Below are 114,579 nucleotides of genomic sequence, written 5' to 3' on the forward strand. Positions count from 1 at the left end.
GTTGCCCGGCTTCGACCCGCGCGGGCCGCGGCGCCGCGACGCGCTGGGGGGCCAGTTGCCGCCCGTGCCCCCCCAACACACCTCGTGTGGGGTCCCCCCCCGGGGGGGGGGGGCCACCCCTCACGTATGCCCTCAGGTCGTGGCGCGCGTACCCGGCAGCACGGTGGCCCGGGCCTTCGAGAGGCCCGGGCCACCGCTGTTCCGTCGCCCGTGGGCGACGTTTTCAGCCTTCCTGACCGGACGGCTTGCGCAGGGTCGGCCGGGCCGCCGCCGCGCGTGCGCTGACCCCGGCCCACCACTCCGACGCCGCCCACACCACCCGTGCGGTCGAACGCGGCGCGATCAGCGCGCGCGCCTGCGTGCCCCGGTCGGCCGAGCCGCGCAGCCCGCCGATCACCCGGAGCACGTCCTGGGTGAGACCGGCCGTCGGCAGGGGCCGCGGGGCGTAGAGCACCTGCTCCACGGCGTCCGCCACCCGGTGCACCGAGGCCGCGGCCGTCGGATCGAGATGCCCCAGCCGTACGATCCGCGCCGCCGCCTTGCGCGGTGTCTGCGAGTCGTCCGGCAGGATCCCGAAGTCCCACGCCGTGTCGGTCAGTTCCTGCCAGGCCGCCAGGGTGTGCGCGGCGGCGTCCGCCTCGCTGCGGCCGTGCCCGCCCAGCCGTACCGAACGGGTCCGCAGCCGCCACAGCATCGGCGACATCGGGATCGAGAGTCCGGCCAGCCCGACGAACACCCAGAACAGCAGCTTCAGATACCACCACTGGCCGCGTACGGCCCACCAGGGGCCCCCGCCGTCCGGGGCCGCAGCCGCCGCGGGGGACGCGCTGTCGCACGCCTCCAGCCTTCGCAGCTGGGCCGAGCAGCTCGCGCTCGCCGAAGCCGAGGCCGACGGTGCCGCGGACGCCCCCGCGGACGACCGCGGAATGTCCGGCGTCAGGTTGCCGGTGGCGTCCGGGACGGTGTACGAGGGCACCGTGCCCCGGGTCGGAGTGGGCTCGAAACGGGTCCAGCCCACGCCCTCGAAGTACAGCTCGGGCCAGGCGTGGGCGTCCTTGAGCCCCACCGACACCGAGCCGTCCGCCTGCGGAACGCCGGGTGCGAAGCCCACCGCGACCCGGGCGGGAATGCCCAGGGAGCGGGCCATCGCCGCCATGGCGAAGGAGAAGTGGACGCAGAACCCCTGTTTGTCCCGCAGGAAGTTGGCGATCGCATTGGGCCCGTCGCCGACCTCCACGTGGGTGTCGTACTCGAAGCCGCCGTTCACCGCGAAGTAGTCCTGGAGCGCGACCGCCTGCTCATACGGGTTCTTCGAACCCTCGGTGACCTCGCGGGCGGTCCTGGCGACCACCGAGGGCAGCGAGTCCGGCAGCTCGGTGTACTCGCGCTCGATGGCGGGGGGCGCGGCGGGTGCCGTGGCGAGCTGCTCGGCCGTCGGCGCCACCTCCAGGCTCTTCACCTCGTATGTGAGCCCACCCGTGTTCTGCCCGTGGTCGCCGACGAGCGCCATGCCCTGGGGCTCGTACCGCCAACTGCCCCGGGTCTTGACGCCACTGGGCGGGTACGGCATCGGCAGGTAGTTCTGCTGGTACCAGCTCGCCGCCGAGACGGTGGTCTCGATCTCGGTGCGCTTGACGTCCGAGCCGAGGCCGACCGGGGTGGGGAAGTCGTCCGGCACGGAGGTGATGGACCGCTTGGACGGCTTCCAGGTCCGGCCGTCGAAGTCGTCCAGGGAGACGATCCGCAGGTACAGGTTGGAGATGTCGGTGTCGCTCCCGGTCCGCAGGGAGAGGGCCTGACGGTCCTCGTCCACGTTCAGACTGTCGCGCAGGGACAGCAGGGGGTTCACCGCGGAGATGGTGCCGCCGTTCCCGTTGCCCAGGCCCCCTCCGGTGCCGGCGGCGTCCAGGAGGCCGCCGTTCATCGCGGGCAGGGCGAGCGGCACCACGAGGGCGACGCCCAGGGCGACCGCGCCGATGCGCCGGCCGGTACGGACCGGTGCCGTCGGGCCGGTGTCGGCGCCCGGCACGCGCGTCGTCCCGCCGAAGACACGGCCCCACTGCGAGAGCCGGTCGCGGCCCTCGGCCAGGAGCAGCAGCAGATAGCCGGCCGCCGCGACCAGGAACCACACCCAGTCGCTGCCCCCGTCGGACAGTCCCGCGGCGACGGAGTACAGCGCGAGCAGGGGCAGGCCCGCCGGGGCCGCGCTGCGGAAGGTCACCGCGAGGGCGTCGACCGCGAGCCCGATGATCAGGACACCGCCGAGCACCATCAGCCTGATGCCGTCGGAATCCAGTGGCGCCGGGATCGCGTACCGAGCGATGTCGTCGCCGCCCTGCTGGAGCAGGTCACCGAAGTGCAGGAACGCGCTCGGGCCGGGGACGAGTCCGAGGAAGGCCTGGTCACGGGCGAAAAGCAGGGTCAGCATGACCAGCGTGACGAGCGTCTGGGCCCCCACCGTCAGTGGACGGGCCAGCGGTATCCGCCGAGCACCCACGCCCACGACCGTCTGCACCCCGAGCAGGAAGGCCGCCTGGACGATCCAGCTGGCCGGCTCGACCAGCGGCAGCAGGGCGCACGCGGCCATCAGCGTGGCAGCCCACGCGCACAGCGCCAGTCGTGCCCGCCCGCTCATCACGACGCCTCCCCGGCGTCGGCCGCGCCGACGCCCATGCGCTCGCGGTCCGCGAGGCGCCACAGCTCTTCCAGCGCGGTCCCCCGCGGTACGCCCAGTGCCGTCCAGCCCGCCTCGCGCAGCATCCGCAGCCGTTCCTCGCGCTCCTCGGCCGGCCCGGCCATATCGGTCGGTTCCCGCACCCAGCTCTCGCTGTCCAGCACGAAGGCGAGCGCGCCCCCGCTGCGCTGCCGCATCTTGGCGGCCACCGTGGCCTGCTCCTCGTCGAGGTCACCGAAGAACGCCACCAGAAGGCCTTCGTTCCCCCTGCGCAGCACGTCGTACGCGTGCGACAGGCCGGTGCCGTCGGAGTGGTCGATCACCGCGAGGGTGTCCATCATCAGCCCGGCCGCGTCCGCCGTCCCCTGGCTGGCGCCCGCGAAGCCGTCGGCGCCCTCGCCGGGCACGGAGTTGCCGGTGTCCGTCAACAGCCGCACGGAGAAGCCCCGTTCGAGCATGTGGACCAGGACGGAGGCGGCGCCGGAGACGGCCCACTCGAAGGCCGAGTCCGGGCCCGCGCCCGCGTAGGCGAGGCCCCGGGTGTCCAGGAGCACCGTGCAGCGGGCGCGCTGGGGCTGCTCCTCGCGGCGGACCATCAGCTCGCCGTAGCGGGCGGTGGAGCGCCAGTGCACGCGGCGCAGGTCGTCGCCGTAGCGGTAGCCGCGCGGGATCACGTCGTCCTCGCCGGCCAGGGCGAGCGAGCGCTGCCGCCCGTCGCCGTACCCTCTGGCCTCGCCGGTCAGCCGCACCGGCGGCAGCGCCTCCACGCGCGGGATCACGGTCAGGGTGTCGTACGTCGAGAAGGAGCGGGTCAGTTCGCACATCCCGAAGGGGTCGGTCAGGCGCAGCTGGAGCGGGCCCAGCGGGTAGCGGCCGCGCAGGTCGGAGCGGACCCGGTAGGAGACCTCGCGGCGGCCGCCCGGTTCGACGCGGTCGAGTACGAAGCGGGGGCGCGGGCCGAGGACGTAGGGCACCCGGTCCTGGAGCATCAGCAGGCCGGTGGGCAGCCGGGAGACGTTGTCCATCCGCAGATGGACGCGGGCCTCGCTGCCGGCGGGCACGCGCGCGGGGGAGAGCCGGCGGCTGCCCGCGACCCGGTAGCGGGTGCGGTAGAGCACGCCGGCGCACACCAGGGGCAGCACGGCCAGCAGCAGGCCGACGCGCAGCAGGTCGCTCTGGCCCAGAACGTAGGAGCAGATGGCCGCGGCGATGCCGGCGGCGAAGAAGGAACGGCCCCGGGTGGTCAGACCGGCCAGCGCCGTGCGGATCCCGCCCTTGTCGCCCCGGTCGGCCTCGGCATGACCGGCGGGGCCGGGGCCCCCGGAGCTCATCACAGACTCCGCGGCGGCTGCTGCGGGTACGCGGGCGCGACCCGGCCGATCCCGAGGCCGCCCTGCTGGGGCGCGGCGGGCACCGGGGTGCGCTGGAGGATCTCCTGCACGACCTGTTCCGAGGTGCGCCGGTTCAGCTGGGCCTGGGCGGTGGGCAGCAGCCGGTGGGCGAGGACGGCCACGGCGAGCGCCTGGACGTCGTCCGGCAGTGCGAACTCCCGGCCGCTGAGCGCGGCGGAGGCCTTGGCGGCGCGCAGCAGGTGCAGCGTCGCGCGCGGGGAGGCGCCGAGTCTGAGATCGGGGTGGGTGCGCGTGGCGGAGACCAGGTCGACGGCGTACCGCCGGACCGTTTCGGCGACGTGGACGCCGCGGACGGCCTCGATGAGCTTCACGATGTCGTGCGCGTGGGCCACCGGCTGAAGGTCCTCCAGCGGGCTCACCCCGCCGTGGATGTCGAGCATCTGCAGCTCGGCCTCCACGCTCGGGTAGCCGACCGAGACGCGCGCCATGAAGCGGTCGCGCTGGGCCTCCGGCAGCGGGTAGGTGCCCTCCATCTCGACCGGGTTCTGGGTGGCCACCACCATGAACGGATGGGGCAGCTCGTAGGTCTGCCCGTCGATGGTGACCTGGCGTTCCTCCATCGACTCCAGGAGCGCCGACTGGGTCTTCGGCGAGGCGCGGTTGATCTCGTCGCCGATCACGATCTGCGCGAAGATCGCACCCGGTTTGAACTCGAAGTCCCGGCGCTGCTGATCCCAGATGGACACACCCGTGATGTCCGAGGGCAGCAGGTCGGGCGTGAACTGGATACGGCGCACCGAGCAGTCGATGGACCGCGCCAGGGCCTTGGCCAGCATGGTCTTGCCGACGCCGGGGACATCCTCGATCAGAAGATGTCCCTCGGCGAGCAACACGGTCAGAGAGAGCCGTACGACCTCGGGCTTCCCCTCGATCACGCCCTCCACCGAACTGCGTACCCGCTCCACGACGGCGGTCAGATCAGTGAGGCTCGATCGATCGTCATAGGTGGTCACCCGGCCCTCCTCGGCCCGTACTTTCCGGGCCGACGCTCTGTGACGCGTAACCGGCCCACCCCGAATTACGGACACCACGCGTGAAACGTTCCGCGTGATGCCACACCCGCATTCTTGCTGCCGTTACCGATTCGTGTCACTCGACTGTGGACAACTGGCTGCGCTATGTCTGGTCCTGCGGTGTTTTGGGCGTCACCAGAGCCGAAATCAACAGCCGAACGACAGCTACGACAGCCGGTCAGGCGGGGTCGATCTCGCGCAGCAGCCCCGTCTTCACATCGAAAACGAAGCCACGTACGTCGTCGGTGTGGAGCAGGAACGGCGAGGTGCGCACCCGCTGCATGGACTGCCGCACGTCCTGGTCCACGTCCCGGAAGGCCTCCACCGCCCAGGCGGGCCGCTGGCCGACCTCCATCTCCAGATCGGTGCGGAAGTCCTCGGTGATCGCCTCCAGACCGCAGCCGGTGTGGTGGATCAGGACGATGCTGCTGGTGCCGAGCTTGCGCTGGCTGATGGTGAGCGAGCGGATCACGTCGTCGGTGACCACGCCGCCCGCGTTGCGGATGGTGTGGCAGTCGCCGAGCTCCAGGCCGAGCGCGGCGTGCAGGTCGAGACGGGCGTCCATGCAGGCCACGACGGCCACGTGCAGGACCGGGCGGGCGTCCATACCGGGGTCGGAGAAGGCGGCGGCGTATCGCTCGTTGGCGTCGACCAGGCGGTCGGTCACGGTGCCGCGGGATATGGCGCCTTCGGTGGGAACGGGTGCGGAAGTCGTCATAGCCATGACGTTACTGGTCACTGCGGTTCCGGTCCTGCCGTGAGAAGGGAAAAAGAGCGTCATCACGTCCTCGGTGTGAGGTAACCCACAAGAGTGTCGGGTGCACCCGAACGGGTGGTTTCCGAGCTCCCGTCGCTTCGAGTCCGGCCCGGTGCGCGACGCGCAGGCCAGTTGATTGACCGCGAGACCCCGTGGACTAAAGTGACGCGAAGCGGGAGGCGAGGCCTCCTTGCTGACATTCCCCGGAGGCCCCCGGCTCACGCACGGATGGTCTCCCCACGTGCGCGGCGCGTACGTACGGCTCGGCCTCCTCCCGCTCCCGGTCGGCTGACGCTTCCGGCGCCGGCAGGCCTCCCCTTCACCGGGGTCCCCCAGCGTGCTGGGGGAGAGCGAGGAACCGGCGGTGCGTAAGGCCCGCCGAACCTGAGAGGGCCCCTTGAGCCAGAGTCGACACGTCCCGGTGATGCTCCAGCGGTGCCTGGACCTGTTGGCCCCCGCCCTGGAGCGGCCCGGAGCGGTGGTCGTCGACTGCACGCTCGGCCTCGGCGGCCACAGCGAGGCCCTGCTCCAGCGGTTCCCCGAGGCCCGGCTCGTCGCCCTGGACCGGGACAAGGAGGCCCTGCGCCTGTCCGGCGAGCGGCTCGCGCCCTTCGGTGAGCGCGCCACCCTCGTCCACGCGGTCTACGACGAACTCCCGGACGTCCTCGACCGGCTCGGCATCGCGCGCGTGCAGGGCGTCCTCTTCGACCTCGGCGTCTCCTCCATGCAGCTCGACGAGGCCGACCGAGGCTTCGCCTACGCCCAGGACGCGCCGCTGGACATGCGCATGGACCAGACGACCGGCATGAGCGCCGCCGAGGTCCTCAACACCTACCCGCCGGGCGAACTCGTGCGGATCCTCAGGGCGTACGGCGAGGAGAAGCAGGCCAAGCGGATCGTGTCCGCGATCGTGCGCGAGCGCGCCAAGGAGCCGTTCTCCCACAGCGCGCGACTCGTCGAACTGATCCGTGACTCCCTGCCGCAGGCCGCCAAGCGCACCGGGGGCAACCCGGCCAAGCGCACCTTCCAGGCACTGCGCATCGAGGTCAACGGCGAACTCTCCGTTCTGGAGCGGGCGATCCCGGCCGCGGTGGAGTCGCTGGCCGTCGGCGGCCGGATCGCCGTGCTGTCGTACCACTCGCTGGAGGACCGGCTGGTCAAGCAGGTGTTCGCGGCCGGCGCGGCCAACACCGCCCCGCCCGGGCTGCCCGTCGTCCCCGAGCGTTACCAGCCGAGGCTCAAGCTGCTCACGCGCGGTGCCGAACTTCCCACCGAGGAAGAGGTCGCCGAGAACCGGCGGGCCGCGCCGGCGCGCTGCAGGGGCGCGGAGCGAATCAGGGAGTCCATCGAGTGAAGTGCATGAGGCGCGTGACGGGCATGCGTGAGTCGGTAGACCGGACTCACTGGAGGACGTGTGAGTAGGAAACCCGAACTGAGAGGGAGGGCGGCCCGGCTCGCGCGCCTCTTCCCCGGCACGGCGAGCCGAGGACAGGCGGCCCGCACTCCCTTCGTGCTGCTCGTGGTCCTTCTCCTGGGTGGTGGCCTCATCGGGCTGCTGGTGCTGAACTCCGCGCTCAGCGAGGGGTCGTTCAAGCTCAGCGACCTCCAGAAGGACACGAAGAGCCTCACCGACGAGCAGCAGGGTCTCCAGCGGGACATCGACGCCTACTCCGCGCCCGAGGCCCTGGTGCGCCGCGCCCAGGAACTCGGCATGGTGCCCGGCGGCGACCCGGTTTTCCTCGACCCCGACGGCACCGTCAAGGGCGTCCCGTCCCCCGCCTCCGGCGCCGAACCGGCCTCCGCGCGGATGCCGCTCGTCCTCGCACCCGAAGCGATGGGCAACGCGGCCGTCCCGACGCCGACGGCGAGCCCCACCCCTACGGACGCCCTGTCGCAGACCCCCGAGGTCGCCGAGGCCCCCGAGGCCGCCGTACCGGCCTCGGACACCGCTCCCTCCGAAGCACCGCCCTCCACCAACCCGACCCCGACCCCCGGCAGGTGACGGAAGTGTCCGACGATTTCGGCAGGCAACCGCCGCGCCGCCGCGTGCCCGGACCCGCGCGCCCCGAGCGCTCCGCCCGCCCCGTCGGCCGACCGCGCCCGGGTCCCGGGGCCCGTCCGGCCCGCCGCCCGGCGGCGCCCCGCTCCGGCGCCCCCAAGACCATCCGCCTGGGCAGCCCCCGCCCCCGGCTGCGCCTGGTCGGCCTCGCGCTGACCCTCGTGCTGAGCGCCTTCGTCGTACGACTGCTCCAGGTGCAGGCCGTCGATGCCAGCACCTATGCCGCCAAGGCCGAGCAGAACCGGTACGTCGGCTACACGCTGGCCGCCGAGCGCGGCGGGATCACCGACCGCGACGGCGTGACCCTCGCGACCAGCGAGGACGCGTACGACATCACCGCCGACCCCACGCTGTTCACCCGCAAGCAGCTGAAGGTCGACGACGGTCCCGAACAGGCCGCCGCCCTGCTCGCCCCGATCCTGGGCGAGGAGCAGGAGACGATCGTGAACAAGCTGCGGCCCGCGGACAAGAAGCTCCGCTACGTCCTGCTCGCGCACCGCCAGACCCCGCAGGTCTGGAAGCAGATCAAGGACCTCAGGTCCGCGCTGGCGACCAAGGCGGAGACCGACCCGGACACGGCCAACGTCCTCGCGGGCGTCCTGTCCGTGCCGACGACCAAGCGCGTGTACCCGAACGGCGACCTCGCCGCCGGGATACTGGGCTGGGTCAACGCCGACGGCAAGGGCGGCGGCGGGGTCGAGCAGCAGCTGAACACCCTGCTGGCCGGCAAGGACGGCAAGATCCGCTACGCCCAGTCCGGCGGCCGTCAGGTGCCCACCGTGGGCTCCACCGAGACCCCCGCGGTACCCGGCAGCGACGTCGAACTCACCATCGACCGCGACATCCAGTGGGCCGCCCAGCAGGCCATCACCGACCAGGTGAAGGAGTCCAAGGCGGACCGCGGGTACGTGATAGTGCAGGACACGCAGACCGGCCAGGTCCTCGCCATGGCCAACTCGCCCGGCTTCGACCCCAACGACCTGTCCAAGGCCAGCTCGGTGAACATGGGCAACGCGGCCCTCCAGGACGCCTACGAGCCCGGTTCCACCGCGAAGGTCATGTCGATGGCCGCCGTACTGGAACAGGGCGTCGCCACCCCGCTGACGCATGTGATCGTGCCCAACCGGCTGCACCGCGGCGACCGGCTGTTCAAGGACGACATCGACCACGAGACCTGGTACCTCACGCTCAACGGCGTGCTCGCCAAGTCCAGCAACATCGGCACCATCCTGGCGACCGGCCAGCTGGGCAGGACCCAGGCGCAGGCCAACCAGGTCCTCTACTCCTACCTGCGCAAGTTCGGCCTCGGCAGCTACAGCGGGCTGGACTTCCCCGGCGAGACCCCGGGCATCCTCGCCAAGCCCGCCGACTGGTCGACCTCGCAGCAGTTCACGATTCCTTTCGGCCAGGGCGTGTCCCTCAACGCCATGCAGGCCGCCTCTGTCTACTCGACGATCGCCAACGGCGGTGTCCGCGTCGAACCCACGCTCGTACGCGGCACGAAGGGGCCCGACGGACGCTTCACCCCCGCCGCGACCCCCAAGCAGACAAGGGTCGTCAGCGCCAAGACGGCCAGGACGCTCGCCAAGATGCTGGAGTCGGTCGTGGACGACCAGGAAGGCACCGGCGGCAAGGCGCGCATTCCCGGCTACCGGGTCGCGGGCAAGACGGGTACGGCCAACCGCGTGGATCCGGCCACCGGCAAGTACAAGGGCTACACCTCGTCGTTCGCCGGTTTCGCGCCCGCCGACAAGCCCCGCATCACCGTCTACTGCGCCATCCAGAACGCCACCAAGGGCAGCTACTTCGGCGGCCAGATCTGCGGATCCGTCTACAAGCAGGTCATGGAGTTCGCCCTGAAGACGCTCCAGGTCCCGCCCACGGGGGCGAAGGCCGCGAACCTGCCCGTCACCTACACACCCTGATCAGCCGCTCACCGGCACCTGACCAGCACCTCATCAGCACCTCGGAAAGGCCACCAGGAACCACCTCGTGACGACGATCACCTCCGATTCCGGGAACCAGGGCACGCCCCGCCCCTCACTTCGCTCCGAGGCGGGTGCGCCCGGTACGCTCACCGCCGTGCCACACCCTGATCAGTCCCAAACCACCCAGAAGGGCGCACCCGTGACATATCCGGGACCGCCCCGGCCGGTCCGGGTCTCCGCAACACCCCTCGCGGAGCTCGCCGATCAGCTGGGTACCGCCACGCCGGAAAGCGCCGCGGAGGTCACGGGCATCACCCATGACTCGCGTGCCGTGCGCCCCGGCGACCTGTACGCCGCCCTCCCCGGTGCCCGGCTGCACGGAGCCGACTTCGTCACCCAGGCCGTCGGCCTCGGCGCGGTCGCGGTGCTGACCGACCCGACGGGTGCCGAGCGTGCCGCCGCGAGCGGGCTCGCGGTGCTGGTCGTCGACGACCCGCGCGCGCGGATGGGCGAACTGGCGACCACCATCTACGGCCGCCCCGGCGCCGATCTGCTTCAGATCGGCATCACCGGTACCTCAGGCAAGACCACGACGGCGTACCTCGTCGAGGGCGGCCTGAAGACCTCCCGCAGCACCGGGCTCATCGGCACCGTCGAGACGCGCATCGGCGACGAGCGCATCAAGTCCGAGCGCACCACGCCCGAAGCCACTGATCTCCAGGCCCTGTTCGCGGTCATGCGGGAGCGCGGGGTGGAGGCGGTCGCCATGGAGGTCTCCAGCCACGCGCTGGTCCTCGGCCGGGTCGACGGCTGTGTCTTCGACATCGGCGTCTTCACCAACCTCAGCCCGGAACACATGGAGTTCCACTCCGGCATGGAGGACTACTTCCAGGCCAAGGCACAGCTCTTCACGCCGAAACGCAGCCGTCTCGGCGTCGTCAACCTCGACGACGAGTACGGTCGTCGGCTGGTCGAGGAAGCCACGGTCCCGGTCGTCACCTTCTCCGCCGAGGGCCACCCCGACGCCGACTGGCGCGCCGTGGACGTCCATGTCGGGCCCATGGACTCGACGTTCACCGTGCTCGGCCCCAAGGACGAGCGGATCACCGCCAGGTCACCGCTGCCGGGCCCCTTCAACGTGGCGAACACCCTCGCCGCGATCGTCGCCCTGGCCGCGGCCGGCCTCGACCCGCAGACCGCCGCCGACGGTGTCGCGGCGGTGCCGGGTGTGCCCGGCCGGCTGGAGCGCGTGGACGCCGGACAGCCCTACCTCGCGGTGGTGGACTACGCCCACAAGACGGATGCCGTCGAATCGGTGCTCAAAGCGCTCCGCAAGGTCACCGAGGGCAGGGTGCACGTCGTGCTGGGCTGCGGAGGCGACCGGGACAGGACCAAGCGCGGCCCCATGGGCGCCGCCGTGGCCCGCCTCGCCGACACCGCCGTACTGACCTCCGACAACCCCCGCTCCGAGGATCCCCTCGCGATCCTCGCAACCATGCTCGAAGGTGCCGCGTCCGTGCCAGTACACGAGCGCGGCGAGGTCCAGGTCTTCGAGGACCGGGCGGCCGCGATCGCCGCAGCCGTCGCCCGCGCGCAGCCCGGGGACACCGTGCTCGTCGCGGGCAAGGGCCACGAGCAGGGCCAGGACATCGCCGGGGTGGTCCGTCCCTTCGACGACCGCCAAGTGCTTCGAGAAGCCATCCATAAGACCCAGGGATGAACTTGTGATCGCCCTCTCTCTCGCCGAGATCGCCTCAGTCGTCGGCGGGCAGACGCACGACATACCGGATCCGTCGGTGCAGGTGCACGGGCCCGTCGTCATCGACTCCCGGCAGGTGAAGGACGGCACTCTGTTCGCCGCCTTCGTGGGGGAGCGCGTCGACGGCCACGACTACGCGGAACAGGCCGTCCGGGCGGGCGCGGTGGCCGTGCTCGCCCAGCGCCCCGTCGGTGTGCCCGCGATCGTCGTCGAGGACGTCCAGTCGGCTCTCGGCGCCCTCGCGCGTCATGTCGTACGACGGCTCGGCGCGACCCTGGTGGCCCTCACCGGCTCCGCGGGCAAGACCAGCACCAAGGACCTGATCGCCCAGGTGCTGCGGACCAAGGCGCCGACGGTGTTCACGCCCGGCTCGCTCAACAACGAGATCGGGCTGCCGCTCACGGCGCTCACCGCCACCGAGGAGACGAGGTTCCTCGTCCTGGAGATGGGCGCCCGCGGCATCGGCCACATCAGCTACCTCACGGATCTGACGCCCCCCAAGGTCGGCCTCGTCCTCAACGTCGGCACCGCCCACATCGGCGAGTTCGGCGGCCGCGAGCAGATCGCGCAGGCCAAGGGCGAACTCGTGGAGGCGCTTCCGGAGGACGGCACCGCGATCCTCAACGCCGACGATCCCCTCGTACGGGCCATGGCGTCCCGTACGAAGGCGAAGGTGATCCTTTTCGGAGAGTCCGGCGAAGCGGACGTACGCGCCGAGAACGTACGACTCACGGACAGCGGACAGCCCGCCTTCAGCCTTCGCACACCCTCCGGTGCAAGCGAAGTGACCATGCGCCTGTACGGTGAGCACCACGTGTCGAACGCGCTCGCCGCGGCCGCCGTCGCCCATGAGCTGGGCATGTCCGCAAGTGAGATCGCCACCGCGCTCTCCGAGGCGGGCTCCCTCTCCCGCTGGCGTATGGAGGTCACCGAGCGCCCGGACGGCGTGACCATCGTCAACGACGCCTACAACGCGAACCCCGAGTCCATGCGAGCGGCCTTGCGCGCGCTCGCGGCGATGGGCAGGGGGCGGCGGACCTGGGCGGTGCTCGGCAAGATGGCCGAGCTCGGGGACGAGGCGCTCGCCGAGCACGACGCGGTCGGACGGCTCGCCGTCCGGCTCAATGTCGGCAAGCTCGTCGCGGTCGGGGGCAGGGAAGCGTCCTGGCTGCAACTGGGCGCATATAACGAGGGTTCGTGGGGTGAGGAGTCGGTGCACGTGTCCGACGCACAGGCGGCGGTCGACCTGCTGCGCAGTGAGTTGCGCCCGGGAGACGTCGTCCTCGTGAAGGCGTCCCGATCGGTAGGCCTGGAGAGCGTCGCCCAGGCGCTGCTCGACGCCGAGGGTGAGGTTTCCGCCCGATGATGAAGCAGATCCTGTTCTCAGGAGTCATCGGCCTGTTTCTGACCCTGGTCGGCACTCCGCTGCTGATCAAGCTGCTCGCGCGCAAGGGTTACGGCCAGTACATCCGGGACGACGGCCCGCGCTCGCACGGCAGCAAGCGCGGTACGCCGACGATGGGTGGTATCGCCTTCATCTTCGCGACGGTCGCCGCCTACTTCCTGTCCAAGGTCATCACCGGTTTCCCCCCGACCTACTCGGGCATGCTGGTGCTCGGCCTGATGTGCGGCATGGGCCTGGTCGGTTTCCTCGACGACTACATCAAGATCGTCAAGCGGCGTTCGCTGGGCCTGCGGGCCAAGGCGAAGATGGCCGGCCAGCTGATCGTCGGCATCAGTTTCGCGGTGCTCGCGCTGATGTTCCCGGACGTCCGCGGCAACACCCCGGCCTCGACGAAGCTGTCGTTCATCACGGACTTCGGCTGGAAGATCGGCCCGATCCTGTTCGTGGTCTGGGCGCTGTTCATGATCCTCGCGATGTCGAACGGGGTGAACCTCACCGACGGTCTGGACGGCCTCGCCACCGGCGCCTCGGTCCTCGTCTTCGGCGCCTACACGTTCATCGGTGTCTGGCAGTTCCAGGAGTCCTGCGCCAACGCGACGACCCTGACCAACCCGAACGCCTGCTACGAGGTACGAGATCCCCTCGACCTGGCGGTCATCGCCTCCGCGCTGATGGGTGCCTGCCTGGGCTTCCTGTGGTGGAACACCTCGCCGGCCAAGATCTTCATGGGCGACACGGGTTCGCTCGCCCTCGGCGGTGTCCTCACGGGCCTGGCGATCCTCTCCCGCACCGAGCTGCTCGTCGCCATCATGGGCGGCCTCTTCGTCCTCATCACCATGTCGGTGGTCATCCAGGTCGGCTCCTTCAAGCTCACCGGGAAGCGCGTCTTCCGAATGGCTCCGCTCCAGCACCACTTCGAACTCAAGGGCTGGTCCGAAGTCCTCATCGTGGTCCGTTTCTGGATCATCCAGGGCATCTGTGTGATCGTCGGCCTGGGTCTCTTCTACGCGGGATGGGCAGCAGAAAAGTGACCTCCTCGGAGCCCGTCGACTGGCAGGGCAAGCACGTCACCGTCGCCGGGCTCGGAGTCTCCGGCATCCCGGCGGCCAAGGCGCTGCACGCGCGCGGAGCGAACGTCACGGTCGTCAACGACGGCGACGACGCACGCGCGCGTGAGCAGGCCGCCGAGTTGGAGGCGCTGGGCGTCACCGTGCGCCTCGGTGACGGCGCGACCCTGCCGGAAGGCACCGAACTCGTCGTCACAGCACCCGGCTGGAAGCCGGACAAGCCGCTCTTCACGGCGGCCCGTGAAGCCGGTGTCGAGATCTGGGGCGACGTCGAACTCGCCTGGCGGCTCAGGGGTCCCGATGCGGCCCCCTGGCTCGCGATCACCGGCACCAACGGCAAGACGACCACCACCCAGATGCTGGCGTCGATCCTGAAGGCCGCAGGCCTGCGCACCGCGGCCGTCGGCAACATCGGTGTCTCCGTGCTGGACGCGGTGCTCGGCGACGAGCAGTACGACGTGCTGGCCGTGGAGTTGTCGAGCTATCAGCTCCACTGGGCACCCTCGCTGCGCGCCCACTCCGCCGCCGTGCTCAACCTCGCCCCCGACCACCTCGACTGGCACGGCTCCATGGAGGCGTACGCCGCCGACAAGGGCCGCATCTACGAGGGCAATCGGGTCGCCTGCGTCTACAACGCCGCCGACAAGGCCACCGAGGACCTGGTGCGCGAGGCGGACGTCGAAGAGGGCTGCCGGGCCGTCGGTTTCACCCTCGGCACCCCCGGGCCGTCCCAACTCGGCGTCGTGGAAGGCATCCTGGTCGACCGCGCCTTCGTCGAGAACCGGCAGCAGAACGCCCAGGAGCTCGCCGAGGTCTCCGACGTCGACCCGCCGGCCCCGCACAACATCGCCAACGCCCTCGCGGCGGCGGCCCTCGCACGCGCTTTCGGGGTGCCCGCGGGCGCCGTACGGGACGGGCTGCGCAACTTCACCCCGGACCCCCACCGCATCGCCCACGTGGCCGATGTGGCCCAGGTCGCGTACGTGGACGACTCCAAGGCCACCAACACCCACGCGGCGGAAGCCTCGTTGGCGGCGTACGAGTCGATCGTGTGGATCGCGGGCGGACTCGCCAAGGGGGCGACCTTCGACGAGCTGGTCACCAAGTCGGCAAAGCGACTTCGCGGTGTCGTGCTCATCGGCCAGGACCGCGCCCTGATCCGTGAAGCCCTCGCGCGACACGCCCCGGAACTCCCCGTGGTCGACCTCGACCGGACCGACACTGGGGCGATGCTCGCGGCTGTCCAGGAGGCTTCGCGCCTCGCCGTCGCAGGGGACACGGTGCTGCTGGCCCCGGCCTGCGCCTCGATGGACATGTTCGCCAACTACAACAAGCGCGGTGACGCGTTCGCGGAGGCGGTTCGCGAACTCGGCTCCTGACCGACGTAGCGGAGGCGTTGATGCCAACCAGCCGTACCGGCCGGCCGCCCGTACAGCGGGCGCCCCGCCGCCCCGCCGTCTCCCGGCCGGCCCGCGACAACCCCGTACGACGGCTGTACGGCGATGCCAGGCTCGCCTGGGACCGGCCGCTGACCGCCTACTACCTGATCCTCGGCGGCAGTCTGCTGATCACCGTGCTCGGCCTGGTGATGGTCTACTCGGCCTCCCAGATCACGGCCCTGCAGCTGTCGTTGCCGGGATCCTTCTTCTTCCGCAAACAGTTCCTGGCCGCCGTGATCGGCGCCGTCCTGCTGCTGGCGGCCTCGCGGATGCCGGTCAAGCTGCACCGGGCGCTCGCCTATCCGATCCTCGCGGGCGCGGTCTTCCTGATGGCCCTCGTGCAGGTGCCGGGGATAGGGATGTCGGTCAACGGCAACCAGAACTGGATCTCGCTCGGCGGCTCCTTCCAGATCCAGCCCAGCGAGTTCGGCAAGCTCGCCCTCGTGCTGTGGGCGGCCGACCTGCTCGCCCGCAAGCAGGACAAGAAGCTGCTGACCCAGTGGAAGCACATGCTGGTGCCGCTCGTGCCGGTCGCCTTCCTGCTGCTCGGTCTGATCATGCTCGGCGGCGACATGGGCACCGCGATCATCCTGACGGCGATCCTGTTCGGCCTGCTGTGGCTGGCGGGGGCGCCGACCCGGCTGTTCGTCGGGGTGCTGTCGGTCGCCGCCCTCATCGGTGTGATCCTCATCAAGACCAGCCCGAACCGCATGGCCCGGCTCGCCTGCATCGGTGCCACCGAGCCCAGGTCCGGCGGCGCCGACTGCTGGCAGGCCGTGCACGGCATCTATGCCCTCGCCTCCGGCGGAATCTTCGGTTCCGGGCTCGGGGCGAGTGTGGAGAAATGGGGCCAACTACCCGAAGCCCACACCGACTTCATCTTCGCCGTCACCGGTGAGGAACTGGGCCTCGCGGGGACGCTGTCGGTGCTCGCCCTCTTCGCGGCTCTAGGCTATGCGGGTATCCGCGTGGCCGGACGCACGGAGGACCCCTTCGTCAGGTATGCCGCGGGTGGCGTGACCACCTGGATCACCGCTCAGGCGGTGATCAACATCGGTGCGGTGCTCGGCCTGCTGCCGATCGCCGGTGTCCCGCTCCCGCTGTTCTCCTACGGAGGTTCCGCCCTGCTGCCGACCATGTTCGCCGTCGGGCTGCTGATCGCGTTCGCGCGTGACGACCCCGCCGCGCGGGCGGCGCTTTCGATGCGGCAACCCCGCTTCGGCAGAAAGCGGGCGGGAGGCGCCGTGCCGGCACGGGGGCCTCGGAGATGGAACACGATGAGACGGCGTGCCCCGGTGGCGCGTTCGTCCGGAGAGCGGTGAATTTCGGTGCATGTCGTACTCGCCGGTGGGGGGACCGCCGGCCACATCGAGCCGGCGCTCGCCCTCGCGGACGCCCTGCGCAGGCAGGACCCGAGCGTGGGGATCACGGCTCTGGGCACGGAACGGGGGCTGGAGACCAAGCTCGTCCCACAGCGGGGCTACGAGCTCGCGCTCATCCCGGCCGTCCCGCTGCCCCGTAGGCCCACTCCCGAGCTGATCACCGTCCCTGGTCGGCTGCGCGGCACGATCAAGGCCACCGAGCAGATCCTGGAGCGCACCAAGGCCGACGCGGTCGTCGGCTTCGGCGGCTACGTGGCGCTGCCCGGCTATCTCGCCGCCAAGCGCCTCGGGGTGCCGATCGTCGTCCACGAGGCCAACGCCCGCCCCGGTCTGGCGAACAAGATCGGCTCCCGGTACGCCGCCCAGGTCGCCGTCGCCACGCCGGACAGCAAGCTGCGCAACTCCCGCTACATCGGGATCCCGCTGCGCCACACCATCGCCACCCTGGACCGGGCCGCCGCTCGCCCCGAGGCCCGGCACATGTTCGGCCTGGATCCCAACCTGCCGACCCTGCTGGTCTCCGGCGGCTCGCAGGGCGCCCGGCGCCTGAACGAGGTCGTCCAGCAGGTAGCGCCCTGGCTCCAGCAGGCCGGGATCCAGATCCTGCACGCGGTCGGCCCGAAGAACGAACTGCCGCATGTGCAGCAGATGCCGGGGATGCCCCCCTATATCCCGGTAAGTTACCTGGACCGGATGGACCTCGCGTACGCCGCGGCCGACCTGATGCTCTGCCGCGCGGGCGCGATGACCGTCGCCGAACTCTCCGCCGTCGGGCTCCCGGCCGCCTACGTCCCGTTGCCCATCGGCAACGGCGAACAGCGGCTGAACGCCCAGCCGGTGGTCAAGGCCGGCGGCGGACTGCTGGTGGACGACGCGGAACTGACGCCGGACTGGGTCCGGGCCAACGTCCTGCCCGTGCTCGCCGACCCGCACCGGCTGTACGAGATGTCCCGCGCCGCCGCCGAGTTCGGCCGCCGGGACGCCGACGACCTGCTCGTCGGCATGGTGTACGAGGCGATCGCCTCACAGCGCCGCTAGGACCCGTGTACGAAGGGCAGGAAGCGTGGCCGGATCGACCACCGCCGAGCGCGGTGAACGCCAGCAGGAGTCGTCCGGCCCGCCTCCCGTCCGCGGGTTGAGGGCGCGTCGACTTCGTACGATCATCATCCTCGCCGGGGTGCTCGTGCTTCTCTCCGCGGGCTCCGTCTGGCTGTTGTACGGCTCCCAGTGGCTTCGCGTCGAACGGGTGTCGGTCTCGGGAACCGATGTACTGACCCCGGAGCAGGTGCGCGAGGCCGCCGATGTGCCGGTCGGATCGCCGTTGATTTCCGTCGACACCGACGCGATTGCGGCACGGCTGCGCCGGAAATTGCCCCGAATTGACGCGGTTGATGTGACCCGTTCCTGGCCCCACGGAATCGGGCTGAAAGTGACTGAGCGTACTCCGGTTCTGCTTGTCCAAAAGGGCGGAAACTTTGTCGAAGTGGACGATGAAGGTGTCCGATTCGCCACGGTTTCCCGAGCCCCGAAAGGCGTCCCCGCGCTGCAATTGACGCTCTCTCAGCCGGGTTCCCGCGCCGCGAGCCTGCGACGCTTCGGCGAGAGCCGGCTCGTGCGTGAAGCGGTGCGCGTGGCGGGTGACATTCCGGCCGCCGTCGCCCGCGCGACCCGTTCCGTCAAGGTGCGTTCGTACGACGACATCTCGCTGGAGTTGAACGACGGCCGGACCGTCGCCTGGGGCAGCAGCGAGAAGGGTGCCGCCAAGGCCCGCACCCTCACCGCTCTCATGAAAGCCACCCCGGATGCGCGGCACTTCGACGTCGGCGTTCCCACCGCCCCTGTGTCATCAGGGAGTTGACGCGCATCAGCGCAGGCCAGCACCCTGGTTGGGCACCGCTACGCCTGATCACATAGGGTGAAAAGAAAAACGGGAGGTTCGGCGTGTTCGTTGAACGTGCGCCACTTGTCGACTTAGTGTCCTGTTCAGAAGACTCCAGAGAACAGACACACTGGTAACCCTAAACTTCAGCGTTAGGGTTCGGGTCGGCGCTACGGACCGTCCCATTCGGCATCAGTCGTCGGATCGCACTCACCCGCGAAGCGACGACACGTAACTCGAGGCGAGAGGCCTTCGACGTGGCAGCACCGCAGAACTACCTCGCAGTCATCAAAGTCATCGGTGTCGGCGGCGGTGGTGTCAATGCCATCAACCGGATGATCGAGGTCGGTCTCAAGGGCGTCGAGTTCATCGCCATCAACACCGACGCGCAGGCGCTGTTGATGAGCGACGCCGACGTCAAGCTCGACGTCGGCCGTGAACTCACCCGCGGACTCGGCGCCGGAGCCAACCCGGCCGTCGGCCGCAAGGCCGCCGAGGACCACCGCGAGGAGATCGAGGAGGTCCTCAAGGGGGCCGACATGGTCTTCGTGACGGCCGGCGAGGGCGGCGGCACCGGCACCGGCGGCGCACCCGTCGTGGCCAACATCGCCCGCACCCTCGGCGCCCTCACCATCGGCGTGGTCACCCGCCCGTTCACCTTCGAGGGACGGCGACGGGCCAACCAGGCCGAGGACGGCATCGCGGAACTCCGCGAAGAGGTCGACACCCTCATCGTCATCCCCAACGACCGGCTGCTGTCCATCTCGGACCGCCAGGTCTCGGTGCTCGACGCCTTCAAGTCGGCCGACCAGGTCCTCCTGTCCGGCGTCCAGGGCATCACAGACCTGATCACCACCCCCGGTCTGATCAACCTCGACTTCGCCGACGTCAAGTCGGTCATGTCCGAGGCCGGTTCGGCTCTCATGGGCATCGGCTCGGCCCGCGGCGACGACCGCGCGGTTGCCGCGGCCGAGATGGCGATCTCCTCGCCGCTCCTCGAGGCGTCCATCGACGGCGCCCGCGGTGTGCTGCTCTCCATCTCCGGCGGCTCCGACCTCGGCCTGTTCGAGATCAACGAAGCGGCCCAGCTGGTGAGCGAGGCCGCCCACCCCGAGGCCAACATCATCTTCGGCGCGGTCATCGACGACGCCCTCGGCGACGAGGTCCGCGTCACGGTGATCGCCGCCGGCTTCGACGGGGGGCAGCCGCCGACCCGCCGGGAGACCGTCATGGGCTCGTCGTCGACGTCGGCCCGCCGCGAGGAGCCCACTCCGGTACGGCAGACCGAGAGCCGCCCGTCCTTCGGTTCGCTCGGCAGCGTCACGCCGAAGGAGGACTCGGAGCCCGCGCCCGAGCCGGTCGCCGACCTCCCGGTCGCCCCGCCGGTCCCGCCGTCGCGGACCTACTCCGACAGCGCGGCCGAGGAGCTGGACGTCCCGGACTTCCTGAAGTGATAGGACAGCGCGAAAGCGTGAGCGGCGCGCACTTCGCCTTCACCGACAGGTGGGGCGGGGTGAGCGCCGCTCCGTATGAGGAGCTCAACCTCGGCGGGGCGGTCGGCGACGACCCCGTCGCCGTGGGGACCAATCGTGAACTCGCCGCCAAGTCGCTGGGACTCGATCCCGCCCGGGTGGTCTGGATGAACCAGGTGCACGGGGCGGACGTCGTGGAGGTCTCCGCGCCGTGGGGGGAGGGGCCGGTGCCGGCGGTCGACGCGATCGTGACCGCTGAACGCGGTCTCGCCCTCGCCGTCCTCACCGCCGACTGCGTTCCCGTCCTGCTCGCCGACCCGGTCGCCGGTATCGCGGCGGCGGCCCACGCGGGCCGACCCGGCATGGTCGCCGAAGTCGTCCCCGCGGCGCTGCGCGCGATGACGGAACTCGGCGCCGACCCCGCCCGGATCGTCGCCCGCACCGGACCCGCGGTCTGCGGCAGGTGCTACGAAGTGCCCGAGGAGATGCGCGCCGACGTCGCCGCCGTCGAACCCGCGGCGCACGCCGAGACGAGTTGGGGCACCCCCGCGGTCGACGTGACCGCCGGAGTGGACGCGCAACTCGACCGGCTCGGGGTGCGCGACCGGCAGCAGTCGCCGGTCTGCACGCGCGAGTCGGGCGACCACTTCTCGTACCGCCGCGATCGCACCACGGGGCGACTCGCGGGATATGTCTGGCTGGGCTGACGGGACATGACGGACCGTAAAGACGAACTCGCCGTGAACCTGGCGAAAGTGGAGGAGCGCATCGCCGCCGCGTGCGCGGCCTCCGAGCGCAAGCGGGAGGAGGTGACCCTCATCGTGGTCACCAAGACCTACCCCGCGAGCGACGTGCGCATCCTGTCGGAGCTCGGCGTGCGGCACGTCGCCGAGAACAAGGACCAGGACGCTGCCCCCAAGGCGGCCGAATGTACGGATCTGCCGCTTACTTGGCACTTTGTCGGTCAGTTGCAGACCAACAAGGTGCGATCTGTGGTCGGTTACGCGGATCTTGTGCAGTCCGTCGATCGTTCGAAGTTGGTGACGGCCCTCTCGAAGGAGGCCGTGAAGGTCGGGCGCGAAGTGGGATGTCTCATCCAGGTCGCGCTGGACGCCGGAGCGAGCGAGCGAGGGGAGCGGGGTGGGGTGGCGCCGGGTGGAATCGAGGAGTTGGCCGGACTCGTGGCCCGTGCTCCGGGACTGCGTCTCGACGGGCTGATGACCGTCGCTCCGCTCACCGGCGAGTACGCGGGACGCGAACAGGCGGCGTTCGAGCGGTTGATGGATTTGTCGACCGACCTGCGCCGATCCCATCCGGCTGCCACCATGGTCTCGGCAGGGATGAGTGCGGACCTCGAACAGGCCGTGGCTGCAGGGGCGACACATGTACGCGTCGGCACCGCGGTACTCGGAGTCCGCCCCAGGCTCGGGTAACGTCGCCAAGAAGTCGGACCACAGCAGAAAATATGGTCATTACCGCCGGAGGGCGGTCGTAACGACCTCGTGGATCGCGGGCACTTGGCAGTCGTCAGCCGATCCACCACAGAGCGGAGGACTCAGAGAATGGCCGGCGCGATGCGCAAGATGGCGGTCTACCTCGGCCTCGTGGAGGACGACGGGTACGACGGCCGCGGGTTTGACCCCGACGACGACTTCGAGCCCGAACTCGACCCGGAGCCCGAGCGGGACCGCCGACGGCACGAGCCGTCACACCAGTCCCATCAGGCACTTCAGCCCGAAAGGGACGAATCGGTCAGAGTCGTGCAGTCCTCGGTGCCGCGCGACCCGATGCCCCGATCCTCTTCGCCGCTCGCGGAATCGGTGCGCCCCGCGCGTATCGCGCCCGTGGCATCCATCACACAAGAGCGCGCAAGCCTGGAGAAGAACGCACCGGTGATCATGCCCAAGGTCGTGTCGGAACGAGAGCCTTACCGGATCACCACACTTCACCCCCGGACCTACAACGAGGCCCGTACCATCGGGGAACACTTCCGTGAGGGCACCCCGGTGATCATGAATCTGACTGAGATGGATGACACAGACGCCAAGCGACTTGTCGACTTTGCGGCCGGTTTGGTGTTTGGTCTTCACGGCAGCATCGAGCGGGTGACGCAGAAGGTGTTCCTGTTGTCGCCTGCTAACGTCGATGTCACGGCGGAGGACAAGGCCCGCATCGCAGAGGGCGGGTTCTTCAACCAGAGCTGAGACGCAGGACCGGAATCGCAGGACAAGCAGTACCCAGCAGCACGGAAACAGGGGAGAGGGAAGCACCAGCAATGAGCGTGGTTGTTCAGATCGTCTACATCGCGCTGATGTGTTTCCTCATCGTGCTCATCTTCCGGTTGGTCATGGATTACGTCTTCCAGTTCGCCCGCTCATGGCAACCAGGCAAGGCGATGGTGGTCGTTCTGGAGGCCACTTACACTGTCACTGATCCACCGCTCAAGCTTCTGCGGCGGGTCATCCCGCCGTTGCGTCTCGGGGGCGTGGCGCTCGACCTGTCCTTCTTCGTACTGATGATCATCGTCTACATCCTGATCTCCGTCGTGAGCCGGCTGTGAACGATACGGTCTTGCCGAATGCCGACGACTACGTTGAGGTGAAGAGATGCCGTTGACCCCCGAGGACGTGCGGAACAAGCAGTTCACGACCGTCCGCCTCCGAGAAGGCTATGACGAGGACGAGGTCGATGCCTTCCTCGATGAGGTCGAAGCCGAACTGACGCGACTGCTCCGCGAGAACGAGGACCTGCGCGCCAAGCTGGCCGCGGCCACGCGCGCTGCCGCCCAGAACCAGCAGAACATGCGCAAGCCCCCGGAGCAGGACCAGCAGGGCGGCATGCAGCAGGGCGGCATGCAACAAGGTGGTATGCAGCAGGGCGGCATGCAGCAGGGCGGTATGCCCGGGCAGGGAATGCCGCAGCAGGGCATGCGTGGGCCCGGTCCCGGTGCCCCCGTGCCGGCCGGCATATCCGGTCCGCCGCAGCAGATGGGCGGCCCCATGGGCGGCCCGCCCCAGCTGCCGAGTGGTGCGCCGCAGCTGCCCGCCGGTCCCGGCGGGCAGGGTGGCCCGCAGGGTCAGGGCCCCATGGGCCAGGGTCCGATGGGTCAGGGTCCGATGGGTCAGAACCCCATGGGCCAGGGTCCGATGGGCCAGGGCCCCATGGGTCAGGGCACGATGGGCGGTCAGCCCATGCAGCAGCAGATGGGTGGCCCGATGGGCGGCCCCATGGGTGGTCCGATGGGTGGCCCCGGTCAGGGTCCCGGTGGCGACAGCGCCGCCCGAGTCCTCTCGCTGGCCCAGCAGACCGCCGACCAGGCGATCGCCGAGGCCCGTTCCGAGGCCAACAAGATTGTCGGCGAGGCGCGTTCGCGTGCCGAGGGTCTTGAGCGGGACGCCCGTGCCAAGGCCGACGCCCTGGAGCGGGACGCGCAGGAGAAGCACCGCGTCGCGATGGGCTCCCTGGAGTCCGCTCGCGCCACGCTGGAGCGCAAGGTCGAGGACCTGCGCGGCTTCGAGCGCGAGTACCGCACGCGTCTGAAGTCGTACCTCGAGTCGCAGCTGCGTCAGCTGGAGACCCAGGCCGACGACTCGCTGGCCCCGCCGCGGACCCCGGCGACCGCGTCGCTGCCGCCGTCCCCGGCGCCGTCCATGGCTCCGGCCGGCGCGAGCGCTCCGTCCTACGGCAACCAGGGCATGGGTGGCGGCCCTTCGCCGGCCGCTCCGTCCTACGGCGGTCAGCAGCAGATGTCGCCCGCGATGACCCAGCCGATGGCGCCGGTACGGCCGCAGGGTCCGGGCCCGATGGGCCAGGCTCCCTCGCCGATGCGTGGGTTCCTCATCGATGAGGACGACAACTGACGGCCTCTAGTACGCCTTAGGCGTCGGCGGCGTTCAGGGCGGGGCCCCGGATTTTGATCCGGGGCCCCGCCCTTTTGCTGCGCTTGGCTTGAGCAGGGAGCGGGAGCGGGTGCGGTGGGGGCGGGCGTTTTGCGCAGTTCCCCGCGCCCCCAAGGACCAGCCCCCACCGGCCCGCAGCCATGTGCTTATGCCTTGCGCAGGCGGAACGTCAGGGACAGGCCCTCGTCGGTGAACGGGGTGCCGTAGGTGTCGTCCGCCTCGGCCTGGGCGAAGTCCGTCGCCAGGACCTCGTCGGCGATCAGGGAGCTGTGCTCGGACAGGGCCGCGATCACCGCCGGGTCCGTCGCCGTCCAGCGCAGGGCGATGCGGTCGGCCACGTCGAGGCCGCTGTTCTTGCGGGCCTCCTGGATCAGGCGGATCGCGTCACGGGCCAGGCCCGCCTGGCGGAGCTCCTCGGTGATCTCCAGGTCCAGGGCGACCGTCGCACCCGAGTCGGACGCCACCGACCAGCCCTCGCGGGGGGTCTCCGTGATGATCACCTCGTCGGGGGCCAGCGTGACCGTCTCGCCGTCGACCTCTACCGACGCCGTGCCCTCGCGCAGGGCCAGGGAGAGGGCGGCCGCGTCGGCGTTGGCGACGGCCTTGGCCACGTCCTGGACGCGCTTGCCGAAACGCTTGCCCAGGGCGCGGAAGTTGGCCTTCGCGGTGGTGTCGACGAGGCTGCCGCCGACCTCGCTCAGGGATGCGAGCGAGCTCACGTTCAGCTCCTCCGTGATCTGCGCGTGCAGCTCACGGTCGAGGGAACCGAAGCCGGTCGCGGCGATGAGGGCCCGGGACAGCGGCTGACGGGTCTTCACGCCCGACTCCGCGCGCGTGGCCCGGCCCAGCTCGACGAGCCGGCGGACCAGGACCATCTGCTTCGACAGCTCAGGGTCGATCGCCGTGAGGTCCGCCTCCGGCCAGGTGGTCAGGTGCACGGACTCCGGGGCGTCCGGGGTGACCGGCACGACCAGGTCCTGCCAGACCCGCTCGGTGATGAACGGGGTCAGCGGAGCCATCAGCTTGGTGACCGTCTCGACGACCTCGTGAAGGGTGCGCAGCGCGGCCTTGTCGCCCTGCCAGAAGCGGCGCCGGGACCGGCGTACGTACCAGTTGGACAGGTCGTCGACGAACGCCGAGAGGAGCTTTCCGGCGCGCTGGGTGTCGTAGGACTCCAGGGACTGGGTCACCTGGTCGGTCAGCGCGTGCAGTTCGGACAGCAGCCAGCGGTCCAGGACCGGGCGGTCGGCCGGGGCCGGGTCGGCCGCACTCGGCGCCCAGCCGGACGTACGGGCGTACAGGGCCTGGAAGGCGACCGTGTTCCAGTAGGTGAGGAGGGTCTTGCGCACCACTTCCTGGATCGTGCCGTGACCGACGCGGCGAGCCGCCCAGGGGGAGCCGCCGGCCGCCATGAACCAGCGGACCGCGTCGGCGCCGTGCCGGTCCATCAGCGGGATCGGCTCCAGGGTGTTGCCCAGGTGCTTGGACATCTTGCGGCCGTCCTCGGCGAGGATGTGGCCGAGGCAGACGACGTTCTCGTACGAGGACTTGTCGAAGACCAGGGTGCCGATGGCCATCAGCGTGTAGAACCAGCCGCGGGTCTGGTCGATGGCCTCGCTGATGAACTGAGCGGGGTAACGGGACTCGAACAGTTCCTTGTTCCGGTACGGGTAGCCCCACTGTGCGAACGGCATCGAACCCGAGTCGTACCAGGCGTCGATGACCTCCGGCACGCGCGTGGCCGTCTTCTCGCACTGGGGGCACGCGAAGGTGACCGCGTCGATGTACGGGCGGTGCGGGTCCAGCTCGGAGTGGTCCGTGCCGGTCAGCTCGGTGAGCTCCGCGCGGGAGCCGACGACGGTGAGGTGGTCGTCCTCGCAGCGCCAGATGGGCAGCGGGGTGCCCCAGTAGCGGTTGCGGGACAGCGCCCAGTCGATGTTGTTCTGCAGCCAGTCGCCGAAGCGGCCGTGCTTGACCGTCTCCGGGAACCAGTTGGTGTTCTCGTTCTCCTGGAGGAGGCGGTCCTTGACGGCGGTGGTGCGGATGTACCAGGACGGCTGCGCGTAGTAGAGGAGCGCGGTGTGGCAGCGCCAGCAGTGCGGGTAGCTGTGCTCGTACGGGATGTGCTTGAAGAGGAGGCCGCGCTGCTGGAGGTCCTCGGTGAGCTGTTCGTCCGCCTTCTTGAAGAAGACGCCGCCGACCAGCGGGACGTCCTCCTCGAAGGTGCCGTCGGGGCGGACCGGGTTCACCACCGGCAGGCCGTACGCGCGGCAGACCTTGAGGTCGTCCTCACCGAAGGCGGGGGACTGGTGGACCAGACCCGTGCCGTCCTCGGTCGTGACGTACTCGGCGTTGACCACGTAATGGGCCTCTGCTGGGAACTCCACGAGCTCGAACGGACGTTGATAGGTCCAGCGCTCCATTTCGGCACCGGTGAAGGACTGGCCGGTGGTCTCCCAGCCCTCGCCGAGCGACTTGGCGACGAGCGGCTCGGCGACGACGAGCTTCTCCGCGCCGTCGGTCACGACGACGTAGGTGACTTCCGGGTGCGCGGCGACCGCCGTGTTGGACACCAGCGTCCAGGGGGTCGTCGTCCACACCAGGAGCGCGGCGTCACCGGCGAGCGGACCGGAGGTGAGCGGGAAACGGACGTACACGGACGGGTCCACGACCGTCTCGTAGCCCTGCGCCAGTTCGTGGTCGGAGAGGCCGGTGCCGCAGCGCGGACACCAGGGGGCGACGCGGTGGTCCTGGACCAGCAGGCCCTTGTCGAAGATCGTCTTCAGCGACCACCAGACGGACTCGATGTACTCCGGGTCCATCGTGCGGTAGGGGTCCTGGAGGTCGGTCCAGTAGCCCATGCGGGTCGTGAGCGCCTCGAAGGCGTCGGTGTGCCGGGTCACGGACTCGCGGCACCTGTCGTTGAACTCCGCGATGCCGTACGTCTCGATGTCCTGCTTGCCGGAGAAGCCGAGCTCCTTCTCCACGGCGAGCTCGACCGGGAGGCCGTGGCAGTCCCAGCCGGCCTTGCGGGCCACGTGGTAGCCGCGCATGGTGCGGAAGCGGGGGAAGACGTCCTTGAAGACGCGCGCCTCGATGTGGTGGGCGCCCGGCATGCCGTTGGCGGTGGGCGGGCCCTCGTAGAACACCCACTCGGGGCGGCCCTCGGACTGCTCCAGGGTCTTGGCGAAGATCTTCTGCTCGTGCCAGAAGTCGAGCACGGCGTGCTCGAGGGCGGGCAGGTCGACCTGGGCGGGCACCTGGCGGTACGTCGGCGTTGTCATCAGCGAGCTTCCTCCGGCGGACTTGCTGCCTTCCGTCCGGAGGGACGAGAGTCCGTGCGCCGGTTTCGGCGCGCTCCCGCGGTACCACCCTCCTTGGCCCGCCGACACCTGGTGTGCGTCGGTGAGCCCCCTCATTGGGGTCGCGATGCCGGGTCTACCAGCCCCTGCAGGCTTTCTTCCGGCGGCTCCGGGGTGATCTTCACGTCGCGCTCGCCCCCGGGCTTCCACCGTCCCCGGGTCGCTCTGGGCTGCGTACGCCGCTACTCGTCCCCATCCACGCTTCTCGCTCCGCCCAGTGTACGGCGCCCCGGGGACAGTGGCCGACCGGTTTTTAGGGGCCGGGCGGGGAGACCGCCGTAGCGCTCGGAGTGACCCGAATGGCGCGGCACGGCTGTTCGGATTCTGGGACGGGCGGTCCGGCGGATTACCTGGCGGGGAGCTGGGCACAACGCATGCATGCCTCCTGCCCGGCACGTCTGGGACGGGCGGATCGGGCGGCGTGCCCCGTTGCCGCGGGACTCAAGTCGATTTATCGTCCCAGCACGATTCGCGAGCAAGATCACAATATGTGAAGGGGCCGCGGCATGGTGGCGAAGAAGACCGCCGTACAGAAGTCGGCGTCGGGCCGGTCCACGCATGCCTCCGGTGGTGCGGCCAAGGACGCGGGCGCGAAGAAGAGTACGAGGGCGGCGCCGGACAGCGCTGTCAGGAAGGCGGCCGTGAAGAGCACGCGCGCGGGTGCCGGGAAGGCCCTGACCGAGGAGGGGGACGCGTCCGGAAGACCGGAGCCCGAGGCACCGGTCGGCGGGGCTTCGGACACCACCAAGGGCGTCGGCAAGGCCTCGGTCACCAAGAAGGCCTCGGTCACCAAGAAGGCCCCGGTCGCGAAGAAGGCTTCGGACACCAAGAAGAAGGCTGTCGCGAAGAAGGCGGTCGCCAAGAGCACGGTCGCGACGAAGAGCGCGGCGAAGAAGACGGCCGCGAAGGACACCGCGGTCGGGAAGACGGTCGCCACGCAGGCCGGTGCCCCCCAGGGGGCCGCCGGGCAGGGCACCTCCGGGAAGAGCACGCCCACGAAACGGGCGGCCAGGAAGAGCACGGCCAAGAAGGCGGGCGCGGCCGAGGCCGCGAACAAGACGGGAGCCACGACGGTGGTTGCGAAGAAGACTTCTGGCACGGCCACGGCGGCCAAGACCGCCGTACCCAACGCGCGTGCCGTCGCGGTGGAGCCCGGCGAGCTCGCGGTGCGCCCCGGTGAGGATCCGTGGACGCCGGAGGAGGTCGAGGAGGCCCACGCGGAACTCACGGCCGAGGTCCTGCGCCTGCGCACCGAGATCGCCACCTCCGAGGAGTCCCTGGTGGGTCTCATGCGGGACTCCGGGGACGGCGCGGGCGACGACCAGGCCGACACCGGGACCAAGAACATCACGCGGGAGAGCGAGATGGCCCTCGCGGCCAACGCGCGCGAGATGCTCCTGCAGGCCGAGCGCGCCCTGGGACGGCTCGACGCCGGCACCTACGGTCTGTGCGAGAACTGCGGCAACGCCATCGGCAAGGCACGGATGCAGGCCTTCCCGCGGGCCACCCTGTGCGTGGAGTGCAAGCAGAAGCAGGAACGCCGGTACTGAGGGTCCTTGGAGGCGTGTCGTACCCTCGTCCTCAGTCAGGTACCTAGGTCGAGGGACTCACGTGACAGAGGCGGAGCGCATCATCGGTACGCCGGACACCCCAGAGGCGGCGGGGGCCGAGCCGGAGCAGGACCAGACGGCGCGGCCCAAGGGCGGGCGCCGTATCGCCGTGCTGTTCACGGTGGCCGCCTTCGCGTACGCCCTCGACCTGGTCAGCAAGATGATCGTGGTCGCCAAGCTGGAGCACCGGGAAGCGATCCACATCGTCGGGGACTGGCTGGAGCTCAGCGCGATCCGCAACCCGGGCGCGGCGTTCGGTTTCGGGCAGGCCTTCACGGTCATCTTCACGCTGATCGCGGTGGCCGTGATCGTGGTGATCATGCGCCTCGCCCGCAAGCTCTACAGCCTGCCCTGGGCGATCGCGCTCGGCCTGCTGCTGGGCGGCGCCCTGGGCAACCTCACCGACCGGATCTTCCGCTCGCCGGGTGTCTTCAAGGGACATGTCGTCGACTTCATCGCGCCCAAGCACTTCGCCGTCTTCAACCTCGCCGACTCGGCGATCGTGTGCGGCGGCATCCTGATCGTGCTGCTGTCCTTCAAGGGGCTCGACCCGGACGGGACCGTCCACAAGGACTGATCCACAGGCGCCGGTCGGGGCTGTCGGTGCGGTCCTGCATACTCGACGGGTGAGCACCATTCCCGAGATCCGTACCCTGCCCGTGCCCGACGGCCTGGAGGGCGAGCGCGTCGACGCCGCCATCTCCCGCATGTTCGGCTTCTCCCGTACCAAGGCGGCCGAGCTCGCCGCCTCGGGGAAGGTCACGGTCGACGGGTCGGTGGTCGGGAAGTCCGAGCGGGTGCACGGCGGGGCCTGGATGGAGGTCGAGATGCCGCAGGCGCCCGCGCCCGTGCAGATCGTCGCCGAGCCGGTCGAGGGCATGGAGATCGTGCACGACGACGACGACGTGGTCGTGATCGCCAAGCCGGTCGGCGTGGCCGCGCACCCCTCGCCGGGCTGGACCGGGACCACCGTGATCGGCGGGCTCGCCGCCGCCGGGTACCGCATCTCGACCTCCGGTGCCGCCGAGCGCCAGGGCATCGTCCACCGGCTCGACGTGGGCACCTCGGGTCTGATGGTCGTGGCCAAGTCGGAGCGGGCGTACACCTCGCTCAAGCGGCAGTTCAAGGAGCGCACGGTCGACAAGCGGTACCACACGCTCGTCCAGGGCCACCCGGACCCGACCAGCGGCACCATCGACGCGCCCATCGGCCGCCACCCCAACCACGACTACAAGTGGGCGGTCACCGCCGAGGGCAAGCCCTCCGTGACGCACTACGACCTCATCGAGGCGTTCCGTGCGGCCTCCCTGCTCGACGTGAAGCTGGAGACCGGGCGCACCCACCAGATCCGCGTGCACATGGCGGCCCACCGCCACCCCTGCGTCGGCGACCTGACGTACGGCGCCGACCCGACGCTCGCCAAGCGGCTGCGGCTGACCCGGCAGTGGCTGCACGCCGTGCGGCTCGGCTTCGAGCACCCCGGGGACGGGGAGTGGGTGGAGTTCGCGAGCGAGTACCCGCAGGACCTGCAGCAGGCTCTGGACCTGGTGCGCGAGGAGACCTACGGGTGAGCACGCGCGCGTACACGGTCCGGGTCGCCGAGGACCCCGCCGACCGTGAGGCCTGCTTCGCCGTGCGCAAGGAGGTCTTCGTCGGCGAGCAGGGCGTGCCCGAGGATCTCGAGTACGACGCCTACGACGCCGTGGCGGTCCATGTGCTGGCCGTGCGGGAGGACGGTGAGCCGATCGGGGCCGGGCGGCTGCTGTACGGCGAGGCGGCGGCCGGGAAGACCGGCGGTGACCTGACGGTGGGGTCGCTGGGGCGGCTCGCGGTGACGCAGGCGGCGCGCGGACTCGGGGTGGGCGCGGCGCTGGTGCGGGCCGTCGAGGACGCGGCACGCGCGCGTGGGCTGGCTGCCGTGGACCTGCACGCGCAGACGCACGCACTGGGGTTCTACGAGCGGCTGGGATACGTGGCGTACGGACCGGAGTATCCGGAGGCGGGGATCCCGCACAGGGCCATGCGGCGCGTTCTCTGACGGCCGCCAGGAGCGGCGGTCGAGATGGTCCGCGCGTACAGGGGCAGACTGAAGGGACCGTTGGTTCGTCGAGCTGCCCGGAGTACTGACCGTGGATCAGTTGGCCCTGTTGTTCGTGTTGTTGCTGGGGGCTCTGATCAGTGTCCCGGTGGGGGACCGGTTCGGATTGCCGGCGCCGGTTCTGATGACGTTGCTCGGCATAGTGCTCGCGGTGCTGGACTTCGTGCCCAACGTCGAGATCCCGCCCGAGCTGATCCTGCCCATCCTGTTGCCGCCGTTGCTGTACGCGGCGGTGCGGCGGACCTCATGGCGCCAGTTCGCGGCCAACAAGCGGCCGATCTTCCTGCTCGCCGTCGCGCTCGTGTTCGTCACGACCCTGTGCGTGGCGGTCGTCGCCCACTCCATCGTGCCCGGGCTGCCGATCGCCGCCGCCGTCGCGCTCGGCGCGCTGGTCGCACCGCCCGACCCGGTCGCCGCGACCGCGGTCGCAGGTCAACTCGGGCTGCCGCGCAGGCTGGTGTCCATCCTGGAGGGCGAGGGGCTCTTCAACGACGTGACGGCGATCGTGCTCTACCACGTGGCCGTCGCCGCCGCCGTGAGCGGCTCATTCACGCCGGGAGAGGCCGTGTTCGAGCTGGTGCTCTCCGCGGTGGTCGCCGTCGCGGTGGGGCTCGCGCTGGGCTGGGGCGCCAACAAGCTGATGGACCTGCTGGGCGACGCCACCCTGCAGATCGGGCTGACCGTACTCGTGCCGTACGCCTCCTACGTGCTCGCCGAGGAGCTCCACGGGTCCGGTGTGCTCGCGGTGCTGACCACCGCCCTGTTCATCGCCGAGTACGCCACCGACGCCGACGACGTGATGACCCGGCTCGCCGGGCACACCTTCTGGTCCATCGTCGACACGCTGGTGACCGGCGTGGCGTTCGGGCTCATCGGACTCGAACTGCACAACGCGATCCGCACCGCCTCCGGGCGCTGGGGCGAGATGCTCGGCTGGGCCGCGGCGATCGTGGGCGTGGTCGTGCTCGTACGGCTGCTGTGGCTGCTGCCGGCCACCTGGCTCACCAAGCGGATGCACGCCAAGCGGGACATCGACGAGGAGATCCCGATGGGATGGCGGGAGACCGTCGTCATGTGGTGGTCCGGGATGCGCGGCGTGGCGTCCGTGGCGCTGGCGCTGGCCATTCCGCTGGAGACCGACTCCGGGGCGGGGTTCCCCGACCGAGACGAGATCGTGTTCATCGCGTTCGGGGTGATCATGGCGACGCTCGTGCTGCAGGGGCTCACGCTGCCGTGGCTGGTGAAGCGGCTGGGGGTGCGGGCGGACAACGAGCGGGAGATGGAGTTCGAGAAGACCCTCGCGGTCCGCGCGGCGAAGGCGGCCAAGAAGCGGCTGCGGGAGATCGAGAGCGTGGAGGAACTGCCGGAGGAACTGTCCGAACAGATGCTGCGGCGGGCGTTCGAGATCGGCGTACGGATCTCCCCCGAGATGGGCGACGAGGAGCGGCGCGAGGCCCGGCGCCGGCTCAAGCGGATGCGGCGGATCCAGGCGGAGATGCTGAGCGCGGCGCGGCACGAGGTGCTGGCGGCGCGCAGTGAGCCGGGGGCCGACCCCGAGATCGTGGACCGGGTGCTGAGGCATCTCGACGTTCGCAGCATGCGATGACATGACTGCGACGATCATGTGAAGCCGATGAGCTCGTCCGCGGTGTGTTTGTAGGGTCCCCGTATGGCTCGCAATGTGGTGATCAGCGGTGGCGGAACGGGAATCGGTCTTGCGGCGGCGCAGGTGTTCGCCGCCGAGGGGGATCGGGTGTTGCTGCTCGGGCGGCGCGCGGAGGTGCTGGAGAACGCCGGGGTGCCTGGGGCGCTGACGTATGCCGCCGACCTGGGTGACGTCGACGCGGTGCGCGGGGTCGTCGGGTTCGTGGAACGGGAGTTCGGGACCGTGGACGTGCTGATCCACAGTGCCGGCGGGACGGGGCAGCTCGAACCGGGCGTGGAGAGCGCCGATCCGCTCGACGCCGTCGCGCACAACTGGACCGTGAACTTCCGGCTCAATCTGCTGACCGCGGCGCTCCTCACCGAGGGGCTGAAGGACCGGCTCTCCTCGCCGGGAGGGCGGGTGCTGTTCGTGAGTTCCATCGCCGCGTACCGGGGGTCCGGGAACGGGGCGTACGCGGCGGCCAAGGCGGGACTGCATCCGTACGCCCATGATCTCGCCCGGGACTTGGGGCCGCGGGGGATCACCGCGAACGTGGTGGCGCCCGGGTACATCGAGGACACGGAGTTCTTCGGCGCGGCCATTGATCCCGCTCGGCGGGAGCGGCTGATCGGGGACACGTCCACCGGGCGGGCTGGGACGCCTGGGGACGTTGCCGCCACGCTTCATTGGCTGGCGTCGGCGGGGGCCGGGCATGTGACATCGCAGGTCGTGCAGGTCAACGGTGGGGCGGAGAGGGGGCATTGACGGCGTCCGCGCCGCTGGGCGGGTGCAGGCACCCAGCGGCGCGAGGGGCTGTCAGCCGCGTCCTGTTCGTGGTGTTTCGTGGGCCCGGCGGGGTGCCTCGCCGTTGCGCGGGTTGCCGTCCGGCGCCCGGAATCCCGGAGCCAGTGTCGCGTCCGCCGTGTTGACCCGGGGCAACGCGTACGGATGGTGATCGGTCAGCCAGCGGATCATCTGCTCGCGGACCGTGACCCGTACCGTCCAGATGTCGTCGGCGTCCTTGGCGGTCACCAGGGCGCGTACCTGCATGGTGTTCGGGGTGGTGTCGGTGACGGCCAGGCCGTAGTCGCGGCCGTCCCAGGCGGGGCACTCGCGCAGGATGTCCCGCAGCCGCTCGCGCATCAGCTCCACGGGGGCCGTGTGGTCGACGTGCCAGAACACGATGCCGGTCATCTGCGGGGTGCCGCGGGACCAGTTCTCGAACGGCTTCGAGGTGAAGTACGACACCGGCATGGTGATCCGGCGCTCGTCCCAGGTCCGCACGGTCAGGAAGGTCAGGGTGATCTCCTCGACCGTGCCCCACTCGCCGTCCACCACCACCGTGTCGCCTATGCGCACCATGTCACCGAAGGCGATCTGCAGGCCCGCGAACATGTTGCTGAGCGTCGACTGCGCGGCGACACCGGCGACGATGCCGAGGATTCCGGCCGAGGCCAGCAGCGAGGCACCGGCCGCGCGCATCGCGGGGAACGTCAGCAGCATCGCCGCCACGGCCACCACGCCGACGGTCGCGGCGACCACCCGCATGATCAGCGTGACCTGGGTGCGCACCCTGCGGACCCGCGCGGGGTCGTGGTGGGCGCGCGCGTAGCGGGTGTACGTCGTCTCCACGATCGCGGCGGCGATCCGGATCAACAGCCAGGCGGTCGCCCCGATCAGGACCAGCGTCAGCGTCTGGCCGATACCCGCGCTGTGCCCCTCCAGAACCCGCGCCTCGTCGTACGACCCTCTCAGCATGGCCGCGCACAGCACGAGCTGGTAGGGGATACGGCCGCGGCGCAGCAGATCCCACATCGGGGTCTCGCTGTGCCGTGCGTCGGCCTTGCGCAGCAGACGGTCGGTGGCCCAGCCGATCAGCAGCGTGAGCAGCACCGAGCCGCCGAACACGATCAGCGGGCGGAGTACGTTCACCATGTCCCCGAACCTAACCGGACCGGGGCGGTCATGAACATGTGACTTCGAACGCGGAGCGGGTACACGCGCGCGTGGGCACCCGACGGCACTGTCGGTACCGGCTGGCACCATGGCCTCATGAACATCATGCTCTTTCACTCGACCTACGGCCTCAGGCCCGCCGTCCGTCAGGCCGCCGACCGGCTGCGGGAGGCCGGGCACGAGGTGTGGACGCCGGACCTCTTCGAGGGGCGCACGTTCGAGACGGTCGAGGAGGGCATGGCCTTCAACGAGGGCATCGGCAAGGACGAACTGCTCAAGCGGGCCGTCCTGGCCGCCGCGCCCTACTCCGAACGCGGCCTCGTCTACGCCGGCTTCTCGCTCGGCGCCTCGATCGCGCAGACCCTCGCCCTCGGCGACGAGCGGGCCCGCGGACTGCTGCTCCTGCACGGCACCTCGGACATCGCACCGAACGCGACCGCGGACGACCTGCCGGTCCAGCTGCACGTGGCCGAGCCGGACCCCTTCGAGACCGACGACTGGCTGAGCGCCTGGTATCTCCAACTCGGCCGCACCGGGGCCGACGTGGAGGTCTACAGATACGCCGGGGCCGGTCACCTCTACACCGACCCCGACCTCCCGGACTACGACGAGGAGGCCGCCGAGGCCACCTGGCGGGTGGCGCTCGGCTTCCTGGAGACGCTCTAGACGGGGTCGTACGTCCGCTCGACCTTCTGCGTGCCGGTCCGCGTGCGGTACGAACGCTCCCAGGACGAGGTCGCGTTCTGCTTGGTCTTGTCGGACAGGACGTAGTAGTCCATCTGCGCCCGGTCGGCGGTGATGTCCAGGACGCCGTAGCCGTGGCGGTCGGTGTCGACCCAGTGGACGTGCCGGTTGGCGAGCTGGATGACCGGCGCGGCGAGCGCGGTGACCGTGCCCTCGGGGACCTTCACCAGGTCGTCGAGGTTGTCGGAGGTCACCGAGGTGACGACGAACTCCGTGGCGGCCGAGGCCGACAGCGGGTAGGTGCCGGCGTCCACGGGCACGTCGTTGGCCCACGCCATGTGGATGTCGCCGGTCAGGAAGACGGTGTTGCGGATCGCGTTCGAGCGCAGGTGGGCCAGGAGTTCACGGCGGTCGTCCGTGTAGCCGTCCCACTGGTCGGTGTTGAGGCCGAGCCCCTCCTTGGGCAGGCCGAGGAGCTCGGCCAGCGGCTTCAGCAGGTCCGCCGAGAGCGAGCCGATCGCGAACGGCGAGATCATCACGGAGTTCCCGACCAGCCGCCAGGTCGTGTCGGAGGACTTCAGGCCGGCCTTGAGCCAGTCCAGTTGGGCCCGGCCCGTGATCGTACGGTTCGGGTCGTCGACCGAGCCGTTGCCCACGGCGACCTGCTGGGAGCGGAAGGAGCGCAGGTCGAGCAGGGAGAGGTCGACCAGCTTGCCGAAGCGCAGGCGCCGGTAGGTGGTGCCCGCTATGGCCGGGCGCACCGGCATCCACTCGAAGTAGGCCTGCTTGGCGGCAGCCTGACGTGCCGTCCAGGTGCCCTCCGCGCCCTCGGTGTGGTTCTCGGCACCACCCGACCAGGCGTCGTTGGCGAACTCGTGGTCGTCCCAGATCGCTATGACGGGGGCGGCCGCGTGCAGGGCCTGGAGGTCGGCGTCGGTCTTGTACTTCCCGTGCCGTGTCCGGTAGTCGGCGAGGGTGAGGATCTCGTGGGTCGGCGCGTGCTGCCGTACGACGGTGTCCCGGGTGCCGTAGTCGCCGGTGCCGTACTCGTAGATGTAGTCGCCCAGGTGCAGCCAGGCGTCCAGGTCGCCGCGGGCCGCGAGATGGCGGTACGACGAGAAGTAGCCGGCCTCCCAGTTGGCGCAGGAGACCACGCCGAAGCGGAGGCCCGTGACGGCCGCGTCCGCCGCCGGCGCGGTGCGGGTGCGCGCCGCCGGGGAGTCGGTGCCGCCGGCCGAGAAGCGGAACCAGTAGTCGGTCGAGGGCGTGAGGCCTCGGATGTCCGCCTTGACGGTGTGGTCAGAGGCGGCGGTCGCGGTCAGGGAGCCCTTGGCGACGACGGTTGTGAAGGCCTTGTCCTTGGCGACGGTCCAGCTGACCTCGGTGTCCGGGCCGAGCCCGGAACCGGGCACGGCGTCGGCGGCCGGGGTCACCCGGGTCCACAGCAGGATGCCGTCCGGGAGGGGGTCGCCGGAGGCGACGCCGTGCAGGAAGACGGGGGCGTCGGCCGCGCGGGCCGGCAGGGCGGCGGCGAGCGGGGCGGCCAGGACGGCAGTGGCCGCCGCGGCCTTGACGACCGTACGGCGGCGCGGGTTGAGGGAGTTGGCGGGCTCGGACGATCTGTATCGACTGGTCACGGCCGATCAGGTTACTGATCGGTATGAACGAGAGCGGGCGAACCGGGAAAAGTTCGCCCGCTCTTTTACCGAAGGTCTCCTCGGCCGAAGGGCGCTGTCAGGCCTTCAGGGCCGCGTCGAGCGCCGTGGTGAAGTCGGCGACCGTCATCGGCGCGCTCTTGCCGTCGGAACCGGTCAGCGTCTTGCCGTCCATCTTCAGGGTCGGGGTGCCCGTCACGCCGTCCTTGTTGAACTTCTCGGACATGTCCAGGGCCCACTTGTCGTAGGTGCCCTTCTTCACGGCGTTCTGGAAGGCCTTGTTGTCCTTCAGCGCCGGGACGGTCTGCGCGATCTTGATGAGGTAGGAGTCGTCCTTGAACTTGTCGGGACCGCTCTCCTCGGGGTGCCACTTCGTGGAGTACATCGCGGTCTTGTACTCGAGGAACGCCTCGGGGCTGACGTTCAGGGCGGCGCCGAGGGCGCTGAGGCCGTTCTTGGAGCCCTCGCCGCCGAGGTTGCCGTCGAGGAAGCTCGCGCCGACGTACTGGATCTTGTACTTGCCCGCGTCGAAGTCCTTCTTCACCGTCGGGCCGACGGTCTCCTCGAACTGGGCGCAGACCGGGCAGCGCGGGTCCTCGTACATGACCAGGGTCTTCTTGGCCGTGCTCTTGCCCATGACGACCGTCGTGCCGTCGGTGCCCGTGGTGTTGGCCGGCTTGACGAGCTTGTCGTTCTTGGCCTCTTCCCAGTAGCTGGGCTTGTTGCCCTGGACGACCGCGTAGCTGATGCCGCCGGCTATCGCCAGGACGCCGACTATGGAGCAGGCGACGATGACCTGCCGCTTGACCTTGTCGCGCTTGGCCTGGCGCTCGCGTTCGGCGCGCAGCCGCTCGCGGGCGGCGGTCTTCGCCTGCTGGCTGTTCCGCTTGCTCATGGGTGTTCTCCGTAAGGGGACGCGCACACGTCGTGTGCGGGGTACGTAGGGGGACTGGTGGTGCTCAGTGCTCTTCGGGCTTCAGGCTTTACGCGAAAGCGACCGAGCACGGCGGTCCACGCCGTCCCAGGGAGTGCACGAGGATCTCTTCGAGAACGACCGCTGTACGGCGGCCCGGCCGCACCGGGCGGTTCGTCCCGGGGGCCGGCCGTACCCGCAGCGCGGCGGCCGCCAGCAGCAGCGGGCGGAAGGTCGTGGCGGCCACGGCCCGCAGCAGCTGGGCCAGGGCCCGCTCGCCGCGGCGCAGCCAGGCGGCCGCGAGGAGGCCGACGACGAGGTGCGCGCCGAGCAGCAGCCAGGCGGTCCGCGGGTCGGCGTGCGCCAGCAGGCCGCCGAGCCGGTGGGTGTCGGTGCCGGTCATCCGGGCCAGCGGTGAGCCGACGCCGGTGCCGTCGCCGCAGAACAGGTCCCAGCCGACCGAGCGCAGCGGGCCGGTGACCGGGCCGCCCGCGGCGCCGTAGCAGACGTGCTGGCCGGTGGTGAAGACGGTGTCGGCGGCCAGCTCCAGCGGGATCAGCACGGCGGCGATCCGCCCGAAGCCGCGCTCACGGCCGGCCAGCGCGTAGGCGAGCGCGAACACGGCGACGGCGACGGCCGCCACCGTGTTGAAGGGCAGGGGGGCCCGGGACAGCAGCACGTGCGACGCGGTGCTGAGTGTCACGACGAGTGCCGTGAACAGCGCCGCGCGGAGCGCTCGTAGCGGGGTCCCGGATATGTCCATAGCGTGGAGAGTCTGACACGCGGGCCTGTAAGGGACCCCTAAAGGGTCCCTGTGAGCGGCCCTATCGTTATGGGCGGCGGTGTGGGTCCGGTCACAGGCCCGGAATGCGGCCGTTGCGGAACAGGTCCACGAAGGTCTGGTGGTCGCCGCGCGCGCGTGCGCCGTAGCTGTGCGCGAAGTCGACCAGGAGGCCCGCGAAGCCCTCCTCGTCGGCCGCGATCGCCGCGTCGATGGCCCGCTCCGTGGAGAACGGCACCAGGGACTCGCCGGACTGGTCGTCCGCCGCCCCGTGCATGGTGGCCGTGGCCCGGCCGAGGTCGGCGACGACCGCCGCGATCTCCTCGGGGTCGTCGATGTCGCCCCAGTCCAGGTCCACGGCGTACGGCGAGATCTCGGCGACCAGCTGGCCGGCCCCGCTCAGCTCGGTCCAGCCCAGCCACGGGTCGGCGTGCTGCTGGAGGGCGCGCTGGGAGATCACCGTGCGGTGGCCCTCGTGCTGGAAGTAGTCGCGGATCGCCGGGTCGGTGATGTGCCGGGAGACGGCCGGGGTCTGGGCCTGCTTGATGTAGATCACGACGTCGTTCTCCAGGGCGTCGCTGTGGCCCTCCAGGAGGATGTTGTACGACGGCAGTCCGGCCGAGCCGATGCCGATGCCCCGGCGGCCCACGACGTCCTTGACGCGGTAGGAGTCCGGACGGGCCAGGGAGGTCTCCGGCAGGGTCTCCAGGTAGCCGTCGAAGGCCGCGAGGACCTTGTAGCGGGTGGCCGCGTCCAGCTCGATGGAGCCGCCGCCGCCCGCGAAGCGGCGCTCGAAGTCACGGATCTCCGTCATCGACTCCAGCAGCCCGAAGCGGGTCAGGGAGCGGGCGTCGCGCAGCGCGTCCAGGAGGGGGCCCTCGGCGGTGTCCAGGGTGAAGGGCGGCACCTCGTCGCTCTTGGCGCCGGTGGCCAGGGCGTGGATCCGCTCGCGGTACGCGGCCGCGTACACCCGCACCAGCTCGCTGATCTGGTCGTCGCCGAGGGCCTTGGCGTACCCGATCAGCGCCACGGAGGCGGCGAAGCGCTTGAGGTCCCACGTGAAGGGGCCGACGTAGGCCTCGTCGAAGTCGTTGACGTTGAAGATCAGCCGGCCGTTGGAGTCCATGTACGTGCCGAAGTTCTCCGCGTGCAGGTCGCCGTGGATCCACACGCGCGAGGTGCGCTCGTCCAGGTACGGGCCGCCCCTCTTCTCGGCGTCGAGGTCGTGGTAGAAGAGCGCGGCGGTACCCCGGTAGAACGCGAACGCCGAGGCCGCCATCTTGCGGAACTTCACGCGGAACGCGGCCGGGTCGGCGGCCAGGAGCTCGCCGAAGGCGGTGTCGAAGACGGCAAGGATCTCCTCGCCGCGGTGCTCGTCGTTGAGCTGCGGTACCGACATCGCGGGGTGCCTCCTGGTGCATGTGTACGACAGCGTTTCTGTCGTCTCTCCAACGGGCGGGTCCGGGCGAAAGTGCCCGCGGCCCTCGCTGTGAAGGTACGCGGGGCGACCCTCTGAGTGTCAGTCCCGAGGCATACACTTCGACGCTGTCCCCCGAAGTGTCCGTCCACTGTCGCCGAGTGTTTTCCATGGAGGCCACGCCGTGTCAAAGCCGCCGTTCACGCACCTGCACGTCCACACCCAGTACTCCCTGCTGGACGGTGCCGCGCGGCTCAAGGACATGTTCAACGCGTGCAACGAGATGGGCATGACCCATATCGCCATGTCCGACCACGGCAACCTGCACGGGGCGTACGACTTCTTCCACACCGCGAAGAAGGCCGGGGTCACCCCGATCATCGGGATCGAGGCGTACGTCGCGCCCGAGTCCCGGCGCAACAAGCGCAAGATCCAGTGGGGCCAGCCGCACCAGAAGCGGGACGACGTCTCCGGTTCCGGTGGCTACACCCACAAGACGATGTGGGCCGTGAACTCGACCGGCCTGCACAACCTCTTCAAGCTCTCCTCGGACGCGTACGCCGAGGGCTGGCTCCAGAAGTGGCCCCGGATGGACAAGGAGACGATCTCCCAGTGGTCCGAGGGGATCGTCGCCTCCACCGGCTGCCCCTCCGGCGAGCTCCAGACCCGGCTGCGTCTCGGCCAGTACGACGAGGCACTGAAAGCGGCCTCGGAGTACCAGGACATCTTCGGCAAGGACCGCTACTTCCTCGAGCTGATGGACCACGGCATCGAGATCGAGCACCGGGTCCGTGACGGCCTCCTGGAGATCGGCAAGAAGCTCGGCATCCCCCCGCTGGTCACCAACGACTCGCACTACACGTACGCGCACGAGGCGACCGCCCACGACGCCCTGCTGTGCATCCAGACCGGCAAGAACCTCTCCGACCCGGACCGCTTCCGCTTCGACGGCACCGGGTACTACCTGAAGTCCACGGACGAGATGTACGCCGTCGACTCCTCCGACGCCTGGCAGGAGGGCTGTGCCAACACCCTCCTGATCGCGGAGATGGTCGACACGGCCGGCATGTTCGAGGCGAAGAACCTCATGCCGAAGTTCGACATCCCCGACGGCTACACCGAGGTCTCCTGGTTCAAGGAGGAGGTCCGCCGGGGCATGGACCGCCGCTTCCCCGGCGGCGTCCCCGACGACCGGCAGAAGCAGGTCGAGTACGAGATGGACGTCATCATCCAGATGGGGTTCCCGGGCTACTTCCTCGTCGTCGCCGACTTCATCATGTGGGCCAAGAACCAGGGCATCGCGGTCGGCCCCGGCCGAGGCTCCGCGGCCGGCTCGATCGTCGCCTACGCCATGGGCATCACCGACCTCGACCCGATCCCGCACGGCCTGATCTTCGAGCGGTTCCTCAACCCCGAGCGCGTCTCCATGCCCGATGTCGACATCGACTTCGACGAACGTCGGCGCGTCGAGGTGATCAGGTACGTGACGGAGAAGTACGGCGCCGACAAGGTCGCCATGATCGGCACCTACGGCAAGATCAAGGCGAAGAACGCCATCAAGGACTCCGCGCGCGTGCTGGGCTACCCGTACGCGATGGGCGACCGCCTCACCAAGGCCATGCCCGCCGACGTCCTCGGCAAGGGCATCGACCTCAACGGCATCACCGACCCCTCGCACCCGCGCTACAGCGAGGCCGGCGAGATCCGCGCGATGTACGAGAACGAACCGGACGTCAAGAAGGTCATCGACACCGCCAAGGGCGTCGAGGGCCTGGTCCGGCAGATGGGTGTGCACGCGGCCGGCGTCATCATGTCCAGCGAGCCCATCGTCGACCACGCCCCGATCTGGGTGCGGCACACCGACGGCGTGACCATCACGCAGTGGGACTACCCGCAGTGCGAGTCGCTCGGCCTGCTGAAGATGGACTTCCTCGGCCTGCGCAACCTGACGATCATGGACGACGCCGTCAAGATGGTGAAGTCCAACAAGGGCATCGACCTCGACCTGCTGGCCCTGCCGCTCGACGACCCCAAGACCTTCGAACTGCTCCAGCGCGGCGAGACCCTCGGCGTCTTCCAGTTCGACGGCGGCCCCATGCGCTCGCTGCTGCGCCTGATGAAGCCCGACAACTTCGAGGACATCTCCGCCGTCTCCGCGCTCTACCGTCCCGGCCCGATGGGCATGGACTCGCACACCAACTACGCGCTCCGCAAGAACAAGCTCCAGGAGATCACCCCGATCCACAAGGAGCTGGAGGAGCCCCTCCAGGAGGTCCTGGCCGTCACCTACGGCCTGATCGTCTACCAGGAGCAGGTGCAGAAGGCCGCCCAGATCATCGCCGGCTACTCGCTCGGCGAGGCCGACATCCTGCGCCGCGTGATGGGCAAGAAGAAGCCCGACGAACTGGCCAAGAACTTCACCATCTTCCAGGCCGGCGCCCAGAAGAACGGCTACAGCGACGAGGCCATCAAGGCCCTGTGGGACGTCCTGGTCCCCTTCGCCGGATACGCGTTCAACAAGGCGCACTCCGCCGCGTACGGCCTGGTCTCGTACTGGACCGCCTACCTGAAGGCCAACCACCCCGCCGAGTACATGGCCGGGCTGCTCACCTCGGTCAAGGACGACAAGGACAAGTCGGCCGTCTATCTCAACGAGTGCCGGCGCATGGGCATCAAGGTGCTCCCGCCGAACGTCAACGAGTCGGTGCACAACTTCGCCGCGCAGGGCGACGACGTGATCCTCTTCGGCCTGGAGGCCGTGCGCAACGTCGGTACGAACGTGGTCGAGTCGATCATCAGGAGCCGCAAGGCCAAGGGGAAGTACGGCTCCTTCCCCGACTACCTCGACAAGGTCGAGGCGGTCGCCTGCAACAAGCGCACCACGGAGTCGCTGATCAAGGCGGGCGCCTTCGACACCCTGGGCCACACCCGCAAGGGCCTCACCGCCCAGTACGAGCCGATGATCGACAACGTGGTCCAGGTCAAGCGCAAGGAGGCCGAGGGCCAGTTCGACCTCTTCGGCGGGATGGGTGAGGAGGAGAGCACCGAACCCGGCTTCGGTCTCGACGTGCAGTTCACCGAGGACGAGTGGGACAAGACCTATCTGCTCGCCCAGGAGCGGGAGATGCTCGGTCTGTACGTCTCCGACCACCCACTCTTCGGCCTGGAGCACGTGCTGTCCGACAAGGCCGACGCGGGCATCGCCCAGCTCACCGGCGGCGAGCACTCCGACGGCGCGGTCGTCACCATCGGCGGCATCATCTCGGGCCTCCAGCGCAAGATGACCAAGCAGGGCAACGCCTGGGCGATCGCCACCGTCGAGGACCTCGCCGGTTCCATCGAGTGCATGTTCTTCCCGGCGACCTACCAGCTGGTGTCGACCCAACTCGTCGAGGACGCCGTGGTGTTCGTCAAGGGCCGCCTCGACAAGCGCGAGGACGTACCCCGCCTGGTCGCCATGGAGCTCCAGGTCCCGGACCTGTCCAACGCGGGCACCAACGCGCCGGTGATCCTCACCATCCCGGCGCTGAAGGTCACCCCGCCGATGGTCAGCAGGCTCGGGGAGATCCTCAGTCACCACAAGGGCGAGAGCGAGGTCCGCATCAGGCTCCAGGGACCGAGCAGGACGACGGTGCTACGGCTGGACCGGCACCGTGTGAAGCCGGACCCGGCGCTCTTCGGCGACCTGAAGGTGCTGCTCGGCCCGTCCTGCCTGGCGGGCTTAGATAAGTTCCTGAGGGGCGCCCCCGCGGGGGGGGGCGCCCCTCTGTGTGCCTGGGTCTCAACAACCCTTTATGCAGATGTCAGTTGTGCCCGAAGCTCTTCTGCCGTCCTTTGCGGGCGACATCGCCGGGGGTCACCTGGGTGGCGCGCTGCTCGGTCTGCGCCTCCATCGAGGACTGCTGCGCCTCCTCGCGGCCACGCTCGGACTGCGGCTGCTTACGGTTCTGCTTCTTGTTCTTGGCCATGACGGTCTGCCTCCTGAGGGGGATCTAGGGGCCAGGGCCGGGACCAGATTCACATAGGCTGACGAGAGGCGCATTTCGGATAATTACCGTGTGTGACAGGGAATGTCGCCGCCCGATGCCCCGAAACGCCACGCCGAAGATCGAGTTCGGGCCGTTAACCCTCGCGCGGTCGGGCAGACTCGAAGCAAGCCCGAAGCAAACCTCCCGGAAAGAGGGTGGATCGCGTGGACCGCTGCATCGTCCTGGTGGACGCCGGGTATCTGCTGGGGGCCGCCGCCAGTCTCCTTGCCGGGGAGCCCTCCCGTTCCCGCATCACCGTCGACCACGCCGCCCTCGTCCAGGGGCTGCGCGACCGGGCCGAGTCCGACACGGAACGACCCCTGCTGCGCATCTACTGGTTCGACGGCGCCCCCGACCGCGTCCCGCAGCCCGAGCACCGCAGGCTGCGCGTGATGCCCCGGGTCACCGTCCGGCTGGGCGCACTGACCCGCAGCGACGGACGCTGGGCCCAGAAGGGCGTGGACGCCGCCATGCACGCCGAGCTCACCGAGCTGGCCCGCAACCGCGCCTGCTCCGACGTCGTCCTGGTGACCGGCGACGGGGACCTGCTGCCGGGCATGATGGCCGCCAAGGAGCACGGGGTCGCCGTACACCTGTGGGCCGTGCAGGCCGCCGACGGGGACTACAACCAGTCCGAGGACCTCGTCGCCGAGGCGGACGAGCGTCGGGTGCTGGACCGTACGTGGATCACCAAGGCGGTCCGTGCGAAGGAGCTAGGCGGGGTCTGCGCGCCGCCGCCCGTGCCGCGGCCCGAGATCGCCGCGATCCTCTCGGCGCCGCTGCCCGAATCCGCGCCCGCGCGGACAGCGGAGGAGAGCGAGCACACCTCCGCGGAGCCCTCGGACAACGGCACGCAGGAGCGGGTACCGGCGCCGAAGGGCGTGCCGACGCCCAAGGACCTCGCCGCGCTGCGGGCGCCCGGCGCCCAGGCCGCGCAGCATCCCACGAGCGCGACCCTGCGGTGGTCCTCCGACAAGGGCTGGGTCGACCGGCCCCCGGGCGCCGCCGAGCCGCCCGAGGTCGCCGCCATGCCGACGCTCGCGCAGCTGACCACGGCCGAGCAGCGGTGGGCCGACCGGGAGGAGGACATCACCACGGTCGGCGGGGACCCGTTCGAGGTGGGACAGGTCTTCGCGCGGCGGTGGATGGAGCGGCTCGGGGACCAGGGCAAGCTGCAGCATCTGTCCGGGATGTACCCGCGCGTTCCGCACCGGATCGACGGCGAGCTCCTCAGGTACGCGGCGCGGTTCGGGCTGCTCGCGCACAAGGACGACCAGATCGACGAGCACGACCGCTACGCGATCCGGGCCGGGTTCTGGCGGGAGATCGACGCGCGGACGACCGCGGAACACGCGCCCGCCGGTGAGTGAGTATCGCGGCGTATTTCGGTATGAGAGACGCCCCGGGAACGGCGCAGCGCCGCCGACCCCGTAGTCTCGTTCCTTGTGAGTACGCGCGCGACACAGGCACTTCGGCACGGTGGTGATGTCGTGTGTGCGGTGCGCGGGCTGACCAAGACCTATCCGGCGGCGCGCGGACGGCGCGGCGCCCCGGGCACACCCGAGGTGCGGGCCACCGACGACGTACGCCTCGACATCCGGCGCGGTGAGATCTTCGGGCTGCTCGGACCCAACGGGGCCGGCAAGACCACCCTCGTACGGCAGCTCACCGGGCTGATGCGCCCCGACAGCGGCAGCGTCGAGATCCTCGGACACGACATCGTGCGCCATCCTGACCGGGCCTCGCGGATCCTTGCCTATCTCGGCCAGGAGTCCACCGCGCTCGACGAACTGACCGTCTCGCTCGCCGCCGAGACCACCGGACGCCTGCGCGGTCTGGAGATCCGGCGGGCGCGGGCCGAGCGGGACGCCGTACTCGACGAGCTGGGGCTCACGCCCATCGCCGGACGGCCGATCAAGAAACTCTCCGGCGGCCAGCGGCGGCTCGCGTGCTTCGCGTCGGCGCTGGTGGGGGAGCGGCCGCTGCTCGTGCTCGACGAGCCGACCACCGCGATGGACCCCGTGGCGCGGCGCGCGGTGTGGTCCGCCGTGGACCGGCGGCGGGCCGAGCACGGTACGACCGTGCTGCTCGTCACCCACAACGTCATCGAGGCGGAGACGGTCCTGGACCGGGTCGCCGTCCTCGACCAGGGGCGGGTCATCGCCTGCGACACGCCTTCCGGGCTCAAGGAACAGGTCGCCGGCGAGGTCCGCGTCGACCTGGTGTGGCGCGAGGCGGCCCCGCTGCACGTGCCCGAGGTCGCCGCCCTCCAGGACCGGGCCGTGGCCTCCGGGCGCCGCTGGACCCTGCGGCTCGCCCCCGAGGAGGCCCGCGCGGTCGTCGCCACCGTCACCGGCGGGGCCGCCTTCGCCGCCCTGGACGACTTCACGCTGGCCACGCCCAGCCTGGAGGACGTCTACCTGGCGCTGGGCGGGGCCGCGCGGCAGGGGCTGGTGAAGGCTTGAGCGCGTTGAACACGTTGAGTACGCGGACCGTCGTATCCGTACGTCACAGGGCGACCGCCGGAGCGAAGAGGAGCAGAGCCACGTGAGTGTCGTACCCGCCGAGGTTCTGCCGGGCGGCGCCCTGGCCGTCGAGGAGACGGGCCGGGGCACGGCCGCCGAGCTCGGTCCGCGCGCGCGGCTGTGGCCGTCCATGGCGGCCGTGTACCGGGCGCAGTTGTCCCGCGCGCGGGTCGCCCGCATCCCGCTGCTGTTCGTGGCGACCTTCCAGTCGATCGGGATCATGGTCCTGATGCGGGGCGTCGTGGACGGCGGGGGCGAGGCGCAGTCCGTGGTCGCCGGTGCGTCCGTGCTCGTCGTCGCCTTCGTCGCGCTCAACCTCCTCGCGCAGTACTTCGGGCAGCTGCGGGCGAGCGGCGGGCTCGACCACTACGCCACCCTGCCGGTGCCGCCGGCCGCCGTGGTGCTGGGCGCCGCGGGGGCGTACGCCTCCTTCACCGTGCCCGGGACCGTGGTGACCGCCGTCTTCGGATGCGTGCTGTTCGGGCTGCCGCTGGCGCACCTGTGGGTGCTGGTGGCCGTGATTCCGCTCGCGGGTGCCGCCCTGGCGGGGCTCGGCGCGGCGCTCGGACTGCTGGCGCCGCGGCCGGAACTCGCCACGCTGCTCGGGCAGCTGGGCATGTCCGCCGCACTGCTGCTCGGGGTGCTGCCCGCCGACCGGATGCCCGAGGCGGTCCGGTTCGCGCGGGACCTGCTGCCCTCGACCTACGGCGTCGAGGCCTTCGCACGGACTTTCGGGCCGCATCCCGACTGGGCCTTCGTGCTCGGTGACCTCGCCGTGTGCGGGTGCGTCGGGGTGGCCTCGCTGGCCGTCGCCACCTGGGCCTACCGCCGGGCCGCCGTCCGGTGACGCGCCGCACAGGCGGGCCTGGCACGATGTCAGGGTGACCGCACCGTTGACGCCTCCTCCGCCGCCGCACGAACCGTCCGCGTCCTCGCACGACGCGTGGCAGGCCCCTCATGTCGGCTACGCGGCTCCTGCCGAAGCCTCGTACGGGCAGGGCGGGCCCGGGATGAAGACCGAGCTGATCGAGGCCGCGGTGATCACGGTGGTCGTGGCGCTCGCCGGTGTGCTGCTCGGGGTGCTGTGGTGGTGGCTGGCGCCGCACGTGCCGCTGGTCGGGAGCGTGGACGAGCAGGGGAACTGGGCCGTCTATCTGCAGGACACCGAGGGGGAGCAGGCGGTGGGCGTGGACGGGACGTTCACCCTGCTGGCGCTCGCTCTCGGCGCGCTGAGCGGGGCCGCCGTGTTCCTGTGGCGGCGGCGGGGCGGGGTGCCGCTGGTGGTGGGGCTGGCCGTCGGGGCGTTCCTGGGGTCGTTGCTCGCGTGGCGGGCGGGGATGTGGCTCGGGCCGTCGTCCGATGTGCTCGCGCATGCGAAGTCCGTGGGCAAGGGGGTCGTCTTCTCCGCGCCGCTGAGGCTGGGGGCGAAGGGGGCGTGGCTGGCCTGGTCGCTGGCCGGGCTGGTCGTGCATCTGGGGCTCACGGCGATGTTCGGGCCGCGGGATCCTGAGCCGGTGTACGGGCCGGTGGTTCCGCAGGACGGGTACGGGGCGCCTGTGCAGTAGGTTTTTCGCCCCCGCCGCCCCTTCCCGTCCCGTTCCTGGGGGCTGTGCCCCCAGCCCCCCTTCCGGCCCTAAGGGCCTTGTCCTCAAACGCCGGACGGGCTAAAGCGTGCGGGCGATGGGGGCCAGGACCGCGTTCGTGAGGTGGGCCAGGTCGGTCGGGGCGAGTTCCACCTCGAGGCCGCGGCGGCCGGCCGAGACGCAGATCGTGTCGTGGGCGGAGGCCGAAACGTCCAGGACCGTGGGCAGCTTCTTGCGCTGGCCCAGGGGCGAGATACCGCCCCGGACGTAGCCCGTGGTGCGTTCGGCGAGGGTCGGGTCGGCCATGGCGGCCCGCTTGCCGCCCGCCGCCGTCGCCAGGGCCTTCAGGTCCAGTGAGCCCGCCACCGGGACGACCGCCACCGTCAGCGTGCCGTCCACGTCCGCCACCAGGGTCTTGAAGACGCGGTCGGGGGAGACGCCCATCGCCTCGGCCGCCTCCTCGCCGTAGGAGGGGTGGGAGGGGTCGTGGTCGTAGGCGTGGACCGTGTAGGGCACCTCGGCCGCGGTCAGGGCCACCGTCGCCGGCGTGCCCCCCGACTGCTGCTGCTTCTTGGGCTTCTTCGCCATGGACGGTTCCGGCCTCAGTTCAGACTCGTCGGGCCGCGCGTCAGCTCCGACGCCGGCACCGACGGAAGGTTACGGATGATCGCGGTCTCCGCGCGCAGCAGTTTCAGTTCGTCGCGGAGGCGGGACGCGGTGTCGGGGGCCTGGAGGAGGCGCTGCTTGGTGGGTGTGTCCAGCATCATCGCCGCCGCCACCAGGTAGGAGACCACCGACGGCTCGTCGGGGAGATCCGTGCCGCTCGACAGGGAGCGTTCCCGTGCCCCCGCCAGGCGCTTCTGGTACTGACGGAAGGCCCGCAGAACCCCTTCCGCCAGCGCCCCCGACTCGTCGCCCGCGTCCTCCGGCAGCTCCTCCAGTTCGGCCGTCAGGAACGGGCCGGAGGTGTCGACGGACAGGAGACGGGCCCGGGTGGTGCCGGTCGCCAGGACCTCGAAGGTGCCGTCGGGCCGCTCCCGTACCGTCGCGGCGTCCGCCACACAGCCGACCGCGTGGAACGCCTTGACCGGGTCGTCGCCGAAGCCGGCCGTGGGGCCGCGTTCGGGCACGGCGGTCTGGTCTGGCAGGCCGGGAGAGCTGGGCGCCACCTCGTGGCCGTCGCGGATCGCCACGACGGCGAAGCGGCGCGGCTCCTCCTCGGGCGTCTTCAGCAGTTCGCGCATCATGGCGCGATAGCGCTCCTCGAAGACGTTGAGAGGAAGCACGAGCCCCGGGAACAGCACTGAGTTCAGGGGGAAGAGCGGGAGCCGCACGGTGGTCACGGCGCCAAAGCCTAATGGCCTCCGGAGCGGACACGTCCCCCGTGCTCACTCCGTGGATGGATCAAGGCATGCCGGCGGACCTCCTCGCGGACCTCCAGGAACCGGCTCAGAGGGTCCTCCGACTCCCGGCTCCACGGGAACGAGGTCGCGTACGGGCCGATCATGCGCAGCTCTTCCAGGGCGTCCGTCCAGCGGCCGAGGCGCACCAGGACGAACACCAGCTTGTTGCGGATCTCCGCCGGCCACGGGTCGGCCGCCGCGAAGGTCGCTGACAGGTCGATCGCCCGGTCCGCCGCCGCGTCCAGCCGCTCACGCGGCACCGCGGTGCCGCCGCCGTCCGTCAGACAGGCGAGGGCTGCCCGCGCGGGCAGCGCCTGGATGAGGGAGCCGGGCGGGGCGTCCTGTGCGGCCAGGTCGGCGAAGTCGAAGCACTCGCGGTACGAGCCGCGCCAGGAGGTCGCCAGATAGCGCAGGGCGGCGACATGGCAGCCGTAGTGGAGCGGGGCGCGTCTGAGGGCGGCCTCCCACAGTTCGCCGAAGTAGGTGGGCCCGGCTTGCGAGCCGCGCGCGTGGTCCAGCGCGAGGCGCCACGGCACCGGGTCGCGGTCGTCGCTGCGCGCGGCGGCCGTGATCAGCGGGCTCACCTCGCGCAGCAGCTCCGCCCTGGCAGGTGAGTCCCAGGCGCGGTCCACGGCGAGCTGGGCGCCCAGCAGCAGCCGGTCCGGGTCGTACGGGGCGTCGGCGTGCCAGGCGTCGTACCACTCGGAGCGTGAGCGGGCGAAGGCGGAGAGCCGCCGGACGTACCGGTCGCGCAGCTCCCAGGCGGCACCCGCGCGGGTCGCGGCGAGCAGCTCGGCCGCCCGCGCGTACGTGCCCTGGCCGGCCGCGACCAGCGCGGGTCCGAGCCGGTCGTCCGGCGCGTCGAGCAGAACCTCGTCGTCGGCGGGCAGTCCGCCGGTGAGGTGGGGGGGCATCCGTGACGCACGGATGAAGGGGGGCAGCAGAGCCATGGTGTCGACCATTGAAAGACCGCAGGTGAACACTGCGCCAGTGCGCACGTGCAACTCATGGAAAGTTGTACGCCGGAGAGTCAAGGGAGCTTAAAAAGGTGACCGTTGAACAACTCTCTGAACTGCGGTGTCACCAGTCCCTCTCAGTGCCCTTCCGTTTTCTTCACACAGCCCGCTAACCCCGCCGCAGCAGCCTTGTCGCCCCCGCCGCCACCGTGGTCGCCAGGATCCAGCCGAGGAGGACCATCGCCGCCGCCAGCCACTGCCAGCCGCCGCGCAACTGCCAGAAACCGACCTGACCCAGGTCGATCACCGGAAGCAGCAGGTCGAGGGCGAACAGCGCGGGGTTCCAGGCCGGATGGTCACCGCCCTTGAGCGGGGGATGGCTCGCGTGTGCGAACGCCACGGAGCCCGCCGCCCACAGCACGGCCATCCATACGGCGGCCCGGCCGGGCCGGTACCCGTAGGCGACCGTCCAGTCCTGCACGTATCCCCACAGCTTGGCGGCCAGCGGCAGGCTCTCGCGGCGCCGCCGCTGCTTGGCGAGCAGCACCTCGCGCGCGTCCTCGTCCTCACCGCCGGTCCGCAGCACGGCGGCGAGGCGTTCGTACGGCTCCGGGTTGTACTCGGCGGTCGCCGCGGCCACCCACTCCAGCCGCTGCTCCAGCGGGAAGGGACCGTGCGGCACGAGGTTCTCGTAGACGAAGCCGCCCATGTGCAGACTGCCCGGGCCCGGCCAGGCGGTCGCCCGGTCCACGAGGTTGCCGACCCGCGCCCCCGACAGGACCACCTTGCCGCGCTGCGGCTTCTCCCCGAGGAAACGCAGCTCCGGTGCCTGGATGCGGCGCAGCGACAGCTCCTGGTCGTCGGTGAAGACGAACCGGGCCCGCTCCAGGTCGACCGCGTCCCCGAACCGCCCGTCGTCCAGCCGGATGCCGCCCTGGCACTCGAAGCGCTGGATCCGCGTCCCGCGCGCGGGGGTGGCCCCGCTCAGCACGGAGGCGCCGACGCCCGCCGGGGTCAGATACAGCGTGCGCTCCACGGTCAGCTGCGGGGCGTTCAGCGCGAGCCGGGTGTACGGGTTGGCCAGCCGGGCGCCGCGCAGGCTCAGGGAGACGCCGATGGTGGCGCTGCGCAGGCTCAGCTCGCCGTGCGACTCCAGGAGATCGGCCTGCAGGTCCTGGCCGACGGTCATGCCGTCCGCGGCGAGCGAACGGCCGCTGCGGTCGCGGTAGACGATCGCCTGGTTCATCAGCAGGTCCGTGCCGATGTGCGCGTCGGTCAGCCGTACGCCGTTGTGGAACCGGCAGCGGGGGAGATGCAGATCGCCCTCGGTGTGCACCCGGGCGGCCTCCAGGCGCGGCACCGAGCAGTCCACGAACCGCGCGGTGGTGAAGCGGGCCTCCGGCAGCAGGATCTCCCGCTCGAAACGGCAGCCCTTCATCTCCACGTACGGCACCACCGTGCCGCCCGCGAGGTCCAGGGTGCCGCTGACCTGTACGCCGGTGAGCTTCAGGGACGACACCCGGCCGGCGAGCGCGGGCGGGCCGTCCAGGAGCAGCCAGCAGACGATACGCGCGCGTACTGTCCGCTCGGGCCCCCACGGGTGCCCGCCGTGCGGATCGTCGACGACGGTGTCACCGCTGCTCAGGTCGTACACGGTGCCGTTGCGGAAGGCCTGCCACATGCCGGCCTCGGCGGCGTTCAGATCGTCCGGCAGGTCACCGTTCCGGATGCCGGCCCCCTCGGTCACGGTTCTTCCAGCTCCTTGCGGCTCGTGGGATTCGTACAACCGTTCATGCCCGCTGAGTAACCCCTCGAACGCTAGACGTGAAGGGGATCTTCCGGGTTGCGTATCAGCCACTGGAATGCGCGAACGTGCCCTCATGCGGGTCTGAGAGAATTGGGTCCGTGATCTCCCGAATCGATCTGCGCGGCGACGCCCTCCCCGAGGGCCCCGCCCTGCGCGACCTGCTGCCCCGAGCCGACTTCGACGTCTCGGCCGCCCTGGAGAAGGTGCGTCCGATCTGCGAGGCCGTGCATCATCGGGGCGACGCGGCGCTGATCGACTTCGCCGAGAAGTTCGACGGGGTGCGGCTCGACCAGGTGCGGGTGCCGGCGGCCGCTCTGGACCAGGCGCTCGAAGAGCTCGACCCCGCCGTGCGCGCGGCCCTGGAGGAGTCCATCCGCCGCGCCCGTATCGTCCACCGCGAACAGCGCCGCACGAACCGCACGACCCAGGTCGTGCCGGGCGGCAGCGTGACCGAGAAGTGGGTGCCGGTCGACCGCGTCGGGCTGTACGCGCCCGGCGGCCGGTCCGTCTACCCGTCCTCCGTGATCATGAACGTGGTGCCCGCGCAGGAGGCCGGCGTCGAGTCGATCGCCCTCGCCTCGCCCGCGCAGGCCGAGTTCGACGGCCTCCCGCACCCCACGATCCTCGCCGCGTGCGCACTGCTCGGCGTCGACGAGGTGTACGCCGCCGGCGGCGCGACGGCCGTCGCGATGTTCGCGTACGGCACCGAGTCCTGCCCGCCCGCCAACATGGTCACGGGCCCCGGCAACATCTGGGTCGCCGCCGCCAAGCGCTACTTCACCGGCAGGATCGGCATCGACGCCGAGGCCGGCCCGACCGAGATCGCGGTCCTCGCGGACTCCACCGCCGATCCGGTGCACGTGGCCTCCGACCTGATCAGCCAGGCCGAACACGACCCGCTGGCCGCCGCCGTGCTGGTCACCGACTCCGTCGAACTCGCGGACGCGGTCGAGAAGGAGCTGGAACCGCAGGTCGCGGCCTCCAAGCACATCGAGGACCGGATCGTGCCCGCCCTGAAGGGCAGGCAGTCCGCGATCGTCCTCGTCGACGGCATCGACGAAGGCCTCAGGGTCGTCGACGCTTACGGCGCCGAGCACCTGGAGATCCAGACCGCCGACGCCGCCGCGGTCGCCGACCGGGTCCGCAACGCCGGTGCGATCTTCATCGGCCCCTGGGCCCCGGTGTCCCTCGGCGACTACGCCGCCGGGTCCAACCACGTGCTCCCGACCGGTGGCTGCGCCTGCCACTCCTCCGGGCTGTCCGTGCAGTCCTTCCTCCGCGGCATCCACATCGTCGACTACACGAAGGACGCGCTGGCCGACGTGGCGCACCACGTGGTCACGCTGGCGGAGGCGGAGGACCTGCCCGCCCACGGGGCGGCGATCAAGGCGCGGTTCGAATGGAAGGTACCGGCGGGCAAGTGAACTTCGGAATCGACGATCTCCCCGTACGGGACGAGCTGCGCGGCAAGTCCCCCTATGGCGCGCCCCAGTTGGACGTCCCCGTACGGCTGAACACCAACGAGAACCCTTATCAGCTGCCCGAGCCGCTGGTCGAGCGCATCGCCGAGCGCGTCCGCGAGGCCGCCCGTGACCTCAACCGCTACCCGGACCGGGACGCGGTCGAGCTGCGCACCCAGCTCGCCAAGTACCTGACGGACACCTCGGGGCACGAGGTGGGCCTGGCCAACGTATGGGCGGCGAACGGCTCCAACGAGGTCATCCAGCAGCTGCTGCAGACCTTCGGCGGACCCGGCCGCACGGCGATCGGCTTCGAGCCGTCGTACTCGATGCACGCGCTCATCGCGCGCGGGACCGGAACCGGCTGGATCTCCGGGCCCCGGCGCGAGGACTTCACCATCGACGTGGAGGCGGCCGCGCGGGCGATCGCCTCGCACAAGCCGGACGTCGTGTTCATCACGACCCCGAACAACCCGACGGGCAACGCGGTCCCCCCCGAGACGGTCCTCGCGCTGTACGAGGCCGCGCAGGCGGCGAAGCCCTCCATGGTCGTCGTCGACGAGGCGTACATCGAGTTCAGCCACGGCGACTCGCTGCTGCCGCTGCTCGAAGGACGGCCGAATCTCGTCGTGTCGCGGACGATGTCGAAGGCGTTCGGGGCGGCGGGCCTGCGCCTCGGCTACCTCGCCGCGCACCCGGCGGTCGTGGACGCCGTACAGCTCGTACGGCTGCCCTACCACCTGTCGGCCGTCACCCAGGCGACCGCCCTCGCCGCCCTGGAGCACACCGACACGCTGCTGAAGTACGTCGAGCAGCTCAAGGCCGAGCGGGACCGGCTGGTGAGCGAGCTGCGCGCGATCGGCTTCGAGGTCGTGGATTCGGACGCGAACTTCGTGCAGTTCGGGCGGTTCGACGGCCCGGGGGGCTCGCACGCCGCCTGGCAGAAGATCCTCGACCGGGGTGTCCTGGTCCGGGACAACGGCATTCCGGGATGGCTGCGGGTCAGCGCCGGAACCCCCGAAGAGAACGACGCGTTCCTCGACGCGGTACGTGAACTCAAGAAGGAGCAGAGCACATGAGCCGCGTGGGACGCGTGGAACGAGTCACCAAGGAGACCTCGGTCCTCGTCGAGATCGACCTCGACGGGTCCGGGAAGGTCGACGTGTCGACAGGAGTCGGCTTCTACGACCACATGCTCGACCAGCTCGGCCGGCACGGTCTGTTCGACCTCACCGTGAAGACCGAGGGCGACCTGCACATCGACTCGCACCACACCATCGAGGACAGCGCCCTCGCGCTCGGAGCCGCCTTCAAGCAGGCGCTCGGCGACAAGGTGGGCATCTACCGCTTCGGCAACTGCACGGTCCCGCTGGACGAGTCCCTCGCCCAGGTGACCGTCGACCTGTCCGGCCGCCCCTACCTCGTGCACACCGAGCCCGAGAAGATGGCGCCGATGATCGGCGAGTACGACACCACGATGACCCGGCACATCCTGGAGTCCTTCGTCGCCCAGGCGCAGATCGCCCTGCACGTGCACGTGCCCTACGGACGCAACGCGCACCACATCGTGGAGTGCCAGTTCAAGGCGCTGGCCCGGGCCCTGCGCTACGCCTCCGAGCGTGACCCGCGCGCGGCCGGCATCCTCCCCTCCACGAAGGGCGCGCTGTAAGCCATGACCGGACTCTCGACCCTCCTGATCGTCGTCGGCCTCTTCCTGGCCGGCGGCATCTACTCCTTCGTCAAGCAGCAGATGCCGAAGAGCCTCATCGTGCTGCTCTCCATCGGCGCCGCGATGTGTCTGGTCTCCGGCGTCCTGAGGCTGGAGGTGTGGAATTGAGCGCTCCGTCGAAGAGCACGAAGAAGGTCGTCGTCTTCGACTACGGCTTCGGCAACGTGAGGTCCGCCGAGCGGGCCCTCGCGCGCACGGGAGCCGACGTCGAGATCACGCGTGACTACGACAGGGCCATGAACGCGGACGGGCTGCTGGTGCCGGGTGTCGGCGCCTTCGCCGCCTGCATTCAGGGTCTGCGCGAGGCCCGCGGCGACTGGATCATCGACCGCAGGCTGTCCGGCGGGCGCCCGGTGATGGGCATCTGCGTCGGCATGCAGATCCTGTTCGCGCGCGGCATCGAGCACGGCGTGGAGGCCGAGGGCCTCGACGAGTGGCCCGGCTCGGTCGAGCCGCTGAAGGCCGACATCGTGCCCCACATGGGCTGGAACACCGTCGACGCGCCCGCCGGCTCCGAGCTCTTCGCGGGCCTGGACGCGGACGCCCGCTTCTACTTCGTGCACTCCTACGCCGTTCACGACTGGTCGCTGGAGACGCTCAACAAGGCGATGACCGCGCCCAAGGTCACCTGGTCGACGCACGGCAAGCCCTTCGTGGCCGCCGTGGAGAACGGCGCCCTGTGGGCCACGCAGTTCCACCCCGAGAAGTCCGGCGACGCCGGAGCGCAGCTGCTGAACAACTGGATCGGAACCCTCTGATGCCCTCCAAGCTCGAACTCCTCCCCGCCGTGGACGTCCGCGACGGCCAGGCGGTCCGGCTCGTGCACGGCGAGTCCGGCACGGAGACCTCCTACGGCTCCCCTCTGGAGGCCGCGCTGTCCTGGCAGCGGGCGGGCGCCGAGTGGCTGCACCTGGTCGACCTCGACGCGGCGTTCGGCACCGGCGACAACCGAGACCTGGTCCGCCAGGTCACCGAGGCGATGGACATCAAGGTCGAGCTCTCCGGCGGCATCCGCGACGACGCCTCCCTGGCCGCGGCCCTCGCCACCGGCTGCACCCGGGTCAACCTCGGCACCGCCGCCCTGGAGAGCCCGGAATGGGTCGCCAAGGTCATCGCCGAGCACGGCGACAGGATCGCGGTGGGCCTGGACGTCCGCGGTACGACCCTCAAGGGCCGCGGCTGGACCAGTGAGGGCGGCGACCTCTACGAGGCGCTGGAGCGGCTCGACAAGGAGGGCTGCGCGCGGTACGTCGTCACCGACATCGCCAAGGACGGCACCCTCCAGGGCCCGAACCTGGAGCTGCTGCGCAACGTCTGCGCCGCGACCGACCGCCCCGTCGTGGCCTCGGGCGGGGTGTCCTCGCTGGACGACCTGCGGGCCATCGCCGAGCTGGTGCCCCTCGGTGTCGAGGGCTCCATCGTCGGGAAGGCCCTGTACGCGAAGGCGTTCACCCTGGAAGAGGCCTTGGAGGCGGTGGCCAAGTGAGCGAGCTGCGACGCGTCACGACCGGTGCGCCCTGGGAGGAGACCTTCGGGTACTCCCGCGCGGTGGAACTGCCGAACGGCCTGGTCCTGGTCTCCGGCTGCACATCGGTCGTGGACGGCCAGATCGCCGGGGGCGGTCCCTACGAGCAGACGGTCAACGCCTTCAACGTCGCGTTCGCGGCGCTGGAGAAGCTGGGTCTGGGCCGGAACGATGTGGTGCGGACCCGCTTGTACATCACCCACGCCCGTGACGTGGAGGATGTGGGCCGCGCACACAAGGAGCTGTTCGACGCCGTCCGGCCCGCCGCATCCCTGATCATCGTCTCCGGCTTCGTGGACCCCGGTCTGGTCGTCGAGGTCGAGGTCGAGGCGTACCGGGGGGTGAGCGCCGGATGACCCTCGCGGTACGCGTCATCCCCTGCCTGGACGTGGACAACGGCCGGGTCGTCAAGGGCGTCAACTTCCAGAACCTGCGGGACGCGGGCGACCCCGTCGAGATGGCCAAGGTGTACGACACCGAGGGCGCCGACGAGCTGACGTTCCTGGACATCACCGCCTCGTCGGGCAACCGCGAGACGACGTACGACGTCGTGCGCCGCACCGCCGAGCAGGTCTTCATCCCGCTGACGGTCGGCGGCGGAGTCCGCACGGCCGAGGACGTGGACAAGCTGCTGCGGGCGGGCGCCGACAAGGTCGGCGTCAACACGGCGGCGATCACCCGTCCCGACCTGATCCGCGAGATCGCCGAGCGGTTCGGCCGGCAGGTGCTGGTGCTGTCGGTGGACGCGCGGCGCACCGAGTCGGGTTCCTTCGAGGTCACCACCCACGGCGGCCGCAAGGGCACCGGTATCGATGCCGTCGAGTGGGCCCACCGGGCCGCCGAACTGGGCGCCGGTGAGATCCTGCTCAACTCGATGGACGCGGACGGCACCAAGGACGGCTACGACCTGGAGATGATCGAGGCCGTCCGCAAGCACGTGACCGTGCCGCTGATCGCCTCCGGCGGCGCGGGGAAGCTCGACCACTTCCCGCCGGCCATCGGGGCGGGCGCGGACGCGGTGCTCGCGGCCTCCGTCTTCCACTTCGGGGATCTGCGGATCGGCGAGGTGAAGGGCGCCCTGCGGGAGGCGGGACATCCCGTGCGGTGACGCTCTGAGGCGTTGAGGTAAGCCCCGGCCACCAGGTGGCCGGGGCTTACCTGTGAGCGGATACGAATGGCCAGATACGAAAGAGAAGTTGCGCAAAATATATTGCGCAACTTCTCTTTCGTATCTACGGTCGAGGTCATGGCAAGCAAGGAGAACCGCCGGATCAAGGACGTGGGGACGCTCAAGGCGCTGGCCCACCCGTTGCGGGCGAACCTGTACCGGCTGTTGTTCATCAAGGGCGTCGCCACCGCCTCACAGCTCGCGGAGAGCGTCGACGAGGCTGTCTCGCTGGTCAGCTACCACCTGCGCAAACTCGCCGAGCACGAACTCGTCGAGGAGGCCGAGCCGCAGAGCGGGGACGGCCGGGAGCGTTGGTGGCGGCCCGCGTCGGACGGGGTGAGCATCCGGGACGAGGACTTCCGCGGCGAGCCCGGCAAGGCGGCCGCGCACATGGCGGCCACCCGGCTCTTCCACGAGCAGCGCGCCGACCTCTACCGGCACTACCTCGACGAACGGGCCGCCTGGGGTCCCGAGTGGAATGCCGCGACCCCGGACAACGAGTCGTGGCTGCGCCTGACCACGAGCGAACTGCACGAGCTTCGCTCGGAGTTGGAAGCCCTGGTCGGCAAGTACAACGACAAGGGCCGCTCGGCCGAGGCCGCCGGCGACACCGAGGGACGCGAGGACGTCGCGCTGTTCGTGTACGGATTCCCGTTCCGCGCCTGACGCCCCGAGAGGCCCCCTTCGCATGACCACCCCGCTCACAGCGCCGCCCGCCGCCCCCGGACTCCCCGCCCACCGTGACGGCAACGTCCTGCGCTGGCTCACCGCCTACACCGCCTCGATGATCGGCGACAACGTCTACTACATCGCCCTGTCCTGGGCGGCGGTCCAGGCCGGCTCACCCTCGCAGGCCGGCGTGGTCATGGCGGTGAGCGCCGTGCCGCGGGCGCTGCTCATGCTGGGCGGCGGGGTGATCGCCGACCGGTTCGGGCCGCGCAAGGTGGTCATCGCCAGTGACGCGGTGCGCTGCGCGGCCGTCCTCGCGGTGGCGGGGCTGCTGTTCCTCACCAGCCTGGGGCTTTGGCCGCTGGCCGCGCTCGCCCTGGTCTTCGGCACCGTCGACGCCGTGTTCATGCCGGCCGTGGGGGCCCTCCCCGCGCGCGTGACGAGTCGTGGGCAGCTCGCGCGCGTGCAGGGCATGAGGGGTCTGGGAATCCGGTTCGCGAGCGTGGTCGGCGGCCCGCTCGGCGGGCTCGGGGTCGCGGTCGGCGGAGCGGCGGCGGCGTTCGGGCTCGCGGGGCTGCTGATAGCCGTGTCCATACCGCTGCTCGTCTCCGTCCGCATGCGGGAGCTGCCGGCCGACGACAGGGCGGCCGCCCAGGGGGGTACCGCCTGGCGTGACCTGGTGGGCGGCCTGCGCTACATCCGCGGCCACCGCGTGCTGGCCCCCCTGATGGTCGCCATCGCCCTCGGCGACCTCGGCTTCGTCGGACCGCTCAACGTCGGCCTCGTCCTGCTCGCCGACGAGCGCGGCTGGGGTGCCTCGGGCATGGGCTGGGTGCTGTCCGGCTTCGGCGTCGGCGCGGGTGCGGCCGCCCTGCTGCTGACCGTGCGGGGGCGCCTGCCGCACGCCGGCCACGTGGCGGCCTGGGCCATCTTCGCCGGATCGGTCGCGATCGGCTCCCTCGCCTACGTTCCGGCCGTCCTCGCGGCCGTCGGGGTCGCCCTGCTGATCGGACTGCTCGCCGGGCTCAGCGGCGCCATGTGCGGCGCCCTGCTGCAGACCCACGCCGAACCCGCCTACCTGGGCCGCGTCACGGCGGTGTCCGGCCTGGTCAGCCTCGGCTTCGCCCCCCTGAGCATGCCCCTGTCGGCCGCGGCCATCGGCGCCTGGGGCACCGGCCCGGTCTTCGTCGCCAGCGCGGCGGTCTGCGGGCTCGGCGGGGTGGTCGCGCTGTGCGTACGGGATCTCCGCCGCGCCGAACTGCCCGCGTGACCTGCGGGATGTGCGCCGGGCCGGACTCTCCAGCGGTTTCCGCCCGGGGTGGGCTGCCCGGGTGGTGTGCCGGGGTTTCGGCGTCGGGGTGGGCTGCCCGGGGTGGTGTGCGGTGTGCGCGCCGGGGTGAGGCGGCCAGCGGTTTCCGCCCGGGGTGGGCTGCCTGAGTTGCCCTGTGGTCTCCGCGTCGGAGTGGTGCACGGGGCCCGGGTCGGGGTGAGCTGTCCGGGTGGTGTGCGGATTTGCGCTCGGTCGGGCCGCCCGAGGTGACGCGCGGTTTCCGCGCCGGGCCGAGCAGCTCAGGTGGTGTGCGGGATGTGCGCCGGGCCGAGCTGCCAAGCGGCATGCGGTCTCCGCGCCCGGCCCGGTTCGCCCGGGCGACCGTCCTCGGCCGCCCTCAGATCCCGAGCTCCTTCGCCTCGTGCAGCTTCGCGATCGCGTCCTTGTCGCCGTCCAGCGCCACGTCGGCCGCGTCCTGCCTGCCGTACAGGAACAGCAGCAGCTCCGACGGCTCGCCGGTCACCGTCACGACCGGTGCGCCGCGGTGGGCGACCGCCGTCTGGCCGTCCGGGCGGCGCAGCACCAGGCCGGTGGGGGTGCCGCGGCCCATCAGCCGGGCGCTGCGCTCCAGACGGGACCACAGGGTGTCCTGGAAGACCGGGTCGAGCTCGCGCGGCGTCCAGTCGGGACGGGCCCGGCGGACGTCCTCCGTGTGGACGTAGAACTCGACCGTGTTCGACAGCTCCTCGACCTGCTTGAGCTGGAACGGCGAGAAGCGCGGCGGACCGGTGCGGATCAGCTGGATCAGTTCCTCGTACGGCTTCTCGGAGAACTCGGCCATCACCCGGTCCAGCCGGGACGCGAGCTGCTTGATCAGCAGACCGCCGGCGGCGTCGGGACGGCGCTCGCGCACCACCACGTGCGCCGCGAGGTCGCGGGTGAGCCAGCCCTCGCAGAGAGTGGGGGCCTCCGGGCCCTCCGCCTCCAACAGATCGGCGAGCAGAAGTCGTTCACGCTTGGCGAAAGTCGACATGCAGTCAGCCTACGACTGTCAGAAGGGTCCGCACAGTGGACACCACGCCAAGGCTGTCAGTGGGGCGCGGCACAATGGCCACATGACCAGCACGCCCCAGCCCAGCAGCCTCGACCCGGAGATCGCCGCGCGTCTCAAGCGCAGCGCCGACGGGCTCGTCCCCGCGATCGCCCAGCAGTACGACACCGGTGAGGTGCTCATGCTCGGCTGGATGGACGACGAGGCCCTGCACCGCACGCTGACCACCGGCCGCTGCACCTACTGGTCGCGCAGCCGCCGTGAGTACTGGGTCAAGGGCGACACCTCCGGCCACTTCCAGTGGGTCAGGTCCGTCGCCCTCGACTGCGACGCCGACACCGTTCTGGTCAAGGTCGACCAGGTCGGCGCCGCCTGCCACACAGGCGCGCGCACCTGCTTCGACGCCGACGTGCTGCTCAAGGACGCCGGTTCCGGCGTACCGGCCTCGGATCAGTAAGGTCAGCCGCCATGGACCTCGACACCTTCCGCAAGCTCGCCACCGACCGGCGCGTCATCCCGGTCACGCGCAAGCTCCTGGCCGACGGCGACACCCCCGTCGCCCTCTACCGCAAGCTCGCCGCCGAGCGCCCCGGCACCTTCCTGCTGGAGTCCGCGGAGAACGGCCGCTCGTGGTCCCGTTACTCCTTCGTCGGCGTGCGATCGGCGGCGACCCTGACGTCCCGCGACGGACAGGCCCACTGGCTCGGCACCCCGCCCGTCGGCGTCCCGGCCGACGGTGACCCGCTCGCCGCCCTGCGGGCCACCATCGAGACCCTGCACACCCCGCACCAGGAGGGCCTGCCGCCCTTCACCGGCGGCATGGTCGGCTATCTCGGCTACGACATCGTCCGCCGCCTGGAGAAGATCGGCCCCGGCGAGCGCGACGACCTGCAGCTCCCCGAGCTGACCATGCTCCTGACCAGCGACCTCGCCGTCATGGACCACTGGGAGGGCTCGGTCCTGCTGATCGCCAACGCGATCAACCACAACGACCTCGACACCGGCGTCGACGAGGCCTACGCGGACGCGGTGGCCCGCCTGGACGCGATGGAGGCCGACCTGTCCAGGGCGGTCGCCCAGCCCCCCGCCGTCCTGCCGCCCTCCGAACTCCCGGAGTACACCGCGCTCTGGGGCGGCCCCGACTTCCGGGCGGCCGTCGAGGACATCAAGGAGCGCATCCGGGCCGGCGAGGCCTTCCAGGTCGTCCCCTCCCAGCGCTTCGAAACGCCGTGCACGGCAAGCGCGTTGGACGTGTACCGGGTCCTGAGGGCGACGAACCCGTCGCCGTACATGTACCTGTTCCGCTTCGACGGCTTCGACGTCGTGGGCTCGTCCCCCGAGGCCCTGGTCAAGGTCGAGGACGGACACGCCATGGTCCACCCCATCGCCGGCACCCGGTGGCGCGGGGCGACCCCGCAGGAGGACCAGGCCCTCGCCGACGAGCTGCTGGCCGACCCCAAGGAGCGCGCCGAGCACCTGATGCTGGTCGACCTCGGCCGCAACGACCTGGGCCGGGTCTGCGAGCCCGGCTCCGTCGAGGTCGTCGACTTCATGTCCGTCGAGCGGTACTCCCATGTGATGCACATCGTCTCGACCGTCACCGGCAAGGTCGCGCAGGGCCGTACCGCCTTCGACGTACTGACGGCCTGTTTCCCGGCCGGCACACTGTCCGGGGCGCCGAAGCCCCGCGCGATGCAGATCATCGACGAACTGGAGCCGTCCCGGCGCGGGTTGTACGGCGGCTGCGTCGGCTACCTCGACTTCGCGGGCGACTCCGACACGGCGATCGCCATCCGCACCGCCCTCCTGCGTGACGGCACGGCCTATGTCCAGGCCGGCGCCGGCATCGTCGCCGACTCCGACCCGGTCGCCGAGGACACGGAGTGCCGCAACAAGGCGGCGGCGGTGCTGCGGGCGGTGCACACGGCGAACCGGCTCGGCAAGTAGGGGTCTTCGCCGGGGAATGGGGCGCTTCTCACGGGGCCCCGGGTGCCCGTTCGCCCGGGGTTCGGGTGATAGTGGGGTACGTGACTGCTGTACCGCACCCCCGTTCCGAAGCCGCAGGACCCGCCAGGGCCGGCCGCCTCAGTCTTGCCGTAGCCCTGTTGGCCGGCGCGCTCGGCGCCGCCGTGGCGCTGCTGGCCACCCGCCAGCAGTGGTCCGAGGGCACCGCGACCGTGGCCGGCGGCTCCTTCCCCCTGACCGCCCGGGGCAGCGACGTGACCGGCGTCCCGGCCGCACTGGCCATAGTGGGCCTCGCCGCGCTCGTCGCCGTCTTCGCCGTACGCAAGGCCGGCCGGCTGCTCGTCGCCGCCTTGCTCGCGCTCTCCGGAGCGGGGACCGTGGCCGCCGCGCTGATCGGGGCGAGTGATTCCTCGGCCCTGGACGAGAAGGCGGCCCAGGCGTCCGGCGACACCTCCGCCACGGTCGCCTCGCTCAGCCACACCGCCTGGCCGTACGCCGCCGTGGTGGGAGGCGCGCTGATCCTGCTGGCCGGTCTGCTCGCCCTGCGCTACGGGCGGCTGTGGCCCGCGATGTCCGGCCGGTACGAGCGGGACGGGGCGCCCCGGGCGCGTCGTAGGCCCGCCGTCGTGGATCCGGACCGGCCCGAGGACATCTGGAAGGCGCTCGACAGGGGCGAGGACCCGACGGGGGCGTAGCGGCCGTCCGCGAAGCGTGACCCCGGATCACTTTGTCCCCTCGCGTGCGGGACAATGACTTCGAGCATCTGGCTCAGACACGTACTTCAGCACCTAGGAGCAAGCAATGGCGGGCAGCAGCCACGGTCACACCCCGGCCGCCTGGACCGGTGTCACTATCGCCTTCATCGGGTTCTGCGTCGCGGGCGCCTTCATGGTGATGGCCCAGCCGGCGGGCTTCTGGGCCGGTATGGCGATCGTGGTCATCGGTGGTGTCGTCGGCTGGATCATGAGCGCGATGGGGATGGGCATGCCCAAGGACGCCCACAAGCCGCTCGCCGTCTCGCAGCCCGAGCAGGCGAGCGCCAAGAGCTGACACGCGGACGAGTGTCACGTGTGAGGGGCGGCTCCGGCGAAATCGCCGGAGCCGCCCCTCACGCGTTCGGGCAAGCACGGGGGAGAATGCCGGACGTGGACGCCGACAGCCAGCGAGTAGTACCTCAGACCGGCCGTTCGGGGCGCCTGGCCGTCCCGGGCGGGATCCTCGCGGCCGTCGCCGGGGCCTTCGCGTACGTGGGGGCGGTCGACCCCAACCAGCCCGGCCACTACCCCGTCTGCCCGCTCTACCGCCTCACCGGCCTCTACTGTCCCGGCTGCGGCGGACTGCGCAGCGCACACGCCTTCGTGCACGGGGACTTCCTGGCCGCCCTCCAGGACAATGCGATGGCCGTAGTGGGCTATCTGGGCTTCGCCGTGCTGTGGACCGTCTGGGTGGTCCGTGCGGCCCGCGGCAGGCCGCTGCGGCTCGCTCTGGGGCCGGTGCACCTGTGGACGCTGGGGACATTGGCGCTGGTCTTCACAGTTGTCCGGAACCTGCCGTTCGGTGGCTGGCTACATCCTTGATCAACGGGTGAACGTCCAGGTAGTGGGACCGGCGTCAACCGGATGTGAGGCCTGCGCCCTCCTGCGGATACCATCGCAGTGACCACTTGTTTTCATCGGTCGCTGGAACTGTCAATAGTCTGGAAGGGGGCCGCTCGCGTGAGTGTGCTCGACGAGATCATCGACGGCGTCCGTGCCGACCTCGCGGAACGGCAGGCGCGCGTCAGCCTCGACGAGCTCAAGGAGCGCGCGGCGAAGGCTCCCGCTGCCAAGGACGGCGTGGCCGCACTGCGCGGCGACGGCGTCAAGGTCATCTGCGAGGTCAAACGCTCCAGCCCCTCCAAGGGCGCGCTGGCCGCGATCGCCGACCCGGCGGCCCTGGCCGCGGACTACGAGGCGGGCGGCGCCGCCGTCATCTCCGTCCTCACCGAACAGCGCCGCTTCGGCGGCTCGCTGGCCGACCTGGAGGCCGTCCGCGCCCGCGTGGACATCCCGGTCCTGCGCAAGGACTTCATCGTCACCTCGTACCAGCTGTGGGAGGCCCGGGCCTACGGCGCCGACCTCGCGCTGCTCATCGTCGCGGCCCTGGAGCAGCCCGCCCTGGAGTCCCTCATCGAGCGCGCCGAGTCCATCGGGCTCACTCCGCTCGTCGAGGTGCACGACGAGGACGAGGTCGAGCGCGCGGTGGACGCCGGAGCGAAGATCATCGGCGTCAACGCGCGTAACCTCAAGACCCTCGAGGTCGACCGCGGCACCTTCGAGCGGATCGCCCCCGAGATCCCGGCCGGCCTGGTCAAGATCGCCGAGTCGGGTGTCCGCGGCCCGCACGACCTGATCGCCTACGCCAACGCCGGCGCCGACGCGGTCCTGGTGGGCGAGTCCCTGGTGACGGGCAAGGACCCGAAGGCGGCGGTCTCCGACCTGGTGGCGGCGGGAGAGCACCCGGCTCTTCGGCACGGGCGCGGCTGATCTTTCGGTAGGCTTGGCCCGATGACCATCACCATGACGACCGCGGACCGGCACGCGCGCCTCGCGCGCGGTTGCCGTCCCCGTGGCTGCCGTGCGCCCGCGAGAAGGGTGCACGGCCGCAGGGTGAGGTACGTCATCGGTGACGAACCCGGGCAGGTGAACGGCCGTCGATGGCAGCGCGCCCTATAGGGGCGCGGGGAACTGCGCGACAAGCCACAGGCGGCCGTCAGCCGTCTTACACACCCCGCCCCCACGGCGACTAGGTATTTCCCAAACTCACCGTGAGGTTCAGTCATGCCCAGCGAGTTCTTCATTCCCGACCCCGAGGGTCAAATCCCCAGCGCCGAGGGCTACTTCGGCGCGTTCGGCGGCAAGTTCATCCCGGAGGCCCTCGTCGCCGCCGTGGACGAGGTCGCCGTCGAGTACGACAAGGCCAAGCACGACCCCGAGTTCGCCCGGGAGCTCGACGACCTGCTGGTGAACTACACCGGCCGCCCGAGTTCGCTCACCGAGGTCCCCCGTTTCGCCGCGGAAGCGGGAGGCGCACGGATCTTCCTGAAGCGGGAAGACCTCAACCACACCGGCTCCCACAAGATCAACAACGTGCTGGGCCAGGCCCTGCTCACCAAGCGCATGGGCAAGACCCGGGTGATCGCCGAGACCGGCGCCGGCCAGCACGGCGTCGCCACGGCCACGGCCTGCGCCCTGTTCGGCCTCGAGTGCACGATCTACATGGGTGAGATCGACACCCAGCGCCAGGCCCTCAACGTGGCCCGGATGCGCATGCTCGGCGCCGAGGTCATCGCCGTGAAGTCCGGCAGCCGCACGCTGAAGGACGCCATCAACGAGGCCTTCCGCGACTGGGTCGCCAACGTCGACCGCACCCACTACCTGTTCGGCACGGTGGCCGGTCCGCACCCCTTCCCGGCCATGGTCCGCGACTTCCACCGCGTCATCGGCGTCGAGACCCGCCGCCAGCTCCTGGAGCGCGCGGGCCGGCTCCCCGACGCGGCCGTCGCCTGCGTCGGCGGCGGTTCCAACGCCATCGGCCTGTTCCACGCCTTCATCCCCGACACGGACGTACGCCTCATCGGCTGCGAGCCCGCCGGGCACGGCGTGGAGACCGGCGAGCACGCGGCGACCCTCACCGCGGGCGAGCCCGGCATCCTGCACGGCTCCCGGTCCTACGTCCTGCAGGACGAGGAGGGCCAGATCACCGAGCCGTACTCGATCTCGGCCGGTCTGGACTACCCGGGCATCGGCCCCGAGCACTCCTACCTCAAGGACACCGGCCGCGCCGAGTACCGCGCGGTCACCGACGACGCGGCGATGCAGGCCCTGCGCCTGCTGTCGCGCACCGAGGGCATCATCCCGGCCATCGAGAGCGCCCACGCGCTGGCCGGCGCCCTGGAGGTCGGCAAGGAACTCGGCAAGGACGGGCTGATCGTGATCAACCTGTCCGGCCGCGGCGACAAGGACATGGACACGGCCGCGCGCTACTTCGGCCTGTACGACACCGACGCCGAGGTGGCCGCGAACGCCGCCGACACCGCTGAGATCGAGGGGGACGCGAAGTGAGCGGCACCATCAAACTGCTGTCCGACACCCTCGCCGCCACCAAGGCGGAGGGCCGCGCCGCGCTCATCGCCTACCTCCCGGCCGGGTTCCCGACCGTCGACGGCGGCATCGAGGCGATCAAGGCCGTCTTCGACGGCGGCGCGGACATCGTCGAGGTCGGTCTGCCGCACAGCGACCCGGTCCTCGACGGCCCGGTCATCCAGACCGCCGACGACATCGCCCTGCGCGGCGGCGTCAAGATCGCGGACGTCATGCGGACGGTCAAGGAGGCCTACGAGGCCACCCGGAAGCCGGTCCTCGTGATGACGTACTGGAACCCCATCGACCGCTACGGCGTCGAGCGCTTCACCGCCGAGCTCGCCGAGGCGGGCGGCGCGGGCTGCATCCTGCCCGACCTGCCCGTGCAGGAGTCGGCGCTGTGGAGGGAGCACGCGGACAAGCACGGGCTCGCCACGGTCTTCGTGGTCGCGCCCAGCAGCAGGGACGCGCGGCTCGCCGAGATCACCGCGGCGGGCAGCGGGTTCGTGTACGCCGCCTCGCTGATGGGCGTCACGGGTACCCGCGAGTCGGTCGGGGCGCAGGCGCAGGACCTGGTCGAGCGGACCAGGGCCGCCGGTGCCGGTGCCGATCTGCCCGTCTGTGTCGGGCTCGGGGTCTCCGACGCCCGGCAGGCCGCCGAGGTGGCCGGGTTCGCCGACGGCGTGATCGTCGGCTCGGCCTTCGTGAAGCGGATGCTGGACGCGCCGGACGACAAGTCCGGGGTGGAGGGCGTCCGCGAACTCGCCGGAGAGCTGGCGAAGGGCGTGCGCCGACAGGTGTGACGCGCCTGGCATAACAGAACATCCGGTCACTCGAACGGGTGGACCTGGGACCGGGGAGGCGCGGTGCGCCTCCCCGGTTCGTTCTGCGGGTGTGAGCGAGAAGAACCGTGAGGGAAAGCGCACCGCCCGCGAGCGGCTGGCGGAGGAGCGCGAGAAGCAGAGGTCCGCGGAGAAGCGGCGCCGGGTGCTCGTCGTGGGCGCGAGTGTCGTGTGCGTCCTGGGTCTCGCGGCGGTGATCGGTGTCGTCGCGGCGAACGCCGGCAAGGACAAGGACGGCAAGGACACTTCGGGCCCGGTCGTGGCGCCGTCCGGGGCCAACGGACAGGACAGTCTCGCCATTCCGGTCGGCGAGGAGGGCGCCAAGTCGACGCTCGTGGTCTGGGAGGACTTCCGCTGCCCGGCCTGCAAGGGGTTCGAGACGGCGTACCGCCCGGCGATCCACGAGCTGACCGGGTCCGGCAAGCTCAAGGTCGAGTACCACCTGGCGACGATCATCGACGGCAACATGGGCGGCACCGGGTCGCGCAACGCGGCCAACGCCGCGGCCTGCGCCCAGGACGCCGGGAAGTACCCCGGCTACCACGACGTGCTCTACGAGAATCAGCCTGAGGAGACGAGCGACGACTACGCCAAGAACGAGAAGCTTCTCGAACTGGCGAAGAAGGTCGACGGGCTCGACACGGCGACGTTCCGCGCCTGTGTCGAGAACGGCACCCACAACAGCTGGGTGGACAAGTCCGCGGCGGCTTTCCGTACCGGCGGCTTCTCGGGCACGCCGACCGTGCTGCTCGACGGCAAGAACATCTACCAGGACCGGACGATGACCCCGGCGAAGCTGAAGCAGCAGGTGGAAGCCGCCAACAAGGGGTGACGGAAGGCGGGGCGGGGGGTGAGGACGCGGGCGGGTTTTCACACCCTCCTGTTATGGACCCGTTGCCGGGCCGCCCGCCGTTGGCCCGGCTCGGCAGGGTAGCGTCGACCCTGCCATGGAACTTGCCTACATTCCCAGCCCGTCGCACGGGGTGTACCACCTCGGTCCCATCCCGCTGCGTGGCTACGCGTTCTGCATCATCATCGGCGTCTTCGTTGCCGTCTGGCTCGGCAACAAGCGGTGGATCGCCCGCGGCGGACGGGTCGGCACGGTGGCCGACATCGCGGTCTGGGCCGTGCCGTTCGGTCTGCTCGGCGGCCGCCTCTACCACGTGATCACGGACTACGAGCTGTACTTCAGCGAGGGCCGCGACTGGGTGGACGCCTTCAAGGTCTGGGAGGGCGGTCTCGGCATCTGGGGCGCGATCGCGCTCGGCGCGGTCGGCGCGTGGATCGGCTGCCGCCGCCGGGGCATCCCGCTGCCGGCGTGGGCCGACGCCCTCGCACCCGGTATCGCCCTCGCGCAGGCGATCGGCCGCTGGGGCAACTGGTTCAACCAGGAGCTGTACGGCAAGCCGACCGACCTGCCCTGGGCCCTGCACATCACGTCCTCCACGGACGGCCGGGTACCCGGCTACTACCACCCGACGTTCCTGTACGAGTCGCTGTGGTGCGTCGGTGTCGCGCTCCTCGTCATCTGGGCCGACCGCCGCTTCGTGCTGGGGCACGGACGGGCGTTCGCGCTGTACGTCGCCGCGTACTGCACGGGGCGCGGCTGGATCGAGTACATGCGCATCGACGACGCCCACCACATCTTCGGGGTCCGGCTCAACGTCTGGACCGCGATCATCGTGTTCGTGCTCGCGGTGACGTACTTCGTGATCTCGGCGAAGAAGCGGCCGGGTCGCGAAACCGTGGTCGAACCGGGTGCCGATGATGCCGACGGAGAAGCCGAGAAGGCCGATGGTGCCGAGAAGGCCGAGTCCGAGTCAGAATCCGCTTCCGAGGCCGACTCCGCCGAGGTGAAGGACGCCCAGGCGAAGGACGACGAGGCCGAGGCCGAGAAGACCGAGACCGAGTCCGCGAAGAAGACCTGACGGGTTGTCGTACGTCGGCGAGGGCGTCCCGGGAATGATCCCGGGGCGCCCTCGCCGTATGTCAGCGGCGGCGCCGGGTCAGGGACAGGGTGCGGTGGGCCTGGGCCACCACCGCCGCGTCGATGAAGGTGCCGTTCGGGAGGGCCTGGGCTCCCCGGTGGGCTTCCGCCGCCTTGAGGATCGTTTCCGCCCGCTCGATCTCCTCCGCTGTGGGGAGGTAGGCGCGCTCGATGACCGGGAGCTGGCGGGGGTGGATCGCCGCTCGGCCCAGGAAGCCCAGGGCGCGGCCGTGGGCGCAGGAGGCTGCCAGGCCGTCCAGGTCCCGGGTGTCGGGGTGGACCGACTGGGGCGGGGGCGGGAGGGCCGCGGCTCGCGCGGCGACCACGACCCGGGAGCGCGGCCAGTCGAGGGCCGTGTCGTCCCGCAGGCCCAGGTCGGCGCGGAGGTCCGCCTCGCCGAGTGCGATGCCCCGCAGGGCGGGATGCGCGGTGGCGATGTCGTAGGCCCGCTCGATGGCCAGGGCTGATTCCAGCAGGGCGTACAGGGGTGGGGCGTCTCCTCCGGCCCGGGTCGTCGCCCGGGCGATGCGGGTGATCTGGCCGGGGGCGGTGACCTTGGGGAGGCGTAGGCCGCGGACGCCGGGGAGGGGGGCCATCGCGGCCAGGTCCGCCGCGGCCAGGGGGCCGTCGAGGGCGTTCACCCGGACGTGGACCGGGATCGGCTGGGGGTCGGTGAGGCGTTCGGCCGTCGCGTCGCGGGCGTACTCCTTGCGGTCCGCCGCGACCGCGTCCTCCAGGTCGATGACCACGACGTCGGCGCCGGCGGCCAGGGCCTTGGTGACGGTCTCGGGACGGTCGCCGGGGACGTACAGCCAGGTGAGTGCCGTCATACGGCGCCCTCCTCGCGCAGGGTCCTCAACTCGGCGCCGGTCAGGCCCAGTTCTGTCAGGACCTGCTCGGTGTCCGCGCCGTGCGGGCGGCCCGCCCAGCGGATCGCGCCGGGGGTCGAGGAGAGGCGGAAGAGGACGTTCTGCATGCGCAGGGGGCCGAGGTCGGGGTCGTCGACGGTGGTGACGGTGTCGAGGGCCTGGTACTGCGGGTCGTCCATCACATCCCGGATGTCCTGGATGGGGGCGACCGCCGCCTCCGCCTTCTCGAAGGCCGCGAGGACCTCGTCGCGGGGGCGTTCGGCGATCCAGGAGCCGACCGCCTCGTCGAGCACGTCGGTGTGTTCCGCTCTCTGCGCACCCGTCGCGAACCACGGCTCGTCGATCAGCTCGGGGCGGCCGACCAGGCGCATCACGCGTTCCGCGATCGACTGCGCCGAGGTGGAGACGGCGACCCAACTGCCGTCGGCCGTGCGGTAGGTGTTGCGCGGGGCGTTGTTGGCGGAGCGGTTGCCGGTGCGCTCCTGGACGTGGCCGAGCTGGTCGTACCAGGTCGGCTGGGGGCCGAGGACCGTCAGGATCGGCTCGATGATCGCCATGTCGACGACCTGCCCCTCGCCGGAGCGGTCGCGGGCCGCGAGTGCCGTCATCACCGCGTACGCCGTGGCCAGGCCCGCGATGGAGTCGGCGAGGCCGAACGGGGGCAGGACCGGGGGCGCGTCCGGTTCGCCGGTGATCGCCGCGAAGCCGCTCATCGCCTCGGCGAGGGTGCCGAAGCCGGGGCGGTGGGCGTAGGGGCCGAACTGGCCGAAGCCGGTGACCCGGGTGAGCACCAGGCGGGGGTTGGCGGCGGAGAGCTCCGGCCAGCCGAGGTCCCACTTCTCCAGGGTGCCGGGGCGGAAGTTCTCGACGACGACGTCGGCGGTCCCGACCAGGCGCAGGAAGGTGGCCCGGCCGCCCGGGGTCGAGAGGTTGAGCGTGATCGTGCGCTTGTTGCGGCCCAGGAGTTTCCACCACAGGCCGATGCCGTCCTTCGAGGGGCCGTGGCCGCGGGAGGGGTCCGGTTTCGTGGGGTGCTCGATCTTGACGACCTCCGCGCCGAAGTCACCGAGCATGGTGGCGGCCAGTGGCCCCGCGAACAGGGTGGCCAGGTCGAGGACGCGGAGGCCGGTGAGGGGTGCCCGGGTCATGAGGCGTACCGGGCCTCGATCTCGGAGCGGTACGGCATCGAGGCCGACGCGCCCTCCCGCTGGACGGAGAGTGCGGCCGCCGCGGCGGCCCAGGTCATCGCCTCCCGGATCGGCCGTTCCTCGCCGAGGGCGACGGCGAGGGCGCCCACGTAGGTGTCGCCCGCTCCGGTGGAGTCCAGCGCGGTGACCTGTGGTGCCGGGACGACGAGGGGTTCGGCGTCCCGGGTCAGGTAGAGGCTGCCCGCCGCACCCAGGGTGATCACCACGCGCGGGACGCGGTCGAGCAGGGCGGCGCCCGCGGCGAACGGGTCGCTGCGGCCGGTCAGGGTGGTGGCCTCGTGCTCGTTGGGGACCAACAGGTCGGTGGCGGCGAGGAGTTCGGGCGGCAGGGGTCGGGCAGGGGCGGGCGTCAGGATCGTCCGGACGCCGTGCGCCCGGGCCGTTTGGGCGCCTGCAAGGACCGCTTCCAGGGGGATCTCCAGCTGGAGGAGGAGGGCGTCGGCGGAGGCGATCAGGCCTTCGTCGCCGGGGGCGAGGTGGTCGACGGTGCCGTTCGCGCCGGGGATGACGACGATCGAGTTGCCGCCCTCGTCGTCCACCACGATGTGGGCGGTGCCGGAGGGGGCCTCGACGGTGCGCAGGTGGTCGGTGGTCACGCCGGACAGTTCGAGGGTGGAGCGCAGGCGGGCGCCGAAGATGTCGTTGCCGACCGCGCCGATCATCGAGACGGTGGCGCCGGCGCGAGCCGCGGCGATCGCCTGGTTGGCGCCCTTGCCGCCGGGAATCGTACGGAACTCTCTGCCGGTGACGGTTTCTCCGCGACGGGGTGCCTGGTCGACGTAGGTGACCAGGTCCATGTTCGTGCTGCCGAGCACGGCGATGTGGGTCATGGGCGGGCAGCCTCCCGGTGGGTGAGGTGGGCCAGGGTGTCGAAGCCGGTGCCGTCGAAGTCGGCGACGGAGGTGGCGAGGCGGTTCTTGAGGGGGGCGGTCCAGCGGTCGGGGAGGTGCTCGGGGGCGCCGGCGAGGAGGGCGGCGATGCTTCCCGCCGTGGCGCCGTTGGAGTCGGTGTCCCAACCGCCGCTCACCGCACGGCAGATGGAGCCGGTGAAGTCGCCGTCCGCGTGGGTGAGGGCGGCGGCGATCAACGCGGTGTTGGGGATCGCGTGGACCCAGTGGTGGGTGTCGGCGTGGGTGGCGTGGAGTGCGTCGACGACCTGGTCGAAGTCGTCGTGCTGCCCGGCCAGTCGGACGGCGTGGGTGATCGCCTTGGTGAGGCGGGAGTTCGGGGGGACCACGGTGAGTCCGGTGCGGAGGCAGCCGTGGATGTCGGTGGTGCCGGAGGCGGCCTCGGCGATCACCGCTGCCGTGAACATCGCCGCGTAGACGCCGTTCGCCGTGTGGGTGAGGGTGGCGTCGCGGTGGGCCTGTTCGGCTGCGGCGGCCGGGTCGCCGGGGTTGGTCCAGCCGTGGACGTCCGCGCGGATGAGTGCGCCGATCCATTCGCGGAAGGGGTTGCGGTGGCGGGCCGTTCGCGGGGGTTCCAGGCCCTCGAGGAGGTTGCGGTAGGCGATGCGTTCGGCGGTGAAGGTGCGGCCGGCGGGGAGTTCGTCGAGCCAGAGCCTCGCCACGTCCGCGGTGGTGAAGTGCCTGCCGTGGCGCTGCAGCAACAGGAGGTTCAGCAAGGGGTAGTTGAGGTCGTCGTCCTCGGGCATGCCGTCGATGTTCTCGGCGAGGGAGGTGGTTGCCGACCGGCGGTTCCAGGGGTGAGCGGTGAGGAGCTCGGCGGGGACGCCCTTGGCCGTGAAGTAGGTGGCCAGGGGCCGGTTGCCGGTGGACTCGGCGAGTTGGCGGATGGCCTGCAGAGGGAGTTTCTCCACCGGTTTGCCCAGGAGGCAGCCCACCGCCCGGCCCAGCCAGGCCGCTTCCAGCGCGGGCACGGGCGGGGGCGCCGCGGGGGTGGGGGCGGGCCAGTCCGGGCACAGGTTCCGGATTCTCGTCAGATCCGTCGGTTCGCACTCGGCCGACCTGCTGGGCAGGTCGGCCAGTTCGTCCAGCAGGTCCTCCGCGAGTTGCCGCAGGTATCTGGAGGCCGGCTCTGTGGAGGCCCCCGCTCGCAAGGGGGCTTCCCTTCCTCCCGCCGACCTCCACTTCACCGCGATCGCCGACGGTTCCCGGCCGTCCTGGGAGGCCTGGCGGAGTTCGTGGCCGATGAGGTCCTCCGGCTGGACCCAGGTCAGTCGGAGCATCCCGGGCCTCCGATCGGTCCTTCGAGGCTCGCGAACGCCGCCTCGTGGGTTCTGCGGCGGCGTACGTCCTGTTCGAAGATCTGCCGGGTGACGGCCGTCAGGGCCCTCGCCGGTTCCCACAGGTCCAGGCGGCTGGCCTCCGCGACCGCCTTGGACCAGTCCTCCGGGACCGGGGAACCCAGGGCTCCCGACAGGGCGCCGGCCATCGTGGCGGTCGAGTCGCAGTCCCTGCCGTAGTTCACCGAGCCGAGGACCGCCTGGCGGTAGTCGCCGCCGGCCACCAGCAACATGGCCAGGGCGACGGGGAGTTCCTCGATCGCGTGCAGACGGGAGGGGCGGCGGGCTCCCAGGGAGGGGGCGCGGTAGTCGGGGCCCACGGTGTCGTAGGGGGACACGGCCTCGCGCAGCGGCCGTAGCGCCGACTCGAAGTCCGTGTACCGGGCGGCCACTTCGCAGACCTGCTCGATCGCGGTACGGGTGCCGTCCTTCGCCAGGGACAGACAGGCCGCGACGACCGAGTCCGGGGTGGCGCCCGGTGTCGCCGCCGCCGCGACCGCCGCCGCGAAGACACCCGCCGCCTCCCGGCCGTACGACGACTGGTGGGCGGCCGCGATGTCCAGGGCCTCCGTGTAGGCGGCCCGTGGGTCGGCCGCGTTGACCAGGCCCACCGGGGCCATGTACATCGCCGCGCCGCAGTTGACGATGTTGCCCACGCCTGCTTCCCGGGGGTCCACGTGGCCGTAGTGGAGGCGGGTGACCAGCCACTTCTCCGCGAGGAAGATGCGGTGCAGGGGCAGGGCCTCCGCCTCCAGCTCCGGGATCCAGCGAGGGTTGGTCATCAGGTCGGGGACCAGGTGGTCGGCGATCGCATAGGCGTCGAGGTGGTCTTTGACCCGGTCGTAGACCCTGATCAGGGCGTGGGTCATCAAGGTGTCGTCGGTGACGTGGCCGTCGCCCTTGTGGTACGGGGCGATGGGGCGGGCGGTGCGCCAGGAGTCGCCGTTCCACGGGCCGACGATGCCGTGGACACGGCCGGCGTGCCGCTGGAGGATCTGGTCGGGGGAGTAGCCCTCGACGGGACCGCCGAGGGCGTCGCCGACCGCCGCGCCCACGAGGGCGCCGGTGATGCGGTCGGCCAGGCTGTACTCAGGTTCGGGTTCTGCTTCGGTTCGCGGTGTGGTTTCTGGTTCGGCTTCCGTTGTGGTTTCTGGGTTTTTGGGCGTCATGCCCCGAATCATCCCCCTGGGAGGGGCGGTTGTGCGGCTTCCAGGAGTCCGGCGAGTTCCACGAGGTCCGTACCGGTGAGGCGGGGGAGGGCGCAGCCGGAGAGGGTGCGGCAGGTGGCCCGCCAGGAGGCGGGGATCGCGGCGGCGCCGCCCAGCGCGCCGGTCAGGGCGCCCACCAGGGCGGGGGCCGAGTCCGCGACCCGGGAGAGACAGGCCGCGGCCGGGACCGCTTCGGCGATACGGCCCTGTGCGGCGGTGGCCAGGGCGAGGGCCACGGGGACGGTTTCGGCGGCCGCGATGCCGTAGCTGTAGACGTGGTCGACGATCTCGTGTTCCAGGGCGGGGATCAGGGCGAAGGCGCTGTCGGCGGACCGGGCGAGATGCAGTGCGTGGCGGGCGTTGCGGCCGATCTCCGTGTCCTCGGGGAGTTCGGCGAGGGCCGCTGTCACACAGGTGCCGACGGGCGCGCCGGTCAGGGCCAGGGAGAGCGCTGCGGCCATCGCTCTCGCTCCGTGCACTCCGTCGCCGTCCTGGGTGTAGCGGGCGTCGAACTCGGCGAGATCCGCGGCGAGTCGGGGGTCGCCGAGGTGGGCGACGGCGAGGACGCAGGCCCGGACGCAGGCCGCGTCGTCGAAGTAGTGGGGGTTGTCGTGGCCGGTGGCGGGTGGTCGCAGGCCGGCGACGAGGTTGCCCAGTCCGGCCCGCACGGAGATGCGGGCGCGCAGGGGAAGGACGGCGGACTCGATCTCGGGGGCGCGGTCCGCCGCGGCGGCCACTTCGGCGGCGAGGGCGTTCCAGGTGAGGTCGATGGCGGCTCTCGTACGGCGTTCCCGGGACAGGTCGCCGAGGGCGGTGTCGTCGCCTGCGCGCAGGAGGGCCTCCGCGGTGAAGGCCGCCCATTCGGCGTCGTCGGAGGGGCCGAGGCGCAGGGGCTCAGGGGGTTGGTTGAGGGCGATGGGGACGGGGAGGGTGGTGGTGGCGTTCTGTTCGGCGAAGGTGTCGAGTTCGCGGGTGAGGCGGCGGGTCCAGTCGGGCATGCGGGCGGCTCTGTGGCGGGCGGCGGGCCAGCCGGCGGCGTCGCCTGCGGCGAGGCCCAGGAGGAGGCCGACGGTTCTTTCGGGCCTGTCCTGTGGCGGCCGGGATGTCGTGGTGTCCTCGGCTTCGCCTTCGGCCCTTGGGTTCCCACCCGCACCACCCGTGCGGGTTTCGTGGTCGGGTGCGGGTGGCCCCTGTGGGGCGAGAACACCGTCGGCGGCCGCAGGTTCGAGCGGCTGCGTCACGCCTGACGTCTCACCCCATGGTCCCGGCGGCCTCACCGGTCCGCTCCCGACTCGTCGCCCGCCGCCAGGGCGAAGGCGTCCGGGTCCGGTGGGGGCCACTCCTGTGCGAGGCCGTTCGTGTCCCACTTTCCGTCCTCGCCCGCCACCAGCAACTCCGCCACGTCCAGCACGTGATGGCCCGCCATGGAGGGGAGGCAGCTGCCTCTCGCCGGGCCGATCGCCGATGCCCAGTCGGCCGGGATGGCCGACGCGCCCCTCGTCGCGCCGGCCAGTGCGCCCGCCACCGCGGCCGTGGTGTCGGCGTCCCTCCCCATGTTCACCGCCGTCAGCACCGCCTCCCGGAAGTCGCCGTCCGCCGCCGCGTAGGCGCCGAAGGCGAGGGCCACCGCCTCCGGGGCGAGGTCGGTCCACGGGTAGCCGCCGATGACGACGCAGGAGCGGACCGCGCGTTCGCCCCGGTGGGCCACCGCCACCGCACGGCGAAGGGAGCGGGCCGTCCAGCTGTCGTCCGGGATCACCGCCAGCGCCGAGGCGACCACGGCGATCGTCGGGGCGCCCGCCATCGCCGCCGCCACTCCCGCCGCGACCGCCTGGCCGCCGTAGATGCCCTCGCCCGCGTGGCTCACCGAGCCGTCGATCGCCACCAGGCGGGCGGCTTCGGCGGGGCGGCCCGCGGCGAAGACCCCGAAGGGGGCCGCCCGCATGGCCAGGCCGTCGCTCCAGGCGTGCCGGTGCTGGGCGGAGATGGGGGCGGCGAGGCCACGGCGGAGGTTCTCCAGCGTGCCGCGCTCGCTGAAACCCGCGCCCCGGAACGGGCCCTCGTCGCGGTCCGCGATCCACTCGTGCCAGGCCGCCTCCACATGGGAGGGGGTGAGGGCCGAACCGTGGCGGGCCAGGAGCAGGCCGGAGAAGATCGCGTACTCCGTGTCGTCGGTGCCGGCCGGCTCGTCCACGACGTAGCCCTCGATACGGCCCCAGCGGGCCCGGATCTCCGACGGTTTCATGTTCTCGGCGGGGGCTCCGAGGGCGTCCCCGACCGCGAGGCCCAGCAGGGCGCCGCGGGCCCGCTCGCGGAGCTCGGCGGCGTCCTGGGGCGCCGGGACCGAGGGAATGCAGGCGATCGATGCCATACGCGGCCTCTCCACAAGGACAGACGGTGTTCCGCGCGCGAGCGGAATCGTTTGCGCATGTGTCCCACCATCGGCGGTTGACCTGAGCCTCCGACACGTCAGCATCACCCGGTCGACATATGAGCGATATGGCGATCGTCTGTGCATTCGAAGGAAAAACCGCAGGTTAGCCCAGCCTTTCCTTGCTGGCGGACAGGAATGCCCCGACGTACTGTGAGGTTGTTAAGAATTAGAATGTGTCCAAAGTTAGCTTTGGCTTAGCTTTCCTGGGGGACCGGAATGGCCATCATCGACATCGAGGCGCCACTGCACGAGGCGCACCGCGACAACCACACGCACCGGGATGTGAACGGCGGCTGGCTGCGCCCCGCCGTCTTCGGCGCCATGGACGGGCTCGTCTCCAACCTCGCCCTGATGACCGGTGTCGCCGGTGGAGCCGTCGGTCAGCACACCATCGTGCTGACCGGACTCGCGGGGCTCGCCGCCGGTGCCTTCTCCATGGCGGCCGGCGAGTACACCTCCGTCGCCGCGCAGCGCGAACTCGTCGAGGCCGAACTGGACGTCGAGCGGCGGGAGTTGCGCAAGCACCCGCAGGACGAGGAGGCCGAGCTCGCGGCCCTGTACGAGGGGCGGGGCGTCGAGCCCGCCCTGGCGCGGGAGGTCGCCCGGCAGCTGTCGAAGGATCCCGAGCAGGCCCTGGAGATCCATGCCCGCGAGGAGCTGGGGATCGACCCGGGCGACCTGCCCTCGCCGCTCGTCGCCGCCGTGTCCAGCTTCGGGTCCTTCTCCCTGGGCGCCGTGCTGCCCGTACTCCCGTATCTCCTCGGCGCGACCGTGCTCTGGCCCGCCGTGCTGCTGGCCCTTCTCGGGCTGTTCGCGTGCGGTGCCGTCGTGGCCAGGGTGACCACGCGGACCTGGTGGTACAGCGGACTGCGGCAGCTCGCCCTGGGGGGCGCGGCGGCAGGTGTGACGTACGCCCTGGGCAGTTTGTTCGGAACGGCCGTAGGATAGATCGGCTGCTACTTATGCGTTGGGCCGCATAAGTAGCCGTTACTCGCTGGTTTCGAATGCTTAACCACTGGGCATGAGCCGTAAGCGCTGCGGGCAATGACGCGTGCGGCGCACTCGCGGGGTGGGCGAAGACGCCCTCGCCGCCCCCTGGACCGACGGACACCGATCTGACCGATCAGTCCGGCCCGGTCCCCACATACTTCAAGCCAGGTGTGCGACACCCCCTCGCGCCCCGTGGCGTCCGCATGTTGGAACGGAGTATCCGGTTCCCGAGATCCGCTCCATCATGTAACCTGCACGAAATTTTGCACAACGCAGAGGGCCAACGTCGTCCCTCGGCAATCTGAATATGCCAATGACGACGACGGGAGAGCCGATGCGTACGCCGCGCCAGCCGTCCCAGCACTCCGCGAATGGCCAGAAGTGGTCCTTCATGGATGCTCGCCCTGCTGCGCAGGGTATGTACGACCCCCGCAACGAGCACGACGCCTGTGGCGTCGGCTTCGTGGCCACCCTCACCGGCGAGGCGAGCCACGCGCTGGTCGAGCAGGCGCTCACGGTTCTGCGCAACCTGGAGCACCGTGGTGCCACCGGCTCCGAGCCCGACTCGGGTGACGGCGCGGGCATCCTGTCCCAGGTTCCGGACGCCTTCTTCCGTGAGGTGGCGGGCTTCGAGCTCCCCGCGGCCGGCAAGTACGCCGTAGGTACCGCCTTCCTGCCGGAGGACGACACCGAGGACGCCGTCTCGAAGATCGAGACGATCGCCCGCCAGGAGGGCCTGACGGTTCTCGGCTGGCGCGAGGTCCCGGTCGCCCCGCAGCTGCTCGGCGCCACCGCCCGCTCCACGATGCCCGCCTTCCGCCAGGTCTTCGTGACCGACGGAACCTCGGAGGGCATCGACCTCGACCGCACGGCGTTCGTGCTGCGCAAGCGCGCCGAGCGCGAGGTCGGCGTGTACTTCCCGTCGCTGTCCGCGCGGACGATCGTCTACAAGGGCATGCTGACCACCGGCCAGCTGGAGCCCTTCTTCCCGGACCTGTCCGACCGCCGCTTCGCCTCCGCGATCGCGCTCGTGCACTCCCGGTTCTCCACGAACACCTTCCCGTCGTGGCCGCTCGCGCACCCGTACCGGTTCGTCGCGCACAACGGTGAGATCAACACCGTCAAGGGCAACCGCAACTGGATGGTCGCCCGCGAGTCCCAGCTCGTCTCCGACCTGTTCGGCACGGACGGCAAGGGCCTGGACCGGGTCTTCCCGATCTGTACGCCGGACGCCTCCGACTCGGCGTCCTTCGACGAGGTGCTCGAACTCCTGCACCTGGGCGGCCGTTCGCTGCCGCACTCCGTGCTGATGATGATCCCGGAGGCCTGGGAGAACCACGCCTCCATGGAGCCCGCCCGCCGCGCGTTCTACGAGTTCCACTCCACGATGATGGAGCCCTGGGACGGCCCGGCCTGTGTCACCTTCACCGACGGCAAGCAGGTCGGCGCGGTCCTCGACCGCAACGGCCTCCGCCCCGGCCGCTACTGGGTCACCGACGACGGCCTCGTCGTCCTCGGCTCCGAGGTCGGCGTCCTCGACATCGACCCCGCGAAGGTGGTCCGCAAGGGCCGCCTCCAGCCCGGCCGGATGTTCCTCGTCGACACCGTCGAGCACCGCATCATCGAGGACGACGAGATCAAGGCCGGCCTCGCCGCCGAGCAGCCGTACGCCGAGTGGCTGGAGGCCGGGGAGATCGAGCTCTCCGACCTGCCCGAGCGCGAGCACATCGTGCACACCCACGCCTCGGTCACCCGCCGCCAGCAGACCTTCGGCTACACCGAGGAAGAGCTGCGCGTCCTGCTCGCGCCGATGGCCAAGGCCGGTGCCGAGCCCATCGGTTCGATGGGCACCGACTCGCCGATCGCCGCGCTGTCCTCGCGCCCCCGGCTGCTCTTCGACTACTTCACCCAGCTGTTCGCGCAGGTCACCAACCCGCCGCTGGACGCGATCCGCGAAGAGCTGGTCACCTCGCTGCGCAGCTCGCTGGGCCCGCAGGGCAACCTGCTCGAGCCGAGCGCCGCGTCCTGCCGTACGGTCACCCTGCCCTTCCCGGTGATCGACAACGACGAGCTGGCCAAGCTCATCCACATCAACGCCGACGGCGACATGCCCGGCTTCAAGGCCGCGACCCTCTCGGGCCTGTACCGGGTCTCCGGCGGCGGCGACGCCCTCGCCGCGCGCATCGAGGAGATCTGCGCCGAGGCCGACGCCGCCATCGACAACGGCGCCCGTCTGATCGTCCTGTCGGACCGCCACTCCGACGCCGAGCACGCGCCGATCCCGTCGCTGCTGCTCACCGCGGCCGTCCACCACCACCTGATCCGCACCAAGCAGCGCACCGAGGTGGGCCTGCTGGTCGAGGCCGGTGACGTCCGCGAGGTCCACCACGTCGCCCTGCTGATCGGCTTCGGCGCCGCGGCCGTGAACCCCTACCTGGCGATGGAGTCCGTCGAGGACCTCGTCCGCGCCGGCACCTTCCTGTCGGACATCGAGTCCGAGAAGGCCATCCGCAACCTGATCTACGCCCTGGGCAAGGGTGTTCTGAAGGTCATGTCCAAGATGGGCATCTCGACCGTCGCCTCCTACCGCGGCGCCCAGGTCTTCGAGGCCGTCGGTCTCGACTCGGCCTTCGTGCAGAAGTACTTCAGCGGCACGGCCACCAAGATCGGCGGCATCGGTATCGACGTCGTCGCCAAGGAGGTCGCCGCCCGGCACGCCAAGGCGTACCCCGCCTCCGGCATCGCCCCGGCGCACCGCGCCCTGGAGATAGGCGGCGAGTACCAGTGGCGCCGTGAGGGCGAGCCGCACCTGTTCGACCCGGAGACGGTCTTCCGCCTCCAGCACTCGACGCGTGCCAACCGCTACGACATCTTCAAGAAGTACACGGACCGCGTGAACGAGCAGTCCGAGCGCCTCATGACGCTGCGCGGGCTCTTCGGCTTCAAGTCGGACCGGCCCTCGATCTCCGTCGACGAGGTCGAGCCGGTCTCCGAGATCGTCAAGCGCTTCTCCACCGGCGCCATGTCGTACGGCTCCATCTCCAAGGAGGCGCACGAGACCCTCGCCATCGCCATGAACCAGCTGGGCGGCAAGTCCAACACCGGTGAGGGCGGCGAGGACGCGGACCGGCTGTACGACCCGGCGCGGCGTTCGTCCATCAAGCAGGTCGCCTCCGGCCGCTTCGGCGTGACCTCGGAGTACCTGGTCAACGCGGACGACATCCAGATCAAGATGGCCCAGGGCGCCAAGCCCGGCGAGGGCGGCCAGCTGCCCGGCCACAAGGTGTACCCGTGGGTCGCCAAGACCCGGCACTCGACCCCGGGTGTCGGTCTGATCTCCCCGCCGCCGCACCACGACATCTACTCGATCGAGGACCTGGCCCAGCTGATCCACGACCTGAAGAACGCGAACCCGCAGGCGCGGATTCACGTGAAGCTGGTCTCCGAGGTCGGCGTCGGCACGGTCGCGGCGGGTGTGTCCAAGGCCCACGCGGACGTCGTGCTCATCTCCGGTCACGACGGTGGCACCGGTGCCTCGCCGCTGACCTCGCTCAAGCACGCGGGTGGCCCCTGGGAGTTGGGCCTCGCCGAGACCCAGCAGACCCTGCTGCTCAACGGCCTGCGCGACCGGATCGTCGTCCAGACCGACGGACAGCTCAAGACCGGCCGTGACGTCGTCATCGCCGCGCTGCTCGGCGCCGAGGAGTTCGGTTTCGCGACCGCGCCGCTCGTCGTCTCCGGCTGCGTCATGATGCGCGTCTGCCACCTGGACACCTGCCCGGTCGGCATCGCCACGCAGAACCCGGTGCTGCGCGACCGGTTCGCCGGCAAGGCCGAGTACATCGTGAACTTCTTCCGGTTCATCGCCGAAGAGGTCCGCGAGATCCTCGCCGAGCTGGGCTTCCGCACCATCGAGGAGGCCGTCGGCCACGCCGAGACCCTCGACGTGGAGCGCGCCGTCACCCACTGGAAGGCGCAGGGCCTGGACCTGTCCCCGCTCTTCCACGTGCCCGAGCTGCCCGAGGGCGCCGCACTGCACCAGGTGATCGCGCAGGACCACGGCCTGGAGAAGGCGCTCGACAACGAGCTGATCAAGCTCGCCGCCGACGCCCTGGCCGCCGACTCGGCGACCGACGCCCAGCCGGTGCGTGCCCAGGTCGCCATCCGCAACATCAACCGCACGGTCGGCACCATGCTCGGCCACGAGGTGACGAAGAAGTTCGGCGGTGCGGGCCTGCCCGAGGACACCGTCGACATCACCTTCACCGGCTCGGCGGGCCAGTCCTTCGGCGCCTTCCTCCCGCGCGGTGTCACGCTGCGCCTGGAGGGCGACGCCAACGACTACGTCGGCAAGGGTCTCTCCGGCGGCCGCGTGATCGTCCGTCCCGACCGGGGCGCCGACCACCTCGCCGAGTACTCGACGATCGCGGGCAACACCATCGCCTACGGCGCCACCGGCGGTGAGCTGTTCCTGCGCGGTCGTACCGGCGAGCGGTTCTGTGTCCGCAACTCCGGCGCGCTGGTGGTCTCGGAGGGCGTGGGCGACCACGGCTGCGAGTACATGACCGGCGGTCACGCGGTCGTCCTCGGCCGCACCGGCCGCAACTTCGCGGCCGGCATGTCCGGCGGTGTCGCCTACGTCATCGACCTCGACCGGGACGACGTCAACGTCGGCAACGTGGACGCCATCGAGGCTCTGGACGACACGGACAAGCAGTGGCTGCACGACGTGGTGCGCCGCCACCAGGAGGAGACCGGCTCCACGGTCGCCGAGAAGCTGCTCGCCGAGTGGGACACGGCGGTCGAGCGCTTCAGCAAGATCATCCCCAGCACGTACAAGGCAGTGCTCGCCGCCAAGGACGCCGCCGAGCAGGCGGGACTCTCCGAGTCCGAGATCACCGAGAAGATGATGGAGGCGGCGATCAATGGCTGACCCGAAGGGCTTCCTGAACCACGGGCGCGAGGTCGCCAAGTCCCGCCCGGTCGACGTACGTCTGAAGGACTGGAACGAGGTCTACGTCCCCGGCTCCCTGCTGCCGATCATCAGCAAGCAGGCCAGCCGCTGCATGGACTGCGGCATCCCGTTCTGTCACAACGGCTGTCCGCTCGGGAACCTCATCCCCGAGTGGAACGACTACGCCTACCGTGAGGACTGGGCGGCGGCTTCGGAGCGTCTGCACGCGACGAACAACTTCCCCGAGTTCACGGGCCGGTTGTGCCCCGCGCCCTGCGAGTCGGCGTGTGTGCTCGGCATCAACCAGCCGGCCGTGACCATCAAGAACGTCGAGGTCTCGATCATCGACAAGGCCTGGGACAGCGGCGATGTCGAGCCGCAGGCCCCGGAGCGCCTGTCCGGCAAGACCGTCGCCGTCATCGGCTCGGGCCCTGCCGGTCTCGCCGCCGCCCAGCAGCTCACCCGGGCCGGTCACACCGTCGCCGTCTACGAGCGCGCGGACCGCATCGGAGGCCTCCTCCGGTACGGCATCCCCGAGTTCAAGATGGAGAAGCGGCACATCAACCGCCGTATCGAGCAGATGCGCGCGGAGGGCACGCGCTTCCGTACCGGCATCGAGATCGGCCGTGACCTCAAGGCGACCGACCTGAAGAAGCGGTACGACGCCGTCGTCATCGCCGCCGGCGCCACGATGGCCCGTGATCTCCCCGTCCCCGGGCGGGAGTTGAAGGGCGTCTACCAGGCGATGGAGTACCTGCCGCTGGCGAACAAGGTCCAGGAGGGCGACTACGTCACCTCCCCGATCTCCGCCGAGGGCAAGCACGTCGTCGTCATCGGCGGTGGCGACACCGGCGCCGACTGCGTGGGCACCGCCCACCGCCAGGGCGCGGCCTCCGTCACCCAGCTGGAGATCATGCCCCGGCCGGGCGAGGAGCGGAACCCGGGCCAGCCCTGGCCGACCTTCCCGATGCTCTACAAGGTCACCTCCGCGCACGAGGAGGGCGGCGAGCGGGTCTACTCCGTCTCCACGACCCACTTCGAGGGCGACGAGGACGGCAACGTTCAGTGGCTGCACCTGTCCGAGGTCGAGTTCATCGAGGGCAAGCTGACCCCGAAGCCGGGCACGGAGCGCAAGATCCCCGCCCAGCTGGTCACCCTCGCCATGGGCTTCACCGGCACCGACCGGGACAACGGCCTGGTCGAGCAGTTCGGCCTGGACCTCGACGAGCGCGGCAACATCGCCCGCGACGCCGACTTCCAGACCAACGTGCCCGGTGTCTTCGTCGCCGGTGACGCGGGCCGCGGCCAATCGCTCATCGTGTGGGCGATCGCGGAGGGCCGCTCGGCTGCCCGCGGCACCGACCGCTTCCTGGCCGGCGCGAGCGAACTGCCCGCGCCGATCCGCCCGACGGACCGTTCGCTGATGGTCTGACGGTGACACAAGGGACCTGACGGTCCCTCAAGAACGTCCCGTACAAAGGCGTACGGAACAGCGACGGCGCCTGCCTTCCACGTCCCCGACCGGACCGGAAGGCAGGCGCCGTCGCGTGCACTCCTACGGCACCTTGTACGTCTCCCCGTACACCTGCCACTCCAGCGGTGTCGTCAGGTCCAGGTTGCCCTCGTTCAGGAACCGCCGCTGGGCCGTGTCGACGCGGGAGGTGTCGATGTCCGCCTTGCGGGTCTTCATGGCGGCCCGGCGGATGTCCAGGAAGGCGTTCAGGTAGGCCTTCTCCGATCCGCCCTCCTTCGGCACGGCGGCGGTCTCGAGGGTGCGTTCGCGCAGGCCGTAGAAGCTGGTGGCGTCGGTGCCGGGGCCGTGGAAGACCATGGCGTCGTAGTAGACGAACTGGCCGAGCGCGCCCAGGCCGTCGAGCTTGGCGAGGCGGACCGCGGGGTCGAAGTAGACCCGGTCGCGTTCCGCGTCCTGGGCCCGCTGAAAGGCCGGCTGCGCCGCCTCCGCCTTCCAGGCGGCCGTGAAACCCGGGTCCAGGCCCTCGTGGGAGTCCGTGCCGTCGACCGCGCGCAGCGCCGGGAGGTACGGCGCGAGACCGTTGCCGGGGTGGTCCTTCGTGTAGCGCTCGACGAGGGTGAGCAGGTCGTGGGTGCCGCTGCAGAAGCCGATGAGGCCGGCCGTGTAGCCCTGGCCGTCGCCGATGTCCTCGACGTAGGGGTAGGCACTGCGCCATTCGAGGGTGGAGTTCTCGGCACTGGCCACGAGCTGCTGCGCGAGTTCCTTCTTGGCGGGGGAGTCCAGAGCTGGCACCTCGTCGTCCTTGCCGTCCCCGGCCGGCTGCGACCGGTGGGCGGCGGTGGGGCCGGGGACCGCCCGCCCCGCGTCGGACTCCTGGGACGAGAGGAGACAGACCGACGCCGTCACGACCACGGGCACGGCCGTGAGGAGCAGTACTCCGCCGCGTTTCACTGGGCTCCCGTCAGCTCGGCGACCTTGGTCCAGGTGCCCACCAGGAGCAGCACCAGCAGCACGGCACACGCTCCCGCCTGCACGAGGGCGCGACGGCCGTTGCGGGGAGCGTACGCGTAGGCGAGGGTGACCGCAGCGCCGGAGAGCAGGCCGCCGAGGTGGCCCTGCCAGGAGGTCAGCGCGGCGGAGATCACCAGCCACAGCAGCAGGCCTCCCATGAAACGGTTGACCTGGGCCATGTCGGCGCCGAGACGGCGGGCCATCACGTAGTACGCGGCACCGAGCCCGAAGATCGCGCCGGACGCGCCGAGCGTGGGCTGGTGGGGCGCGAGCAGCAGGACGAGGACCGAGCCCCCGAGCGCCGACAGCAGGTACAGGGCGAGGTACCGGACCCGGCCGAGCTGGGCCTCCACCACCCGGCCGATGTTCCACAGCGACACCATGTTCATCACGATGTGCAGGATCCCGAACGTGCCCCCGGTCGGCGGCAGATGGAGGAACGCACCGGTCAGCAGCCGGTACCACTCGCCGTCGACGACACCTTCGGTGTGGAAGTCGGCGGGGTAGGTGTCCTGCCACACGTAGTGGCCGCCGTCGGGGCCCACGAGCCCGGCGCCCAGCATCTCGAAGCGGTCCACGATCGCCGGGCGCACGAGCTCGCCGATGTAGGCGAGCACATTGAGGCCGATGAGGACGTACGTCACCAGGGGTACGGCCGTGATCCGGCCGCCGAACGCGGTCCGGGCCTGCCGCACCGACCGCGCCCCCTCCTTCACACACTCCGGGCACTGATGGCCGACGGCCGCCTCGCGCATGCAGTCCGGGCAGATGAACCGCTCGCAGCGGGTGCAGCGGACATGGGACTCCACCTTGGTGTGGCGGTAGCAGGTGGTGACGGTGGATTCGGGTTCCACGGCCGGCTCCTCGGAGTGACAGGGGTGATGATCGAGCCGGTGGGCCGACGGCGAACAAAATAGCGAACGCCGGTGAGGGGAGAGAACTGAGGGGCCATGGTCGTGATCCACCGCTTGTGCCCTTGTACGCCCCGTTGGCTTCGCCGTACGCCCGTGCCACCCTGTGGGTGATCCGACGGGGAGGCGACGACTCATGGACGGCGCGCGATCGGTGAAGCCACAGGCACGCGGCCAGGAGGCCGGCAAGGGCGAGAGACTCGCGGACTGGACCGACGGACGACTGGGACTGTACGCGCTGGCCAAGGCCAACATGCGCAAGGTGTTTCCGGACCACTGGTCGTTCATGCTGGGCGAGGTCTGCCTCTACAGCTTCCTCATCCTGATCCTCACCGGCGTCTATCTGACCCTGTTCTTCGAGCCCAGCGGGGTCGAGGTCGTCTACCACGGCTCCTACGAGCCCCTCAACGGCGTGGTGATGACCAGGGCGTTCGAGTCCACCCTCGACATCAGCTTCGACGTGCGCGGCGGCCTGCTGATCCGGCAGATCCACCACTGGGCGGCCCTCGTCTTCGTCACCGGCATGCTCGTGCACATGATGCGGGTGTTCTTCACCGGCGCCTTCCGCAAGCCGCGCGAGCTCAACTGGGTGTTCGGCTGGACCCTGTTGTTCCTCGGCATCATCACCGGCCTGACCGGCTACAGCCTCCCCGACGACCTGCTCTCCGGCACCGGCATCCGCTTCTCACAGGGCGCGATCCTGTCCGTACCGATCGTCGGCACGTATCTGTCGTTCTTCCTGTTCGGCGGGGAGTTCCCCGGCCACGACATCATTTCGAGGCTCTTCCCGATCCATGTGCTCGTGCTGCCCGGGATCATGCTCGGCCTGGTGGTCGCCCATCTGATCCTGGTCTTCTACCACAAGCACACCCAGTACCCGGGCCCCGGCCGCGACAACAGGTCCGTGGTCGGCATGCCCTTCCTGCCGGTCTACATCGCCAAGGCGGGCGGCTTCTTCTTCCTGACCTTCGGTGTACTGGCGTTCATGGGCGGGCTCGCCCAGATCAACCCCGTGTGGGCCTTCGGGCCCTACCGGCCGGACCTGGTGACCACCGGTGCGCAGCCCGACTGGTATCTCGGCTTCTCCGAGGGACTGATCCGGGTGATGCCGGGATGGGAGATCAACGCCTGGGGCCACACCCTCCAGTTGGGCGTCTTCATCCCCTTCTCGCTCTTCCCGCTGATCCTGCTCGCGCTCGGCGTGTACCCCTTCGTCGAGGCGTGGATCACCGGCGACAAACGCGAGCACCACATCCTGGACCGCCCACGCAACGTGCCCGTCCGCACAGGGCTCGGCGTCGCCTGGCTCAGCCTGTACGTGGTGCTGCTGATCGGCGGCGGCAACGACATCGTGGCCACGCATCTGCATCTGTCCATCAACGCCATCACCTGGTTCGTGCGGGTGTCCGTGTTCGCGGCGCCGGTGCTGGCCTTCGTCGTGACCAAGAGGATCTGTCTAGGGTTGCAGCGCCGGGACCGGGACAAGGTGCTGCACGGCCGCGAGACCGGCACCGTCAAGCGGCTCCCGCACGGCGAGTACGTCGAGGTCCACGAGCCCCTCGCGCAGGCGCAGTTGCACACCCTCACCCAGCACGAACAGGAACCGCCGTACGAGATCGGGCCCCTCGTCGACGCGAACGGGGTGCGGCGCCCCGTCACGCTCACCCGGCGGGCGCGGGCCGGGCTGGCGCGGGCGATGTTCGGGCCCGACACCCGGATCGCGAAGCCGACGGCTCAGGAGTACCGGGAGATCACCAGCGGCGACCACCACCACTGATCACCGTTTCGCGGCACTCGTCGGGGGTGCCCCAAGCGGTGCGCAGGGCGCGGGCCTTGGTGAGCCACAGGGACAGGTCGTACTCCGCGGTGTACCCGATCGCGCCATGCAGCTGGAGCGCGGTACGGGCCGTCCGGTACGCCGCCTCGCAGGCCGTGACCTTGGCGGCGGCGATGTCCTCCTCGGTCATCGTCAGGGCGGCGCCGAACAGGAGGGGGCGGGCGAACTCCAACGCGATCTTCGCGTCGGCGAGTTGGTGTTTGACGGCCTGGAAGGAACCTATGGGTGCGCCGAACTGGGTGCGCTGTTTCACGTGGGCGACGGTCCTGTCGAGGAGGGCGAGGCCCACGCCCAGGGCTTGGGCGGCTGTGGTGAGGCGAGCCATTCGTCGGGCCGGGCCCGGGGGTGGGTCGGTGGCCAGGAGTTCACCGCCGTGGGGGGTCGGGGAGAGGCGGCGGGCGGGGTCCAGGGACGGCTGTGGGGGGTGGTCTGGTGGGGGAGCGAGGCGGAGTTCGGTGGGGGTGTGGGGCGGGTTTTTTTCGCCCCCGCCGCCCCTTCCCGTCCCGACACCGGGGGCTCCGCCCCCGGACCCCCGCTCCTCAAACGCCGGAGGGGCTGGAATTGCCGCTGGGCGGGCTGAAATTGTCAGCCTCAGGTTTGCCATGTCTGCGTCCAGGGCGTACGGACCTGTGGTCAGCGTGGCCGTCGACTCGCCCGAAGCCAGGGGCGGGAGCAGGCGTTTCGCTGGTTCCGTGTCATCCAGTGAGGTGAGCAGCGCTGCCGTCGTGACCGTCTCGACCAAGGGGCCCGGAACCGCGTGTCGGCCCAACTCGACGAAAGCCAGGGCGAGTTCCACGGGGCGTGGACCCAGGCCCTCGTAGGCCTCGGGCACGGCCAGCGCGAACACTCCGGCCTCGGCGATACGGCCCCACAGCGCGCGACCTCTGCCGTGGTCGCCGCGGCTCCAGTCCCGTATGACGGACGGGGTGTCGGCGGCCGAGAGCATCGCGTTCAGGGAAGCGGCGAAGTCGCGTTGCCCGGCGTCGAGGAGGAAGCGCATCAGCGGCGTCCCTTCGGCAGGCCCAGTACGCGTTCGGCGATGATGTCGCGCTGGATCTCGTTCGTGCCGGCGTAGATGGGGCCGGCGAGGGCGAAGACATAGCGCTCGGACCAGTCGGGGTCCTCTTCCTCGCCGAGGAGATCCAACGCCGTCTCGGTGAGCGCGATGTCGTACTCGGACCAGAAGACCTTGTTGAGGCTGGACTCCGGGCCGATCGACTCCCCGCACAGGAAGCGGGAGGCGGCGGCGAAGGTGAAGAGCTGGTACGCGCGGGCGCCGATCAGGGCGTCCGCCACGCGCGCGCGGGTGGGCGCGGGGCCTGCCTGGGACTGCCACAGGGCGTGCAGACGGTCGGCGCCCGCCAGGAACCGGCCCGGGGAGCGGAGCATCAGGCCCCGTTCGTTGCCCGCCGCCGACATCGCGATCCGCCAGCCCTGGCCGGGCCCGCCGATGACGTCCGCGTCCGGGACGAACACCTCGTCCAGGAAGAGCTCGGCGAAGGCCGGTTTCCCGTCGAGGCGGCGGATCGGGCGGACGGTGACTCCCGGTGCGCGCAGGTCGAACATCAGGTAGGTCAGGCCCTGGTGGGGTTTCGGGGTGTCCGGGTCGGTGCGGAACAGACCGAACGCGCGGTCCGCGAAGGCGGCCCGGGAGGACCAGGTCTTCTGACCGCTGAGCAGCCAGCCACCCGCCGTGCGTACGGCCCTCGCCTTCAGGGACGCCAGGTCGGAGCCCGCCTCCGGCTCCGACCAGGCCTGCGCCCAGACCGTCTCCCCGGTGGCCATCGACGGCAGGACACGCGCGCGTTGCTCCGGTGTGCCGTGGTCGAAGAGGGTCGGGGCGAGGAGGCTGATGCCGTTCTGGTTGACGCGGCCGGGCGCCCCGGCCGCGTAGTACTCCTCCTCGAAGAGCAGCCAGCCGATCAGTCCGCAGTCCCGGCCGCCGTACGCCGTCGGCCAGTTGACCACCGACCAGCGGTCCGCCGCGAGTTCGGCCTCCCAGGCGCGATGGGCCGCGAAGCCCTCCTCGGTCTCCAGAGAGGGGAGAGGAGCAGTGGGCACATGCGCGCGCAGCCACGCGCGGGCCTCGGCGCGGAAGGTCCGCTCCTCCCGCGTGAACGCCAGATCCATGACCACCCGTCCTTCCCTAACAAGTGTTTGGTAGGTTAGCGTGGCGCCATGACAGGCGTCGAGAGTCCGGTGTACGAGCCGGGGCACGGGCTGCTGAAAGGGCGCACCGCCGTCATCACCGCCGCGGCCGGCGCGGGCATCGGCGGGGCGACCGCACGCCGCTTCCTTCAGGAGGGCGCGCGCGTCCTGATCAGCGACGCGCACGCACGCCGGCTGAAGGAGTACGGCGCCGGACTGGCCGGGGAGTTCCAGGGCGCGGTGACCTCCATGGCGTGCGATGTCACCGACGAGGCGCAGGTCGGCGCCCTGTTCGACGCGGCCGTACGGGAGCACGGACGGCTCGACATAGTCGTCAACAACGCGGGTCTGGGCGGTACTTCGGAGCTTGTCGACATGAGTGACGAGCAGTGGACCCGCGTCCTCGACGTCACCCTGAACGGCACTTTCCGGTGCACCCGGGCCGCCCTGCGCCGTATGCGCGAGACAGGCGGTGTCATCGTCAACAACGCCTCCGTCGTGGGCTGGCGGGCCCAGGCCGGGCAGGCGCACTACGCCGCCGCGAAGGCCGGCGTGATGGCGCTGACCCGGTGCGCGGCCCTGGAGGCCGCCGAGTACGGCGTACGCGTCAACGCCGTCGCACCGAGCCTCGCCATGCACCCGCACCTGGTGAAGGTGACATCGGCGGAGCTGCTGGAGGAACTGACCGCGCGCGAGGCCTTCGGGCGGTACGCGGAGCCCTGGGAGGTGGCCAACGTGATCGTGTTCCTCGCGTCCGGCTACTCCTCGTACATGACGGGCGAGGTCGTCGCCGTCAGCAGTCAACACGCCTAGGACAATGGACGATGTGCCGACCAAGAAGAAGCCCCAGGTGAGCGCCGCGGCGCCCGCGCGCCGACGCGAACTCCTCGACACCGCCGCCGAGGTCTTCGCCGAACAGGGCTACAACGCCACGACCGTACGCAAGATCGCCGACCACGCGGGCATGCTCGCGGGCAGCCTCTACTACCACTTCGACTCCAAGGAATCGATGCTGGAGGAGATCCTGCGGACCTTCCTCGACGAGCTCTGGGACGGCTACGACGCCGTCCTGGGCACCGAGTCGGGGCCCCGCGAGACCCTGGAGGCCCTGGTCACCGAGTCGTTCCGGGAGATCGACCGGCACCGCGCGGCCGTCGCGATCTACCAGAAGGAGAGCAGGCAACTGGTGGCGCAGGAGCGGTTCGCGTTCCTCGCCGAGTCGCAGCGCAGGTTCGAGAAGGCCTGGCTGTCCACGCTGGAGCGCGGGGTCGCGGCCGAGGTGTTCCGGGCCGACCTCGACGTACGGCTGACGTACCGGTTCGTGCGCGACACCGTGTGGGTCGCCGCGTCCTGGTACCGGCCCGGCGGACAGCACAGCCCGGAGGAGATCGCCCGGCAGTACCTGTCGATGGTGCTGGACGGGATCGCCGTACGTGAATAGCCCTTTTACGCGAGGGAGTTGACATGGCCGAGGCCTACATCGTCGAAGCGGTCCGTACGCCCGTCGGGCGGCGCGGGGGAGGACTGAGCAAGGTCCACCCGGCTGATCTGGGCGCCCATGTGCTCAAGGCGCTGGTCGCGCGCGCGGGCGTGGATCCCGCGGCCGTCGAGGACGTCGTCTTCGGGTGCCTGGACGCGGTCGGGCCGCAGGCCGGGGACATCGCGCGGACCTCGTGGCTCGCGGCCGGACTGCCCGAGGAGGTGCCCGGGGTGACCGTGGACCGGCAGTGCGGGTCCTCGCAGCAGGCCGTGCACTTCGCCGCGCAGGGCGTGCTGTCCGGGACGCAGGACCTCGTCGTCGCCGGCGGGGTACAGAACATGTCGATGATCCCGATCGCCTTCGCGACCCGGCAGGCCGCCGAACCCCTCGGACTGACCCAGGGGCCCTTCGCGGGCAGCGAGGGCTGGCAGGCACGGTACGGAGACCGGCCGGTGAACCAGTTCGTCGGGGCCGAGACGATCGCCGCCAAGTGGGGCATCAGCAGGCAGGACCAGGAGGAGTTCGCCCTGCGCTCGCACCGGCGGGCCCTGCGCGCCATCGACGAGGGGCGCTTCGAGCGCGAGACGGTCGCCTACGGCGAGGCCGCCGTCGACGAGGGCCCGCGCCGGGACACCTCCCTGGAGAAGATGGCCGGGCTGAAGCCCGTCATCGAGGGCGGCACCGTCACGGCCGCCTGCTCCTCACAGGTCTCCGACGGCGCGGCCGCCATGCTGATCGCTTCGGAACGGGCGGTCCGCGAACACGGCCTCACGCCCCGCGCCCGCGTCCACCATCTCTCGGTGCGCGGCGAGGACCCCATCCGCATGCTCACCGCGCCCATCCCGGCCACCGCCCACGCCCTGAAGAAGACCGGCCTCACCATCGACGACATCGACCTCGTCGAGATCAACGAGGCCTTCGCCCCGGTCGTCCTGGCCTGGCTGAAGGAGACCGGAGCCGATCCGGACAGGGTCAACGTCAACGGCGGCGCGATCGCCCTCGGCCACCCACTGGGAGCGACGGGCGTGAAGCTCATGACCACCCTGCTCCACGAACTGGAGCGCACGGGCGGCCGGTTCGGACTCCAGACCATGTGCGAGGGCGGGGGGCAGGCGAACGTGACGGTCATCGAGAGGTTGTGACGGCTGTGGGACCTCCGCTTCGGCGGACGGAGTCCGGCACAGGCCCCCGAAGCCCGTGAGGCCCCCTGGGGCCGAGCGACCGCGAGGGGGCCGTCGGGGATGGTGCCCATGTGCGAGGGCGGCGGGCAGGCGAACGTGACGGTCATCGAGAGGTTGTGAGGGTTGCGGGGCCTCCGCTCGGCGGGCGGAGGCCGACGCAGGTTTCCGAAGTCCGTGAGGCCCGCTGGGGCGGAGTGGTGCGAGGGGCTGTTGGGGATGGTGCCCATGTGCGAGGGCGGGGGGCAGGCGAACGTGACGGTCGTCGAGAGGCTGTGAGGGTTGCGGGGCCTCCGCTCGGCGGGCGGAGGCCGACGCAGGTTTCCGAAGTCCGTGAGGCCCGCTGGGGCGGAGTGGTGCGAGGGGCCGTTGGGGATGGTGCCCATGTGTGAGGGCGGCGGACAGGCGAACGTGACGGTCAGCCGAGGTCTTTGAGGCCCTGCAGAACGTCCTCCGCCTCCTTCACGATCCGCTCCACCAGCTCCGCGCACGACGGCAGGTCGTCGATCACCCCGGCGACCTGCCCGGAGGCCATGACACCGAGGTCGGTACGGCCGTCCACCATCGCCGACTTGAGGAGCATCGGGGTGTTGGCGGCGAGCAGGACCTGGCTCCACGTGAGGTCCTTGCCGTGCCGCATCGCCAGGCCGTCGTGGACCAGTTGGCGCCAGGTCAGCCCCGACAGCCCGCGGAAGCCCGCTGCCCGGCGGGCCGCCTGCCACAGGGACTTCGCACGCCCGGAGTTCTCCAGTGCTCTCACCAGGTCCGTGCGGAGCATGCGGTGCGGGAGGCCGTCGACCGCCCGGGTCACCGTCACGTCCTTGACGGTCGCCGCCAGATAGCGGGCCTTCACCGCGTCGGGCACCGTCGAGTCCGAGGTGAGCAGGAACCGGGTCCCCATGGCGACGCCCGCCGCCCCGTAGGCCAGCGCGGCGACCAGGCCCCGCCCGTCGAAGAAGCCGCCCGCCGCCACGACCGGGATGTCCACCGCGTCCACGACCTGCGGCAGCAGCACCGTCGTCGCCACGTCCCCGGTGTGTCCGCCGCCCTCCCCGCCCTGCACGATCACCGCGTCCACGCCCCAGGCCGCGACCTTCTCGGCATGCCGCCGGGCCCCGACGGACGGGATCACGACGACCCCCGCCTCCTTCAGCTCACCGATCAGCTCGGCCGAGGGCGCGAGCGCGAAGGACGCCACCCGCACGCCCTCGTCGATGACCAGGCGCACCCTGTCCCCGGCGTCCCCCGCGTCGGCCCGCAGATTGACACCGAAGGGCGCGTCCGTACGGGACCTCACCTCCCGTACCGCGTCGCGCAGTCGGTCGAGCGTCATGGTCGCGGAGGCCAGGATGCCGAGCGCGCCCGCGTTCGCCGTGGCGGAGACCAGACGGGGGCCGGCGACCCAGCCCATCCCGGTCTGCACGATCGGATGGCGGACGCCGACCAGCCTGGTGAACGCGGTCTTCATCAGCTGCCGACCTCCCGGGAGCGGGTGTCGTGCGGATCGAGCACCTCACGGATCAACTCCAGTTCCTGATCCGTCGGTTCGCGGGTGTACGGCACCTCGTCCCCGATCACCGGATCGAAGCCGGTGGCCTCCCTGACCTGTTCCACGGTGACCCCCGGATGCAGCGATGCCAGCCGCATCAAGTGGTCCGGCGTCGCGAAGTCGAAGACGCCCAGGTCGGACACGACCCGCGGGATACGGTGGTAACGGGCCCCGTCCGCGCGGTCGTACCCCACCCCGCACACCATGTCGACCTTCTCCACGAACACCCGACGGGAGTGCCTCGGCACCCAGTAACTGGTCGGGTTGTTGAGGGTGTTGACCGGCGCTCCCCGCACCCCGAGCAGCTGCCGCCTCGGCCGCGCCCAGTCGCCGATGCAGGAGATGTTCTGGTTGCCGTACCGGTCGATCTGGCTCGCGCCCATCATCACGTGCCGCCGGCCGCCGCTGACCAGGGCGAGGTGCTGTCGGTACGGCAGCCAGCCCTCGACGGTGCCGTCGTCCCGCACGAGCGTCGCCTCGCCGTCGGTGAGGAGAAGGTCGGGGGAGAACGTCCGCCGGGCCAGACGGGCGCCGACGGAGGGGATCAGGCCCATCGGGCTGGCGAGGATCTCACCGGCGTCGCGCCAGGCCTCGGCGCAGGCGATCACGCAGTACTCGCTCCGCGTCACGGTCATGGTGTCCTCCCCTGGAGGTAGTGCTCGGCGAACTCCGGCCAGGGCGTGGTCGCGTACTCCTTCTGCGCGGCCTCGTCCCGGCCGTAGTCCGGTGCGCAGGACGTGAAGTGGGCGCCGTTCGGGGCCTCCACGACGCCCGTCACCGAGTGCCGCTTGACCAGCAGCGACTGCGGGGCCGCCGCCTTCGTCAACTCGGCGGTGTCGACGACCTGTTCGCACGAGACGTAGGCCGTGTCCGCCGCCTCGCAGAACAGGTCGTCGAAGTAGGGGTCCGGGCCCAGGTACTGGCCGTTGCCCAGCCGGTCGGCGCGGTTGACGTGGACCAGGGCCGCGTCGAGCCGCAGCGCCGGCACGGCGACGAACGTCTCCCCGTCGTCGTACGGCGAAGTCACCGTCCGCAGGCCCGGGTTGACCCGCATCACGTCCGAGCCGATGCCCGCCCGCACCGGCAGGAACGGCAGCCGGTTCGCCGCGGCCCGCAGTCCCCACATGAACATGGCCTCGTCGATCTCCATGAGCTCGAAGGCGCCGCGCTCACGGGCCGCCCGGTAGTGCGGCTCGAGGGGGATCGAGTCGAGGGTGACGAACGGGGCGACCAGTTTCCGTATCCGGCCGGCGGCGGCGAGCATGCCGACGTCCGGGCCGCCGTACGAGACGACCGTCAGGTCGGTGACGTCGGAGCGCAGCAGCGCGCGGACCAGGGCCATCGGCTTGCGGCGGGAGCCCCAGCCGCCGATGCCCAGGGTCATGCCGCTGTGCAGGCGGGAGACGGCCTCGTCGGCGGTCATCGTCTTGTCGCCCATCTACGTGTCCTTTCCCTGGGTGCCGAAGGTGTCCCGGACCCGGTCGGCGACCCCGCTGACACTCGCCTCGAAGGTGAAGCCCTGCTCGAAGCGGTAGCTGCGGCGGACGTCGACGGGGTCGATGCCGTTGATGGCGGCCTTGGCGAGGCGGAGCAGCTCTCCGTCCTTGGCGGCTATCTCGCGAGCCAACTCCAGTGCCGAGGCCCGCAGTTGCCCGCGGGGCACCACCCGCCACACCGAGCCGTGCGCGTGCAGCTCGGCCGCCGTGGCCGTGCGCGAGGTGAAGTACAGGGCGCGCATCAGATGCTGGGGGACCAGCCGGGACAGATGGGTGGCCGCGCCCAGCGCCCCGCGGTCCAGCTCGGGCAGCCCGAAGGTGGCGTCCTCGCTCGCCACGACGACGTCCGCGTTGCCCACGAGCCCGATCCCGCCGCCCAGACAGAACCCCTGCACGGCCGCGACCACGGGCACCTCGCACTCGTACACCGCCGAAAAGGCCTCGAAGCAGCCGCGGTTGGCGCCGACCAGCGCCCCCGGCCCGCGTGTCTGGAGCTCCTTGATGTCCACGCCGGCGTTGAACCCGCGCCCCTCGGCCGCCAGCACCACACACCGGACCTCCGGGTCCCGGCCCGCCGCCCGTACGGCGTCGGCCAGGGCGAACCAGCCGTCCACCGGAAGGGCGTTCACCGGTGGGAAGTCGACCGTGACGACGGCGATTCCCTCTTTTTCCAGCCCCTTTTCCGGGGGCGAGGTGGAGACACCCATGGAAGCATCAGCTACCTTTCCACCAAACGTTTGTTAGGTGAGAAGGGTAGCCGCGAATGGAGCAGAACGGGAAGGTCGTGGTCGTCACCGGCGGGACGCGCGGAGTGGGCGCCGGGATCGCCCGCTCCTTCGCCGAGGCGGGGGCCGAAGTCGTCGTGTGCGCCCGCAGGCCGCCCGAAGTGCCGCTGCCGAAGGCGGAGTTCGCCCGGCTGGACGTCCGGGACGCGGACGCCGTGCGGGACTTCTTCGCAGCACTCCCGCGCCTGGACGTGCTGGTCAACAACGCGGGAGGCGCGCCCTACCGGCTGCTCGCCGGGTCCGAGCCCGAACGGCACCTAAGGGTGCTGGAGTTGAACCTCCTCGCCCCGCTGACGGTGTCCCTGGCCGCGTACGAGCACCTGAAGCGGACCCGTGGCTCGGTCGTCATGATCGGGAGCGTCAGCGGCGGCCGGCCCTCACCCGGAGCCGCCGCGTACGGGGCGGCCAAGGCGGGCCTGGAGAACCTCGCCCGCTCGATGGCCGTGGAGTGGGCGCCGGAGGTACGCGTGAACACCCTGGTCGTCGGCATGGTCGACACCGAGCGGTCCCACCTCTACTACGGCGACGAGGAGGGCGTCGCCGCCGTCTCCCGCACGGTTCCCCTCGGCCGCCTCGCCGACCCGTCGGACGTGGGGGCGGCGGCCGTGTTCCTTGCCTCCGAGGCGGCCGCCTACATCAGCGGGGCGTCGCTGCTGGTGCACGGAGGCGGCGAGCGACCGGCGTTCCAGGAAGCCGCAACCGTCAACAAGGAGACGTGAGATGACCGGAATCTGCGACGGCCGGGTCGTCGTCCTCACCGGCGCGGGCCGTGGACTCGGCCGTGCCCACGCGCTCGCCTTCGCCGCCGAGGGCGCCCGGGTCGTCGTCAACGACCTCGGCGTCGGCCTCGACGGCACCCCCGACCCCGACAGCCCGGCCGCCCTCGTGGCCGAGGAGATCCGCGCGGCGGGCGGCGAGGCGATCGCCCACGGCGGCGACATCGCGAGCAGCGCGGGGGCCGCGTCCCTGATCACGACCGCCCTGGAGACGTACGGCCGCCTCGACACCCTCGTCAACAACGCCGGGTTCCTGCGCGACCGGATGCTCGTCAACCTCGACGAGGACGACTGGGACGCGGTGATGGCCGTACACCTGAAGGGGCATTTCCTGCCGCTGCGGTACGCGGCCGCACACTGGCGTGCGGAGACCAAGGCAGGCCGCCCGCCGACGGCCCGGATCGTCAACACCAGCAGCGGAGCAGGCCTGTTGGGCTCGGTGGGCCAGGGCAACTACAGCGCGGCCAAGGCGGGAATCGTGGCCCTGACCCTGGTCGCGGCAGCGGAACTGGCCCGCTACGGCGTCCAGGTCAACGCGATCGCCCCCGCGGCACGGACGAGGATGACGGAGCGGACCTTCGCCGACACCATGACGGCCCCGACGGACGGCTTCGACAAGATGTCCCCGTCGAACGTGTCCCCACTGGTCGTCTGGCTGGGCGCGGAGGCGAGCGACGGAGTGACCGGCAGGATCTTCGAGACGGAGGCCGGCCGCATCACGGTGATGGAGGGCTGGAGGCCGGGCCCGAGCGCGGACAAGGGGGCGAGGTGGACTCCGGCCGAGGTAGGAGAAACGGCACGGAAGCTGCTCGGCAAGGCGGAGACGCCGGGCCCTGTGTATGGAGCGTGAGTGTCATGCCGCCAGGGGCGCGGGGAACTGCGCGACCAGCCACAACGCACCCGCAGACGGCACACAACCCTAGGTGTCACACTCCAGCACCGTCCGGCACAGAGCACATCGCGCCCGCACCCGCCCCCGAACCGGCACCCGAATCCGCTGATGACAGGTAGGGCACGGAAAAGAAACACGCAGGCGCCCGGGGCCATCCGGGGTGAACGTATACGGAACCCCCGGCTGCGGCCCGGGAGCATGCCGTCGGTCCCGCGCATACCGCCTCCGCCCCGCCCACCCCGCAGCCGTCAGCGGAGGCTGCTGCTCGTCCTCCCGAGCCCTCGCCATGCCCTTGGTGTACGCCGTATAGGCCTGCGCGCTGGTGAACCACACGGACGGATCCTCCCCGAACACCAGCGCCCGCTTCGCCAGCACGTACCCGAACTCCTCCGGCGTGAGATACCCCAGCTTCTGCGAGGACGCCGAGTCCTCCCGGTACGCGTCGAGCAGCAGCCACCCCGCCCCCAGATACGTCGCCGCCGTGTCCGTGAGGATCTCGTTCTCCCGCACTCCCGGGAACGACAGCCCCAGCCGGTGCAGATACACATGCATGACCTCGTGGGCCAGCGCCGCCCCGATGTCCCGCCGATGCGTACGGAAACGGTCGTTCAGCTCGACGAAGTACTCGGGCCCCGCGGTGAGTTCGACGTTCGCCGCATGGGTCATCTCCCGGAACCCGACGACGAGCCGGGCGTCCGGAAGCCGGTAGTGCCGCACCAGCTCCCGGGCCACCCGCTGGGCCCCCAGATGAAGATCGTCGGTGTCGCAGAACGCCACGTCCACCGGGGCCACACTCGTCGCGAACGTCTGGACGGTGTCGTAGGAGAGCCGTTTCCAGAGCGCGGTGATCGACGCCCGCACCGTCTCCAGATGCGGGTAGCCGTGCTCGACCGGTCCGTCGTTCGCCACGCCGGTACCCCCAGGACGCCCAGAACCCGCCTCCACTCTACGAGGAAGCGCCCGGATTTCCGCCGACCGCACCCGGCGCACTCAGCCGGAGCGGCGGCCCGCCCACCGGCGCCCCCTCCAGCTCCAGCACCCACACCTCGTTGCCGCCCTCCCGCAGTACCGGCCCGGGCACGTACAGCGACCGCTGCGGACCCACCGACCAGTACCGGCCGAGGTTGAAGCCGTTGACCCACACGAACCCACGGGTCCAGCCCGGCAGCTCCAGCACCGCGTCCCCGGCACCCCGCACGCTCACCGAGCCCCGGTACAGACCGGGCGAACCGTCCCCGGGAACCCCGCCGAAGTCCACGCCCTCCAACGAGTCCAGCGCGTCCAGCCGCAGCCCCCGCGCCCGCACCCCGTGCAGGAACTGCCGCTCGTGCAGCAGCCCCCCGGTGATCCCCTTGCCCTCCCCGCTCCGCGGCCCGTAGTTGACCCGCCCCAGCGACTCCACCCACAGCTCCACACGCGCGTGCCCCGCCACCGGCTCCTTCAGCCGCACCTCGTCCTCGGTGAGCACCCCGGCCCGCTCCCCGTCGACGTACACCACCGCCAGGTCCCGCAGCCCGCGCACCGTCAGCGGATACGGCTGCCGCGGACCCGGCACCGTCACCTCGTACCGCACCAGCCCCCGGTCGACGTCCAACTCCTCGAAGCCCGGCGGGACCGGGCCCTCGAAGGGCGGTCCGCCGCGCGCCTCCAGCACGGCGGCCAAAGACGCCCACCCGGTCGGGCTCACCTCACCACCGGAACCCAACACCCCGGGCGCGGGCGGCAGTTCCGCCACCGGACCGTACTCGGCCAGCACCTCGCGGAAACGCCAGAACTTCTCCGTCGGCCGCCCGTACTCGTCGATCGGCGCGTCGTAGTCGTACGACGTCACGTCCGGCTCCAGCACACCGTCGTGCAGCGCGCCCCCGCCCCGGTTCGCGCCCGCCCAGCCCGCGAAGTTCGTGCCGCCGTGCGCCATGTACAGGTTCACCGACGCACCGCACTCCAGGATCTCCCGCAGCGTCGCCGCCGCGTCCCCCGCGTCCCGTACGACATGCTCGCCGCCCCAGTGGTCGAACCAGCCGCACCAGAACTCCATGCACATCAGCGGGCCGTCCGGACGGTACCGGCGCAGCACCTCGAAGGCCGTGCCGGCGTCCGAACCGAAGTTGACCGTGGCGAGGACACCAGGGACCGAACCGCCGGTCAGCATGTGGTCCTCGGCACCGTCCGACGTGCACAGCGGAACGGACACGCCCTCCCCGCGCAGCAGCTCGGCCAGCCACCGCAGATACCCGGCGTCCGAGCCGTAACTGCCGTACTCGTTCTCCACCTGCACCATGAGCACCGGGCCACCGCGGTCGATCTGCCGCTCCACGACCTGCGGAAGCAGCCGCCCGAACCACCGCTCCACCTGCGCGAGATACACCTCGTCGCTCGTACGCGCCCGCCCCTTCAGCCAGTGCGGCAGCCCACCGTTCTCCCACTCCGCGCAGATGTAAGGACCCGGACGGACGATCGCCCACAACCCGGCCTCCCGCGCCGCGTCCAGGAACCGGCCCAGCGCCTCCACGTCCCGGAAGTCACCCGGGTGCGGCTCGTGCAGGTTCCACGGCACGTACGTCTCCACGCAGTTGAGACCCATCGCCCGCAGCATCGCCAGCCGGTGCCCCCACTGCGCCTCGTGCACCCGGAAGTAGTGCAGCGCACCGGACAGCAGCCGCACCGGCCGCCCGTCCAGCAGGAAATCGCTTCCACCCGTCGTGAACTCGCTCATAGGCTCCACCCTCACGACTGGCGACGATCACGTCCATGGACAAAGATCGGCGCTGCTTGGACCGAAGCGCAGGCAAGGAGCGCGATGTACCACACCTGGATGCGGTTCCTCACGCCCAGCCCCGTCCACCACCGCCTGGGCCTGGTCTGCCTCGGCGTCGGCCTCCAGTACGGCGCACTGCCCGCCGTCGGCCCCCGCACCCTCGACAGCCACGTCGCCGTCGTCATCAGCACCGGCACCGGCTGGTACGAGAGCCCCGACGGCCGGCGCACGACGGTCACCGCGCCCGCCCTGCTGTGGCTCACCCCCGGCATCCCGCACCACTACGCACCCGACCCGGGGACCGGCTGGGACGAGGGATTCGTCGGGTTCACGGGACCCGCGACCACCACCTACACCGATCTCGGCTACATCGAGCCCGACCGCCCCGTCGTACCCCTCTCCGACGCCACCGGCCCACGCGCGGTCGTCGCCCGTATCGCACGGGCGGCCCGCCGCGACAACCCCCTCCTCGAGGTGGAGACCGGCGCCGCCGTCCACGAACTGCTCGTCACCCTGCGCCGCGCCCGCGCCGACCTCGCACCCGACGGCGACCCCGTCCTGAAGGCTCTCGCCCGCGACGCCTTCAAAGCCATGTCCGTCGCCGACCACGCCACCCGGCACGGCATGACTCTCGCCGAACTGCGCACCGCCGTCCGCCGCGGCGCCGGCTGCAGCCCCAAGGACTACCTCCTCGGCATCCGCCTGGGCCGCGCCAAGGAACTCCTCGCCGCCACCGAACTCCCCGTCGCCTCCGTCGCCCGCCGCGTCGGCTACGACGACCCCGCCTACTTCTCCCGCCTGTTCACCCGCCGCGTCGGCATGGCCCCCGTCCGCTTCCGCGCCCAGGAGAGCCGGACCGTACCCGGCGGCTGGAGCAACCAGGTACCCGATCCGGAGAATCCGCCCCGGATCTGACGGCCGGACGCGTGCGGTGGGGCGACCGGCGACGGGCGGGGCCGACCGCTGTCCTCCACAGTCACGGCGGCACGCGCGACGACCGCACCCGGGCCGAGACGGTCATCGACAAGATCCGCGTCACTCGTCCCACCCCGCTCCCTCCGCGCCCACCGGTGCAGACGCCAACGCCGGGGGACCGTTCCCGAGCGCGTCGACCGGTGCAGACGCGAACGCCCGGGCGACCGTTCCCGACCGCGTCGACCGACTCGCGGCTTCGACAGGCCCTGGCGTTCGCGGCTACGAAGTCGCGCCGAAGTCCTGGGTCCAGTAGTTGCCCGGCTGGGCCAGACCGATGCCGATCTCCTTGAAGGCGCAGTTGAGGATGTTCGCCTTGTGGCCGGGGCTGTTCATCCAGCCGTCCATGACGCTCTCGGGGGAGCTGTAGCCGTAGGCGACGTTCTCGCCCGCCGTCCTGAACGCGTAGCCGACGCGGGCGAGGCGGTCGCTCATGGACGAGCCGTCGGAACCGGTGTGGGACATGTTCTGGTGGTCGGCCATGTCCTGGCTGTGGTCCTGGGCGGCCTTGGTGAGCTTGGCGTTCTCGGTCAGCGGCGAGCAACCGGCCTTCGCGCGCTCGGCGTTGACGAGAGTGAGCACCTTGTCCGTGGGCCCCGGGTCCACGTCGGCGGCGGCGGCCTCGGGTGTGCCGCTGAAGGCGGTGGCCTTGGGGAGGCTCGACGGCTTCGCGGGCGAGCCGGCGACCGGTGTGGCGGTCGGGGTGCCGGACGCCTTGGGGGAGGTGCTCGGGGAGGGGTCGGCGGACGCGCCCCGGGTACCGGTCGGTGTGCGGGTCGGGGTGGCCTTGGCGGAGGTCGGTGACGCCAGTGCGGTCGCGGATGCGAAAGCCGACGACGACGGCTTCGCGGTGGCCACGGGATCCGAGTCCCCGCCCCAGCCCCACCAGTCGAACGAGTCGATGCTCCAGCCCCCGAGCCCGTTGCCGCTCACCTGGGCTGCCACGGGAACGGCCACAGCGCCCACCGTCACCACGGCGGCTATGACACCGGCTGTCCTGCGGCGCTTCGGTTTCTGGCGATGTCGGGCCATGGGTGACCTCATTCAGCTAGTCCGGTGTTCGATGGCAAATGTCAGTGCAAAGGGATTCCCTCCCGCTGCCCGTCGACGAGCCCGGTCATTATGTGGACCGCCGAGCACGCCGGGCAACGAAAGCTCCTGCGACAGCAGGCCTTACGCTCCGTGACGCCCCGATCTGTGAATCCGGATCTCTTCACATCTCCTTGCGCACCCGCACATACGTGTGACCAGGCGGAGTGCGGCCTTTCGCGACCGCGATCACGACGCCGAGCGATCGGCCGAATTTTCCGGTCCAGGTGGAAGCATCCAGATTCGGCCCCGGAGGGGCGCGTTTACCACTTATCGACAAAGGGCCAATCAACGCCATCACCAACAATTCCGGCGTGACGCACATCACTGCAACCTGACAGCGCCCGGCGGCGACCAGAAGGCAGCTCTACACAACAGGACCGTTCAGGACCCTCGCGGTGAAGGTGGCCAGGTGGGCGCGGAGCGTTTCGCGGGGCACGCCCTCGTGTCCGGCGAGGTGTTCGACGAGGTCCGCGCGGGTGGCGGCGAGGAGGGCGTGGGCGGTGAAGGCGGCATCCGGGAGGCCGGGGATCAGGCGCAGCGTGGATTCCAGCAGGGCGTGCCAGTGCCCGTAATGCTCCGCCCGGTACGGGCTGTCGTCCCCGGTGCCCTCGAGGGCCAGGGCGAGGTGGCGGTTGTCGAGCTTGAAGCACAGGAGGGCGTCGAGCAGCGCGAACACCCGCTCCGGCGCGGGGGTTCCGGGCCCGAGCGGCGGCGGTCCCGATTCCACGGCCCGGCGCACCGGTTCGAGCCGTGCCTCGTACAGCGCGCGGACCAGCCCGGTGCGGTCGCCGAAGGCCCGGAAGAGCGACGCCTTGCCGACTCCGGCCGCGGTCGCGACGTCGGCCATCGTGACGGCCTCCGCGCTCCCGCCGTCGGCGAAGAGCGCGTCGGCGGCCGCGAGGAGGGCCGCCCTGTTCCGGGCGGCGTCCTTGCGTGGTGTGCGCTCGGTCATGCGGTGTGGTTCCCTCCGACGACGAAGCGGACCCGGGGTCCGCATCAGCTTGTAAAGCGGACCCGCGGTCCGTATCGTTCCGGGCAGTTGAAACGGACCTCGGGTCCGTATCGTACGACGGGACGGAGATCCCCCATGCCCGCGACCACCACCTCACCGGCGGACCTGTACCAACACAGCCTGCGTCTGCTGCTGGACAAGGACATCGCCGCCTGGGTCGACCTGTGGGCCGAGGACGGCACCATGGAGTTCCCCTTCGCGCCACCGGGCCGACCCCGGCGACTGGACGGCAAGCAGGCCGTCGCCGCGTACATGCGCCCCTACCCCGACCACATCGACCTGCACGACTTCCCCGAGGTGCGGATCCACGAGACCACCGACCCCGGGACGATCGTGGTGGAGATGCGCGGCGTGGGCCGCGTGGTCGCGACGGACGGCCCCTTCGAGATGACCTACGTCGCCGTGGTGACCGTACGGGACGGGCTCATCGTCTCCTACCGGGACTACTGGGACCCGCTGGCCGCCCCCGCGCTCGACGGCGCCGGTTTCGGGGAGAGCGGCCTCGGGGGGACCGGCCGATGACCGGCACCACCCTGATCACAGGCGCCACCGGCACCACCGGCAGCCGCGTCACCGCACAGCTCACCGCCGCCGGTCACCGCGTCAGGGCCGCGAGCCGCCGCGGCACCCCCCTCCCGCGGGCGGAGCCGGTCCGCTTCGACTGGTACGACCCCGCCACCCACGCGGACGCCCTCGCCGGAACCGACCGCGTCTACCTCGTACCACCCGTGGGCGACCCGGACCCGGCAGCGGTCATGCTCCCCTTCCTCCGACGGGCCCGCGCCGCCGGCGTCGGCCGCGCCGTACTGCTCAGTTCGTCGGCCGTCCCCGAGGGCGGCCCGGCCGTGGGAGTGGTCCACCAGGCGCTGCCGGACCTCTTCGACTCATGGACGGTCCTACGGCCGTCCTGGTTCATGCAGAACTTCACGGGCACCCACATGCACGCGCTCGGCATCCGCGACACCGGCACCATCCATACGGCGGCCGGGAAAGGCCGGGTCGGCTTCGTCGACGCCGAGGACATCGCCGCCGTCGCCGTGCGCGCCCTGACCGACGTACGCTCCCCCGACTCCGACCTGGTCCTCACCGGGCCGCAGGCACTCAGCCACGACGACATCGCCACGATCGTCACCGAGGTCACCGGCCGCCCGGTCGTCCACCGCCACCTGACCCGCGAGCAGCAGCGCGACCGCCTCGCGCCGCTGGTGGGCCCGGAGTTCGCCGAGCTGCTGGCCGGCATGGACCGCGCCATCGCCGAGGGCGCCGAGGACCGCACGACCGACGTGGTCCGGCACCTCACCGGGCGACCACCGCACGACTTCCGCACAGTGGTCGCCCGGGAGTCGACGGACCTGGACTGAAGTCCGGTCAGAACACGCCCTCGTACCCCTGCCGCCGCTCGCGCCCATGGGGGGCGGCCGGGCGTGCGGGTTCGGTGGGGGCGTGACGAAGCGGGCTCGGCCGCGCGCCGCCGTGAGGCCGACCCCGCGCTCCCCGATCCGGCCGATCCGACGAGGAACCGGCCGCTGCGCCCCCGTAGGGTTGTCACCCATGACCACCAGCAACAACGCGACCGGTGCCGTCGACCCCGCCGTCCGCGAAGAGCTCGCCCGGCTGCGGGACAGCATCGACAACATCGACGCGGCCGTCGTCCACATGCTCGCCGAGCGCTTCAAAGCCACCCAGCAGGTCGGCCACCTCAAGGCCCGCCACCAACTCCCGGCCGCCGACCCCGCCCGCGAGAGCCGCCAGATCGAGCGGCTGCGCACCCTCGCCGAGAACGCCAAACTCGACCCGGCCTTCGCTGAGAAATTCCTGAATTTCATCATCGCCGAAGTGATCAGGCACCACGAGCGCATCGCCGAGGACACCGTCAACGGCTCCACCCCGTCAGCCGGTTGACCTCGGCCTCCACCCCGGGGACGTGACACGGCGGCCCGCACACGGCATGCTGCCCCGTGCACTCCTTGTCAGCCCACGAGCACTCCGCGTCAACATCCGGGCGTAGGCTGACTGTCCGCGAGGGAGGGACGTCGGGCCATGCCGTCGGATGCCAAGATCCTCATCGTCGACGACCACGAGGACACGCTCTACGCCCTGGAAAGCGCCCTGGCCCCGCTGGGCTACCAGCTCAGCCGGGCCACCAGCGGCGACGAAGCCCTCAAGCAGGTACTGCGCGGCCAGGTCGGCCTCCTCCTCCTCGACGTCCGCATGCCCGGCGTCAGCGGCCTCGACGTGGTCCGCTACATGCGACGCCTGGAACAGACCCAGCACATCCCCGTCATCCTCCTCACCGGCTTCGGCCCCGACCACGAACTCACCTCCGCCGCCTTCGGCCTCGGCGTCGCCGACCTCGTGATGAAACCCATCGACCCCTGGGCCCTGCGCACCAAGGTCCGCTACCTCTACGACGCCCACCGGCGCCACCTCACCCTCGCCCAGGAAGTGCGCGAACTGCGCGCCCTCGTCAAGGACCACCCCGACGACAACAAGGACCAGGACCACAACGGCGTCGAAAGCGGCCAAGGCCCCGCCCTGCCCCACCCGGACGCCCGCGTCCCGGTACAGCGCGGACAGGGAGCGCACACCGGGGAGCTCGAGCAGGACCGGACATAAGGCGTGTACCGATCCGCCTCTGTGAGTTGTCCCTGCCATCAGGCAGCATGTCCTGCATGTCCGTACTGACGCGCGACGAAGCGCAGACCCGTGCCAAGCTCCTCGACGTTCACCACTACGCCATCGCGCTCGACCTCACCACCGGCGACGAGACCTTCGAGTCCCTGACCGTCATCCGGTTCACCACGCGCGCGGAAGCGGACACCTTCGTCGAGCTCAAGCCGGCCGAACTGCGCGAGGCCACCCTCGACGGCCACCCCCTCGACCCGGAGACCCTCCACGAGAACCGTCTCCCCCTCAAGGCACTGACCGCCGGCGAACACGAACTGCGCATCGATGCCGTCATGCGGTACTCCCGCACCGGCGAAGGCATGCACCGCTTCACCGACCCCACCGACGGTGAAACCTACGTCTACACCCAACTGTTCATGGACGACGTCCAACGCGTCTTCGCCGCCTTCGACCAACCCGACCTCAAAGCCGTCTTCGACCTGTCCGTCAAAGCCCCCGAGAACTGGACCGTCCTCGCCAACGGCATCACCACCGACCTCGGCGACGGCAACTGGCAGGCCGCCCCCACCCCCCTCATCTCCACCTACCTCGTCGCCGTCGCCGCAGGCCCCTGGCACTCCGTGCGCACCGAACACCGCGGCCTGCCCTTCGGCATCCACTGCCGCCGCTCCCTCGCACCCCACCTCGACCCCGACGCCGACGAACTCTTCGAGATCACCAAGCAGTGCTACGACCGCTACCACGAGAAGTTCGAGGAGCCCTACCCCTTCGACTCCTACGACCAGGCGTTCGTCCCCGAGTTCAACGCCGGCGCCATGGAGAACCCCGGACTCGTCACCTTCCGCGACGAGTTCGTCTACCGCTCCGCCGTCACCGACACCGAACGCCAGACCCGCGCCATGGTCATCGCCCACGAAATGGCCCACATGTGGTTCGGCGACCTCGTCACCCTGCGCTGGTGGGACGACATCTGGCTCAACGAGTCCTTCGCCGAGTACATGGGCTACCAGACCCTCACCGAAGCCACCCGCTTCACCGACACCTGGACCGACTTCGGCGTCGTCCGCAAAGCCTGGGGCTACGACGCCGACCAACGCCCCTCCACCCACCCCGTCGCCCCCGAGAACGTCGACGACACCGCCTCGGCACTCCTCAACTTCGACGGCATCTCCTACGCCAAGGGCGCCTCCGCCCTACGCCAGTTGGTCCACTGGCTCGGCGAGAAGGACTTCCTCGCCGGCATCAACACCCACTTCAAGCGCCACAAGTTCGCCAACGCCGCCCTCGCCGACTTCATCGACTCCCTCGCCTCCGCCACCGAACGCGACGTCCACGCCTGGGCCGACGCCTGGCTCAGCACCACCGGCGTCGACACCCTCCGCCCCACCGTCACCCGCGGCGAGGAAGGCACCCACACCCTCCAGGTCGAACACCACGGCAACCGCCCCCACCGCATCGCCGTCGGCCTCTACGACCAGGACGTCAACGACCAGGGCCACCAACTCGTCCTGCGCGAACGCCTCGACCTCGACATCCCGCAGCACACCCCCCTCCCCATCGGCAAACGCCCCGCCCTCCTGCTCCTCAACGACGGCGACCTCACCTACACCAAGATCCGCTTCGACACCGAGTCCTTCAAAACCGTCACCGAATGCCTCTCCGGCCTGCCCTCACCCCTGACCCGCGCCGTCGTCTGGAACGCCCTGCGAGACGCCGTCCGCGACGGTGAACTCGCCCCCACCGCCTACCTGGAGGCGGCCCGCGCCCACCTCCCGCACGAGACCGACCTCGCCCTCGTCCAGGGCGTCCTCGCCTTCGCCACCACCTACGTCACCGACCGCTACGTCACCCCCGACCAGCGCCCCGCCACCCTCGCCACCCTCTCCTCCCTCTGCCGCGACCTCATCCGCCGCACCGAGGACGGCGACAACCCCGGCCTGCGCCTCATCGCCGTCCGCCACTGCATCAACGTCACCTCCCAGCCCGACACCATCGCCGCCTGGCTCGCCGACGGCACCGTCCCCGGCGGCCCCGAACTCGACCCCGAACTCCGCTGGCGCGTCCTCGCCCGCCTCGCCGTCCTCGGCGCCACCGACGAAACCGCCATCACCGCCGAACTCGAACGCGACCCCTCCGCCACCGGCCAGGAAGGCGCCGCCCGCTGCCGCGCCGCCCTCCCCACCGAAGAGGCCAAGTCACGCGCCTGGGAAGCGATGTTCACCCACGACAACCTCTCCAACTACCTCTTCACCGCCACCGCCCAGGGCTTCTGGCAACCCGAACAGGCCGACCTCGTACGGCAGTACGTACCCCGCTACTACGACGACGCCGTCACCCTCGCCACCCGCCGGGGCCCCGCCATCGCCGACGCCGCCGGCCGCTGGGCGTTCCCCGACCACGCCATCGACGCCGACAACCTCGCCCTCGGCGAGACCTGCCTGCGCGACGCCGACCTCACCCCCGCCCTGCGCCGCAAACTCACCGACCAACTCGACGACCTGGCCAGGGCCCTGCGAGTGCGGCAGGCGTAGATCGGATTTTCCCCGTACGGGAGTACCCCCTTTCGGGTCAGGATCGTTGACTCTCCGGGCGCGCGCACGCGGGCCGCGTCCAAGCTGGAAGCCCCCAGCGCCCCCGGAGGACGACGATGCACACGCCGCCCCTGGCCTCAGACCCCACCTCGCTGCGCCCCCTGCTCGACACCGTCCTGGAAGCACTGGAGGAGGGGACGCGGGCGCGGGGCGGGCCCCTTCCGGCGGGGGGACCGTCCGAAGTGGCGGCGCGAGTACAGGCCGCGCTGGGCGACGTACTCCCGGACGAGGGCGACCCGCAGGCCCTACGGCGCCTGGTACGCACGTTGGCAGAAGGCTCCGCAGACCCGGCGAACCCCCTCTGCGCAGCCCACCTCCACTGCCCGCCCCTCGCGGTAGCAGCAGCGGCAGACCTGGCCGCGTCAGTACTGAACCCTTCTCTCGACTCCTGGGACCAGGCCCCGGCGGCGTCAGAGCTGGAGGCCCAGGCAACCAGAGCCCTGGCAAACGAGGTCTACACCAACCCACCTGGGGGCGCGGGGAACTGCGCGACCAGCCCCCACCGGCCCGACGCCCTGATCACAACCGGTGGCACGGAATCCAACCAACTCGCCCTCCTCCTGGCCAGAGAGACCCTGGGCCCGGATGTCCGCCTGGTCTGCGGCGAGAACGCCCATCACTCCCTCCCCAGGTCCGCCTGGCTCCTGGGCCTGCCCGAACCGCTCATCGTCAGGACCCCCCACGGCACCCTCGACCCCGCAGCCCTCGACACAACCCCGCCCGGACCCCTCCTCATCGCCGCGACGGCAGGCACCACCGACGCCGGCCTCATCGACCCCCTCCCCGAGATCGCCGACTGGTGCGCACAGCACGGCGCCCGCCTGCACATCGACGCGGCCTACGGCGGAGGGCTCCTCTTCAGCGAACGGCACAGCGCCAAGCTCACCGGCCTGAGCGTCGCAGACACCGTCACCCTCGACCTGCACAAACTCGGCTGGCAACCCGCCGCCGCAGGCCTCCTCGCCGTCCGCGACAGCAACGACCTCACCGCCCTGAACCAGCACGCCGACTACCTCAACGCCCACGACGACACCGAGGCCGGCCTCCCCGACCTCCTCGGCCGCTCCCTGCGCACCACCCGCCGACCCGACATCCTCAAGATCGCCGTAACGCTGAAAACCCTGGGACGAACAGGACTCGCCGCTCTGGTCGACCAAGTCTGCGAGCAAGCACAGGAGTTCGCGCAGCTCGTCCACGACCACCCCCGCTTCGAACTCCACGAACCCCCCACCATCAGCACCGTCCTATTCCGACCGGCAAGCGCCACCGACGACGCCGTAGCCGCCGTACGCCGACAACTCCTCACCGACGGCCGCGCCGTCCTCGGCCGAGCCCGCGCAGCGAACCGGCTCTGGCTCAAGGCCACCCTCCTCAACCCCACCACCCGGCCGGCCGACCTCGCCGGACTCCTGGAACTCGTGGAAGGAACCACCCCCCGATGAACCCCCACCCCCCACACCACGAGCCCGACGCACCCCGCGACCTCGTCGGCATCGGCATCGGCCCCTTCAACCTCTCCCTCGCCGCCCTCGCCCAGCCCCTCACCGCCCTCGACGCCGTCTTCTACGAACAGCGGCCCACCTTCGACTGGCACCCCGGCCTGCTCATCGACGGCGCCACCATCCAAGTCCCGTTCCTCGCCGACCTGGTGACCCTCGCCGACCCCGCCAGCCACTGGACGTTCCTCAACTACCTCAAAACCCGCGAGCGCCTCTTCCCCTTCTACTTCGCCGAGCGCTTCCACATCCAACGCGCCGAATACGACGCCTACTGCCGCTGGGTCGCCGAGAACCTCCCCGGGCTGCACTTCCGCCACCAGGTCGACGCCGTCCGCTTCAACCCCGAACGCGACGTCTTCGAAGTCGACTTCACCCAACTCGACGACAACGGCGAAGCCGAGGCACTCGGCCGCACCTACACCAAGAACATCGTCCTCGGCATCGGCACCGAACCCTACGTACCCGAACCCCTCAAACCCCTCGTCGAAGCACCCGGCGTCCCCGTCGTCCACGCCACCGACTACCTCGACCACCGCCACACCCTTCTCGCCGCCGACCACGTCACCGTCATCGGCTCGGGCCAGTCAGGCGCCGAAGTCTTCCTCGACCTCCTCAAAAACCGCCCCACCGGCCGCGAAAGACTCCACTGGCTCGGCCGCACCGAAGCCTTCGCACCCATGGAGTACTCCAAACTCGGCCTCGAACACTTCACCCCCGACTACACCCGCTACTTCCACGCCCTGTCCGAAAGCACCCGCGACCGCCTCGGCACCACCCAGTGGCAACTCCACCGCGGCATCGACGCCGACACCATCGCCGCCATCCACGACGAGCTCTACCGCCGCACCCTCCACGGCGGCTGGCCCGACACCGTCCTCACCCCCGGCGTCCGCGTCCGCACCGCAGGCCGCATCGCCACCACGAAAATCGAACTCCACCTGGAACACACCCAGCAGAACACCCGCTCCCGGCTCACCACCGACGCCGTCGTCCTCGCCACCGGCCACCGCGAACGCCCCCTCGACCGCATCCTCGCCGGCCTCGACCCCTACATGCGCCGCGACAGCCGCGAACGCCCCCGCGTCGACGAACAGTTCCGCCTCGTCCTCGACCCCTCCGTCACCGGCGCCGACTGCCACGTCCACGTCCAGAACGCCGAACGCCACACCCACGGCGTCGGCACCCCCGACCTCGGCCTCGCCGCCTGGCGCAGCGCCACCATCCTCAACACCATCACCGGCAAAGAGCCCTACCCCCTCCCCACCCGCACCGCCTTCACCACCTTCGGCCTCGAACCCCGCCCCCACATCCCACCCGCCCGCACAGCCCCCACCCTCACCCCCCTCGTCGAGGGACGATAAGCACCCCCACACGCCAACGGCGCCGACGCGAAAACCCACGCCGACGCCATTGACGCAACCCCGCCGGATCCCTAGAACACCGGCGTACCGTCCCGCGTCAGCCTCCAGTCCACCGACGCGAAGTCCTTCGGATCCAGCACACCCTTCGCGGTCACCCACTCCGCGATCCGCGTACGGATCTCCGTCGACTCCGACCACACCTCGGTCGCCGACGCCACATGCGGAAACGCCCCACCACCGTTCGCACGGTAGTTGTTCACCGCGAACACGAACTTCTCCGCATCGGCCAACGCGGCACCGTTGTACGTCAGGTTCCTGATCCGCGAACCCGCCACCTGCGCGATGTCGATGTCGTACGACAACCCCGACACATAGTCGTAGTTGTAGTCCGGACGGTTGCCCGCGTTCGTCAGCTTCTCCACATCGACCACCGCACCCGCAGCCGTCTGCACGAAGTACTCCGCCGAATACTCCAGGTACGCCTTCAACTGCGCACCCGTCATCAGCTTCGCGACCAGCGTGTTGTCGTACACATACAGACTCGACAGATCCCGGATCGTCACCTTGCCGGCCGGGATCTCCGACGTACGGGAGAAGGGAGAAGCCTGCGCGATCACCGGCAGCGACGCGTACTCCGTCGACGCCAACGCCGCCCTGACCACATCCTCCTGCACCCTCGTGATCAGATCGATGATCGCAGCGTCCTTGTACCGCGCCTCGACCGTCGTCAACGTCTCCGTCGCCGTACCGACAACCTGGTTCACGTACCGCACGACGACGTCGTGATCGGCCTTCAACAGCTTGGTGATCCTCGGGTCATCGGCCACCGAATTCGAGTTCAGCACCTTCGACGACACGGACTCGAC

100 protein-coding genes and 1 pseudogene (1 of these 101 only partly in view) are annotated in these 114,579 nt (G+C 70.7%); 66 read left to right on the plus strand and 35 right to left on the minus strand.

The window, feature by feature from the left end:
- Positions 1–223: 223 nt before the first annotated feature.
- The 4 genes from ACFYRX_RS43440 to ACFYRX_RS43455 all read right to left on the minus strand — a co-directional run bounded on the left by ACFYRX_RS43440 (position 224) and on the right by ACFYRX_RS43455 (position 5,880).
- The gene (locus ACFYRX_RS43440) at positions 224–2,635 is read right to left on the minus strand and encodes a DUF3488 and DUF4129 domain-containing transglutaminase family protein (protein WP_389112522.1); all 2,412 of its coding nucleotides are present in this window, start codon (positions 2,633–2,635) and stop codon (positions 224–226) included.
- Positions 2,635–4,005, minus strand: coding sequence for a DUF58 domain-containing protein (locus ACFYRX_RS43445; protein WP_389112524.1), 1,371 nt, complete (start codon positions 4,003–4,005; stop codon positions 2,635–2,637). The genes ACFYRX_RS43440 and ACFYRX_RS43445 overlap by 1 nt, the downstream gene beginning before the upstream one ends.
- Complete coding sequence (locus tag ACFYRX_RS43450) at positions 4,005–5,039, minus strand: AAA family ATPase (protein WP_389112526.1); 1,035 nt, start codon at positions 5,037–5,039, stop codon at positions 4,005–4,007. The genes ACFYRX_RS43445 and ACFYRX_RS43450 overlap by 1 nt, the downstream gene beginning before the upstream one ends.
- 238 nt (positions 5,040–5,277) lie before the next feature.
- A complete protein-coding gene (locus tag ACFYRX_RS43455; protein ID WP_389112528.1) occupies positions 5,278–5,880 on the minus strand; it encodes a beta-class carbonic anhydrase in 603 nt (200 codons plus the stop codon).
- Positions 5,881–6,253: 373 nt separating this feature from the next.
- Here ACFYRX_RS43455 and rsmH point away from each other — a divergent pair, with 373 nt between their 5' ends.
- The 16 genes from rsmH (at position 6,254) to ACFYRX_RS43535 (ending at position 24,106) form a co-directional block, all read left to right on the plus strand.
- On the plus strand, positions 6,254–7,210 hold the full coding sequence (rsmH, locus tag ACFYRX_RS43460) for a 16S rRNA (cytosine(1402)-N(4))-methyltransferase RsmH (RefSeq protein ID WP_389112530.1): 957 nt from the start codon (positions 6,254–6,256) through the stop codon (positions 7,208–7,210).
- A 60-nt stretch (positions 7,211–7,270) separates the two neighbouring features.
- Positions 7,271–7,858: a hypothetical protein gene (locus tag ACFYRX_RS43465; protein ID WP_389112531.1), complete on the plus strand. Its 588-nt coding sequence runs from the start codon at positions 7,271–7,273 to the stop codon at positions 7,856–7,858.
- Between the two features lie 5 nt (positions 7,859–7,863).
- On the plus strand, positions 7,864–9,840 hold the full coding sequence (locus ACFYRX_RS43470; RefSeq protein WP_389112533.1) for a peptidoglycan D,D-transpeptidase FtsI family protein: 1,977 nt from the start codon (positions 7,864–7,866) through the stop codon (positions 9,838–9,840).
- A 202-nt stretch (positions 9,841–10,042) separates the two neighbouring features.
- A complete protein-coding gene (locus ACFYRX_RS43475) occupies positions 10,043–11,563 on the plus strand; it encodes a UDP-N-acetylmuramoyl-L-alanyl-D-glutamate--2,6-diaminopimelate ligase (RefSeq protein WP_389112534.1) in 1,521 nt (506 codons plus the stop codon).
- 4 nt (positions 11,564–11,567) lie between these two features.
- Positions 11,568–12,968 carry a UDP-N-acetylmuramoyl-tripeptide--D-alanyl-D-alanine ligase gene (gene murF, locus ACFYRX_RS43480; protein ID WP_389112536.1) on the plus strand — a complete coding sequence of 467 codons (1,401 nt, stop codon included), beginning with the start codon at positions 11,568–11,570 and terminating at the stop codon, positions 12,966–12,968.
- The gene (gene mraY / locus ACFYRX_RS43485; RefSeq protein ID WP_389112538.1) at positions 12,965–14,038 is read left to right on the plus strand and encodes a phospho-N-acetylmuramoyl-pentapeptide-transferase; all 1,074 of its coding nucleotides are present in this window, start codon (positions 12,965–12,967) and stop codon (positions 14,036–14,038) included. The genes murF and mraY overlap by 4 nt, the downstream gene beginning before the upstream one ends.
- Positions 14,020–15,453, plus strand: a complete 1,434-nt coding sequence (gene murD / locus ACFYRX_RS43490; protein WP_389112540.1) for a UDP-N-acetylmuramoyl-L-alanine--D-glutamate ligase — start codon at positions 14,020–14,022, stop codon at positions 15,451–15,453. The genes mraY and murD overlap by 19 nt, the downstream gene beginning before the upstream one ends.
- 20 nt (positions 15,454–15,473) lie before the next feature.
- Positions 15,474–16,835 carry a putative lipid II flippase FtsW gene (gene ftsW / locus ACFYRX_RS43495; RefSeq protein ID WP_389112542.1) on the plus strand — a complete coding sequence of 454 codons (1,362 nt, stop codon included), beginning with the start codon at positions 15,474–15,476 and terminating at the stop codon, positions 16,833–16,835.
- A gap of 6 nt (positions 16,836–16,841) precedes the next feature.
- On the plus strand, positions 16,842–17,933 hold the full coding sequence (murG, locus tag ACFYRX_RS43500; protein WP_389112544.1) for an undecaprenyldiphospho-muramoylpentapeptide beta-N-acetylglucosaminyltransferase: 1,092 nt from the start codon (positions 16,842–16,844) through the stop codon (positions 17,931–17,933).
- 25 nt (positions 17,934–17,958) lie between these two features.
- On the plus strand, positions 17,959–18,753 hold the full coding sequence (locus tag ACFYRX_RS43505) for a cell division protein FtsQ/DivIB (protein ID WP_389112545.1): 795 nt from the start codon (positions 17,959–17,961) through the stop codon (positions 18,751–18,753).
- Positions 18,754–19,031: 278 nt separating this feature from the next.
- Positions 19,032–20,228 (plus strand): cell division protein FtsZ, encoded by a 1,197-nt coding sequence (gene ftsZ, locus ACFYRX_RS43510; protein ID WP_389112547.1) that lies wholly within the window; start codon positions 19,032–19,034, stop codon positions 20,226–20,228.
- Positions 20,225–20,953: a peptidoglycan editing factor PgeF gene (gene pgeF, locus ACFYRX_RS43515; RefSeq protein ID WP_389112549.1), complete on the plus strand. Its 729-nt coding sequence runs from the start codon at positions 20,225–20,227 to the stop codon at positions 20,951–20,953. Before ftsZ ends, pgeF begins: the two co-directional genes overlap by 4 nt.
- A gap of 6 nt (positions 20,954–20,959) precedes the next feature.
- Entirely contained in the window at positions 20,960–21,679 is a 720-nt protein-coding gene (locus tag ACFYRX_RS43520; protein ID WP_389112551.1) for a YggS family pyridoxal phosphate-dependent enzyme, read from the plus strand.
- 129 nt (positions 21,680–21,808) lie between these two features.
- The gene (locus ACFYRX_RS43525) at positions 21,809–22,450 is read left to right on the plus strand and encodes a cell division protein SepF (protein ID WP_389112553.1); all 642 of its coding nucleotides are present in this window, start codon (positions 21,809–21,811) and stop codon (positions 22,448–22,450) included.
- Between the two features lie 71 nt (positions 22,451–22,521).
- Complete coding sequence (locus ACFYRX_RS43530) at positions 22,522–22,806, plus strand: YggT family protein (protein ID WP_328746617.1); 285 nt, start codon at positions 22,522–22,524, stop codon at positions 22,804–22,806.
- A gap of 46 nt (positions 22,807–22,852) precedes the next feature.
- On the plus strand, positions 22,853–24,106 hold the full coding sequence (locus tag ACFYRX_RS43535) for a DivIVA domain-containing protein (RefSeq protein WP_389112555.1): 1,254 nt from the start codon (positions 22,853–22,855) through the stop codon (positions 24,104–24,106).
- A gap of 185 nt (positions 24,107–24,291) precedes the next feature.
- Here ACFYRX_RS43535 and ileS read toward each other — a convergent pair whose 3' ends face one another.
- Complete coding sequence (gene ileS, locus ACFYRX_RS43540; protein WP_389112557.1) at positions 24,292–27,429, minus strand: isoleucine--tRNA ligase; 3,138 nt, start codon at positions 27,427–27,429, stop codon at positions 24,292–24,294.
- Between the two features lie 584 nt (positions 27,430–28,013).
- Here ileS and ACFYRX_RS43545 point away from each other — a divergent pair.
- From ACFYRX_RS43545 to ACFYRX_RS43570, 6 genes are all read left to right on the plus strand, one after another.
- The gene (locus ACFYRX_RS43545) at positions 28,014–29,057 is read left to right on the plus strand and encodes a TraR/DksA family transcriptional regulator (RefSeq protein WP_389112558.1); all 1,044 of its coding nucleotides are present in this window, start codon (positions 28,014–28,016) and stop codon (positions 29,055–29,057) included.
- A gap of 61 nt (positions 29,058–29,118) precedes the next feature.
- Entirely contained in the window at positions 29,119–29,694 is a 576-nt protein-coding gene (gene lspA, locus ACFYRX_RS43550) for a signal peptidase II (RefSeq protein ID WP_389112559.1), read from the plus strand.
- 49 nt (positions 29,695–29,743) lie between these two features.
- Positions 29,744–30,688 (plus strand): RluA family pseudouridine synthase, encoded by a 945-nt coding sequence (locus tag ACFYRX_RS43555; protein ID WP_389112560.1) that lies wholly within the window; start codon positions 29,744–29,746, stop codon positions 30,686–30,688.
- Positions 30,685–31,155, plus strand: coding sequence for a GNAT family N-acetyltransferase (locus ACFYRX_RS43560; protein ID WP_389112561.1), 471 nt, complete (start codon positions 30,685–30,687; stop codon positions 31,153–31,155). The genes ACFYRX_RS43555 and ACFYRX_RS43560 overlap by 4 nt, the downstream gene beginning before the upstream one ends.
- A 91-nt stretch (positions 31,156–31,246) precedes the next feature.
- On the plus strand, positions 31,247–32,821 hold the full coding sequence (locus ACFYRX_RS43565) for a Na+/H+ antiporter (protein WP_389112563.1): 1,575 nt from the start codon (positions 31,247–31,249) through the stop codon (positions 32,819–32,821).
- Between the two features lie 63 nt (positions 32,822–32,884).
- Positions 32,885–33,625, plus strand: coding sequence for an SDR family NAD(P)-dependent oxidoreductase (locus ACFYRX_RS43570; RefSeq protein ID WP_389112564.1), 741 nt, complete (start codon positions 32,885–32,887; stop codon positions 33,623–33,625).
- A 51-nt stretch (positions 33,626–33,676) separates the two neighbouring features.
- Here the strand turns inward: ACFYRX_RS43570 and ACFYRX_RS43575 are convergent, their stop codons facing one another.
- A complete protein-coding gene (locus tag ACFYRX_RS43575; protein WP_389112565.1) occupies positions 33,677–34,795 on the minus strand; it encodes a mechanosensitive ion channel family protein in 1,119 nt (372 codons plus the stop codon).
- A gap of 117 nt (positions 34,796–34,912) precedes the next feature.
- Here ACFYRX_RS43575 and ACFYRX_RS43580 point away from each other — a divergent pair, with 117 nt between their 5' ends.
- A complete protein-coding gene (locus tag ACFYRX_RS43580) occupies positions 34,913–35,482 on the plus strand; it encodes a dienelactone hydrolase family protein (protein ID WP_389112567.1) in 570 nt (189 codons plus the stop codon).
- Here ACFYRX_RS43580 and ACFYRX_RS43585 read toward each other — a convergent pair.
- The 4 genes from ACFYRX_RS43585 to ACFYRX_RS43600 form a co-directional block, all read right to left on the minus strand.
- Positions 35,479–37,137, minus strand: coding sequence for an alkaline phosphatase D family protein (locus tag ACFYRX_RS43585; protein WP_389112569.1), 1,659 nt, complete (start codon positions 37,135–37,137; stop codon positions 35,479–35,481). The two genes, ACFYRX_RS43580 and ACFYRX_RS43585, sit on opposite strands and share 4 nt — an antisense overlap.
- 97 nt (positions 37,138–37,234) lie before the next feature.
- Complete coding sequence (locus ACFYRX_RS43590; protein WP_389112571.1) at positions 37,235–38,050, minus strand: thioredoxin domain-containing protein; 816 nt, start codon at positions 38,048–38,050, stop codon at positions 37,235–37,237.
- An 88-nt stretch (positions 38,051–38,138) separates the two neighbouring features.
- Positions 38,139–38,831 (minus strand): hypothetical protein, encoded by a 693-nt coding sequence (locus ACFYRX_RS43595; protein WP_389112573.1) that lies wholly within the window; start codon positions 38,829–38,831, stop codon positions 38,139–38,141.
- Positions 38,832–38,922: 91 nt separating this feature from the next.
- A complete protein-coding gene (locus tag ACFYRX_RS43600; RefSeq protein WP_389112575.1) occupies positions 38,923–40,248 on the minus strand; it encodes a DUF2252 domain-containing protein in 1,326 nt (441 codons plus the stop codon).
- 202 nt (positions 40,249–40,450) lie between these two features.
- Here ACFYRX_RS43600 and dnaE point away from each other — a divergent pair.
- From dnaE to ACFYRX_RS43625, 5 genes and pseudogenes are all read left to right on the plus strand, one after another.
- Positions 40,451–43,987: pseudogene (dnaE, locus tag ACFYRX_RS43605) on the plus strand (DNA polymerase III subunit alpha); the annotation flags it as partial.
- A gap of 471 nt (positions 43,988–44,458) precedes the next feature.
- Positions 44,459–45,664: an NYN domain-containing protein gene (locus ACFYRX_RS43610; protein WP_389112576.1), complete on the plus strand. Its 1,206-nt coding sequence runs from the start codon at positions 44,459–44,461 to the stop codon at positions 45,662–45,664.
- A 120-nt stretch (positions 45,665–45,784) separates the two neighbouring features.
- Positions 45,785–46,759, plus strand: coding sequence for an ABC transporter ATP-binding protein (locus ACFYRX_RS43615; protein ID WP_389112685.1), 975 nt, complete (start codon positions 45,785–45,787; stop codon positions 46,757–46,759).
- A gap of 82 nt (positions 46,760–46,841) precedes the next feature.
- A complete protein-coding gene (locus ACFYRX_RS43620; protein WP_389112577.1) occupies positions 46,842–47,666 on the plus strand; it encodes an ABC transporter permease in 825 nt (274 codons plus the stop codon).
- Positions 47,667–47,700: 34 nt separating this feature from the next.
- Positions 47,701–48,384: an AAA family ATPase gene (locus ACFYRX_RS43625; RefSeq protein ID WP_389112579.1), complete on the plus strand. Its 684-nt coding sequence runs from the start codon at positions 47,701–47,703 to the stop codon at positions 48,382–48,384.
- A 99-nt stretch (positions 48,385–48,483) separates the two neighbouring features.
- Here the strand turns inward: ACFYRX_RS43625 and ybaK are convergent, their stop codons facing one another.
- The 4 genes from ybaK to ACFYRX_RS43645 all read right to left on the minus strand — a co-directional run bounded on the left by ybaK (position 48,484) and on the right by ACFYRX_RS43645 (position 52,508).
- Entirely contained in the window at positions 48,484–48,990 is a 507-nt protein-coding gene (gene ybaK, locus ACFYRX_RS43630) for a Cys-tRNA(Pro) deacylase (protein WP_389112581.1), read from the minus strand.
- Between the two features lie 14 nt (positions 48,991–49,004).
- Positions 49,005–49,745: an LON peptidase substrate-binding domain-containing protein gene (locus ACFYRX_RS43635; RefSeq protein WP_389112582.1), complete on the minus strand. Its 741-nt coding sequence runs from the start codon at positions 49,743–49,745 to the stop codon at positions 49,005–49,007.
- Between the two features lie 11 nt (positions 49,746–49,756).
- Positions 49,757–50,767, minus strand: coding sequence for a hypothetical protein (locus ACFYRX_RS43640; protein ID WP_389112583.1), 1,011 nt, complete (start codon positions 50,765–50,767; stop codon positions 49,757–49,759).
- Between the two features lie 163 nt (positions 50,768–50,930).
- A complete protein-coding gene (locus ACFYRX_RS43645) occupies positions 50,931–52,508 on the minus strand; it encodes an oxidoreductase (protein WP_389112584.1) in 1,578 nt (525 codons plus the stop codon).
- Between the two features lie 158 nt (positions 52,509–52,666).
- Here ACFYRX_RS43645 and hisD point away from each other — a divergent pair, with 158 nt between their 5' ends.
- From hisD to ACFYRX_RS43695, 10 genes are all read left to right on the plus strand, one after another.
- Positions 52,667–53,992: a histidinol dehydrogenase gene (gene hisD / locus ACFYRX_RS43650; protein WP_389112586.1), complete on the plus strand. Its 1,326-nt coding sequence runs from the start codon at positions 52,667–52,669 to the stop codon at positions 53,990–53,992.
- Complete coding sequence (locus tag ACFYRX_RS43655) at positions 53,989–55,107, plus strand: histidinol-phosphate transaminase (protein ID WP_389112588.1); 1,119 nt, start codon at positions 53,989–53,991, stop codon at positions 55,105–55,107. The genes hisD and ACFYRX_RS43655 overlap by 4 nt, the downstream gene beginning before the upstream one ends.
- Positions 55,104–55,697 (plus strand): imidazoleglycerol-phosphate dehydratase HisB, encoded by a 594-nt coding sequence (gene hisB / locus ACFYRX_RS43660; RefSeq protein WP_046261880.1) that lies wholly within the window; start codon positions 55,104–55,106, stop codon positions 55,695–55,697. Before ACFYRX_RS43655 ends, hisB begins: the two co-directional genes overlap by 4 nt.
- Before the next feature lie 3 nt (positions 55,698–55,700).
- The gene (locus tag ACFYRX_RS43665; protein ID WP_389112589.1) at positions 55,701–55,865 is read left to right on the plus strand and encodes a hypothetical protein; all 165 of its coding nucleotides are present in this window, start codon (positions 55,701–55,703) and stop codon (positions 55,863–55,865) included.
- Positions 55,862–56,515 (plus strand): imidazole glycerol phosphate synthase subunit HisH, encoded by a 654-nt coding sequence (hisH, locus tag ACFYRX_RS43670; protein ID WP_389112591.1) that lies wholly within the window; start codon positions 55,862–55,864, stop codon positions 56,513–56,515. The genes ACFYRX_RS43665 and hisH overlap by 4 nt, the downstream gene beginning before the upstream one ends.
- On the plus strand, positions 56,515–57,243 hold the full coding sequence (priA, locus tag ACFYRX_RS43675; RefSeq protein WP_389112592.1) for a bifunctional 1-(5-phosphoribosyl)-5-((5-phosphoribosylamino)methylideneamino)imidazole-4-carboxamide isomerase/phosphoribosylanthranilate isomerase PriA: 729 nt from the start codon (positions 56,515–56,517) through the stop codon (positions 57,241–57,243). The genes hisH and priA overlap by 1 nt, the downstream gene beginning before the upstream one ends.
- Positions 57,240–57,638: a RidA family protein gene (locus ACFYRX_RS43680; RefSeq protein ID WP_389112593.1), complete on the plus strand. Its 399-nt coding sequence runs from the start codon at positions 57,240–57,242 to the stop codon at positions 57,636–57,638. Before priA ends, ACFYRX_RS43680 begins: the two co-directional genes overlap by 4 nt.
- Positions 57,635–58,390, plus strand: coding sequence for an imidazole glycerol phosphate synthase subunit HisF (gene hisF / locus ACFYRX_RS43685; protein ID WP_389112595.1), 756 nt, complete (start codon positions 57,635–57,637; stop codon positions 58,388–58,390). The genes ACFYRX_RS43680 and hisF overlap by 4 nt, the downstream gene beginning before the upstream one ends.
- A gap of 138 nt (positions 58,391–58,528) precedes the next feature.
- Positions 58,529–59,116 carry an ArsR/SmtB family transcription factor gene (locus ACFYRX_RS43690; RefSeq protein WP_389112596.1) on the plus strand — a complete coding sequence of 196 codons (588 nt, stop codon included), beginning with the start codon at positions 58,529–58,531 and terminating at the stop codon, positions 59,114–59,116.
- A 22-nt stretch (positions 59,117–59,138) separates the two neighbouring features.
- On the plus strand, positions 59,139–60,389 hold the full coding sequence (locus ACFYRX_RS43695) for an MFS transporter (protein ID WP_389112598.1): 1,251 nt from the start codon (positions 59,139–59,141) through the stop codon (positions 60,387–60,389).
- Positions 60,390–60,786: 397 nt separating this feature from the next.
- Here ACFYRX_RS43695 and ACFYRX_RS43700 read toward each other — a convergent pair whose 3' ends face one another.
- Complete coding sequence (locus ACFYRX_RS43700; RefSeq protein ID WP_389112599.1) at positions 60,787–61,422, minus strand: TIGR03085 family metal-binding protein; 636 nt, start codon at positions 61,420–61,422, stop codon at positions 60,787–60,789.
- Positions 61,423–61,504: 82 nt separating this feature from the next.
- On the opposite strand from ACFYRX_RS43700, the gene hisI reads away from it, so the two are divergent.
- From hisI to lgt, 11 genes are all read left to right on the plus strand, one after another.
- Positions 61,505–61,897 carry a phosphoribosyl-AMP cyclohydrolase gene (gene hisI / locus ACFYRX_RS43705; RefSeq protein ID WP_389112601.1) on the plus strand — a complete coding sequence of 131 codons (393 nt, stop codon included), beginning with the start codon at positions 61,505–61,507 and terminating at the stop codon, positions 61,895–61,897.
- 11 nt (positions 61,898–61,908) lie between these two features.
- Complete coding sequence (locus ACFYRX_RS43710) at positions 61,909–63,387, plus strand: anthranilate synthase component I (protein WP_389112603.1); 1,479 nt, start codon at positions 61,909–61,911, stop codon at positions 63,385–63,387.
- Positions 63,388–63,458: 71 nt separating this feature from the next.
- Complete coding sequence (locus tag ACFYRX_RS43715) at positions 63,459–64,100, plus strand: TIGR02234 family membrane protein (RefSeq protein ID WP_389112605.1); 642 nt, start codon at positions 63,459–63,461, stop codon at positions 64,098–64,100.
- 106 nt (positions 64,101–64,206) lie between these two features.
- A complete protein-coding gene (locus ACFYRX_RS43720; protein ID WP_389112607.1) occupies positions 64,207–64,455 on the plus strand; it encodes an HGxxPAAW family protein in 249 nt (82 codons plus the stop codon).
- Between the two features lie 86 nt (positions 64,456–64,541).
- Positions 64,542–64,982, plus strand: a complete 441-nt coding sequence (locus ACFYRX_RS43725) for a DUF2752 domain-containing protein (RefSeq protein ID WP_389112609.1) — start codon at positions 64,542–64,544, stop codon at positions 64,980–64,982.
- Between the two features lie 138 nt (positions 64,983–65,120).
- A complete protein-coding gene (trpC, locus tag ACFYRX_RS43730; RefSeq protein ID WP_389112611.1) occupies positions 65,121–65,930 on the plus strand; it encodes an indole-3-glycerol phosphate synthase TrpC in 810 nt (269 codons plus the stop codon).
- Between the two features lie 33 nt (positions 65,931–65,963).
- Positions 65,964–66,119, plus strand: coding sequence for a tryptophan biosynthesis modulator TrpM (gene trpM / locus ACFYRX_RS43735; RefSeq protein ID WP_389112687.1), 156 nt, complete (start codon positions 65,964–65,966; stop codon positions 66,117–66,119).
- 105 nt (positions 66,120–66,224) lie between these two features.
- The gene (gene trpB / locus ACFYRX_RS43740; protein ID WP_389112613.1) at positions 66,225–67,508 is read left to right on the plus strand and encodes a tryptophan synthase subunit beta; all 1,284 of its coding nucleotides are present in this window, start codon (positions 66,225–66,227) and stop codon (positions 67,506–67,508) included.
- Positions 67,505–68,329: a tryptophan synthase subunit alpha gene (gene trpA, locus ACFYRX_RS43745; RefSeq protein ID WP_389112615.1), complete on the plus strand. Its 825-nt coding sequence runs from the start codon at positions 67,505–67,507 to the stop codon at positions 68,327–68,329. The genes trpB and trpA overlap by 4 nt, the downstream gene beginning before the upstream one ends.
- A gap of 91 nt (positions 68,330–68,420) precedes the next feature.
- The gene (locus ACFYRX_RS43750; protein ID WP_389112616.1) at positions 68,421–69,200 is read left to right on the plus strand and encodes a DsbA family protein; all 780 of its coding nucleotides are present in this window, start codon (positions 68,421–68,423) and stop codon (positions 69,198–69,200) included.
- A 115-nt stretch (positions 69,201–69,315) separates the two neighbouring features.
- The gene (lgt, locus tag ACFYRX_RS43755; protein ID WP_389112618.1) at positions 69,316–70,296 is read left to right on the plus strand and encodes a prolipoprotein diacylglyceryl transferase; all 981 of its coding nucleotides are present in this window, start codon (positions 69,316–69,318) and stop codon (positions 70,294–70,296) included.
- Between the two features lie 61 nt (positions 70,297–70,357).
- On the opposite strand, the gene ACFYRX_RS43760 is transcribed toward lgt, so the two are convergent.
- From ACFYRX_RS43760 to ACFYRX_RS43790, 7 genes are read right to left on the minus strand one after another with little or no spacing between them, the layout of a single operon-like run.
- Complete coding sequence (locus ACFYRX_RS43760; RefSeq protein WP_389112620.1) at positions 70,358–71,185, minus strand: HpcH/HpaI aldolase/citrate lyase family protein; 828 nt, start codon at positions 71,183–71,185, stop codon at positions 70,358–70,360.
- Complete coding sequence (locus tag ACFYRX_RS43765; protein WP_389112622.1) at positions 71,182–72,372, minus strand: CaiB/BaiF CoA transferase family protein; 1,191 nt, start codon at positions 72,370–72,372, stop codon at positions 71,182–71,184. The genes ACFYRX_RS43760 and ACFYRX_RS43765 overlap by 4 nt, the downstream gene beginning before the upstream one ends.
- Positions 72,369–73,262: a ribokinase gene (gene rbsK, locus ACFYRX_RS43770; protein ID WP_389112624.1), complete on the minus strand. Its 894-nt coding sequence runs from the start codon at positions 73,260–73,262 to the stop codon at positions 72,369–72,371. The genes ACFYRX_RS43765 and rbsK overlap by 4 nt, the downstream gene beginning before the upstream one ends.
- Positions 73,259–74,620, minus strand: coding sequence for an ADP-ribosylglycohydrolase family protein (locus tag ACFYRX_RS43775; RefSeq protein ID WP_389112626.1), 1,362 nt, complete (start codon positions 74,618–74,620; stop codon positions 73,259–73,261). Before ACFYRX_RS43775 ends, rbsK begins: the two co-directional genes overlap by 4 nt.
- A complete protein-coding gene (locus ACFYRX_RS43780) occupies positions 74,608–75,846 on the minus strand; it encodes an ADP-ribosylglycohydrolase family protein (RefSeq protein WP_389112627.1) in 1,239 nt (412 codons plus the stop codon). Before ACFYRX_RS43780 ends, ACFYRX_RS43775 begins: the two co-directional genes overlap by 13 nt.
- Positions 75,847–75,854: 8 nt before the next feature.
- Positions 75,855–77,126, minus strand: a complete 1,272-nt coding sequence (locus ACFYRX_RS43785; protein WP_389112629.1) for an ADP-ribosylglycohydrolase family protein — start codon at positions 77,124–77,126, stop codon at positions 75,855–75,857.
- A gap of 32 nt (positions 77,127–77,158) precedes the next feature.
- Positions 77,159–78,256, minus strand: a complete 1,098-nt coding sequence (locus tag ACFYRX_RS43790; RefSeq protein ID WP_389112630.1) for an ADP-ribosylglycohydrolase family protein — start codon at positions 78,254–78,256, stop codon at positions 77,159–77,161.
- Positions 78,257–78,535: 279 nt separating this feature from the next.
- Here ACFYRX_RS43790 and ACFYRX_RS43795 point away from each other — a divergent pair, with 279 nt between their 5' ends.
- The 3 genes from ACFYRX_RS43795 (at position 78,536) to ACFYRX_RS43805 (ending at position 85,695) form a co-directional block, all read left to right on the plus strand.
- Positions 78,536–79,267, plus strand: a complete 732-nt coding sequence (locus tag ACFYRX_RS43795) for a VIT1/CCC1 transporter family protein (RefSeq protein WP_389112631.1) — start codon at positions 78,536–78,538, stop codon at positions 79,265–79,267.
- A gap of 376 nt (positions 79,268–79,643) precedes the next feature.
- Entirely contained in the window at positions 79,644–84,242 is a 4,599-nt protein-coding gene (gltB, locus tag ACFYRX_RS43800; protein WP_389112633.1) for a glutamate synthase large subunit, read from the plus strand.
- Positions 84,235–85,695 (plus strand): glutamate synthase subunit beta, encoded by a 1,461-nt coding sequence (locus ACFYRX_RS43805; protein ID WP_389112634.1) that lies wholly within the window; start codon positions 84,235–84,237, stop codon positions 85,693–85,695. The genes gltB and ACFYRX_RS43805 overlap by 8 nt, the downstream gene beginning before the upstream one ends.
- 123 nt (positions 85,696–85,818) lie before the next feature.
- Here ACFYRX_RS43805 and ACFYRX_RS43810 read toward each other — a convergent pair whose 3' ends face one another.
- Positions 85,819–86,688: a chitosanase gene (locus ACFYRX_RS43810; RefSeq protein ID WP_389112636.1), complete on the minus strand. Its 870-nt coding sequence runs from the start codon at positions 86,686–86,688 to the stop codon at positions 85,819–85,821.
- Positions 86,685–87,602, minus strand: coding sequence for a rhomboid family intramembrane serine protease (locus ACFYRX_RS43815; RefSeq protein ID WP_389112638.1), 918 nt, complete (start codon positions 87,600–87,602; stop codon positions 86,685–86,687). Before ACFYRX_RS43815 ends, ACFYRX_RS43810 begins: the two co-directional genes overlap by 4 nt.
- 193 nt (positions 87,603–87,795) lie before the next feature.
- On the opposite strand from ACFYRX_RS43815, the gene ACFYRX_RS43820 reads away from it, so the two are divergent.
- Positions 87,796–89,436: a cytochrome bc complex cytochrome b subunit gene (locus ACFYRX_RS43820; protein ID WP_389112639.1), complete on the plus strand. Its 1,641-nt coding sequence runs from the start codon at positions 87,796–87,798 to the stop codon at positions 89,434–89,436.
- On the opposite strand, the gene ACFYRX_RS43825 is transcribed toward ACFYRX_RS43820, so the two are convergent.
- The gene (locus tag ACFYRX_RS43825; RefSeq protein WP_389112641.1) at positions 89,411–90,496 is read right to left on the minus strand and encodes an acyl-CoA dehydrogenase family protein; all 1,086 of its coding nucleotides are present in this window, start codon (positions 90,494–90,496) and stop codon (positions 89,411–89,413) included. The two genes, ACFYRX_RS43820 and ACFYRX_RS43825, sit on opposite strands and share 26 nt — an antisense overlap.
- On the minus strand, positions 90,496–91,626 hold the full coding sequence (locus ACFYRX_RS43830; RefSeq protein ID WP_389112642.1) for an acyl-CoA dehydrogenase family protein: 1,131 nt from the start codon (positions 91,624–91,626) through the stop codon (positions 90,496–90,498). The genes ACFYRX_RS43825 and ACFYRX_RS43830 overlap by 1 nt, the downstream gene beginning before the upstream one ends.
- A gap of 48 nt (positions 91,627–91,674) precedes the next feature.
- Between ACFYRX_RS43830 and ACFYRX_RS43835 the strand changes: the two genes are divergently transcribed.
- Genes ACFYRX_RS43835 through ACFYRX_RS43845 form a run of 3 tightly spaced genes read left to right on the plus strand, consistent with a single transcriptional unit; the run spans position 91,675 to position 94,266 of the window.
- A complete protein-coding gene (locus ACFYRX_RS43835) occupies positions 91,675–92,457 on the plus strand; it encodes an SDR family oxidoreductase (protein WP_389112644.1) in 783 nt (260 codons plus the stop codon).
- 13 nt (positions 92,458–92,470) lie between these two features.
- Positions 92,471–93,085: a TetR/AcrR family transcriptional regulator gene (locus ACFYRX_RS43840; protein WP_389112646.1), complete on the plus strand. Its 615-nt coding sequence runs from the start codon at positions 92,471–92,473 to the stop codon at positions 93,083–93,085.
- A gap of 23 nt (positions 93,086–93,108) precedes the next feature.
- Complete coding sequence (locus ACFYRX_RS43845; RefSeq protein WP_389112647.1) at positions 93,109–94,266, plus strand: acetyl-CoA C-acetyltransferase; 1,158 nt, start codon at positions 93,109–93,111, stop codon at positions 94,264–94,266.
- A gap of 454 nt (positions 94,267–94,720) precedes the next feature.
- On the opposite strand, the gene ACFYRX_RS43850 is transcribed toward ACFYRX_RS43845, so the two are convergent.
- From ACFYRX_RS43850 to ACFYRX_RS43865, 4 genes are read right to left on the minus strand one after another with little or no spacing between them, the layout of a single operon-like run.
- On the minus strand, positions 94,721–95,770 hold the full coding sequence (locus ACFYRX_RS43850) for an NAD(P)H-dependent flavin oxidoreductase (RefSeq protein ID WP_389112649.1): 1,050 nt from the start codon (positions 95,768–95,770) through the stop codon (positions 94,721–94,723).
- Entirely contained in the window at positions 95,770–96,486 is a 717-nt protein-coding gene (locus ACFYRX_RS43855; RefSeq protein WP_389112650.1) for a CoA-transferase subunit beta, read from the minus strand. Before ACFYRX_RS43855 ends, ACFYRX_RS43850 begins: the two co-directional genes overlap by 1 nt.
- Positions 96,483–97,289, minus strand: a complete 807-nt coding sequence (locus tag ACFYRX_RS43860; RefSeq protein WP_389112652.1) for a CoA transferase subunit A — start codon at positions 97,287–97,289, stop codon at positions 96,483–96,485. Before ACFYRX_RS43860 ends, ACFYRX_RS43855 begins: the two co-directional genes overlap by 4 nt.
- Positions 97,290–98,054 carry an enoyl-CoA hydratase family protein gene (locus ACFYRX_RS43865; RefSeq protein WP_389112654.1) on the minus strand — a complete coding sequence of 255 codons (765 nt, stop codon included), beginning with the start codon at positions 98,052–98,054 and terminating at the stop codon, positions 97,290–97,292.
- Positions 98,055–98,110: 56 nt separating this feature from the next.
- Between ACFYRX_RS43865 and ACFYRX_RS43870 the strand changes: the two genes are divergently transcribed.
- Complete coding sequence (locus ACFYRX_RS43870; protein WP_389112655.1) at positions 98,111–98,851, plus strand: SDR family oxidoreductase; 741 nt, start codon at positions 98,111–98,113, stop codon at positions 98,849–98,851.
- 1 nt (position 98,852) lies between these two features.
- Positions 98,853–99,758, plus strand: coding sequence for an SDR family oxidoreductase (locus ACFYRX_RS43875; RefSeq protein WP_389112657.1), 906 nt, complete (start codon positions 98,853–98,855; stop codon positions 99,756–99,758).
- A 69-nt stretch (positions 99,759–99,827) separates the two neighbouring features.
- Here the strand turns inward: ACFYRX_RS43875 and ACFYRX_RS43880 are convergent, their stop codons facing one another.
- Both ACFYRX_RS43880 and ACFYRX_RS43885 read right to left on the minus strand, forming a co-directional pair.
- Positions 99,828–100,709, minus strand: coding sequence for a hypothetical protein (locus ACFYRX_RS43880; RefSeq protein ID WP_389112658.1), 882 nt, complete (start codon positions 100,707–100,709; stop codon positions 99,828–99,830).
- A gap of 37 nt (positions 100,710–100,746) precedes the next feature.
- Positions 100,747–102,516, minus strand: a complete 1,770-nt coding sequence (locus tag ACFYRX_RS43885) for a beta-galactosidase family protein (RefSeq protein WP_389112660.1) — start codon at positions 102,514–102,516, stop codon at positions 100,747–100,749.
- Positions 102,517–102,600: 84 nt separating this feature from the next.
- Here ACFYRX_RS43885 and ACFYRX_RS43890 point away from each other — a divergent pair, with 84 nt between their 5' ends.
- Positions 102,601–103,473 carry a helix-turn-helix domain-containing protein gene (locus ACFYRX_RS43890; protein ID WP_389112662.1) on the plus strand — a complete coding sequence of 291 codons (873 nt, stop codon included), beginning with the start codon at positions 102,601–102,603 and terminating at the stop codon, positions 103,471–103,473.
- A 279-nt stretch (positions 103,474–103,752) separates the two neighbouring features.
- Here ACFYRX_RS43890 and ACFYRX_RS43895 read toward each other — a convergent pair whose 3' ends face one another.
- On the minus strand, positions 103,753–104,562 hold the full coding sequence (locus tag ACFYRX_RS43895) for a CAP domain-containing protein (RefSeq protein ID WP_389112664.1): 810 nt from the start codon (positions 104,560–104,562) through the stop codon (positions 103,753–103,755).
- A 424-nt stretch (positions 104,563–104,986) separates the two neighbouring features.
- On the minus strand, positions 104,987–105,574 hold the full coding sequence (locus ACFYRX_RS43900) for a TetR/AcrR family transcriptional regulator (protein ID WP_389112666.1): 588 nt from the start codon (positions 105,572–105,574) through the stop codon (positions 104,987–104,989).
- Between the two features lie 135 nt (positions 105,575–105,709).
- Between ACFYRX_RS43900 and ACFYRX_RS43905 the strand changes: the two genes are divergently transcribed.
- From ACFYRX_RS43905 to ACFYRX_RS43935, 7 genes are all read left to right on the plus strand, one after another.
- The gene (locus ACFYRX_RS43905; protein WP_389112668.1) at positions 105,710–106,156 is read left to right on the plus strand and encodes a nuclear transport factor 2 family protein; all 447 of its coding nucleotides are present in this window, start codon (positions 105,710–105,712) and stop codon (positions 106,154–106,156) included.
- On the plus strand, positions 106,153–106,995 hold the full coding sequence (locus ACFYRX_RS43910) for an NAD(P)H-binding protein (protein ID WP_389112670.1): 843 nt from the start codon (positions 106,153–106,155) through the stop codon (positions 106,993–106,995). Before ACFYRX_RS43905 ends, ACFYRX_RS43910 begins: the two co-directional genes overlap by 4 nt.
- 190 nt (positions 106,996–107,185) lie before the next feature.
- Positions 107,186–107,536: a chorismate mutase gene (locus ACFYRX_RS43915; protein ID WP_389112671.1), complete on the plus strand. Its 351-nt coding sequence runs from the start codon at positions 107,186–107,188 to the stop codon at positions 107,534–107,536.
- 138 nt (positions 107,537–107,674) lie between these two features.
- A complete protein-coding gene (locus ACFYRX_RS43920) occupies positions 107,675–108,250 on the plus strand; it encodes a two-component system response regulator (protein WP_389112673.1) in 576 nt (191 codons plus the stop codon).
- A gap of 56 nt (positions 108,251–108,306) precedes the next feature.
- Positions 108,307–110,793 (plus strand): aminopeptidase N, encoded by a 2,487-nt coding sequence (gene pepN / locus ACFYRX_RS43925; RefSeq protein WP_389112675.1) that lies wholly within the window; start codon positions 108,307–108,309, stop codon positions 110,791–110,793.
- Between the two features lie 116 nt (positions 110,794–110,909).
- Positions 110,910–112,295 carry a pyridoxal phosphate-dependent decarboxylase family protein gene (locus ACFYRX_RS43930; RefSeq protein WP_389112677.1) on the plus strand — a complete coding sequence of 462 codons (1,386 nt, stop codon included), beginning with the start codon at positions 110,910–110,912 and terminating at the stop codon, positions 112,293–112,295.
- Positions 112,292–113,713, plus strand: a complete 1,422-nt coding sequence (locus ACFYRX_RS43935; RefSeq protein WP_389112679.1) for a lysine N(6)-hydroxylase/L-ornithine N(5)-oxygenase family protein — start codon at positions 112,292–112,294, stop codon at positions 113,711–113,713. Before ACFYRX_RS43930 ends, ACFYRX_RS43935 begins: the two co-directional genes overlap by 4 nt.
- A 71-nt stretch (positions 113,714–113,784) precedes the next feature.
- Here the strand turns inward: ACFYRX_RS43935 and ACFYRX_RS43940 are convergent, their stop codons facing one another.
- Positions 113,785–114,579, minus strand: partial view of a bifunctional metallophosphatase/5'-nucleotidase gene (locus ACFYRX_RS43940; protein WP_389112681.1) — the 3' portion only. The gene runs 1,011 nt beyond the window's last position; only the last 795 of its 1,806 coding nucleotides appear in the window; the start codon falls outside the window, past its right edge — the gene reads right to left on this strand; its stop codon occupies positions 113,785–113,787.

The organism is Streptomyces sp. NPDC005374 (assembly GCF_042872225.1).
Lineage (GTDB): Bacteria > Actinomycetota > Actinomycetes > Streptomycetales > Streptomycetaceae > Streptomyces.

Excerpts from the sequence above, each read along its gene's own strand:
- trpM (WP_389112687.1), top strand. The coding sequence starts at position 65,964 with ATGACGACCGCGGACCGGCACGCGCGCCTCGCGCGCGGTTGCCGTCCC.
- ACFYRX_RS43720 (WP_389112607.1), top strand. The coding sequence starts at position 64,207 with ATGGCGGGCAGCAGCCACGGTCACACCCCGGCCGCCTGGACCGGTGTC.
- ACFYRX_RS43905 (WP_389112668.1), top strand. The coding sequence starts at position 105,710 with ATGCCCGCGACCACCACCTCACCGGCGGACCTGTACCAACACAGCCTG.
- ACFYRX_RS43440 (WP_389112522.1), bottom strand. The coding sequence starts at position 2,635 with ATGAGCGGGCGGGCACGACTGGCGCTGTGCGCGTGGGCTGCCACGCTG.
- ACFYRX_RS43590 (WP_389112571.1), bottom strand. The coding sequence starts at position 38,050 with ATGAGCAAGCGGAACAGCCAGCAGGCGAAGACCGCCGCCCGCGAGCGG.
- hisI (WP_389112601.1), top strand. The coding sequence starts at position 61,505 with ATGACCAGCACGCCCCAGCCCAGCAGCCTCGACCCGGAGATCGCCGCG.
- ACFYRX_RS43850 (WP_389112649.1), bottom strand. The coding sequence starts at position 95,770 with ATGAAGACCGCGTTCACCAGGCTGGTCGGCGTCCGCCATCCGATCGTG.
- ACFYRX_RS43790 (WP_389112630.1), bottom strand. The coding sequence starts at position 78,256 with ATGGCATCGATCGCCTGCATTCCCTCGGTCCCGGCGCCCCAGGACGCC.
- ACFYRX_RS43700 (WP_389112599.1), bottom strand. The coding sequence starts at position 61,422 with ATGTCGACTTTCGCCAAGCGTGAACGACTTCTGCTCGCCGATCTGTTG.
- ACFYRX_RS43780 (WP_389112627.1), bottom strand. The coding sequence starts at position 75,846 with ATGACGCCCAAAAACCCAGAAACCACAACGGAAGCCGAACCAGAAACC.
- ACFYRX_RS43935 (WP_389112679.1), top strand. The coding sequence starts at position 112,292 with ATGAACCCCCACCCCCCACACCACGAGCCCGACGCACCCCGCGACCTC.
- ACFYRX_RS43875 (WP_389112657.1), top strand. The coding sequence starts at position 98,853 with ATGACCGGAATCTGCGACGGCCGGGTCGTCGTCCTCACCGGCGCGGGC.
- ACFYRX_RS43865 (WP_389112654.1), bottom strand. The coding sequence starts at position 98,054 with ATGGGTGTCTCCACCTCGCCCCCGGAAAAGGGGCTGGAAAAAGAGGGA.
- ACFYRX_RS43640 (WP_389112583.1), bottom strand. The coding sequence starts at position 50,767 with ATGGTCGACACCATGGCTCTGCTGCCCCCCTTCATCCGTGCGTCACGG.
- ACFYRX_RS43595 (WP_389112573.1), bottom strand. The coding sequence starts at position 38,831 with ATGGACATATCCGGGACCCCGCTACGAGCGCTCCGCGCGGCGCTGTTC.
- ACFYRX_RS43765 (WP_389112622.1), bottom strand. The coding sequence starts at position 72,372 with ATGACCCGGGCACCCCTCACCGGCCTCCGCGTCCTCGACCTGGCCACC.
- ACFYRX_RS43760 (WP_389112620.1), bottom strand. The coding sequence starts at position 71,185 with ATGACGGCACTCACCTGGCTGTACGTCCCCGGCGACCGTCCCGAGACC.
- ACFYRX_RS43530 (WP_328746617.1), top strand. The coding sequence starts at position 22,522 with ATGAGCGTGGTTGTTCAGATCGTCTACATCGCGCTGATGTGTTTCCTC.
- ACFYRX_RS43855 (WP_389112650.1), bottom strand. The coding sequence starts at position 96,486 with ATGACCGTGACGCGGAGCGAGTACTGCGTGATCGCCTGCGCCGAGGCC.
- ACFYRX_RS43520 (WP_389112551.1), top strand. The coding sequence starts at position 20,960 with ATGACGGACCGTAAAGACGAACTCGCCGTGAACCTGGCGAAAGTGGAG.
- ybaK (WP_389112581.1), bottom strand. The coding sequence starts at position 48,990 with ATGGCGAAGAAGCCCAAGAAGCAGCAGCAGTCGGGGGGCACGCCGGCG.
- ACFYRX_RS43890 (WP_389112662.1), top strand. The coding sequence starts at position 102,601 with ATGTACCACACCTGGATGCGGTTCCTCACGCCCAGCCCCGTCCACCAC.
- ACFYRX_RS43835 (WP_389112644.1), top strand. The coding sequence starts at position 91,675 with ATGACAGGCGTCGAGAGTCCGGTGTACGAGCCGGGGCACGGGCTGCTG.
- ACFYRX_RS43820 (WP_389112639.1), top strand. The coding sequence starts at position 87,796 with ATGGACGGCGCGCGATCGGTGAAGCCACAGGCACGCGGCCAGGAGGCC.
- ACFYRX_RS43580 (WP_389112567.1), top strand. The coding sequence starts at position 34,913 with ATGAACATCATGCTCTTTCACTCGACCTACGGCCTCAGGCCCGCCGTC.
- ACFYRX_RS43445 (WP_389112524.1), bottom strand. The coding sequence starts at position 4,005 with ATGAGCTCCGGGGGCCCCGGCCCCGCCGGTCATGCCGAGGCCGACCGG.
- ACFYRX_RS43600 (WP_389112575.1), bottom strand. The coding sequence starts at position 40,248 with ATGTCGGTACCGCAGCTCAACGACGAGCACCGCGGCGAGGAGATCCTT.
- ACFYRX_RS43535 (WP_389112555.1), top strand. The coding sequence starts at position 22,853 with ATGCCGTTGACCCCCGAGGACGTGCGGAACAAGCAGTTCACGACCGTC.
- ACFYRX_RS43910 (WP_389112670.1), top strand. The coding sequence starts at position 106,153 with ATGACCGGCACCACCCTGATCACAGGCGCCACCGGCACCACCGGCAGC.
- ftsW (WP_389112542.1), top strand. The coding sequence starts at position 15,474 with ATGCCAACCAGCCGTACCGGCCGGCCGCCCGTACAGCGGGCGCCCCGC.
- ACFYRX_RS43725 (WP_389112609.1), top strand. The coding sequence starts at position 64,542 with ATGCCGGACGTGGACGCCGACAGCCAGCGAGTAGTACCTCAGACCGGC.
- lgt (WP_389112618.1), top strand. The coding sequence starts at position 69,316 with ATGGAACTTGCCTACATTCCCAGCCCGTCGCACGGGGTGTACCACCTC.
- ACFYRX_RS43665 (WP_389112589.1), top strand. The coding sequence starts at position 55,701 with ATGACCGGACTCTCGACCCTCCTGATCGTCGTCGGCCTCTTCCTGGCC.
- ACFYRX_RS43545 (WP_389112558.1), top strand. The coding sequence starts at position 28,014 with ATGGTGGCGAAGAAGACCGCCGTACAGAAGTCGGCGTCGGGCCGGTCC.
- ACFYRX_RS43775 (WP_389112626.1), bottom strand. The coding sequence starts at position 74,620 with ATGCTCCGACTGACCTGGGTCCAGCCGGAGGACCTCATCGGCCACGAA.
- ACFYRX_RS43900 (WP_389112666.1), bottom strand. The coding sequence starts at position 105,574 with ATGACCGAGCGCACACCACGCAAGGACGCCGCCCGGAACAGGGCGGCC.
- ACFYRX_RS43915 (WP_389112671.1), top strand. The coding sequence starts at position 107,186 with ATGACCACCAGCAACAACGCGACCGGTGCCGTCGACCCCGCCGTCCGC.
- ACFYRX_RS43710 (WP_389112603.1), top strand. The coding sequence starts at position 61,909 with ATGGACCTCGACACCTTCCGCAAGCTCGCCACCGACCGGCGCGTCATC.
- ACFYRX_RS43895 (WP_389112664.1), bottom strand. The coding sequence starts at position 104,562 with ATGGCCCGACATCGCCAGAAACCGAAGCGCCGCAGGACAGCCGGTGTC.
- ACFYRX_RS43930 (WP_389112677.1), top strand. The coding sequence starts at position 110,910 with ATGCACACGCCGCCCCTGGCCTCAGACCCCACCTCGCTGCGCCCCCTG.
- pepN (WP_389112675.1), top strand. The coding sequence starts at position 108,307 with ATGTCCGTACTGACGCGCGACGAAGCGCAGACCCGTGCCAAGCTCCTC.
- ACFYRX_RS43690 (WP_389112596.1), top strand. The coding sequence starts at position 58,529 with ATGGCAAGCAAGGAGAACCGCCGGATCAAGGACGTGGGGACGCTCAAG.
- ACFYRX_RS43845 (WP_389112647.1), top strand. The coding sequence starts at position 93,109 with ATGGCCGAGGCCTACATCGTCGAAGCGGTCCGTACGCCCGTCGGGCGG.
- ACFYRX_RS43570 (WP_389112564.1), top strand. The coding sequence starts at position 32,885 with ATGGCTCGCAATGTGGTGATCAGCGGTGGCGGAACGGGAATCGGTCTT.
- ACFYRX_RS43795 (WP_389112631.1), top strand. The coding sequence starts at position 78,536 with ATGGCCATCATCGACATCGAGGCGCCACTGCACGAGGCGCACCGCGAC.
- ileS (WP_389112557.1), bottom strand. The coding sequence starts at position 27,429 with ATGACAACGCCGACGTACCGCCAGGTGCCCGCCCAGGTCGACCTGCCC.
- ACFYRX_RS43870 (WP_389112655.1), top strand. The coding sequence starts at position 98,111 with ATGGAGCAGAACGGGAAGGTCGTGGTCGTCACCGGCGGGACGCGCGGA.
- hisB (WP_046261880.1), top strand. The coding sequence starts at position 55,104 with ATGAGCCGCGTGGGACGCGTGGAACGAGTCACCAAGGAGACCTCGGTC.
- ACFYRX_RS43695 (WP_389112598.1), top strand. The coding sequence starts at position 59,139 with ATGACCACCCCGCTCACAGCGCCGCCCGCCGCCCCCGGACTCCCCGCC.
- ACFYRX_RS43825 (WP_389112641.1), bottom strand. The coding sequence starts at position 90,496 with ATGCGCTTCCTCCTCGACGCCGGGCAACGCGACTTCGCCGCTTCCCTG.
- mraY (WP_389112538.1), top strand. The coding sequence starts at position 12,965 with ATGATGAAGCAGATCCTGTTCTCAGGAGTCATCGGCCTGTTTCTGACC.
- ACFYRX_RS43860 (WP_389112652.1), bottom strand. The coding sequence starts at position 97,289 with ATGGGCGACAAGACGATGACCGCCGACGAGGCCGTCTCCCGCCTGCAC.
- ACFYRX_RS43455 (WP_389112528.1), bottom strand. The coding sequence starts at position 5,880 with ATGACGCTCTTTTTCCCTTCTCACGGCAGGACCGGAACCGCAGTGACC.
- priA (WP_389112592.1), top strand. The coding sequence starts at position 56,515 with ATGCCCTCCAAGCTCGAACTCCTCCCCGCCGTGGACGTCCGCGACGGC.
- murD (WP_389112540.1), top strand. The coding sequence starts at position 14,020 with ATGGGCAGCAGAAAAGTGACCTCCTCGGAGCCCGTCGACTGGCAGGGC.
- gltB (WP_389112633.1), top strand. The coding sequence starts at position 79,644 with ATGCGTACGCCGCGCCAGCCGTCCCAGCACTCCGCGAATGGCCAGAAG.
- ACFYRX_RS43885 (WP_389112660.1), bottom strand. The coding sequence starts at position 102,516 with ATGAGCGAGTTCACGACGGGTGGAAGCGATTTCCTGCTGGACGGGCGG.
- ACFYRX_RS43575 (WP_389112565.1), bottom strand. The coding sequence starts at position 34,795 with ATGGTGAACGTACTCCGCCCGCTGATCGTGTTCGGCGGCTCGGTGCTG.
- hisF (WP_389112595.1), top strand. The coding sequence starts at position 57,635 with ATGACCCTCGCGGTACGCGTCATCCCCTGCCTGGACGTGGACAACGGC.
- rbsK (WP_389112624.1), bottom strand. The coding sequence starts at position 73,262 with ATGACCCACATCGCCGTGCTCGGCAGCACGAACATGGACCTGGTCACC.
- ACFYRX_RS43805 (WP_389112634.1), top strand. The coding sequence starts at position 84,235 with ATGGCTGACCCGAAGGGCTTCCTGAACCACGGGCGCGAGGTCGCCAAG.
- trpB (WP_389112613.1), top strand. The coding sequence starts at position 66,225 with ATGCCCAGCGAGTTCTTCATTCCCGACCCCGAGGGTCAAATCCCCAGC.
- ACFYRX_RS43920 (WP_389112673.1), top strand. The coding sequence starts at position 107,675 with ATGCCGTCGGATGCCAAGATCCTCATCGTCGACGACCACGAGGACACG.
- ACFYRX_RS43525 (WP_389112553.1), top strand. The coding sequence starts at position 21,809 with ATGGCCGGCGCGATGCGCAAGATGGCGGTCTACCTCGGCCTCGTGGAG.
- ACFYRX_RS43830 (WP_389112642.1), bottom strand. The coding sequence starts at position 91,626 with ATGGATCTGGCGTTCACGCGGGAGGAGCGGACCTTCCGCGCCGAGGCC.